The organism is Stutzerimonas frequens (assembly GCF_024448335.1).
In the GTDB taxonomy this organism is placed as follows: domain Bacteria; phylum Pseudomonadota; class Gammaproteobacteria; order Pseudomonadales; family Pseudomonadaceae; genus Stutzerimonas; species Stutzerimonas frequens.
Genome location: NZ_JAMOHM010000003.1, coordinates 286,413 through 400,744, shown reverse-complemented (window position 1 = coordinate 400,744; position 114,332 = coordinate 286,413). Strand labels below are relative to the sequence as shown.

At 63.5% G+C, this 114,332-nt stretch carries 98 protein-coding genes and 1 pseudogene (2 of these 99 cut by a window edge); 41 read left to right on the top strand and 58 right to left on the bottom strand.

The window, feature by feature from the left end:
- The 6 genes from NAO55_RS06755 to NAO55_RS06730 all read right to left on the bottom strand — a co-directional run.
- On the bottom strand, positions 1-551 hold the 5' portion of the coding sequence (locus NAO55_RS06755) for a PQQ-dependent catabolism-associated CXXCW motif protein (protein ID WP_102840980.1). 13 nt of this gene lie to the left of the window's left edge; only the first 551 of its 564 coding nucleotides appear in the window; it begins with the start codon at positions 549-551; its stop codon lies off the left edge, out of view.
- A 103-nt stretch (positions 552-654) separates the two neighbouring features.
- Positions 655-1,446 carry an ABC transporter permease gene (locus NAO55_RS06750; protein ID WP_102840981.1) on the bottom strand — a complete coding sequence of 264 codons (792 nt, stop codon included), beginning with the start codon at positions 1,444-1,446 and terminating at the stop codon, positions 655-657.
- Positions 1,443-2,315: an ABC transporter ATP-binding protein gene (locus tag NAO55_RS06745; protein WP_102840982.1), complete on the bottom strand. Its 873-nt coding sequence runs from the start codon at positions 2,313-2,315 to the stop codon at positions 1,443-1,445. The genes NAO55_RS06750 and NAO55_RS06745 overlap by 4 nt, the downstream gene beginning before the upstream one ends.
- Complete coding sequence (locus NAO55_RS06740; RefSeq protein ID WP_102840983.1) at positions 2,312-3,283, bottom strand: YVTN family beta-propeller repeat protein; 972 nt, start codon at positions 3,281-3,283, stop codon at positions 2,312-2,314. Before NAO55_RS06740 ends, NAO55_RS06745 begins: the two co-directional genes overlap by 4 nt.
- A gap of 18 nt (positions 3,284-3,301) precedes the next feature.
- Positions 3,302-3,790, bottom strand: a complete 489-nt coding sequence (locus tag NAO55_RS06735; RefSeq protein WP_102840984.1) for a tetratricopeptide repeat protein — start codon at positions 3,788-3,790, stop codon at positions 3,302-3,304.
- Complete coding sequence (locus tag NAO55_RS06730) at positions 3,787-4,974, bottom strand: ABC transporter substrate-binding protein (protein ID WP_102840985.1); 1,188 nt, start codon at positions 4,972-4,974, stop codon at positions 3,787-3,789. Before NAO55_RS06730 ends, NAO55_RS06735 begins: the two co-directional genes overlap by 4 nt.
- 155 nt (positions 4,975-5,129) lie before the next feature.
- Here NAO55_RS06730 and NAO55_RS06725 point away from each other — a divergent pair, with 155 nt between their 5' ends.
- From NAO55_RS06725 to NAO55_RS06705, 5 genes are all read left to right on the top strand, one after another.
- On the top strand, positions 5,130-5,567 hold the full coding sequence (locus NAO55_RS06725) for a cupredoxin domain-containing protein (protein ID WP_102840986.1): 438 nt from the start codon (positions 5,130-5,132) through the stop codon (positions 5,565-5,567).
- A gap of 41 nt (positions 5,568-5,608) precedes the next feature.
- A complete protein-coding gene (locus NAO55_RS06720) occupies positions 5,609-6,874 on the top strand; it encodes a HAMP domain-containing sensor histidine kinase (protein WP_102840987.1) in 1,266 nt (421 codons plus the stop codon).
- The gene (locus tag NAO55_RS06715) at positions 6,871-7,530 is read left to right on the top strand and encodes a response regulator transcription factor (protein WP_003298864.1); all 660 of its coding nucleotides are present in this window, start codon (positions 6,871-6,873) and stop codon (positions 7,528-7,530) included. Before NAO55_RS06720 ends, NAO55_RS06715 begins: the two co-directional genes overlap by 4 nt.
- A 355-nt stretch (positions 7,531-7,885) precedes the next feature.
- Positions 7,886-10,186, top strand: a complete 2,301-nt coding sequence (locus NAO55_RS06710) for a TonB-dependent receptor (protein WP_102840988.1) — start codon at positions 7,886-7,888, stop codon at positions 10,184-10,186.
- Between the two features lie 236 nt (positions 10,187-10,422).
- The gene (locus tag NAO55_RS06705) at positions 10,423-11,586 is read left to right on the top strand and encodes an MFS transporter (protein WP_102840989.1); all 1,164 of its coding nucleotides are present in this window, start codon (positions 10,423-10,425) and stop codon (positions 11,584-11,586) included.
- 27 nt (positions 11,587-11,613) lie between these two features.
- Here the strand turns inward: NAO55_RS06705 and NAO55_RS06700 are convergent, their stop codons facing one another.
- From NAO55_RS06700 to exaA, 4 genes are all read right to left on the bottom strand, one after another.
- Positions 11,614-12,249 carry a 3'-5' exonuclease gene (locus NAO55_RS06700; RefSeq protein WP_102840990.1) on the bottom strand — a complete coding sequence of 212 codons (636 nt, stop codon included), beginning with the start codon at positions 12,247-12,249 and terminating at the stop codon, positions 11,614-11,616.
- A gap of 99 nt (positions 12,250-12,348) precedes the next feature.
- Positions 12,349-13,665: a methyl-accepting chemotaxis protein gene (locus tag NAO55_RS06695; RefSeq protein ID WP_102840991.1), complete on the bottom strand. Its 1,317-nt coding sequence runs from the start codon at positions 13,663-13,665 to the stop codon at positions 12,349-12,351.
- Between the two features lie 127 nt (positions 13,666-13,792).
- Entirely contained in the window at positions 13,793-14,446 is a 654-nt protein-coding gene (locus NAO55_RS06690) for a pentapeptide repeat-containing protein (RefSeq protein WP_102840992.1), read from the bottom strand.
- Positions 14,447-14,611: 165 nt separating this feature from the next.
- A complete protein-coding gene (exaA, locus tag NAO55_RS06685; RefSeq protein WP_102840993.1) occupies positions 14,612-16,483 on the bottom strand; it encodes a quinoprotein ethanol dehydrogenase in 1,872 nt (623 codons plus the stop codon).
- Positions 16,484-16,792: 309 nt separating this feature from the next.
- Here exaA and pedF point away from each other — a divergent pair, with 309 nt between their 5' ends.
- Genes pedF through NAO55_RS06665 form a run of 4 tightly spaced genes read left to right on the top strand, consistent with a single transcriptional unit; the run spans position 16,793 to position 19,924 of the window.
- The gene (gene pedF, locus NAO55_RS06680) at positions 16,793-17,230 is read left to right on the top strand and encodes a cytochrome c-550 PedF (RefSeq protein ID WP_046618948.1); all 438 of its coding nucleotides are present in this window, start codon (positions 16,793-16,795) and stop codon (positions 17,228-17,230) included.
- Positions 17,230-18,144 (top strand): substrate-binding periplasmic protein, encoded by a 915-nt coding sequence (locus NAO55_RS06675; RefSeq protein WP_102840994.1) that lies wholly within the window; start codon positions 17,230-17,232, stop codon positions 18,142-18,144. The genes pedF and NAO55_RS06675 overlap by 1 nt, the downstream gene beginning before the upstream one ends.
- 50 nt (positions 18,145-18,194) lie before the next feature.
- Positions 18,195-18,941 (top strand): quinoprotein dehydrogenase-associated SoxYZ-like carrier, encoded by a 747-nt coding sequence (locus NAO55_RS06670; RefSeq protein ID WP_063540636.1) that lies wholly within the window; start codon positions 18,195-18,197, stop codon positions 18,939-18,941.
- A 53-nt stretch (positions 18,942-18,994) separates the two neighbouring features.
- On the top strand, positions 18,995-19,924 hold the full coding sequence (locus NAO55_RS06665) for a quinoprotein relay system zinc metallohydrolase 1 (RefSeq protein ID WP_102840995.1): 930 nt from the start codon (positions 18,995-18,997) through the stop codon (positions 19,922-19,924).
- A 52-nt stretch (positions 19,925-19,976) separates the two neighbouring features.
- Here NAO55_RS06665 and NAO55_RS06660 read toward each other — a convergent pair whose 3' ends face one another.
- Complete coding sequence (locus NAO55_RS06660) at positions 19,977-21,215, bottom strand: substrate-binding protein (protein ID WP_102840996.1); 1,239 nt, start codon at positions 21,213-21,215, stop codon at positions 19,977-19,979.
- Positions 21,216-21,494: 279 nt separating this feature from the next.
- Between NAO55_RS06660 and NAO55_RS06655 the strand changes: the two genes are divergently transcribed.
- Positions 21,495-23,270 (top strand): PQQ-dependent methanol/ethanol family dehydrogenase, encoded by a 1,776-nt coding sequence (locus NAO55_RS06655; RefSeq protein ID WP_102840997.1) that lies wholly within the window; start codon positions 21,495-21,497, stop codon positions 23,268-23,270.
- Between the two features lie 102 nt (positions 23,271-23,372).
- Here the strand turns inward: NAO55_RS06655 and NAO55_RS06650 are convergent, their stop codons facing one another.
- On the bottom strand, positions 23,373-24,302 hold the full coding sequence (locus NAO55_RS06650) for a helix-turn-helix domain-containing protein (RefSeq protein ID WP_500862663.1): 930 nt from the start codon (positions 24,300-24,302) through the stop codon (positions 23,373-23,375).
- A 189-nt stretch (positions 24,303-24,491) separates the two neighbouring features.
- Here NAO55_RS06650 and NAO55_RS06645 point away from each other — a divergent pair.
- A pseudogene (locus NAO55_RS06645) lies at positions 24,492-25,255 on the top strand (SDR family NAD(P)-dependent oxidoreductase).
- A 68-nt stretch (positions 25,256-25,323) separates the two neighbouring features.
- Here NAO55_RS06645 and fabI read toward each other — a convergent pair.
- From fabI to NAO55_RS06615, 6 genes are read right to left on the bottom strand one after another with little or no spacing between them, the layout of a single operon-like run.
- Positions 25,324-26,118, bottom strand: a complete 795-nt coding sequence (fabI, locus tag NAO55_RS06640) for an enoyl-ACP reductase FabI (protein ID WP_102840999.1) — start codon at positions 26,116-26,118, stop codon at positions 25,324-25,326.
- Positions 26,099-27,760, bottom strand: a complete 1,662-nt coding sequence (locus NAO55_RS06635; protein WP_102841000.1) for an ABC transporter ATP-binding protein — start codon at positions 27,758-27,760, stop codon at positions 26,099-26,101. Before NAO55_RS06635 ends, fabI begins: the two co-directional genes overlap by 20 nt.
- Position 27,761: 1 nt before the next feature.
- On the bottom strand, positions 27,762-28,781 hold the full coding sequence (locus NAO55_RS06630; RefSeq protein WP_102841001.1) for an ABC transporter permease: 1,020 nt from the start codon (positions 28,779-28,781) through the stop codon (positions 27,762-27,764).
- A complete protein-coding gene (locus tag NAO55_RS06625; RefSeq protein WP_063540630.1) occupies positions 28,782-29,855 on the bottom strand; it encodes a microcin C ABC transporter permease YejB in 1,074 nt (357 codons plus the stop codon).
- A 2-nt stretch (positions 29,856-29,857) separates the two neighbouring features.
- On the bottom strand, positions 29,858-31,744 hold the full coding sequence (locus tag NAO55_RS06620) for an extracellular solute-binding protein (RefSeq protein ID WP_102841002.1): 1,887 nt from the start codon (positions 31,742-31,744) through the stop codon (positions 29,858-29,860).
- Positions 31,741-33,570: an extracellular solute-binding protein gene (locus tag NAO55_RS06615; protein ID WP_063540628.1), complete on the bottom strand. Its 1,830-nt coding sequence runs from the start codon at positions 33,568-33,570 to the stop codon at positions 31,741-31,743. The genes NAO55_RS06620 and NAO55_RS06615 overlap by 4 nt, the downstream gene beginning before the upstream one ends.
- Positions 33,571-33,708: 138 nt before the next feature.
- On the opposite strand from NAO55_RS06615, the gene NAO55_RS06610 reads away from it, so the two are divergent.
- Positions 33,709-35,160, top strand: coding sequence for an HDOD domain-containing protein (locus NAO55_RS06610; protein ID WP_102841003.1), 1,452 nt, complete (start codon positions 33,709-33,711; stop codon positions 35,158-35,160).
- Between the two features lie 11 nt (positions 35,161-35,171).
- Here the strand turns inward: NAO55_RS06610 and NAO55_RS06605 are convergent, their stop codons facing one another.
- Together NAO55_RS06605 and gloB are read right to left on the bottom strand one after the other, a co-directional pair.
- Positions 35,172-36,734, bottom strand: coding sequence for a lytic transglycosylase domain-containing protein (locus NAO55_RS06605; protein WP_180981657.1), 1,563 nt, complete (start codon positions 36,732-36,734; stop codon positions 35,172-35,174).
- A gap of 100 nt (positions 36,735-36,834) precedes the next feature.
- Positions 36,835-37,614 (bottom strand): hydroxyacylglutathione hydrolase, encoded by a 780-nt coding sequence (gloB, locus tag NAO55_RS06600; RefSeq protein ID WP_102841004.1) that lies wholly within the window; start codon positions 37,612-37,614, stop codon positions 36,835-36,837.
- Between the two features lie 161 nt (positions 37,615-37,775).
- On the opposite strand from gloB, the gene NAO55_RS06595 reads away from it, so the two are divergent.
- From NAO55_RS06595 to nudC, 7 genes are all read left to right on the top strand, one after another.
- Positions 37,776-38,546: a class I SAM-dependent methyltransferase gene (locus tag NAO55_RS06595; RefSeq protein ID WP_063540625.1), complete on the top strand. Its 771-nt coding sequence runs from the start codon at positions 37,776-37,778 to the stop codon at positions 38,544-38,546.
- A 34-nt stretch (positions 38,547-38,580) separates the two neighbouring features.
- Positions 38,581-39,036: a ribonuclease HI gene (gene rnhA / locus NAO55_RS06590; RefSeq protein WP_063540624.1), complete on the top strand. Its 456-nt coding sequence runs from the start codon at positions 38,581-38,583 to the stop codon at positions 39,034-39,036.
- Between the two features lie 14 nt (positions 39,037-39,050).
- Positions 39,051-39,776 (top strand): DNA polymerase III subunit epsilon, encoded by a 726-nt coding sequence (gene dnaQ, locus NAO55_RS06585; RefSeq protein WP_102841005.1) that lies wholly within the window; start codon positions 39,051-39,053, stop codon positions 39,774-39,776.
- An 84-nt stretch (positions 39,777-39,860) separates the two neighbouring features.
- Positions 39,861-42,113: an Orn/Lys/Arg family decarboxylase gene (locus NAO55_RS06580; RefSeq protein ID WP_102841006.1), complete on the top strand. Its 2,253-nt coding sequence runs from the start codon at positions 39,861-39,863 to the stop codon at positions 42,111-42,113.
- A gap of 177 nt (positions 42,114-42,290) precedes the next feature.
- Complete coding sequence (locus NAO55_RS06575; protein ID WP_102841007.1) at positions 42,291-43,103, top strand: crotonase/enoyl-CoA hydratase family protein; 813 nt, start codon at positions 42,291-42,293, stop codon at positions 43,101-43,103.
- A 37-nt stretch (positions 43,104-43,140) separates the two neighbouring features.
- The gene (locus NAO55_RS06570) at positions 43,141-44,823 is read left to right on the top strand and encodes a FimL-related protein (protein WP_102841008.1); all 1,683 of its coding nucleotides are present in this window, start codon (positions 43,141-43,143) and stop codon (positions 44,821-44,823) included.
- The gene (gene nudC / locus NAO55_RS06565) at positions 44,823-45,653 is read left to right on the top strand and encodes an NAD(+) diphosphatase (protein ID WP_102841009.1); all 831 of its coding nucleotides are present in this window, start codon (positions 44,823-44,825) and stop codon (positions 45,651-45,653) included. The genes NAO55_RS06570 and nudC overlap by 1 nt, the downstream gene beginning before the upstream one ends.
- On the opposite strand, the gene NAO55_RS06560 is transcribed toward nudC, so the two are convergent.
- A complete protein-coding gene (locus NAO55_RS06560) occupies positions 45,621-46,406 on the bottom strand; it encodes a TSUP family transporter (RefSeq protein WP_102841010.1) in 786 nt (261 codons plus the stop codon). The two genes, nudC and NAO55_RS06560, sit on opposite strands and share 33 nt — an antisense overlap.
- Before the next feature lie 190 nt (positions 46,407-46,596).
- Here NAO55_RS06560 and NAO55_RS06555 point away from each other — a divergent pair, with 190 nt between their 5' ends.
- Entirely contained in the window at positions 46,597-47,244 is a 648-nt protein-coding gene (locus tag NAO55_RS06555) for a hypothetical protein (protein WP_102841011.1), read from the top strand.
- 57 nt (positions 47,245-47,301) lie between these two features.
- Here NAO55_RS06555 and NAO55_RS06550 read toward each other — a convergent pair whose 3' ends face one another.
- From NAO55_RS06550 to NAO55_RS06535, 4 genes are all read right to left on the bottom strand, one after another.
- Positions 47,302-48,069 (bottom strand): SDR family oxidoreductase, encoded by a 768-nt coding sequence (locus NAO55_RS06550; protein WP_102841012.1) that lies wholly within the window; start codon positions 48,067-48,069, stop codon positions 47,302-47,304.
- Between the two features lie 56 nt (positions 48,070-48,125).
- Positions 48,126-49,193, bottom strand: coding sequence for a phosphotransferase family protein (locus NAO55_RS06545; RefSeq protein WP_102841013.1), 1,068 nt, complete (start codon positions 49,191-49,193; stop codon positions 48,126-48,128).
- 207 nt (positions 49,194-49,400) lie between these two features.
- On the bottom strand, positions 49,401-49,715 hold the full coding sequence (locus NAO55_RS06540) for an SCP2 sterol-binding domain-containing protein (protein WP_003296758.1): 315 nt from the start codon (positions 49,713-49,715) through the stop codon (positions 49,401-49,403).
- A 59-nt stretch (positions 49,716-49,774) separates the two neighbouring features.
- A complete protein-coding gene (locus NAO55_RS06535; protein ID WP_102841014.1) occupies positions 49,775-50,473 on the bottom strand; it encodes a histidine phosphatase family protein in 699 nt (232 codons plus the stop codon).
- A 178-nt stretch (positions 50,474-50,651) separates the two neighbouring features.
- On the opposite strand from NAO55_RS06535, the gene sohB reads away from it, so the two are divergent.
- Positions 50,652-51,674 (top strand): protease SohB, encoded by a 1,023-nt coding sequence (gene sohB, locus NAO55_RS06530; protein WP_102841015.1) that lies wholly within the window; start codon positions 50,652-50,654, stop codon positions 51,672-51,674.
- 14 nt (positions 51,675-51,688) lie between these two features.
- Complete coding sequence (locus NAO55_RS06525) at positions 51,689-52,681, top strand: YhdH/YhfP family quinone oxidoreductase (RefSeq protein ID WP_063540612.1); 993 nt, start codon at positions 51,689-51,691, stop codon at positions 52,679-52,681.
- Positions 52,682-52,947: 266 nt separating this feature from the next.
- On the opposite strand, the gene NAO55_RS06520 is transcribed toward NAO55_RS06525, so the two are convergent.
- The 8 genes from NAO55_RS06520 to NAO55_RS06485 all read right to left on the bottom strand — a co-directional run bounded on the left by NAO55_RS06520 (position 52,948) and on the right by NAO55_RS06485 (position 60,552).
- The gene (locus tag NAO55_RS06520; protein ID WP_063540611.1) at positions 52,948-53,448 is read right to left on the bottom strand and encodes a DUF934 domain-containing protein; all 501 of its coding nucleotides are present in this window, start codon (positions 53,446-53,448) and stop codon (positions 52,948-52,950) included.
- Positions 53,432-55,090: a nitrite/sulfite reductase gene (locus tag NAO55_RS06515; protein WP_102841016.1), complete on the bottom strand. Its 1,659-nt coding sequence runs from the start codon at positions 55,088-55,090 to the stop codon at positions 53,432-53,434. The genes NAO55_RS06520 and NAO55_RS06515 overlap by 17 nt, the downstream gene beginning before the upstream one ends.
- 341 nt (positions 55,091-55,431) lie before the next feature.
- Positions 55,432-55,647, bottom strand: a complete 216-nt coding sequence (locus NAO55_RS06510) for a DUF2970 domain-containing protein (RefSeq protein WP_063540609.1) — start codon at positions 55,645-55,647, stop codon at positions 55,432-55,434.
- Positions 55,648-55,793: 146 nt separating this feature from the next.
- Positions 55,794-56,324: an Hsp20/alpha crystallin family protein gene (locus tag NAO55_RS06505; RefSeq protein WP_102841017.1), complete on the bottom strand. Its 531-nt coding sequence runs from the start codon at positions 56,322-56,324 to the stop codon at positions 55,794-55,796.
- Positions 56,325-56,472: 148 nt separating this feature from the next.
- Positions 56,473-56,922 carry a 3-phosphoshikimate 1-carboxyvinyltransferase gene (locus NAO55_RS06500; RefSeq protein WP_102841018.1) on the bottom strand — a complete coding sequence of 150 codons (450 nt, stop codon included), beginning with the start codon at positions 56,920-56,922 and terminating at the stop codon, positions 56,473-56,475.
- A 28-nt stretch (positions 56,923-56,950) separates the two neighbouring features.
- Positions 56,951-58,261: a leucine-rich repeat-containing protein kinase family protein gene (locus NAO55_RS06495; protein WP_102841019.1), complete on the bottom strand. Its 1,311-nt coding sequence runs from the start codon at positions 58,259-58,261 to the stop codon at positions 56,951-56,953.
- A gap of 91 nt (positions 58,262-58,352) precedes the next feature.
- A complete protein-coding gene (locus NAO55_RS06490) occupies positions 58,353-59,381 on the bottom strand; it encodes an RNA methyltransferase (protein ID WP_102841020.1) in 1,029 nt (342 codons plus the stop codon).
- A 22-nt stretch (positions 59,382-59,403) separates the two neighbouring features.
- Complete coding sequence (locus NAO55_RS06485) at positions 59,404-60,552, bottom strand: MFS transporter (protein WP_102841021.1); 1,149 nt, start codon at positions 60,550-60,552, stop codon at positions 59,404-59,406.
- A gap of 458 nt (positions 60,553-61,010) precedes the next feature.
- Here NAO55_RS06485 and NAO55_RS06480 point away from each other — a divergent pair, with 458 nt between their 5' ends.
- Positions 61,011-61,310 (top strand): DUF1883 domain-containing protein, encoded by a 300-nt coding sequence (locus NAO55_RS06480; protein WP_013982886.1) that lies wholly within the window; start codon positions 61,011-61,013, stop codon positions 61,308-61,310.
- Positions 61,311-61,351: 41 nt separating this feature from the next.
- Positions 61,352-62,341 (top strand): DMT family transporter, encoded by a 990-nt coding sequence (locus NAO55_RS06475; protein ID WP_102841022.1) that lies wholly within the window; start codon positions 61,352-61,354, stop codon positions 62,339-62,341.
- 5 nt (positions 62,342-62,346) lie between these two features.
- Here the strand turns inward: NAO55_RS06475 and NAO55_RS06470 are convergent, their stop codons facing one another.
- From NAO55_RS06470 to metH, 4 genes are all read right to left on the bottom strand, one after another.
- On the bottom strand, positions 62,347-62,871 hold the full coding sequence (locus NAO55_RS06470) for an AAA family ATPase (protein WP_102841023.1): 525 nt from the start codon (positions 62,869-62,871) through the stop codon (positions 62,347-62,349).
- A complete protein-coding gene (gene pnuC / locus NAO55_RS06465; RefSeq protein WP_102841024.1) occupies positions 62,868-63,428 on the bottom strand; it encodes a nicotinamide riboside transporter PnuC in 561 nt (186 codons plus the stop codon). Before pnuC ends, NAO55_RS06470 begins: the two co-directional genes overlap by 4 nt.
- Positions 63,429-63,516: 88 nt before the next feature.
- The gene (locus tag NAO55_RS06460) at positions 63,517-63,843 is read right to left on the bottom strand and encodes a DUF5629 family protein (RefSeq protein WP_102841025.1); all 327 of its coding nucleotides are present in this window, start codon (positions 63,841-63,843) and stop codon (positions 63,517-63,519) included.
- A gap of 51 nt (positions 63,844-63,894) precedes the next feature.
- Entirely contained in the window at positions 63,895-67,587 is a 3,693-nt protein-coding gene (gene metH, locus NAO55_RS06455; RefSeq protein WP_102841026.1) for a methionine synthase, read from the bottom strand.
- Positions 67,588-67,749: 162 nt separating this feature from the next.
- Between metH and NAO55_RS06450 the strand changes: the two genes are divergently transcribed.
- From NAO55_RS06450 to NAO55_RS06435, 4 genes are all read left to right on the top strand, one after another.
- On the top strand, positions 67,750-70,026 hold the full coding sequence (locus NAO55_RS06450) for a fatty acid cis/trans isomerase (protein ID WP_102841027.1): 2,277 nt from the start codon (positions 67,750-67,752) through the stop codon (positions 70,024-70,026).
- Between the two features lie 119 nt (positions 70,027-70,145).
- Positions 70,146-70,730: a Fe-S biogenesis protein NfuA gene (gene nfuA / locus NAO55_RS06445; protein WP_063540598.1), complete on the top strand. Its 585-nt coding sequence runs from the start codon at positions 70,146-70,148 to the stop codon at positions 70,728-70,730.
- Between the two features lie 146 nt (positions 70,731-70,876).
- Positions 70,877-71,860: a response regulator gene (locus NAO55_RS06440; protein ID WP_063540597.1), complete on the top strand. Its 984-nt coding sequence runs from the start codon at positions 70,877-70,879 to the stop codon at positions 71,858-71,860.
- 2 nt (positions 71,861-71,862) lie between these two features.
- On the top strand, positions 71,863-72,825 hold the full coding sequence (locus tag NAO55_RS06435; protein ID WP_102841028.1) for a sensor domain-containing diguanylate cyclase: 963 nt from the start codon (positions 71,863-71,865) through the stop codon (positions 72,823-72,825).
- Positions 72,826-72,840: 15 nt separating this feature from the next.
- On the opposite strand, the gene NAO55_RS06430 is transcribed toward NAO55_RS06435, so the two are convergent.
- The 6 genes from NAO55_RS06430 to NAO55_RS06405 form a co-directional block, all read right to left on the bottom strand.
- A complete protein-coding gene (locus tag NAO55_RS06430) occupies positions 72,841-73,941 on the bottom strand; it encodes a DNA topoisomerase IB (protein ID WP_102841029.1) in 1,101 nt (366 codons plus the stop codon).
- 55 nt (positions 73,942-73,996) lie between these two features.
- Complete coding sequence (locus tag NAO55_RS06425; RefSeq protein WP_197932493.1) at positions 73,997-74,206, bottom strand: hypothetical protein; 210 nt, start codon at positions 74,204-74,206, stop codon at positions 73,997-73,999.
- Positions 74,207-74,265: 59 nt separating this feature from the next.
- Positions 74,266-74,958, bottom strand: coding sequence for a DUF421 domain-containing protein (locus NAO55_RS06420; protein WP_102841030.1), 693 nt, complete (start codon positions 74,956-74,958; stop codon positions 74,266-74,268).
- A 90-nt stretch (positions 74,959-75,048) separates the two neighbouring features.
- Positions 75,049-75,330, bottom strand: coding sequence for a hypothetical protein (locus NAO55_RS06415; RefSeq protein ID WP_063540593.1), 282 nt, complete (start codon positions 75,328-75,330; stop codon positions 75,049-75,051).
- Positions 75,331-75,472: 142 nt separating this feature from the next.
- Entirely contained in the window at positions 75,473-75,742 is a 270-nt protein-coding gene (locus NAO55_RS06410; protein WP_102841031.1) for a hypothetical protein, read from the bottom strand.
- 397 nt (positions 75,743-76,139) lie between these two features.
- Positions 76,140-77,774, bottom strand: a complete 1,635-nt coding sequence (locus NAO55_RS06405) for a methyl-accepting chemotaxis protein (RefSeq protein WP_063540592.1) — start codon at positions 77,772-77,774, stop codon at positions 76,140-76,142.
- 348 nt (positions 77,775-78,122) lie between these two features.
- On the opposite strand from NAO55_RS06405, the gene NAO55_RS06400 reads away from it, so the two are divergent.
- Complete coding sequence (locus tag NAO55_RS06400) at positions 78,123-78,953, top strand: undecaprenyl-diphosphate phosphatase (protein WP_063540591.1); 831 nt, start codon at positions 78,123-78,125, stop codon at positions 78,951-78,953.
- A 61-nt stretch (positions 78,954-79,014) separates the two neighbouring features.
- Here NAO55_RS06400 and NAO55_RS06395 read toward each other — a convergent pair whose 3' ends face one another.
- The gene (locus tag NAO55_RS06395; protein ID WP_102841032.1) at positions 79,015-80,604 is read right to left on the bottom strand and encodes an ABC-F family ATPase; all 1,590 of its coding nucleotides are present in this window, start codon (positions 80,602-80,604) and stop codon (positions 79,015-79,017) included.
- Positions 80,605-80,941: 337 nt separating this feature from the next.
- Here NAO55_RS06395 and NAO55_RS06390 point away from each other — a divergent pair, with 337 nt between their 5' ends.
- Positions 80,942-83,053 carry a TonB-dependent siderophore receptor gene (locus tag NAO55_RS06390; RefSeq protein WP_439794657.1) on the top strand — a complete coding sequence of 704 codons (2,112 nt, stop codon included), beginning with the start codon at positions 80,942-80,944 and terminating at the stop codon, positions 83,051-83,053.
- Between the two features lie 15 nt (positions 83,054-83,068).
- Here NAO55_RS06390 and NAO55_RS06385 read toward each other — a convergent pair whose 3' ends face one another.
- Positions 83,069-84,046 (bottom strand): TAXI family TRAP transporter solute-binding subunit, encoded by a 978-nt coding sequence (locus tag NAO55_RS06385; protein ID WP_102841034.1) that lies wholly within the window; start codon positions 84,044-84,046, stop codon positions 83,069-83,071.
- 46 nt (positions 84,047-84,092) lie between these two features.
- Positions 84,093-85,337, bottom strand: a complete 1,245-nt coding sequence (locus NAO55_RS06380; protein ID WP_102841035.1) for a D-amino acid dehydrogenase — start codon at positions 85,335-85,337, stop codon at positions 84,093-84,095.
- Between the two features lie 120 nt (positions 85,338-85,457).
- On the opposite strand from NAO55_RS06380, the gene NAO55_RS06375 reads away from it, so the two are divergent.
- Complete coding sequence (locus tag NAO55_RS06375; RefSeq protein WP_102841036.1) at positions 85,458-86,366, top strand: LysR family transcriptional regulator; 909 nt, start codon at positions 85,458-85,460, stop codon at positions 86,364-86,366.
- A 41-nt stretch (positions 86,367-86,407) separates the two neighbouring features.
- Positions 86,408-87,517, top strand: a complete 1,110-nt coding sequence (zapE, locus tag NAO55_RS06370) for a cell division protein ZapE (protein ID WP_102841037.1) — start codon at positions 86,408-86,410, stop codon at positions 87,515-87,517.
- A gap of 8 nt (positions 87,518-87,525) precedes the next feature.
- Here zapE and NAO55_RS06365 read toward each other — a convergent pair whose 3' ends face one another.
- A complete protein-coding gene (locus NAO55_RS06365) occupies positions 87,526-87,804 on the bottom strand; it encodes a peptidylprolyl isomerase (RefSeq protein WP_003300382.1) in 279 nt (92 codons plus the stop codon).
- Between the two features lie 176 nt (positions 87,805-87,980).
- On the opposite strand from NAO55_RS06365, the gene NAO55_RS06360 reads away from it, so the two are divergent.
- The 4 genes from NAO55_RS06360 to gntR all read left to right on the top strand — a co-directional run bounded on the left by NAO55_RS06360 (position 87,981) and on the right by gntR (position 92,596).
- On the top strand, positions 87,981-89,111 hold the full coding sequence (locus NAO55_RS06360; protein ID WP_102841038.1) for a gluconokinase, GntK/IdnK-type: 1,131 nt from the start codon (positions 87,981-87,983) through the stop codon (positions 89,109-89,111).
- 51 nt (positions 89,112-89,162) lie between these two features.
- A complete protein-coding gene (locus tag NAO55_RS06355; protein ID WP_102841039.1) occupies positions 89,163-90,440 on the top strand; it encodes a TRAP transporter large permease in 1,278 nt (425 codons plus the stop codon).
- A gap of 61 nt (positions 90,441-90,501) precedes the next feature.
- The gene (locus NAO55_RS06350) at positions 90,502-91,518 is read left to right on the top strand and encodes a TRAP transporter substrate-binding protein (RefSeq protein ID WP_102841040.1); all 1,017 of its coding nucleotides are present in this window, start codon (positions 90,502-90,504) and stop codon (positions 91,516-91,518) included.
- Positions 91,519-91,576: 58 nt separating this feature from the next.
- Positions 91,577-92,596: an HTH-type transcriptional regulator GntR gene (gene gntR / locus NAO55_RS06345; RefSeq protein ID WP_102841041.1), complete on the top strand. Its 1,020-nt coding sequence runs from the start codon at positions 91,577-91,579 to the stop codon at positions 92,594-92,596.
- A 24-nt stretch (positions 92,597-92,620) separates the two neighbouring features.
- Here gntR and NAO55_RS06340 read toward each other — a convergent pair whose 3' ends face one another.
- Positions 92,621-93,532, bottom strand: coding sequence for a LysR family transcriptional regulator (locus NAO55_RS06340; RefSeq protein ID WP_011913327.1), 912 nt, complete (start codon positions 93,530-93,532; stop codon positions 92,621-92,623).
- A 145-nt stretch (positions 93,533-93,677) separates the two neighbouring features.
- On the opposite strand from NAO55_RS06340, the gene NAO55_RS06335 reads away from it, so the two are divergent.
- Complete coding sequence (locus NAO55_RS06335) at positions 93,678-94,904, top strand: acyl-CoA dehydrogenase (protein WP_013982861.1); 1,227 nt, start codon at positions 93,678-93,680, stop codon at positions 94,902-94,904.
- A gap of 90 nt (positions 94,905-94,994) precedes the next feature.
- Here the strand turns inward: NAO55_RS06335 and xylB are convergent, their stop codons facing one another.
- From xylB to xthA, 10 genes are all read right to left on the bottom strand, one after another.
- Entirely contained in the window at positions 94,995-96,518 is a 1,524-nt protein-coding gene (gene xylB / locus NAO55_RS06330) for a xylulokinase (RefSeq protein WP_102841042.1), read from the bottom strand.
- 11 nt (positions 96,519-96,529) lie between these two features.
- Positions 96,530-98,008 (bottom strand): mannitol dehydrogenase family protein, encoded by a 1,479-nt coding sequence (locus NAO55_RS06325; RefSeq protein ID WP_102841043.1) that lies wholly within the window; start codon positions 98,006-98,008, stop codon positions 96,530-96,532.
- Between the two features lie 103 nt (positions 98,009-98,111).
- Complete coding sequence (locus tag NAO55_RS06320) at positions 98,112-99,215, bottom strand: ABC transporter ATP-binding protein (protein WP_102841044.1); 1,104 nt, start codon at positions 99,213-99,215, stop codon at positions 98,112-98,114.
- A 38-nt stretch (positions 99,216-99,253) separates the two neighbouring features.
- Positions 99,254-100,087 (bottom strand): carbohydrate ABC transporter permease, encoded by an 834-nt coding sequence (locus NAO55_RS06315; RefSeq protein WP_102841045.1) that lies wholly within the window; start codon positions 100,085-100,087, stop codon positions 99,254-99,256.
- Between the two features lie 10 nt (positions 100,088-100,097).
- A complete protein-coding gene (locus tag NAO55_RS06310) occupies positions 100,098-101,042 on the bottom strand; it encodes a carbohydrate ABC transporter permease (RefSeq protein ID WP_102841438.1) in 945 nt (314 codons plus the stop codon).
- Positions 101,043-101,116: 74 nt separating this feature from the next.
- Complete coding sequence (locus tag NAO55_RS06305; protein ID WP_102841046.1) at positions 101,117-102,424, bottom strand: ABC transporter substrate-binding protein; 1,308 nt, start codon at positions 102,422-102,424, stop codon at positions 101,117-101,119.
- 298 nt (positions 102,425-102,722) lie between these two features.
- On the bottom strand, positions 102,723-103,628 hold the full coding sequence (locus NAO55_RS06300; RefSeq protein ID WP_102841047.1) for an AraC family transcriptional regulator: 906 nt from the start codon (positions 103,626-103,628) through the stop codon (positions 102,723-102,725).
- Between the two features lie 66 nt (positions 103,629-103,694).
- On the bottom strand, positions 103,695-104,627 hold the full coding sequence (locus NAO55_RS06295) for a carbohydrate kinase family protein (protein ID WP_102841048.1): 933 nt from the start codon (positions 104,625-104,627) through the stop codon (positions 103,695-103,697).
- Positions 104,628-104,726: 99 nt separating this feature from the next.
- Positions 104,727-106,082, bottom strand: a complete 1,356-nt coding sequence (locus NAO55_RS06290) for a substrate-binding domain-containing protein (protein WP_102841049.1) — start codon at positions 106,080-106,082, stop codon at positions 104,727-104,729.
- A 95-nt stretch (positions 106,083-106,177) separates the two neighbouring features.
- Positions 106,178-106,990: an exodeoxyribonuclease III gene (gene xthA / locus NAO55_RS06285; RefSeq protein WP_102841050.1), complete on the bottom strand. Its 813-nt coding sequence runs from the start codon at positions 106,988-106,990 to the stop codon at positions 106,178-106,180.
- Between the two features lie 220 nt (positions 106,991-107,210).
- Between xthA and NAO55_RS06280 the strand changes: the two genes are divergently transcribed.
- From NAO55_RS06280 to NAO55_RS06265, 4 genes are all read left to right on the top strand, one after another.
- On the top strand, positions 107,211-107,846 hold the full coding sequence (locus tag NAO55_RS06280) for a GNAT family N-acetyltransferase (protein ID WP_063540519.1): 636 nt from the start codon (positions 107,211-107,213) through the stop codon (positions 107,844-107,846).
- 201 nt (positions 107,847-108,047) lie between these two features.
- Positions 108,048-109,730 carry an autotransporter assembly complex protein TamA gene (locus NAO55_RS06275; RefSeq protein ID WP_232244597.1) on the top strand — a complete coding sequence of 561 codons (1,683 nt, stop codon included), beginning with the start codon at positions 108,048-108,050 and terminating at the stop codon, positions 109,728-109,730.
- Positions 109,730-113,410, top strand: coding sequence for a translocation/assembly module TamB domain-containing protein (locus NAO55_RS06270; protein ID WP_102841052.1), 3,681 nt, complete (start codon positions 109,730-109,732; stop codon positions 113,408-113,410). The genes NAO55_RS06275 and NAO55_RS06270 overlap by 1 nt, the downstream gene beginning before the upstream one ends.
- Positions 113,411-113,903: 493 nt before the next feature.
- A protein-coding gene (locus tag NAO55_RS06265; RefSeq protein ID WP_063540516.1) for an alanine/glycine:cation symporter family protein crosses the window boundary here: on the top strand, positions 113,904-114,332 show its 5' portion. 915 nt of this gene lie beyond the right edge of the window; 429 of the gene's 1,344 nt are visible here — the first part of the coding sequence; the start codon lies at positions 113,904-113,906; its stop codon lies off the right edge, out of view.

Below are 114,332 nucleotides of genomic sequence, written 5' to 3'. Positions count from 1 at the left end.
GGCAGCGGTTCCGGAGTAGCAGGGCGCAAGGGCAGGCCCGCCTGTTCCCAACCGTCCACCCCATCTCGATACCAGTACAGTCGTTTGTAGCCCAGCCCATGGGCGCGCTTGGTGGCGTTCCAGCCGAGCCAGCAGTCCGAGCGGCAGTAGAAGACCAGTGGCCGCTGCATGTTGCCCTGGCTGACGCGGGCAAGGTTATCGCTGAAGTAGCTTGCCCATTCGGGTTGCAGATTGCCATCGCCGGTGTTCGCCAGCCAGATGCTGCCGGGCAGGTTTGCATGGGGTTCGCTGTCGATGAACCGGCCGGCGAGCCACTGACTCCGATAGACATCCACCAGCACAAGGTCCGGCTCTTGTGCGATCAGCGCCTGCAGAGCCGCGGTGTCCAGGGTCTGCGCACCTTCCGCGGACGGAGGTGTCGGGCTGCGGTACTGCGTCTGGCGATAGCCTTCAGGCGAGAACAGCGCGAGCTGTTCTTCGGCCGCGGCAACCGTGGGTATACAGAACCCAGGCAGCGCGGCAATCAGCAGGGGCAGCAGCAACCTGAACATAGTCTGTATCCCATGGCGTTTCGATAGCTCGATTACAGAGCAATGGGCCTGTCTTTTAAATCCTACGATGGAGGGGAAAACCGGTACCAAAGTAGTAGATCGCTCAGGCTGAGCGGCGCAAGGCTGCGTGCTGTGGGTTGAAACTGAGCACCGCCAGAAGGCTGAACAGCAGGGTCAGCCCGATGCAGACCATCAACGCGGTTGGTGCCAGGCGCAGATAAAGCGCATGACGGACCAGCTCCACGGCGTGGGTGAAGGGGTTGAGGGCGCAGATCCAGTACAACCACTCGCTCGCCTCGCGCATCTTCCACAGCGGGTAGAGCGCCGAGGAGAGGAAGAACATCGGAAAGATCACGAAATTCATCACCCCGGCAAAATTCTCCAGCTGCCGAATGCCGTTGGATAGCAGCAAGCCCAGGGCGCTGAGCAGCAATGCCACCAGCAGCAGGGCGGGCAGGGCGACGATCAGTCCCAGCGCTGGAGGCTGTACGCCGTAGAACCAGGCGATGGCGAGAAAGGCATAGACCTGCAGCAAGGAGATCAACGCCGTAGCGACGAGTTTGCTGGCCAGCAGAAAGCTGCGCGGCAGCGGGCTGGTCAGCAACACGCGCATGCTGCCCATCTCGCGGTCGTAGACCATCGACAGGGAACCCTGCATGCCGTTGAACAGCAGGATCATGCAGGCCAGCCCCGGCACGATGTAGGTTTCGTAGGTGATGTAAGTGTCGTACGGCTCGATGATGGCGATGCCGAGCGCCGCGCGAAAGCCTGCGGCGAACACCACCAGCCAGAGCAGCGGCCGCACCAGGGCGCTGAAGAAGCGCGAACGCTGCTGCACGAAGCGCAGCCATTCACGCAGAACGATACCGCGCAGGCATTCCCAGTAGATGATCATGAGCTCCTCCGCCCGGACTCGAGGGACGCGCGCGCGCTGCCAGCCTCTGGGTTGGAAGCAGGCGCCACCGCCTCGTGTGGGGGCTCGATTGCACGCGGCGTACCGTCTAGCACCGCACGCTCGTGGCCGAAGCTGCTACCGGCCCCGTGGGTATCGTTGCCGGTCAGCCGCGCAAAGCTCGCCGCCAGGTCTTCGCCCTCGGTAGCCAGCTCCGCAGCACGGCCCTGAGCCACCAGGCGACCGCGGTTGAGCACCAGCAGATCGTCGTCGGCGCGAACTTCATCGAGCAGGTGCGTGGTCCACAGCACACTCATGCCCTGTTCCTGGCAAAGCATGCGGACATGCTGGTTGAGCGCCTGGCGGCTGGCGGGATCGAGGCCGGCGCTGGCTTCATCGAGCAACAGCAGCTCGGGCCGGTGCAGCAGAGCACGGGCGATTTCCACTCGGCGCCGGTGACCACCGTTGAGTTCGCGGACCTTGCTGCGGCGCCGCTCGCCGAGCTGCTGGCGCTGGAGTTCCATCTCGATGCGTTCGTTCGCCACGGCACGTGGCATACCATGCAGCGCCGCGTGGTAGCGCAGGTTCTGTTCGACCGTGAGGTCCAGATCCAGCGTGCTCTGCTGGAACACCACGCCCAGGCGCGCAAGGGCCTTGCGCGGCGTGTCGCGCAGATCGAAGCCGGCGATACGGATCTGCCCCTGCTGCAGGTCGTACAGCCGGGTCAGCAACGCGATCAGCGTCGATTTGCCGGCTCCGTTCGGACCGAGCAACGCCGTGAAACGCCCCTGCGCTGCGGTAAAACTCACCCCGTCCAGCGCCCGCCGCTCACCATAGGCGAACGCGACGTCGCTGACCTCCAGCGCGTTCATGGAGTGACCACCACGCCCCATGGATAGCGGCCGACCTTGATTGACTTGGTGACCTTGAGCTTGTCCACGTCGATCACCGAAACGTCGCCGCTGACGCCGTTGGTGGTCAGCAGCAGGCTTTCGTCAGGATTGAACGCCATGTGCCAGACACGGCGACCCACCAGCAGGTAGTCGAGCACCTCGTAGGTCTTCGCGTCCACTACGGCGATGTGATTGGCCGGGCCGAGCGCGACGAAGGCGTACTTGCCGTCGGAGGTGAGCTTGACGCCCACCGGTTGAACCTTGTCCGGGTGCACGCCCTTGATCTTGAAGGTCAGCGTCTTGAGGATCTCGCGTTTATCCACGTCCACCACGCTGACCGTGCCGCCGATCTCGGCCGAGGCCCAGAGCAGCTTGCTGTCCTTGGTGAATTCGACGTGGCGAGGGCGCTGGTCGACCAGGGTGTTGTCGACCAGTTCGTTGGTGCTGGTATCGATCCAGTGCAGCATGTTGGTGGTTTCGCTGGTGTTGACCGCCCACTTGCCGTCCGGGCTCACCCCCATGCCCTCGGGCTCGACGCCGACATCGATCTGCGCCAGCACTTCTTCCTTGTCGACATCGACCACGGTCACCAGCGCGTCGTCCTCGTTGGAGATGTACAGCCACTTGTTGTTCGGGTGCAGGGCGAACTGCTCGGGATCGGCGCCCGACGGTAGCTGCTTGATGATCTGCCGCGTGGCCAGGTCCATGACCTGCACGGTGTCCGAGTCGCTGGCGCAGATGTACAGCAGCTTGTTGTCATGGGAGAGCGTGAGGCCGCGCGGACGCATGCCGACTTCCAGCGTCTCGACGGTTTCCATCGTGTCCAGATTGATCACGCTGATGCTGTCGTCTTTTTCGTTGGAGACGTAGGCGGTGGCGGCGACAGCCGAGCCGGCGGCAAGGCTGAGAGCAATGGCGATGGCGGAGGCAAGGGCAGTTCTGGGCATGGTTGGATTCTCTTGTCGTTATTGTGTGATGGGGGCAGTGGCGTCGCTGCTGTCCAGCTGACGCAGATAGTCTTCGGCTTCTTCCTGGCCGCCGGCGGCTGCGCGCTGGAGCCAGTGGCGTGCAGCGACCTGATCGGCTTCGACGCCACGACCCTCGGCCAGCGCGACACCCCAGTGGTAGCGCGCCAGGCTGACGTAGCTGGCGTCGTCCGGTTGCTCCGCGCCTTTCTTCAGTAGCGCGGCGGATTTGCTCAGATCCGGCTCCATGCCGCTGCCGCTCTCGTACATTTGTGCCAGCGAGATCATCGAGTAGACGTCGTTCCAGCGCGCCACGCAGTCCTCGAAGATCGCCTTGGCTGCATCGAAGTTGCCGGTCTTCGCCGTCACATAGCCGTAGAGGCATTTGATGCGCTTGGGGCTGTCGACATAGGCCTCATAGCCCAGTTCGTCGGCGCTGGCGGGCAGGGTGGCAAGGCCGAGCAGCGCGGCTGCAGCGAGACGACTCATGGGCGGGCCTCGTTCAGGCGGCAGCTGCTTTCCGGTGCGTCGAAGCCGAGGGTGTCCAGTTCGCTGGTGGGATGCAGAAAGCCGTCCTGTGGCGAGTTCGATACCAGTGCACGCGGGTGTACCAGCGGGATCGGCTGGCGCAGCTGGCCATTCCAGGGGCGGAAGCTCAGCTTGCGACCCTTGAAACCATCCAGCGGCAGCTCACCGCTGAGCGACAGCTGACGGATTGCTGCAGCGTCTGTGCTGCGCAGGCGGGTGACCGCCGCCGCGAGGCTGCGCACGCCCATCCAGGCGGCGAAATCGCGGTCGTTCATCCAGCGCTTGGCATGCGCCTCGAAGCGTTTCTGCAATTGGGCGGCGCCGTAGGTTTCCACCGTCTTGTGCCAGCCGGTGGCGGTCAGGCCCTGGGTGCCGGCCACCGGGCGCGGCAACCAGGTGTGGTACGGCACGTACTCACCGAAGTCGCCGCGCTCGTCCGCCACCAGCACCACGTCGTATTCGGCGCCCTGGGTGAACAACGGCATCTCGGCCTGGGCGCTGCGGCGCTGGTCGTTATCGAAGCTCCAGGGCTTCTCCTCGACGATGCGGTGACCGAAGCGCTTGGCCGCGCGGCGCAAAGCCTCGGCATAGGCCTGATCCTCAGCAGTCGGACCGACGATCAGCATCCAGCGATTCCAGCGACGTGCCGCAAGAAACTGGCCGAGCGCATCGGCGAGCATGCTGCGGCTCGGCAGGGTGTGCAGGACATTCGCCAGGCAACGCTGGCTGCGCAGTGCATCGTCGGCACTGCCTGCGTTGATCAGCAGCGCTTCCGGCATGGCGTCCGACAGCTGGCGCAGGGACTCGGCCGGCGCGTTGACCACGAACAGGCGCAGGCCGTCGGCGTACTGCTTGCCGGCCTGTTCCAGGAGTTCTTCCGGCGTTTCGCTGGTGGCCGCTTCGAGCACATAGCTGTGCTTGAGAAAACGTCCCGTGCTGTTGCTGTCGGTGATGGCCAGTTCGGCGCCGCGCAGGCCGGCGTCTTCAGGTTCGGGAATGACGTTGGAGAGCACAGGGCCGGTGTCTGGACGATAACCGAGATAACCGATGCGTATCGCCAGCTCCTGGCTGGACGCCGCTGCAGCGAACTGTGTACAGCAGGTGAGGGCGATCAGGAAACCGACTCGTCGTAATGCGTGGCTCATGGGCAGCTCCTGTGACGTTGCAGGCAGCATAGGAACCATGGCCGAGCGGGGGAATATGCAGAAAGTACCGCTCGGGCGGTACCAAGGTAGTAGGTAAGCGAACGACGGCTACCCCTAGCATGAGTCCGTCCGATAACAATAACGAGGCCATCCCTATGCCCACATATAAAGCTCTGCTGCTCAACCTGCTGTTCGTTGGCAGCCTGGTCGGGTTCGATCACAGCCACGCCGCTGGCGACCTGACCCGTCGTACCCAGGCCTTGCCGGATCTGAAGTTCGGTTCCGAGCAGAGCGATTACGCCGTGTCGCAGAAGGAATATCAGCTGGAGACCGGTGTCGCCTATCAGCTCAAGGTCAGCTCCGATGGCCAGAAGGAGTGTGCGTTCCAAGCGCCCGAATTCGCCAAGTCGATCTTCTTGCGCAAGGTCGAGGCCGGTGGGGTGGAGATCAAGGCGATCACGCTGGTCGAGCTGGAGTTCGAGGATGCCGGCGAGGCGGAAATCTTCTTCCTGCCCGTCAAGCCGGGCAGCTACCCGTTCTACTGCAAGGGGCTGCAGAACAAGGGCATGGAAGGCCGGTTCGTGGTCAAGTGAAGCGGACTGGCGCTCGGCGCTGATCTCCGGGAGTTGCCGATATGTCCGCACTCTGGCGAATCAATCTGCTGGTCACGCTGTTCTTTGCCGTTGTGACCGTGGTCTGTCTGGCCGTGTTGCTGCGCCAGGCCGCCCACGATGTACAGCGCGAGCTCGATGCCGCGGCGGCGGTGGTTGGCTATCTCGGCGAGATGGCCGAGCGTGATCCCGACTCCCTCAGCCCGGGCCTGACCGATAGCCTGCGCCACATTCGCGTGCGCTGGCTGGACGCCACCGAATCGATGCCCGTCGGGGGCGATCCGGCGCTCGACGACTGGCTCGGGACCTGGCTGTACCCCGCCGAGCTGTCGTCGCCCAGCGTCCTTCAGCTAACCAATGGCCAGCGGCTGCATATCAGCGTCGATCCGCATGACGAAGTGGAAGAGGTCAGGGATTCGTTGCTGCAGCTGCTGGTGCTGTTCGGCCTGGCGCTGCTGCTTTGCCTGCTGGCGATCCGCTGGGCCGTGCGCCCAGGCATGCGTGTGCTCGGCGAATTGCTGGGCGCACTTGTGCGTATCGCTGATGGCCGCCTCGATACCCGTCTGCCATCGCATCGCTTCGCCGAGTCGCGCAAGCTCGCCGAGCGCTTCAATCACATGGCCGCTGCACTCGAAGATGCGCGGGCCGACAACGAGCAGCTGACCCAGGCGCTGCTGGCGCTGCAGGAACGTGAGCGCACCCGGCTGGCGCAGGCGCTGCATGACGACCTTGGCCAGTATCTGGCCGGTATCCGCGCGCGGGCCTGCCTGCTGCGCGTCCAGGCAGAGCAACCCGACGCCGTTCGCGAAACCGCGGCGCACCTCGAGCAACACAGCCTCGATCTGCAGAACGGTTTTCGCACGCTAGTGCGAGACCTGTATCCGGTGATGCTCGATCACCTGAACCTGGAAGACGCCATCGAGCAACTCGCCGAGCAGTGGCAGAGCACCCAGGGCATCGAGTGCGAGCTCCGGCTGCGCGGACCGATTCCAGCGCTGTCGATGGACGCCAAGGTGCATCTCTATCGCATGGTGCAGGAGGCGCTGACCAACGTGGCGCGGCATGCGCGCGCGACTCGCGTGTGCCTGCATCTGTGTGGCGGTCACAACGGGCTGCGCCTGCTGCTGCGGGACGATGGCCATGGGTTGCCGCCAGAACGGCCGGGGGTCGGCCTGCGTTCGATGGTCGAGCACGCGCGCTGCCTGGGTGCCCGGCTGCGTATGCGCCACCGCGCCGGCAAGGGCTGGGCGCTCTATCTCAAGTTGCCTTTGCAAGGAGCCACGTCATGAAGATTCTGCTGGTGGATGACCACGCGGTAGTGCGTCAGGGCTATGCGAGCCTGCTCAAGGCATTGCTTCCGGAAGTGACAGTCAGTGAAGCCGCCAGTGGCGAGCAGGCGCTGGAACAGGTGCAGGAATCGATTCCCAGCCTGGTCGTGCTCGACCTCGGCCTGCCGGGCATCAGCGGTCTGGAAACCTGTCGGCGTCTGCGTCAGCGGTTGCCGCTTTTGCCGGTGCTGGTGTTCAGCATGCACGACGAGCTGGCACTGGTCCGGCAGGCACTGGATGCCGGTGCCTCCGGCTATCTGACCAAGCGCTGCGCGCCGGACGTGCTGGTGGAGGCGGTGCGCAAGGTGCTTGCCGGGCAGACCTTCATCGAGCAGCCGCTGGCGACCGAGCTGGCGTGCCAGCGGCCGTCGCAGTCGCCAATCAAGGGGCGACTGGCCGAGATGACGCCGCGCGAGATGGAAATCTTCATCATGCTTGCGCGTGGCATCGGCAATCGGGAGATCGCCGAGCGGCTGTGCATCAGCAGCAAGACCGTTTCGAACCATATGGCCCTGCTGAAAAGCAAGCTGGAGGTCAGCTCCCAGGCTGAACTCGTGCACCTGGCCATCGATCAGGGTTTGCTCCGCGTCGGTGACCGAATGCTGTGCGAGGCCTGATAGGCCTCTTTCCTTCTCTCCTGCTTCGATGCAGCGCGACATGACTGTGTGCTGAGTCCAAAGCACCTGTCCAATTTTTCCAGAACAGCAGCTGCGCGCCTGTACCAGGCGAGCGGGGCGCCTGTGCCTTGCGAAAGTCGCGGGCCGAGTTAGTGCGCTGGTCGTAAGACCAATCTCCACGCGGCTGGGAATTTTTCCCGCCAGAGCCGGGAATTCTTCCCTGTCGGCACCGCGGCATGGCTCTCGATAATCGCGTCTGGCAGGTTGCCAGCATGCGGTTGCCCGCGGTTCTCGCCGCGTCGCGAATGCCGGTGGCCTGGCCAGACCGATTGGCCAACAAGAACAAGGACCACCCATGCCGTATCAGCTCTGTTGCAGCGCGATGCCCCGCCGTACGCTGCTGTCCCTCGCCATCGCCGCGCTGTTGCCGGCGTCCGTTCATGCCGAGCAGACGCTCGATCTCGGCAGCCAGGAGGTGGTCGGTACCACGCCGCTGCCGGGCATCGAGCTGCCAAAGGATCAGGTGCCGTCCAACATCCAGTCGCTGGATGACGAGGACCTGCGGCGGCTCGGCGGCCAGTCGCTGGCCGAAAAACTGCAGCGCGGATTGCCGAGCGTCAACATCAACGAGATCCAGGGCAATCCGTACCAGGCGGACCTCAACTATCGTGGCTTCACCGCCTCGCCGCTGCTCGGTACGCCGCAGGGGCTTTCGGTTTTTCTCGACGGCGTGCGGGTCAATGAAGCGTTCGGCGATGTGGTGCACTGGGATCTGATCCCGAACACCGCCATTGCCAACATGGCCCTGGTGCCGGGCTCGAACCCGCTGTACGGCCTGAACACCCTGGGCGGCGCGCTGGCGCTGCAGACCAAGCGTGGCGATACCCATCCAGGTGGCTCGGCGGAACTCTACGGCGGCTCGTTCGGACGCCAGGGTGGCGCGATTGAACAAGGCGGCAGCCATGAGGAATTCTCCTGGTACCTGGCCGCCGAGGGCATGGACGAGGACGGCTGGCGTGACCATTCGCCATCCGAGGTCCGCCAGTTATTCGGCAAGTTCGCCTGGACCACCGACACCACCGATCTGGCTCTCACGCTGGCGCATGCCGACAACGATCTGATCGGCAACGGCCTGATTCCGGAGAGCATGTACGACCAGCGGCGCGAGTCGATCTTCACCTATCCCGATCAGACCGAGAACCGCAGCCGCCTGATGGCCCTGTCCGCCAGCCACTGGCTCAACGACAACGATCGGCTGTCCGGCACGGTCTATCTGCGCCGCACACGTACCGCGACGCTCAATGGCGACGGCAACGATGAGTACGAGGACGAATACGAGGCGTGGGAAGACGGCGGCTTTATCGGCGTAGGGCCGGAAAGCGGCGTGCTGAACCGTACCCGCACCGCGCAACGTGCCTACGGTCTGGCGCTGCAGTGGGCGCGGCATGTAGGTGCGCATCAGTTCGCCTTCGGACTGTCCCACGACAACACCCGCGCCAGCTTCCACCAGAGCGAGCAGGGCGGCGAGCTGACCGACGAGCGCGGAATCGCCGCCAGCGAAGAGGAGGAACAGGCCAACAGCCTGCTGGGGCGCACCCGTACTTCCAGCCTCTATGCCACCGACACCTGGGCGCTGACCGACGCGCTGCAGCTGACCGGCTCGCTGCGCTACAACCGCACCCGCGTGGTGAACACCGATCGCATGGGCGATGCACTAAATGGCGACTTCACCTATCGCAAACTCAATCCCGCGCTGGGCTTTGCCTGGCAGCTGCGACCGGCGGTCACCGTCTACGGCGGCTTCTCCCAGGGCAATCGCGCGCCGACGCCAATCGAACTGGGCTGCGCCGATCCAGCGAACCCGTGCAGTCTGCCGAACGCCATGGCGGCCGATCCCTTCCTCGAACAGGTGGTCACCCGCACGCTGGAGTTCGGTGTACGTGGCGAACTGGCGGGCGGCACCCGCTGGAACCTCGGGGCCTTTCGCAGCGTGAACCATGATGATCTGCTGTTCGTCGGCACCGGCGGCAGCATGGGCTACTTCACCAACTTCGGCCGCACCCGCCGCCAGGGCATCGAGCTGGGGCTGGCCGGCACGCAAGGGCCGTTCGACTGGCGAGTGGACTACACCTATCTGCATGCGACCTTCCGCTCCGCGGCCTGCATCCTCGCCGAAAACAACAGCACCGAAGGCGAGGGCGGCTGCCCGGACGACGAGATTCGCGTGTCCAGCGGCGACTATCTGCCAGGCCTGCCGAAGCACAACCTCAAGCTGGGGCTGAACTGGAATCTCAACGAGCGGCTGCGAGTCGGCACCAGTGTCCTGGCGTACTCATCGCAGTACGTGCGCGGCAACGAGAACAACCGTCATCAGCCCAACGACGAGGTAGAGGGCAGCGGCAAGCTGCCGGGTTACGCGGTGGTCAACCTAACGGCCGATTACCGCTTAGCTCGTGACTGGACGCTGTTCGGCCGGGTCGACAACCTGTTCGACAAGCGTTACGCCACCGGCGGTGCGCTGGCCGAGAATCCCTTTGTTGGCGCCGGCAACGCCTTCGAATCGGACCCGGACGAATGGCGTCACGAGCAGTTCATCGCCCCTGGCGCGCCGAGGGCGGGCTGGGTGGGCGTGCGTTATCGCTGGGATGCGCTATAACCGATCAGTCGCAGCAGCACCGAGCATGCCGGGCCTTTGTGCCCGGCATGTTCGCGTTCGGCCACACTGCAGTGTTCGGCTTGCCGGGTCCGAGGTATCTGACGCGAAATCGTCACGGCCGATTGCGTATCCTGGCGAGCTTGGCCGATTGGTTGACGGCAACACGGAGCACGGATGAAGCGCGTCCATCACCACATCCTCGTCTCGCAACGTAGCGCTGGCGGGTGCCGCTGAGCATGCCGTCACGCCTGCGCATCGTTCTCGCTCTCGGCAGCGCACAGACCCTAGCCTGGGGCTCGACCTACTACCTGCCGGCCATTCTCGCCGAGCCGATGGCGAGCGAATTGGGCATCTCCACCGGCAATGTATTCGCCGCGTTTTCCCTGGCACTGATCGTCACCGCCGTCCTCGGCCCGCTGTCGGGCAAGCGCATCGACCATCACGGCGGGCGTGATGTGCTGGCGCTTTCCAGCCTCGTTTTTGCCCTCGGCCTGGCCATGCTCGGTTTGGCCAACGGACCGCTGATGCTCTGGCTCGGCTGGTTGGTGATCGGCATCGGCATGGCGCTCGGCCTTTACGAGTCGGCCTTCTCCACGCTTGCCGGCATCTACGGTCGCGATGCGCGCGGCGCGATCACCGGCATCACCTTGCTCGCCGGCTTCGCCAGTACGGTGTGCTGGCCGATCAGCGGCTGGTTGAACGCCGAGTTCGGCTGGCGCGCCACATGCCTCACATGGGCCGGGGCGCATCTGCTGCTCGGGCTGCCATTGAACCGGCTGCTGATTCCGGTTGGCATACAGCCGGCTCCGTCCGCGGCAGAGCAATCGCAGACAGACGGGCGTTCGGGGGCGGGATTGACCATGGCGCTGCTGGCCTTCGTCTTCGCCGCCACCTGGTTCACCAGCACGGCGATGGCGGCGCACCTGCCACGTCTGCTGCAGGAGTCCGGACTGTCACCGGCCGCGGCCATCGCGATCGCGGCGCTGGTCGGACCGGCCCAGGTCGGGGCGCGCTGCCTGGAGTTCGTCCTGCTGCAGCGCTTCCATCCACTGATCTCGGCGCGCCTCGCCGCCATCGCCCATCCCATCGGTGCGGCTGGCGTGATGCTGGCGGGTGCGCCTGCGACCACCGCATTCGTGCTTCTGCATGGCGGCGGCAACGGCATTCTGACCATTGCCAAAGGCACCTTGCCGCTGGCGATATTCGGCCCCCATGGCTATGGCCTGCGCCAGGGGCTGCTGATGGTGCCGGCACGCTTCGCCCAGGCGTTTTCGCCGCTGGTGTTCGCGCTGCTGATCGACGACTTCGGTACGCGCGCGCTGTGGCTGTCGGCGGGGCTGGGGGTGCTGGCGTATGCCGCGCTGACCTTCCTGCAACGTCGGGCGCATGGGCTGGCCTGACTCAGGTCGAGCGCCGCCGAAGCCTTGTCAGCGCGGTAGCGCCGCGAGCAGCATCGCCCGCTGCTCCGCGCTCAGGCCGAGGAACACGCGCAGCGCGGCGTAGGCATCGTTGGCCGCGTAGGCCTGCTGTGCCTCGGTCAGCGCGGGGTTCGCCCAGTTCGAGGTGGCCACGCTGCGGGATTTGTCGATCCGAGCGTCGAGCACCGCGGCCACCGCACCACGCAGGCCGACCTGGCCCTTCTTGCCCTGATAGCGAAGCACCGAGCCCAGGTCCAGCAGGCTGGCCGGCCGGATGCCCAGCTTGCCGTGCAGTCTGGAGCGATCCGACTTCAGCCCGAAACCGATCTTCGTCAGCGCGGGCGCTTGCAGGATTGCGCTGGCCGCTTCGATGCAGCCGGGCACGCCGATCCTGAACAGGTAGGCCTTTGCCGGGGTGGCGAACTGGATCAGGTGCGGACCGCTGGAGACTTCGCCCACCTTGAAGGTGGGTTTGGATTCGGTATCGAAGCCGATGCAGGCAAAACTCATGATTTCGCCCACGGCCGCGCGAAACTCGTCCGCCGTCGCGGGGGTGACGATGTTCGCCGACGTCAGCCCGTTGAAGCGCGGCAGCCCGTCGATGTTCGGATGCTGGCGGATATGAATGATCAGCTTCTGCGTCAAGCTTGCGTCCTCCGCACGCTGGTGATCGAGTCAGCCTGAGGCAGCGGTGCCGGTCCGGCTGTAGCGCTCATGTGCGATCTGCTGTGGACTGGCTCGCCATCAGTTCTTCAACTGGCTGGCGAACTGCCCGACCGCGCTGACGACGCGCTGCGCGCCGTCCTGGATTTCGACGATCACCGCGCCGGCCTGGTTGGCGAATTCCAGTCCGTGCTCGGCCTGGTCGCGGCTCGCGCTCATGCTGTGCACGGCAGATTGCGCCAGGTCCTGGTTTTTCTGCACGACACCGACGATTTCCTCGGCGGCCTTGCTGGTGCGGGCCGCCAGCTGGCGAACCTCGTCAGCCACAACGGCGAAGCCACGACCCTGATCGCCGGCCCGTGCGGCTTCGATGGCGGCGTTGAGGGCCAGCAGGTTGGTCTGATCGGCAATACCGCTGATGGTCTTGAGGATCGCGCCGATCAGCTGCGACTGCTTGTCCAGCGCCTCGATACCGTCGGAGGCTTCCTGCATCTGCTGGGCGATGCGATGCATCACCTCGACCGTCTGCTGGACCACTTGCGCGCCGCGCTGGGCACTGAGGTCGGTGTGCTGGGAGGTGTCGTAGGCAATCGTTGCGGCGTCGGCCACGGCCATCTCCCGGTTGACCTGATCGGTGATGACGGTGGCGAACTTGATCACCTTGTACAGCTTGCCGTAGGCATCGAGCACCGGGTTGTAGGACGCCTCGAGCCAGACGGTCTGACCGTGGGCATCGATACGCTTGAAGCGTTCGGCGATGTACTCGCCACGGTTGAGGCTAGCCCAGAATTCGCGATAGGCCGGCGACTCGCTTTCCTCACGTTCACAGAACATGCGGTGGTGCTTGCCCTTGATCTGCTCGAGGCGGTAGCCCATGCCGTCGAGAAAGCGCTGGTTGGCGGTGATGACATGCCCGCCGAGGTCGAATTCGATCACCGCGGTGGAGCGCAGCAGCGCGTTGACCACGCTCTCGTGCTCGCGCGAGGTTTCGATGGTACGGGTCAGGTTGGTGGCGCACAGGGTGTAGTGGTGCAACGTGCCATCCGAGCCCTTGATCGGCTGCCAGATCGAACGCAGCCAGGCTTCCTTGCCGTCGGCCCGCAGCAGTCGATAGGCACCGCTGAGATGCTCGGCACGCTGCATGGCGGTCTTGAGGCGTGCGTAGTTTGGTTCGGTACGAAACTGCTGGCTGAAGAAGTCGTCGACGGAGCGGCCGATCAGATCGTCGCGGCGATAACCCATTTCGCTGAGGAACAGCTCGTTGGCGTGTTGAATGCGTCCTTGCGGGTCCAATTCCAGGACCATCATCTCCCTGTACAACGAGTTCTTGATCTGCTTATTGATTGCGGCTTCCTCGCGCAATTCAGCCAGTTCTCGTTTCAGGTTCTTGTTGAACATTTATTGGCATCCAGTGAAGGGCAAAGGCCGCCCAGTCACTTGATCGGCGCAGGAGTCCTTTTCCTGAGGTCGAAGGCCAATGGTTTGTTCTATACCGGCGATTGAACTGGCCTATCGCCGGCGTTTTTCATTTCTCCCAATCGACCGGGCAGTCCTTGCAGCCTTCCATGTTGGTGCCCTGGAAGGTCGCGTAATGCCGGCGTGCGCCGGTCAGCACGGCGTTGCCGAGGTTGGCGTCGTTGAGCTTGGCTTCCTGCAGGTTGGCATCGGTGAGATCGGCGCCCAGAAGGTCGGCCTTGCTCAGCCAGGTCATTTCCAGGTCGGCGGCGTGCAGCGTGCTGTCGTGCATCCGGGCGCCGCTCATGCGGGCGAACTCGAGGTAGGCGCCGGTGAGGTCGGCCCTCTCGAACTGGGCGGCCTGGGCGAACAGGCCCCAGCCCTGGATGGCGATCAGCCGGGCATCGGTGAAATTGGCCAGACGCAGGTTGGCCTGTTGCAGGCTGGCGCGGTTAAGCGTGGCACCGCTGAGGTCGGCTTTTTCCAGATTGGCCAGGTCGAGGTTGGCGTGGCGCAGGTTGGCTCCGGACAGGTTGGCACCGGCGAGATTGATACGGCGCAAATCCTGATTGCTCAGGTCGGCGCCGCGCAGGTCGGCGTTGGCACACTGGCTCTCGGGCTGGAGTACGCAGCCGTTGATCGTCAGAGGAGCGTCGTCTGCGGCGATGGCGGACGCGCTGGCCAACAGGAGCAGTGGCAGAAGCAAGCGGTTAGCGGTGTTCATGGGAGGTCACCTGGGGCAGGGCGGGGGAGAAAAAGCGGTCGCGCGGCGTTCCTGGGCCTGTCGACGAGAGCGCCAACCCGCAGCCGACCAGGCCAGGCGCGCCGCGCGAACCGCTGTATCTTCAGAACATGAGGCGTGCCCGCACGGTGGCGGGCACGGCTCGACTCATCGCTTGGCGGTCTTCTTCTCCCATTCCGGCAGTTTGAATACCCAGAACGAACCACCCTGGGCGACCGGCTTGGTCAGTACGGCCATGTCGCCGCCCCACAGCGGCACGGCACCGCCGTAACCGACCGTCACGCCGATGTACTGCTCGCCGTCCTGTTCCCAGGTGATCGGCGGGGAAATCACGCCGCTGCCGGTCTGGAACTTCCACAGCTCGTCGCCGGTTTTCGCGTTGAAGGCCTTGAAGTAGCCGTCGCTGGTGCCGGTGAAGACGAGATTGCCCTTGGTCGCCAGCACGCCGGCCCACAGCGGGAGTTTTTCCTTGTGTTCCCAGGCTACCTTGCCAGTGGTCGGGTCCATGGCGCGCAGGATGCCGACGTGGTCGTCGTACATGCGCTTGATGCGGAAGCCCTGGCCGAGATAGGCGGAGCCTTTCTTGTAGCTGACTTCCTCGGTCCAGTAGTCCTCCTTCCAGTGGTTGGCCGGTACGTAGAACAGGCCGGTATCCTGGCTGTAGGCCATGGGGTTCCAGTTCTTGCCACCGAGGAAGGGCGGGGATACTTCGACCGACTTGCCGTGCTTCTCGCCCGGCTCCGGCTTGGGTGGGCGCTGGCCCTCGTTCTCCACCGGCCGACCGGTTTTCAGGTCGATATGGCTGGCCCAGGTGATGCCGTCGACGAAGGGGAAGGCGTTCTGCAGCTTGCCGTCCTTGCGGTCGACGACATAGAAGAAACCGTTGCGGTCGGCGTGGGCCGTGGCCTTGACGGTCTTGCCGTTCTTGTCCTTGTAGTCGAACAGCACCAGCTCGTTGTTGCCGGAGAAGTCCCAGGCATCGTTCGGGGTGTGCTGGTAGAACCACTTCACCTCGCCGGTGCTCGGATCGACGCCGACCTGCCCGGAGGTGTAGAGGCTGTCGTAGTCCTTCGGGTCGCCGCCATCGCTGGTGCGCTCCCAGCCGTTCCACGGGGCGGGGTTGCCCGCACCGACGATGATGGTGTTGGTTTCCGGATCGAAGCTCGCACTCTGCCATGGCGCGCCGCCGCCCTGACTCCAAGCTTCCTTCTTGCCGGTCGGGTGGTTGGGATCGTCCGGCCAGGACGGCGCCTTGATGTCGCCGGTCGGCGTGCTGTCCTTGCCGTTGAGACGGCCCATGTGGCCCTCGACGAAGGGGCGCATCCAGACTTCTTCGCCGGTATCCGGGTCGCGGGCGAACAGCTTGCCGACGACGCCGAACTCGTCACCGGAGCTGCCATGCACCAGCAGCACCTTGCCGGTCTTGGCATCTTTAACCAGTGTCGGTGCGCCGGTCATGGTGTAGCCAGCGCCGTGATCGCCGAACTTCTTGTTCCAGACGACCTTGCCGGTGTCCTTGTTCAGGGCCACGACACGGGCGTCGAGGGTGCCGAAGTAGATCTTGTCGCCATAGATGGCCGCGCCGCGGTTGACCACGTCGCAGCACGGGCGGATGTCATCGGGCAGGCGATGGGAGTAGCTCCACAGGCGCTTGCCGGTCTTGGCATCGAGGGCGAAGACGCGCGAGTAGGAGCCGGTCACGTAGATCACGCCGTCATGGACGATGGCCTGGGATTCCTGGCCGCGCTGCTTCTCGTCGCCGAAGGAGAACGACCAAGCCGGGGTCAGCTTGAATACGTTGCTCTCGTTGACCTGCGCCAGGGGGCTCCAGCGCTGTGCATTGGTGCCCATGCCGTACTGCAGGACGTTCTCGGTGGACAGATGATCCTTGGCGATGTCTTCCCAGCTGACCGGCTTGGCCTGGGCGGCAGTGGCCAGCGCCAGGCTGCCAGCCAGTGTCAGGCATTGCACAGCGAGGGCGAGCGGACGGGGTGTGCCGGGGTGCGATCTTGTTGTCATGGTTGCGATTCCCTTGGTCGATTCGAACGAGGCCGCCGCATCCGGCTGGCCTGGCGATTCGATTATTGGGAGCGCGCCACGGGTGCGGACACGGAAAACGTCCCGCGAATGCCGGGAATACTTCCCAAGCCCCACTGATTTGGCCTTGCTACCAGTGGAGTGCCGAAGGTGGTAGTAAAACCTAGTACCAAGGGAGGAGATGCAGGCACCCAAAGCAGGATTCTGCCAATCCGTCCTCGCCGCCAACATGACCACCATGCGCTCCGATGGGGCTGCCTTGCACAGGTTCTCGAATAGAGGGTGGTAGTCATGAATAACAAGATCTTTTTGCGCTCACTGCTGGCAGCGGGTGTTCTCGGTATGTCCGGCCTGGTTCTGGCGCATGGTGACGTGACGCCGCAGGCGGTCAACACCAAGGGCCTGCCGGATCTCGGTGAAGAATGGCTGGACGAGAACCCCTATCGTGCGCCCAGCGAGCACCACGACCTGGCCGTGGAAATCGGTTCCTCCGCCTACAACCAGAACTGCGCGCGTTGCCACGGTCTGGAAGCCATTTCCGGCGGTATCGCCCCCGACCTGCGTGAGCTGGAAGCCAGCTACGACGGCGACGAGTGGTACAAGGAGCGCGTGATCAATGGTGCGGTCCGTGACGGTGCCGTGTACATGCCGCGCATGGCCGACACCCTCAGCCAGGAAGCGCTGTGGGCGATTCGCACCTATATTGAAAGCGAAGCGGCCAAGCAGTGATGAACGCCGTCCGGCTGGTTCTGTCGCTGTGGCTGGCACTGTGCTGCGCACTGGCGCAGGCGGACGTGGTCAAGGTGCGCGCCTTCGATGACATCATCGAATCCGGCGTGCTCAAGGTGGCGATGTACGAGAATTTCCCGCCGTACAGCTACCAGCAGGACGGCCAGCCGCGCGGTGTCGATGTGGAATTGGCGCGCAAGCTAGCCGAAGGGCTGGACCTGACACTGGAAGTGCTGTGGGTGACGCCGGACGAAACCCTCGACGACGACCTGCGCAACTTCATCTGGAAGGGGCACTACCTGCGGCCTGGCGTGCTGGCTGACGTGATGCTGCGTGTGCCGTACGACCGCGAGTTCGCCTACAAGCGCAACGAGCTGGGTGAAGTGATCAACGAGCTGGTGGTGATGTTCGCACCCTATCAGCGCGAGCGCTGGCAGTCCGCGTATGACGATCGCCGTCTCGACGAGGTGCCGAGCGTGGCGGTCTTTCAGTACCACCCGATCGGCGTCGAAGTGGACAGCGTGCCCTCGTTCTACCTGTCTTCGGTATTCGAGGGCCGACTGGCGAAGCACACCCATCACTACCCGAGCATTCGCGAGGCATTCGCTGCGCTGCAGCAGGGCGAGGTGGACGCCACCATGGCCATGCGCGCGGAGATCGAGTGGCTGCTCGACCAGGCCGACGACGAGCACCTGAAGCTCGCCGAGAACGCTTACCCGAACATGGGCAAGCAGGTATGGGATCTCGGTATGGCGGTGCATGAATCCAACCGCCAGCTGGCCTACGCGTTGGAAGAAGTACTGGAGCCGCTGATTCTTGAAGGCGAGCTGGAAAAGCTCTACGCCAGCTATGGCTTGAGCTACGAGTTGCCCGGGTTGTATCAGGATGTGGAGAGCGACGTGGCCGGGCGCTGACCGGTTGCGCCATGCCGATCCCGCTGCGGATCGCCGTTCGAGGAGTCGACATGAGCGTCCGAATCTTGCTGCTGATGATGGTCCTTCACGCCTCGGGCGCCCTGGCGGCCGAGGCCGACCCACTGCAGTCGGTGATGTGGGAATACCACCACAAGGGCTTGCTCAACAGCGAGCCCTACGTGTTCGACGAGCGAGTAAAGGTCCAGGTACCGCCATTCGCCGAGGATTCGCGGCAGGTGCCGGTGCACATCGATGCCAGAGCCCTCGGTGACGAGGTGGTGCGCATCGAAGCCTGGGCCGACCTCAATCCCATCCCACGGATTTTTACCTTCACGCCTGGCGAGCAGGTCGTGCCGCTGGTCGCCATCCGCATACGTGTGGAACAGGCGACACCGATCCGCGCGGCGGTGCTGACCCGTGATGGTGTCTGGCACATCGGCTCGGCCAAGGTCGATGCTGCTGGTGGCGGCTGTACGGCGCCTAGCGTGGTGCGTGCCCAGCCAGGCTGGGAAGACCGCCTCGGTGAAGTCATCGGTGGGCGCTTCGCCCGCGGCGATTTCAGTCGTTTGCGCCTGCAGGTCTCCCACCCGATGGATAACGGTCTGGTCGGCGGCATTCCCGAATTCTTTCTCAACCAGGCCGAGTTGCGCGATGCCGACGGTCAGGTCCTGGCGGAGCTGGAACTGTATCCGGCGGTCGCCGAAAACCCGAGTCTGAGCCTGGAAGTGAAGGGCGCGCAGGACACCCGCCTGTGGCTGCGTGACAACAACGGCAACGAGTTCGAAGCCGCGCTCTGAACTGACCAGCCCGCGTTTTCTCCGAGAGCCAGCAACCAAGCCAAGGAGGCGTCATGCGCCTGTTGCTCCTGATGTTCGCGTTCTGTTTGACCCTGCCCGCACATGCCGAGCTGCGTTACACGCTGCAGCCGCGGCAGATCGCCGATGACGTGTGGCTGCTGGAAGGCTCGACGGACAACTTCGACAAGGCCAACGGCGGCAATATCGTCAACACCGGCTTCATCGTCACCGACGCCGGCGTGGTGGTGATCGACAGCGGCCCGTCGCGGCGTTACGGCGAGGCGATGCGCGCGGCCATCGCGAGCGTTACCGATCGCCCGGTCATCAAGCTGTTGCTGACGCATCATCATCCCGACCACGTCCTCGGCAACCAGGCATTTACCGATGTGCCCATCGCCGCGCTCGCCGGCACGACCGAGCTGTTGCGCGAGCAGGGCAACGCCATGGCCGAGAACATGTACCGCCTGGTTGGTGACTGGATGCGCGGTACCGAGGTGGTGTTGCCGACCGAGACTCTGGCGCCTGGCACGCTGGAGATCGGTGGACGTGCCCTGCGTCTGCTCGCTCTGCGCGGTCACACCGGTGCCGATCTGGCCATTCTCGACGAACGCAGCGGCGTGCTCTTCGCCGGTGACATCCTGTTCTACCAGCGCGCGCTGACCACGCCGAACAGTCCAGGCCTGGATGTCTGGCTGGAAGATCTGGATACGCTAGAGGCATTGCCCTGGAAGCGCCTGGTCGCTGGCCACGGCCCGGTGGCCGATGATGCCGCGCCTTTCCTCCAGATGCGCGACTACCTCGGCTGGCTGGACGGTTTGCTGCGAGAAGCCGCCAATGGCGGGGCGGACATGAACGAGGTGATCCAGAGCCCGATCCCCGAGCGCTTCGCCGGCATCAGCCTGACCCGCTATGAACTGATCCGCAGCGTCAGTCATCTGTATCCGCGTTACGAAGCGATGGCGCTGCAGCGCGTCGACGAGTGAAGGCGCGCCCGCGGCGCGCCGGTTGACGTTCCACTCCAGTCGAAGCCTTCAATCACTGCAGCTGTAGCTGATCGCCACGTTCCTGCTGCCAGTCGTCCAGGCTGGGTGCGGCTTCCTCGCCATCCATGCGGTGGATGATGGTGAAATAGTCCTGCTTGAAGCGATCCTGCATGATCTCGCTGCGATTGCGAACCTTTACCGCATAAATGCTCTGGACGTTCTGGTGGTCGAAGTCGCGCCAGTACTGCTCGTCCTTCAACAGGCTATAGCGATGGTTCTCCAGCTCGGCGATGACGGCTTCGCTATCCAGTCGGCCGGCCCGCCCCGCGGCATCGGCCCACTGCCGGACGATGCCGTAGGCTGACGCTGCGGTGCTGCCGGGGTAGGCCTGATGCAACGCGATGTAGCGCTCGACGAACGCCTGGCCGGTTTCGCTTTTCTCTCGCTGCGGTACCCGCCAGGTCCAGGCTTCGGTGCCGATCACGTTTTCCATCACCAGCGGTCCGGCCTGCTCGACGATGCTCTGGGTGAGGTTGGGCACGATGATCTGCATGCGCTTGCCCAGTTCCAGGGTGTGCGCCAGGCGCATGGTCTGTACCAGATCCTGGCCGAGCAGGACGATCACCAGCACATCCGCGTCGCTGGCGGCAGCCTTCTGCAACGCGCTCAGGTAGTCGTCGCGACGGGCACCTCGCGCAGCGATCTTCGAGTAGCCATGGCGTGCGCGGTCGCGGCTCTTGGTCGCTTCACGCAGGGCCTGCTCCATGCTGTGGCCCCAGGCATCGTCGAGGCTGATGTAGTGGTAGCGGCGATTGGGCATGTGCCAGCTCAGGTATTCGCCGAGTACCCGGGCGCTCATCCAGGCACTGTTGGACTCGCGGAACAGGTGGCGATGGCCGTCCCGCCCGGTGATCTCGTTGGCGTAGCCGAGGGTGGGGAAGTACAGCAGTCCAAGTTCGCGGGCGCGCTGGCCGGTGCTCAGCGCCTCTTCGCTGTTAGCGCCGCCGAAGATCATCGCTGCGCCCTGTTTGGCGAAACGGTCGACGTTGGCACGCGCCTTTTCCGCGCGAGCCGCCGAATTCAGGCTGACCAGCTCCAGACGCCGGCCCAGCAAGCCGCCATCCTGGTTGATCTGGTCGACGGCGAGCAGGGCGCCACGGCGCAGCTCCAGACCTTCTGACTTGTAGTTGCCGGTGCTCGGGTAGTTGAGACCCAGGCGGATCGGTTCGGACGCGTGGGCGCTTTGCAAGGTGAAGACGATGAGGGCGATGACCAATGTCGGGCGAAGCATGGCTCTTATCCTTCTGAGCGAGGGGGCGTCCGTTGTAGGGCGTGGGGCGGGCTCAGCGGAATAGTCTTTTCCGGCCATATGGGTGCGACTTTCGGTGCCGCCCGGCATTGGCGGCGGGCCGAATCACGCGTCTTTCGTGGCCTGCGGAGGCGTATTGCTACCAAGGGAGGAGGAAAATCGGTACTGCGGGCAATTGTTGGCGAGGCGGTGCAAACCAAGAATCACCCACAGACCGGGAAAATTTCCCGGCATAACAATGAACCCGCAGAGGTAGCCGCAATGAAGCACACCGGTCTTCGCAAGCCCTTCGCCGTGACGGCGCTATGCGCCGCGGTGGCGATGTCCAGCCTGCACGCCTGGGCCGTAACCGACCAGGAAATCCTCAACGACGCCAAATCCACCGATCAGATCGTCACCAACGGTCTGGGTTTGCAGGGCCAGCGCTATAGCACGCTGGACACGTTGAACACCAATAACATCAATCAGTTGCGACCGGTTTGGGGCTTCTCTCTCGGCGGTGAAAAGCAGCGCGGTCAGGAAGCGCAGCCGCTGATCAAGGACGGCGTGATGTACATCACCGGTTCCTACTCGCGCGTATACGCACTGGATGCCCGGACCGGCAAGGAACTGTGGCAGTACGACGCCCGCCTGCCCGACGGCATCATGCCGTGCTGTGACGTGATCAACCGCGGTGTGGCGCTGTATGGCGACCTGGTGATCTTCGGCACGCTGGACGCCAAGCTGGTCGCCCTGAACAAGGACACCGGCAAGGTGGTCTGGAAGAAGACCGTCGCCGACTACAAGGCTGGCTACTCGCTGACCGCCGCACCGTTGGTGGTGAACGGCAAGCTGATCACCGGCGTTTCCGGTGGTGAATTCGGCGTGGTCGGCAAGATCGAGGCCTACGACGCGAAGAACGGCGAGCTGCTGTGGACCCGTCCGACCGTGGAAGGCCACATGGGTTACGTCTGGAAGGACGGCAAGAAGGTCGAGGCCGGCATCTCCGGTGGCGAAGCGGGCAAGACCTGGCCGGGCGACCTGTGGAAGACCGGCGGTGCCGCTCCGTGGCTGGGCGGCTACTACGATCCGGACACCGACTCTCTGCTGTTCGGTACCGGTAACCCGGCGCCGTGGAACTCGCACCTGCGCCCTGGCGACAACCTGTATTCGTCCTCGCGTCTGGCTCTGGACCCGAACGACGGCTCGATCAAATGGCACTTCCAGTCCACTCCGCATGACGGTTGGGACTTCGACGGCGTCAACGAGCTGATCTCCTTCGACTACAAGGAAGGCGGCAAGACCATCAAGGCTGCCGGCACTGCCGACCGCAACGGCTTCTTCTATGTGCTCGACCGCACCAACGGCAAGTTCATCCGTGGCTTCCCGTTCGTCGACAAGATCACCTGGGCCAAGGGTCTGGACAAGAACGGCCGTCCGCTCTACGACGAAACCCACCGTCCGGGCAATCCTGCCGACGCGGACAAGGGCAAGTCGGTGTTCGTCGCACCGTCCTTCCTGGGTGGCAAGAACTGGATGCCCATGGCCTACAGCCAGGACACCGGCCTGTTCTACGTGCCGTCCAACGAGTGGGGCATGGACATCTGGAACGAGGGCGTAGCCTACAAGAAGGGCGCGGCCTACCTGGGTGCCGGCTTCACCATCAAGCCGTTGAACGAGGACTTCATCGGTGTGCTGCGCGCCATCGATCCGAAGACCGGCAAGGAAGTGTGGCGCTATAACAACTACGCTCCGCTGTGGGGCGGCGTGCTGGCCACCAAGGGTAACCTGGTGTTCACCGGCAACCCCGAGGGCTACCTGATGGCCTTCGACGCCAAGACCGGCAAGAAGGTCTACGAGTTCAACACCGGCTCGGGCGTAATCGGTTCTCCGGTCACGTGGGAAATGGATGGCGAGCAGTACGTCTCCGTTCTCTCCGGTTGGGGTGGTGCAGTACCGCTGTGGGGCGGCGAGGTCGCCAAGCGCGTGAAGGACTTCAACCAAGGCGGTATGGTCTGGACCTTCAAGCTGCCGAAGGATCTGGTCGCCAAGCGCTGATCAGCCTGCGTTACGCAAACCCGGCGGTCGTCGGGTTTGCCAAAACAGAACCCCGGTCCCCATGGCCGGGGTTTTGTCGTTCTGGCGTCAGGCAAAGGCAGTTCATGCCTGGCGATAGGCGCTGGGCGTGACGCCCACCTCACGGCGAAACACCTGGGAGAAGTGGCTCGCGCTCGAATAGCCCACCTCTAACCCGATATCGATGACGCTGCGCTGCGTTTCGATCAGCAGCCGACGCGCCCGCGCCATACGCAGGCCGATGAAATACTGCGACGGCGAAAGCCCGGTCGCGCGCTTGAACATCCGGCTGAAGTGGTACTCGCTCAGCTCGGCGGTCCGGGCCAGCTGCGCAAGGCTGAAATCGTCGGCCAACTGCGCATCCATCGCCTCGATGACCCGGCGCAGCTTGTAAGCCGGCAAGGCGTTGCTGCGGCGGACGACCTCTTGCCGATCGCGATAGTGACGCACCAGATGCACGGCAAGTGCCTGGGCCTGGCCGCGAACGTATAGCAGGCTGGGCTGGCGCTCTTCGATCAGCTCGTGGCTGAGCTTCTCCATCAACCAGCGAACCGTGTCGTCCTGAGCGCCGGAGACATCCCGCAAGGCAACCGCTGTGCTCTGCGGCCCGAGCAGTTCCCGAGCGGCCTGGTCGATGAGCGGCAGGCCGAGATACAGGTGCATCACCTCGAAGCGCTCACCTTCCAGCGTCTGCCAGCGCATCTCGTAGGGCTCGTGGGTATCGGTCAGGAAGAAGTCGCCGGCCCTGACGGTGGCCGCGCTCCATTGCCCGGCCAGTGCACGTTCTTCGACTCGTGCCGCACCGGCCAGTATCAGCACCAGCAGCGGCTCCAACACTGCCGGTACCTGTATCGGCTCGACGATCGTGCGATGGCTGAACAGCTGCACCACCACGTCCTGCATCGGCGGCTGCTGTGTGGTCGCGCGCGCTTCACCAGGCAGGTAATGGCTCATCGACTGCGGGCTGGTTTGCCCCGCATGGGGCCGTGGCGGGGCTTGTGATGGCCGCGGCATGGTGTGCTCCTGGCAGACATTCGAAAGCGCTCAGCGCCGAAGGTTAGCGCAGACCCTGCGCCTCGGCAGATCCCTGCTGCGCGCAAAACCGCGACAGCCAGCGCAAGCGTGCGAAAGCCCGGCCTGCTGCGATAGGCGACAGTTTGCCCATCGCGCCTCCTGGCGCAGCCCAAAAGAGAGGAGAGCACCATGACTGATTCGAATCACATCGTCGTTCAGGAAGTTGCAGGCAAGGTCGCGCTGGTCACCGGCGCTGCCAGTGGTATCGGCAAGGCGATCACCTTGCTGCTGCACGAGCGAGGTGCCAAGGTCATTGCCGAAGACATCGACCCGGCGATCGAGGAGCTCGCTCGGCCGGGGCTGGTGCCGCTGCAGGCGGATATCACCGAAGATGGCGCCGCCGAGCGTGCTGTCGCGCTGGCCATCGAGCATTTCGGCCGGCTCGACATCCTGGTCAACAACGCCGGGATCATCATCAACAAGCGGGTGGTAGACATGACCCGCGAGGACTGGGAGCGCATCCAGGCGGTCAACGCCACGGCGGCCTTCCTGCATTGCCGCGAAGCGGTCAAGGCGATGGTGCCCAACCGCTCGGGGGCGATCGTCAACATCGCGTCTTACGCGTCGTATTTCGCCTTTCCGACCATTGCCGCCTATACGGCATCCAAAGGCGCGCTGGCGCAGCTGACCCGCACCCTGGCGCTGGAGGCGATCGAGCATGGCATCCGGGTCAACGCCATCGGTGTTGGCGATGTGGTGACCAACATCCTCAACGACGTGGTCGAAGACGGCCCGGGCTTTCTTGCCCAGCATGGCGAAGCCGCACCCATCGGGCGCGCGGCGCAACCGGAGGAGATCGCCGAGATCGTCGCCTTTCTCGCCTCGGAGCGGGCCAGCTTCTTGGTGGGTTCGGTGGTCATGGCCGATGGGGCATGACGGTGACGGCCGGCTGAGGCCGTCGCGCAGAAACACGAACCCCGCCAAAAGGCGGGGTTCGGTGCTTACGTAGACGGACGCGGGATCAGTCTTCCAGCGAGCCCATCGCGGTGGTGTTGAAGCCGCCGTCGACGTAGAGGATCTCACCGCTGATGCCGGACGCCAGGTCCGAGCAGAGGAAGGCACCGGCGTTGCCGACTTCGTCGATGGTGACGTTGCGGCGCAGCGGGGTCTGCTTCTCGTTGGCAGCGAGCATCTTGCGGAAGCTGGCGATGCCGGAGGCGGCCAGGGTGCGGATCGGGCCGGCGGAGATGCAGTTGACGCGGGTGCCTTCCGGGCCGAGGCTGCCGGCCAGGTAGCGAACGCCGGCTTCCAGACTGGCCTTGGCCATGCCCATGACGTTGTAGTTCGGCATGGTACGCTCGGCGCCCAGGTAGGAGAGGGTGAGCAGGCTGCCGTTGCGGCCCTTCATCATCTCGCGGCCGGCCTTGGCCAGGGCGACGAAGCTGTAGGCGCTGATGTCGTGAGCGATCTTGAAGCCTTCACGGGTGGTGACTTCGGTGAAGTCGCCGTTCAGCTGGTCACCGGGAGCGAAGCCGACCGAGTGCACGATGCAATCCAGGCCGTCCCACTTCTTGCCCAGTTCCTCGAACACGCGGGCGATGTCTTCGTCATTGGCGACGTCGCAGGGGAAGCACAGCTCCGGGCCCGAGCCCCAGCCGGCGGCGAATTCTTCGACGCGGCCCTTGAGCTTATCGTTCTGGTAGGTGAAAGCCAGTTCTGCACCTTCGCGATGCATGGCGGCAGCGATGCCCGAGGCAATCGACAGTTTGCTGGCAACGCCGACGATCAGTACGCGCTTACCGGTGAGAAAACCCATGTGCTTGTCCCTCTTCTGGTTGTTCGGCAGCGCCGGGCGCCATGAAGGCGGATTCCAGCAGCTGCTGTGTATACGGATGTTGCGGCGCCGCGAATATCTCGGCAGCCGTACCCTGTTCCACCACCTGGCCTTGCTTGACCACCATCATCTGGTGGCTGAGTGCCCTGACCACCGCCAGGTCATGGCTGATGAACAGGTAGGTCAGGTTGTACTTGGCCTGCAACGAGCGCAGAAGCTCCACCACCTGGCGCTGAACCGTGCGATCGAGAGCCGAGGTCGGCTCGTCGAGCAGTATCAGCGCCGGTTTCAACACCAGAGCCCGGGCAATGGCAATGCGTTGCCGTTGCCCGCCGGAAAACTCGTGGGGATAGCGATGCCGGGTTTCCGGATCGAGACCAACCTCCACGAGCGCGTCAATGATTGCCTGTTCCTGCTCCTGCGCATTGCCCATGTGGTGAATGCGCAGCCCTTCGCCGATGATCTGCCCGACCGACATCCGCGGGCTCAGGCTCCCATACGGGTCCTGGAAGACCACCTGCATCTGCCGGCGCAACGGCCGCACGGCGCCCTGTGACATGCCCTGCAGCTGCTGGCCCTGGAAGCGGATCTCGCCGCGACTGGCCAACAGACGAAGGATAGCCAAGCCCAGGGTCGACTTGCCTGAGCCGCTCTCGCCGACGATCCCCAGCGTCTGCCCCTTGGGCAGGCTGAAGTTCACACCGTCGACCGCCTTGACGTGATCGACGGTGCGCCGCAGCAGGCCTTTCTTGATCGGGAACCAGACTCGCAGGTCCTCGACCTCCAGCAGCGGTGCCGCCTGCTCGACCGCCACCGGGCCACCGCTGGGCTCGGCTGCGAGCAGTTCCTGGGTGTACGGATGCTTGGGTGAACGGAACAGTTCTTCACACAACGCCTGTTCGACGACACGACCCCGCTGCATGACACATACACGATGGGCGACCCGCCGAACCAGGTTGAGATCGTGGCTGATCAGCAGCAGCGCCATGCCCAGCCGCGCCTGCAGTTCCTTGAGCAATTCAAGGATTTTCAGCTGCACGGTGACGTCCAGCGCCGTGGTCGGCTCGTCGGCGATCAGCAGTTCCGGCTCGTTGGCCAGCGCCATGGCGATCATCACGCGCTGGCGCTGGCCGCCGGACAGTTCGTGCGGATAGGCGCGGATGCGCTTGCGCGGTTCCGGAATGCCCACCAGCTCGAGCAATTCCAGGGTGCGGGCGGTGGCGGCCTTGCCCCGCAGGCCCTTGTGGATCTCCAGCACCTCGTTGATCTGTTTGCCCACGGTATGCAGCGGGTTGAGCGAAGTCATGGGCTCCTGGAAGACCATGGCGATACGGTTGCCACGGATCTTGCGCATGGCCTTCTCGTCGGCCTTGATCAGGTCCTGTCCGTGGAAATGAATCTGCCCCTGCGGGTGGCGGGCCAGCGGGTAGGGCAGCAGGCGCAGGATGGAATGGGCGGTGACCGACTTGCCCGAGCCGCTTTCGCCCACCAGGGCCAGGGTTTCGCCCTTGCGGATGTCGAAGGACACGCCTTCTACGACGCGCTGGACCTGATCACCGGTGACGAACTCGACGGCCAGATCGCGGACCTCGACCAGGCTCTCGCCAATCGAAACTTCGGACATCTTATTTCCTTGGGTCGAAGGCATCGCGCGCCGCCTCCCCGATAAACACCAGCAGGGTCAGCATGATCGCCAGCACCAGAAAGGCGCTGATACCGAGCCAGGGGGCTTGCAGATTGGCCTTGCCCTGGGCGACCAGCTCGCCCAGCGACGGCGAGCCCGCCGGCAGGCCGAAGCCGAGGAAATCCAGCGCGGTGAGGGTGCCGATGGCGCCGGTGAGAATGAATGGCATGAAGGTCATGGTGGAGACCATGGCGTTGGGCAGGATGTGGCGGAACATGATCGCGCCGTTCTGCATGCCCAGTGCACGGGCCGCGCGTACATACTCGAGGTTGCGCCCACGGAGGAACTCGGCACGTACCACGTCCACCAGGCTCATCCAGGAAAACAGCAGCATGATGCCCAGCAGCCACCAGAAGTTCGGCTGCACGAAGCTGGCGAGAATGATCAGCAGGTAGAGCACCGGCAGGCCCGACCAGATCTCTAGCAGGCGCTGCCCGACCAGATCGACCCAGCCGCCATAGAAGCCCTGCAGGGCGCCGGCGATGACACCGATTACCGAGCTGATCAGGGTCAGGGTGAGGGCGAACAGCACCGAGATGCGGAAACCATAGATCACCCGGGCGAGCACATCGCGGCCCTGATCATCGGTGCCCAGCCAGTTATCCAGCGAAGGCGGCGCAGGGGCGGGCACTTGCAGTTCGTAATTGATGCTCGAATAGTTGAAGGGAATGACCGGCCAGACCATCCAGCCGTCCTTCTCGGCAATCAGTTCCTGGATATAGGGACTCTTGTAGTTCGCCTGCAGCGGAAACTCGCCGCCGAAGGCCGTTTCCGGATAACGCTTGAACACCGGGAAGAACCATTCGCCGTCGTAGCGCACCACGATCGGCTTGTCGTTGGCGATGATCTCCGCGCCCAGGCTGAGCACGAACAGCGCAAGGAAGATCCACAGTGACCACCAGCCACGCTTGTGCGCCTTGAACAGGGCCAGCCGGCGCTGATTGAGGGGGGACAACTGCATTCAGGCCTCCCTGCTTTCGAAATCGATGCGCGGGTCGACCAGGGTGTAAGTCAGGTCGCCAATCAGCTTCACCACCAGGCCGAGCAGGGTGAAGAGGAAGAGGGTACCGAACACCACCGGATAGTCGCGGTTGATCGCCGCCTCGAAGCTGAGCAGGCCGAGTCCGTCGAGGGAGAAGATCACCTCGATCAGCAGCGAGCCGGTGAAGAACATACCAATGAAGGCGGCCGGAAAACCGGCGATGATGATCAGCATGGCATTGCGGAACACGTGGCCGTAGAGCACGCGATTCTTGCTCAGACCCTTCGCTCGTGCCGTGATCACGTACTGCTTGTTGATCTCGTCGAGGAAGCTGTTCTTGGTCAGCAGCGTCAGGGTGGCGAAGTTGCCGATCACCAGAGCGGTGACGGGCAGGGCCAGGTGCCAGAAGTAGTCGATGATCTTGCCGCCCAGGGTCAGGTCGTCGAAGTTGCCCGAGGTCAGGCCGCGCAGGGGGAACCAGTTCCAGTAGCTGCCGCCAGCGAACAGCACGATAAGCAGGATGGCGAAGAGAAACGCCGGGATGGCGTAGCCGACGATGATCGCCGAGCTGGTCCAGACGTCGAACTTGCTGCCGTGACGGGTGGCCTTGGCGATCCCCAGCGGGATCGAGGCCAGGTACATGATCAGCGTGCTCCACAGGCCCAGCGAGATGGATACCGGCATCTTCTCGATGATCAGGTCGGTGACCTTGGCGTCGCGGAAGAAGCTCTCGCCGAAGTCCAGCCGCAGGTAGTTGCTGAGCATGATCCAGAAGCGCTCGGCCGGCGGCTTGTCGAAGCCGTAGAGTCGCTCGATCTCGGCGATCAGCTCGGGGTCCAGGCCCTGCGCGCCGCGATAGCTGGTGCCACCCACCGCAACCTCCGAACCGCCACCGGCGATACGGCTGGTGGCGCCCTCGAAGCCCTCCAGCTTGGCGATTGCCTGTTCCACTGGGCCACCGGGCGCCGCCTGGATGATGATGAAGTTGATCAGCAGGATGCCGAACAACGTGGGGATGATCAGCAGCAATCGGCGAACAATGTAAGCCAGCATGCTTAGCGCTCCGCCTCGCCGTTATCGACTGGCGTGCTCGCACCAGCTTCCGCGGCTTTCTTCGCTTCCACCGGATCGGCGACCGGAGCCTTCGCATCCGGTATGCGCCACCAGGTCATCAGGCCGATGTCCTGTTTTGGCGTTACCTGCGGATGCGCCAGGTGGTTCCAGTAGGCGACGCGCCAGGTCTTGATGTGCCAGTTCGGCACCACGTAGTGACCCCAGAGCAGCACGCGATCCAGCGCACGAGTATGGGCGACCAGTTCCTTGCGCGAGTCGGCGCCGATCAGCCCCTCGACCAGCATGTCGATGGCCGGTTCCTTCAAGCCGATGAAGTTGCGGCTGCCGGGATTGTCCGCACTCGCCGAATGCCAGAATTCACGCTGTTCGTTGCCGGGCGAGTTGGACTGACCGAAGCCACTGACGATCATGTCGTAGTCGCGCGAGCGCAGCCGGTTGATGTACTGCGAGACGTCGACTCGGCGGATCTCCAGCTCGATGCCCAGGTCGGCCAGGTTGCGCTTGTAGGGCAGTAACACGCGCTCGAACTCGGCCTGCACCAGCAGGAACTCCAGCTTCACCGGCTTGCCCTGGGCGTCCAGCATCTTGTCGTTCTCGACTTTCCAGCCCGCTTCCGTCAGCAGCCGATAGGCCTGGCGTTGCTGTTCGCGAATCACGCCGTTGCCCTGGGTTTGCGGCAGTTCGAAGGCCTTGTCGAATACCTCGTCCGGAACCTTGCCGCGAAGGGGCTCGAGAATCTTCAGTTCGTCTTCGCTCGGCAATCCGGAGGAGGCCAGCTCGGAATTGTCGAAATAGCTGCGGGTGCGGGTGTAGGCGCCGTTGAACAGCTGCCGATTGGTCCACTCGTAGTCGAACAGCAACCCAAGCGCCTCGCGCACGCGACGGTCCTGCAGCAGCGGGCGGCGGATATTGAAGATGAAACCCTGCATGCCGGTTGGGTTGTAGTTGCGGATCTCCTCCTTGAGGATGCGTCCATCCCGGACTGCATCGATGTCGTAGGCGGTGGCCCAGTTCTTCGCACTGGTTTCGAACCAGTAGTCGAAATGCCCGGCCTTGAAGGCCTGCAGTGCTACGGTGTTATCCCGGTAGTAATCGAAGTTGATGTGATCGAAGTTATAGAAACCGCGATTCACGGGTAGATCCTTGCCCCAATAGTCCTCGACGCGTTCATAGCGGATCGAGCGGCCGGCCTGGACTTTCTCGACGCGGTACGGACCGCTACCCAGAGGCGGCTCGAGGTTGCCCGAGGTGAAGTCTTTGCCTTCCCACCAGTGCTTCGGAAGGACTGGCAGCTGCCCGAGAATCATCGGCAGCTCGCGATTGCCGGCATGCTTGAAATCGAAGCGCACACGTCTCTCACTTTCCGCCGTCACTTTTTCCACATCGGCGTAATAGGCACGGTATTGCGGAGCACCCTGGCTCATCAGCGTCTCGAAGGTGAAGACGACGTCTTCTGCCTTGACTGGCTCGCCATCATGAAAGCGGGCCTGCGGGCGAAGGTGGAAGCGCACCCAGTCGTTGTTCGGGCCTTTCTCGATCTTTTCCGCCAGCAGACCGTATACGGTGAACGGCTCGTCCAGGCTGTTGGTGGTCAGGGTGTCGTAGATCAGGCCGATGTCGTCGGCCGCGACGCCCTTGTTGATGAAGGGGTTGAGTGAGTCGAAGCTGCCGAAACCGGCCTGACGCAGCGTGCCGCCCTTGGGCGCCTCGGGATTGACGTACTCGAAATGCTGAAAGTCGGCCGGGTACTTGGGCTTCTCGCCATACAGCGTCAGGGCATGGCGGGGAGCGGCCTCGGACAGGGCGGCCATGCAGAGCAGACTCAGCAGGCCGGCGCGAAACAGCGAATGGCTCACGCGATTGTTCATTTGCTCTTCTCCAGGCTCTTCAGCCACCAGGCGCGCAAACCCAGCGTATAGGGCGGCGTGGTGACATGGGCGAACCGATTGCGGTACGCCAGGCGGTGGTTACTGATGAACCAGTTCGGAATGGTGTAGTGGTTCCACAGCAGTACGCGGTCGATTGCGCGGGCGGCCGACACCTGTTCGTCGCGGGTCTGTGCGGCGAGCAGCTTGCCGATCAGGTCATCGATGATCGGGTTGGCGATTCCCGCATAGTTGCGGCCGCCTTTGACGCCGACCTGGCTGGAATGGAAATAAAGGTACTGCTCGATGCCCGGACTGAGGCTCTGGGCCAGCGTCATCAGGATCATGTCGTAGTCGTAATGGTCGAGTCGTTGCTTGTACTGCGCACTGTCCACGGTGCGCAGGTTGGCCTGAACGCCAATGCGCGCCAGGTTCTCGACGTAGGGCTGGAGGATCCGTTCCAGCCGTGGGTTGACCAGCAGTATCTCGAAGCTCAGCGGTTGCCCGGCGCTGTTCAGCAGTCCGGCATCGGACAGCTTCCAGCCGGCTTCGGCAAGCAGCCCCAGGGCGCGACGCAGTGTTTCCCTCGGGATGCCACGACCATCGGTTTCTGGTAACTCGAATGGTTCGGTGAACAGCTCACCAGGGAGCTGCTTGCGGTAGGGCGAAAGTAGCAGCCATTCTCCGCCTTCGGGCTTGCCGGTGGCACTGAAGTCGCTGTTGGGGTAGTAGCTTTCGCTGCGGCGGTATGCGCCGTAGAACAGCGCACGGTTGGTCCATTCGAAATCGAACATCAGACCGAGCGCCTCGCGAACGCGGCTATCGGCAAAAGTCGAACGCCGGCCGTTCATGAAAAGTGCCTGGGTCTGAGTCGGGATCTGATGTGGGATCTCTGCGCGAATGATGTCGCCACGCATCACGGCCGGGAACTGGTAACCGTTGGCCCAGTTCTTCGCCTGATGCTCGATGAAGAAGTCGAACTCGCCGACCTTGAACGCTTCGAACGCCACCACGTTGTCGCGGTAGAACTCGACATCGATGCGATTGAAGTTGTACTTGCCCCGATTGACTGGGAGCTTGGCGCCCCACCAGTTGCGCACGCGCTCGAACACCACCTGCCGCCCGGGTTGCACCTGGGTGATGCGGTAGGGGCCGCTGCCCAGCGGGGGATCGAAGGTGGTGGCCTTGAAGTCGCGATTCTTCCAATAATGCTGCGGCAGGACCGGCAGTTCACCGAGACGCATGATCAGCAATGGATTGTCTGGCTGCTCGAAGACGAAGCGGATGCGGTGCCGGTTGAGAATGTCGACGCGCTTAACCCCTTGCAGGTTGGTGCGGTAGCGCGGATGCCCGTCCTTGAGCAGCAGCCGGTAGGAGAATGCCACGTCATAGGCGGTGATCGGCTTGCCATCATGGAAGCGAGCTTCCTTGCGCAAGTTGAAAACGACCCAGCTATTGTTGTCGCTGTACTCCACCGATTCGGCGATCAGCCCGTAGCTGGACGCCGGTTCGTCGCCCGAAGGGTCGTAGACGCCGGTACCGACCATCAGCGGTTCGTTCAGCTCGCTGAAGCCGTACTGCAGGAATCCGGGGGTCGCACTTGGGCTGGTGCCCTTGAATGTATAGGGGTTCAGCGTATCGAACGTACCCGACGCCATCAGCTTGATCCTGCCGCCCTTGGGCGCGCGCGGATTCACCCAGTCGAAGTGGGTGAAATTGGCTGGGTACTTAAGAGTGCCGAACTGCGCATAACCATGGCTTTCGCTGATGGTGGCGAGGGCGGGAAAGCTCAAGGCCAGGCAGGTCAATAACAGTAGCAGGGGTCGCATCAGACGGGGGATCCGATCCTTGGCGCTTAAGGGCTTCTCGGGCCGGTACAGTAACAGCTTGTATGCGCTGGAAAAAGGCCGGCCACCTCGGGCAAACTGCCACTCATTTCCTGTACTGGCATTGTGGAGTGTGACCTCTTGGATGTACGTGCCCAGGGTCTGCAGGCGTGGATCGATCGCCTGAACCAATCCGAACTGCCGGCGCTGGCATCGGTGGTCAAGGATATCCAGCGGCTGGCCGAGCACCAGCACGCTTCGGTCCAGCAGCTTGCCGACGTTCTGCTGCGCGATGCGTCGCTGACTTCCAAGGTGCTCCGGGTCGGCAATAGCAGCTACTACAACCCCTCTCAGGAAACCATCAAGACCATCTCGCGGGCGATCGTGATGATCGGCTTCGACAATGTCCGACTGATCAGCCTGTCGGTGACGCTGATCGACAGCCTGCTGGAGAAGGCTCCGCGGGAGCAACTGCTCGAGCTGCTGGCCCGCTCCTTTCATGCGGCCGTGCAGGCGCGCAATATCGCCGGCTATGTCCTTTCGCGGCATGAGGAAGAGGTGTTCATCGCGGCGTTGCTCTATCACGTCGGTGAGCTGGCGTTCTGGGGCTGCGGCGGCGAGCAGGCCGACGAGCTCGCCGTGCAACTGAAACAGCCGGGCATCAAGCCTGAGGAAGTGGTACAGGCCATTCTCGGCACCAGCTTCCGTCAGCTCACGCTGGGGCTGGTGAAAAGCTGGAATCTGGGCGAGCTGACCAGCCTGGCTCACAGTCAGGCCGTAAGCAATGACCCGGCTGCGCGTGCGGTGGCGTTGGGGGTGAGGATCAGCGAAGCCGCACTGGACGGCTGGGAATGCGAAAAGATGCAGGCCCTGACCAGCGCGGTGGCGGAGTTCACAGGCGTGACTGAGGCCGATGCATTGCAGCAGATCCTCGCCAGTGCCGACGAAGCGGTCACGGTTGCGACCACCTTTGGCGCCAGTCGGTTGGGCCGGCTGATTCCCAGCACCGATCCGGAGCAGATCAGGCTGCAGCAGGCAGAGCGCCAGGCGGCCTTGCTGCAGCCCGACCTGCTGTTGATGCAACAGTCGCTGCAGGATCTTGGGCTGATGGCGTCGGGCGGCGGCGATGCCAGCCTGATTCTGGAGACGCTGCTCAAGGGGCTGCATCGAGGCGTTGGATTGGAGCGGGTAATGGTGGCGGTCCTGGCCGACCAGCAGACGCGTTTCAAGGTGCGTTGTGCCGTTGGAGAGGGGGCCGAAGCCTGGCTTCAGAATTTTGCGCTGCCGGTCGACCAACCCGAGCAGCCGCATATATTCAGCTATGCGTTGCGACATCGGCAGTCGCTGTGGATGGGGGTGCCGGCAAGCTACAACCTGGCGGACCTGGTGACGCAGCCGCTGCGGCAATGGCTCGGCAACGGCATGTTCTTCATTGCGCCGCTGATGGCGGGAGCGCGGGAGATCGGTGTGCTGTACGGCGATTGTCGCTTGTCCGGGCGTGCGCTCAAGCATGAGCAGTTCATCGCCTTTCAGCGTTTCACCCAGCTGACCGGCCGTTGTATGGAAGCCCTGAGCAAGCGTTCAGCGGGTTGACGGTCGGGCGCTCACCTTGGGAGGTAGAGGGTGAGCAGCTGGCCCGGACGGAGCACTTCGGTGCTTTTCGGGTTCCAGGTCTTGAGATTGGTCAGCTGCACATTGAAACGCTTGGCAATCTGATACAGCGAATCCCCCTTACGAACCTTGTAGTAAGTCGGGGCGTCAGCATTGTCCTTGCTCTTGGCGGCAGGCGCAGGCCCCTGCAGGAAGAGCGCCTGGCCTACTTTCAGCTGGCTGCCGGACAGATTGTTCCAGCGCTGCAGGTCGCGTACCGATACGCGCTGCGCCTTGGCGATATCCCAGAGGTTGTCACCGGATCTGACCCGGTAGCTGCGGGGTGCGGTGTCTGGCTGACGCGCTACCGCGTGCAGTAATTCTCTGGATGCACCGGCGTCGCTGCTGGCTGGAATGCTCAGGACCTGGCCGATACGCAGGGAGTCGCTGTTCAGGCGGTTGATGTCGCGGATGACATTGACGGTCAGGTGATGGCGGTTGGCGATCGCCCCCAGGGTATCGCCTGGGCGGACGGTGTACTGCTTCCAGTCCACCAGTTCCTGCGGTTTCATCAACGCCAGGTTGGCTGCCAGCATCTCGGCCTTCTCCAGCGGCACCAGCAGTTGCTGCGGGCCGTCCAGCGTGATGCGGCGGGTGAAGGCGGGGTTCAGTTGGTACAGCTCGTCTTCGTCAAGGTCGGCCAGCTTGGCTACCCGCGCCAGGTCCATGCGCTGCTTGAGGGCGATGACCTCGAAGTAAGGTTCATTGGCGATCGGGTTGAGGTTGATGCCATAGGCCTCAGGCGCTTCGATCAGTTGCGACAACGCCAGCAGCTTCGGTACATAGTCGCGAGTTTCGCGTGGCAGGGGCAGGTTCCAATAGTCGGTTGGCAAGCCCAGTTTCTGATTGCGTTCGATGGCGCGGCTGACCGTACCCTCGCCAGCGTTGTATGCGGCCAGGGCGAGCAGCCAGTCACCGTTGAACAGACCATGCAAATAGCTCAGGTAGCGCAACGCGGCATTCGTCGAGGCGGTAATGTCCCTGCGGCCGTCGTACCAGCTGGTCTGGCGCAAATTGAAATGACGACCGGTGGAAGGGATGAACTGCCAGAGCCCGACCGCATGGGCTGGAGAGTAGGCGAACGGATCGTACGAGCTTTCGATGATTGGCAGCAGTGCCAGCTCCAGAGGCATGTCGCGCTCTTCCAGGCGCTCGACGATGTAGTGGATATAGGGACTGCCGCGTTCGCTGGCGATTTCGATGGAGCGGGGGCGGCTGGCGAAGAGCAGGCGCTGCTGCTCGATGCGGGGGTTGCTGTCCAGATGCTCCTGCAGTTTGTAGCCTTCGCGGATGCGCGCCCAGAGGTCCTCGTGTTCGACGATGGTGCTGGTATCGCTCAGCCAGATGGGCTCCTGCACCGCCGGTCCGCTCGCACGCCTCGACTGATCGAACGCATCATCATCGCGTGCGGAGTTGCTTTGACAGCCGGCTAGGGCTACGCAGACGGCGAGGGCCAACGCACGACCAGAGGCTGCCAAGGCGTCCGTTTCGTGGCGTTTCTTGGGAGCTGGCGGCATTGGCTGGAATCTTCCCCGGAAACAAAATTCGGGGGATTCTAGGAATGCGTCCTGATGGGGTCAAGTTGACACGCCCCGTTTCGGGAACTTGTCGACCTTGTCAGAAACGATCCTTCCACGCGCGCAAAGCGGCGAAAACCGCGACTTCGCCGTCTAGCTGGCTGCCGCTGTGCTGGATCGCCGCCTGCCGTACCGTCTCGATATCGCCGCGCAGAAACGGATTGGTCCGGCGCTCGATGTCCAGTCGGCTGGGCAGGCTGAAGCAACCGGCCTCGCGCAGCTGTGTCACCTCGCTGATGCGCTTGGCGACGTCCGCATTGTTCGGCTCTACCGCCTGGGCGAAACGCAGATTGCTCAGCGTGTACTCATGCGTGCAATAGATCAGCGTGTGATCGGGGACGCTAGCCAGTCGCTTCAGCGACTCGAACATCTGCTCGGGCGTGCCTTCGAACAGCCGGCCGCAACCTGCTGCGAACAGTGTATCGCCACTGAGCAGCCAGGGCTGTTCTGGATCGGCATGAAAGTAGGCAATGTGTCCAAGCGTATGTCCGGGGACGGCAATGACCTCCAGGCGCTTGCCGAGCAGCTCGATGTGCTGGCCGTCACTTAGTGACTCGTCACGTGCCGGGATCTTCTCGGCGGCCGGTCCGTGAACACGTGCGCCGGTGTGTGCCTTGAGCCGTTCGACGCCGCCGACATGGTCGTGGTGGTGGTGGGTCACCAGAATGTCGCTCAGCTGCCAGCCGGGATGGGCCGATAGCCAGTCCAGCACGGGCGCGGCGTCACCAGGGTCGACCGCTACGCAGCGCTGGCTGGCGTCGTCCTGGAGCAACCAGATGTAGTTGTCGGTGAAGGCGGGCAGGGCTTCGATCTTGAACATGGATGGGTCGCCAAGCGGATCACAAAGGCGCATCCTAGGACCTGTTCCCGCCGAGTCGCAAGCCGCGCCGGAAACGGGGGCGGGCTCTGGCAGTCCCAAGGAAATCTTGACCCTGATCGAACCCAGCGCCCTGCGAGCCCGCGGGCAAACGGAGCCGAGCGATGAACGAGCGACCGTCCACTCAAGCCAGCGACCATTGGCTGTCGATGATCAACCAGGCGTCCGACTGGTTTGCCGGCCCCTTGGGCCAGCAGCTGCTAGTACAGGAAAAGCAGGTCCTGACCGACGAGCTGGCCCGTTGCTTCGGCAGCTATCTGGTGCACAACGGCCCATTTGCCGGCGAACCGGTGCAGCCGCAAAACATCAAACGTAGCGTTCGCCTCGGTGCACCGCTGCCGGGTGTGGAAATCCACTGCGAGGAACAGGCCTGGCCGCTCGGCGAGCATGCCGCCGACGTGGTGGTCTTGCAGCACGCGCTGGATTTCAGCCTTTCGCCACACGGCCTGTTGCGTGAAGCAGCGCGTGGCGTGCGTCCCGGTGGACACCTGTTGATCGTCGGCATCAATCCCTGGAGCGCCTGGGGGCTGCGTCATCTGGTGTCGCGCGAGGGCTTTCGCCAGGCCCGCTGCATTCGCCCGTCGCGGGTTGGTGACTGGTTGAACCTGCTGGGGTTCGCGCTGGAGAAACGCCGCTTTGGATGCTATTGTCCGCCGCTTTCCTCGAGCGACTGGCAGGCGCGATTGTCGCGTCTGGAAACCGTTGGGCAACAGCTGCAGGCGCCAACCGGCGGCTTCTATCTGCTGGTAGCGCGTAAGTTGATGATAGGCCTGCGGCCATTGCGCCAGGAACGTCGCGAGCGGATGGGCAAGTTGCTGCCGATGCCGGTAGCCAAGATCAGTCGCCGCGATGCCGAGCACCATCGGCTGCCGTAATGTCTGTCGCCGCCAAAACGAGTAAGCAATCTACATGAGCGACGATTGGGTCGAGATTTATACCGACGGTGCCTGCAAGGGTAATCCTGGGCCCGGTGGCTGGGGCGCGCTGCTTGTGTACAAGGGCGTCAAACGGGAACTCTGGGGCGGTGAGCCGGACACCACCAACAATCGCATGGAACTCATGGCCGCCATTCGCGCGCTCGCCGAGCTGAAACGTCCGTGCAAGGTGCGGCTGGTGACGGATTCGCAATACGTCATGCAGGGCATCAACGACTGGATGCCCAACTGGAAGAAGCGCGGCTGGAAGACGGCAAGCAAGCAGCCGGTGAAGAATGCCGACCTCTGGCAGCAGCTCGACGAGCAGGTCAGTCGTCATGAAGTGAGCTGGCAGTGGGTTCGCGGGCATACCGGGCACCCAGGTAACGAGCAGGCCGACTTGCTGGCCAACCGCGGTGTGGTTCAGGCCAAACGACAACCTATTGTGTAAGTGAGCGAAATGACATGCGCAGCGTAGTACTCGACACCGAAACCACCGGTATGCCGGTTGCCGATGGGCACCGGATCATCGAGATCGGTTGTGTCGAGGTCATCGGCCGCCGTCTGACCGGGCGTCATTACCATGTCTATCTGCAGCCCGATCGCGAGGTGGACGAGGGGGCGATAGCGGTTCACGGCATTACCAACGAGTTCCTCACCGACAAGCCGCGTTTTCGTGACATCGCTGACGAGTTCTTCGAGTTCATCAAGGACGCGCAGCTGGTCATCCATAACGCGGCGTTCGACCTTGGCTTCATCAATAACGAGTTCGCCCTGCTTGGTCAGCAGGATCGCGCCGAGATCACCGACCACTGCACGGTGCTCGATACGCTGCTGATGGCGCGCGAGCGGCATCCTGGTCAGCGCAACAGCCTTGACGCCCTGTGCAAGCGCTACGGCGTGGACAACTCGGGGCGCGATCTGCACGGCGCACTGCTTGATGCCGAGATCCTCGCCGACGTCTGGCTGACCATGACCGGTGGGCAGACCAATCTGTCCCTGGCTGGCGATGGCGAAAGTGCCGATGGTGGCCGGCCGCAGCCCACTCCGATCCGTCGCCTGCCGGCTGATCGGCCGCGCACGCCCGTGCTGCGGGCCAGCGATGACGAGATCGCTGCACACCTGGCGCGCATGGCGGCGATCGAAAAGGCCGCGGGCGCCACGCCGCTTTGGACGCAACTGGACGGCTGATCGCCTTCCCGCTCGGTTTCAATGCGCTGTTCCTTTGCGGCGGACACTTCTACCCTGTAGGAAGACTGTCCGCAGAGAGTGCGCATGTATAAAGATCTGAAATTCCCCATCCTCATCGTCCATCGCGACATCAAGGCCGACACCGTTGCCGGCGAACGCGTCAGGGGCATCGCCTCGGAGCTGGAGCGCGACGGCTTCAACATCCTGCCCACCGCCAGCTCCAGCGAGGGGCGCATCGTGGCATCGACCCATCACGGGTTGGCCTGCATCCTGGTGGCGGCCGAGGGGGCGGGAGACAATCAGCGCCTGCTGCATGACGTCGTTGAGCTGATTCGTGTCGCCCGGCGCCGCGCGCCGCGCCTGCCGATCTTCGCGTTGGGCGAGCAAGTGACGATCGAAAATGCGCCCGCCGAGGCCATGGCCGATCTCAACGAGCTGCGCGGACTGCTCTACCTCTATGAAGACACCGTGCCGTTTCTGGCTCGGCAGGTCGCCCGGGCGGCGCGCAACTATCTCGAGGATCTGTTGCCGCCATTTTTCCGCGCGTTGGTGCAGCACACCGGCGAGTCCAACTACTCCTGGCACACACCTGGCCATGGCGGCGGGGTGGCCTATCGCAAGAGCCCGGTCGGGCAGGCGTTCCATCAGTTCTTCGGCGAGAACACGCTGCGCTCGGATCTCTCCGTGTCGGTGCCGGAGCTCGGTTCGCTGCTCGATCACACCGGGCCGCTGGCCGCCGCGGAGGCGCGTGCCGCGCGTAATTTCGGCGCTGACCATACATTTTTCGTGATCAACGGCACCTCGACGGCGAACAAGATCGTCTGGCATTCGATGGTGGCGCGTGACGACCTGGTACTGGTCGATCGCAACTGTCACAAGTCGATCCTCCACGCGATCATCATGACCGGGGCGATACCGTTATACATGAGCCCCACGCGTAACGAGCTGGGCATCATCGGGCCGATTCCGCTGGAAGAGTTCACCCGCGAGTCGATCCAGGCGAAGATCGCCGCAAACCCATTGGCTCGCGGCCGGCCGCCGAAGGTCAAGCTGGCGGTGGTGACCAACTCCACCTACGACGGCCTGTGCTACAACGCCAACCTGATCAAGCGCACCCTGGCCGACAATGTCGAGGTGCTGCATTTCGACGAGGCGTGGTACGCCTACGCGGCATTCCATGAGTTCTACGATGGCCGTTACGGCATGGATACCCGCGAGCAGGGGCCGCTGGTCTTCACCACCCATTCGACGCACAAGCTGCTGGCCGCCTTCAGCCAGGCCTCGATGATTCACGTGCTCGACAGCCAGACCCGGCAGCTGGACCGTGATCGCTTCAACGAAGCCTTCATGATGCACATCTCCACCTCGCCGCAGTACGGCATCCTGGCCTCGCTCGACGTGGCTTCGGCAATGATGGAAGGGCCGGCGGGTCGCTCGCTGATTCAGGAAACCTTCGACGAAGCCCTGAGCTTCCGTCGCGCGTTGGCCAATCTACGCCAGCACATCGATCCGGACGACTGGTGGTTCAGTATCTGGCAGCCGCCGCGGGCCGACGGCGCCGATGGGCTGGTAACGCGGGACTGGCTGCTGGAGCCGACCGCCGACTGGCATGGTTTCGGCGATGTCGCCGATGATTACGTGCTGCTCGACCCGATCAAGGTCACCCTGGTAACGCCGGGTCTCACGGCATCCGGCTCGCTGGGCGAGAGCGGAATACCGGCTGCGGTGGTCAGCAAATTCCTCTGGGAGCGTGGTCTGGTCGTCGAAAAGACCGGCCTGTACTCGATGCTCGTGCTGTTCTCCATGGGCATCACCAAGGGTAAATGGAGCACGTTGCTGACTGAGCTGCTCGAATTCAAGCGGCATTACGACGCCAATGTCCCCCTGGTTGATGCATTACCTTCGATCGCTCGTAGTGGAGGGGCAACTTACGCCGGGATGGGGTTGCGGGATCTCTGCAATGCGTTGCATGGCTGCTATCGCGAGAACGCGACTGCGCGGGCCATGCGGCGGATGTACACGGCACTGCCGGAGCCGGCGATGACGCCGGCGCAGGCCTACGATGCACTGGTTCGTGGCGAAGTCGAGGCGGTACCGGTCGATGAGTTGGAAGGGCGCGTCGCGGCGGTGATGCTGGTGCCGTATCCGCCGGGGATCCCGCTGATCATGCCGGGCGAGCGCTTCACCGGCGAGACTCGCTCGATTCTTGATTACCTTGTCTTCGCCCGCGATTTCGCCGAGCGCTTTCCTGGGTTCGATGCGGATGTCCATGGTTTGCAGCACGAAGTGGGGGCCAGCGGCAGCGAGTACACTGTCGACTGCATTCGCCGGGAATGAGCGGTCGTCGAGCGGGCCGTCTAGTACGGTACGAACAGGTCGCTCAACGGCGTGGTCTGTATCACATCGTCTGCAACCACATTCACTCGTCGTGACGCCAGTTGTTATAGTTGCCCACCGTCGTGCGGCTTGCCTCCGACACGATGCCCCTGCGCCCTTGCTGTCGAGGATGATAGCGTGACCGAATACAAAGCCTTCCGTGTAGAGTTGGCGGACAAGATCGCCCGGGTCGAGATCAACCGGCCCGAGAAGATCAATGCGATGGATGCCGCCTTCTGGACGGAGATCATCGATATCTTCAACTGGGTCGATGCCACCGACGAGGTGCGCGTCGTGGTCCTCAGCGGGGCCGGCGACCATTTCTCGTCGGGCATCGACCTGCAGCTGCTGGCCTCGGTCGGCAGCCAGCTGGGCCGTGATGTCGGACGCAACGCCGAGCAGCTGCGCCGCAAGATCCTGTCCCTGCAGGCCTCGTTCAACGCCGTCGACCACTGTCGAAAGCCTGTCATCGCGGCGATCCAGGGCTACTGCCTGGGTGGCGCCATCGACCTCATCTCCGCCTGCGACATGCGCTACAGCACGGTAGGGGCGAAATTCTCGATCAAGGAGATCGACATGGGTATGGCCGCCGATGTCGGAACCTTGCAGCGCCTGCCTCGCATCATCGGCGATGGCATGATGCGCGAGCTGGCTTTTACCGGTCGCACGATCGACGGTGAAGAGGCGCGCAGCATTGGCCTGGTCAATCGCACCTATGCCGACCAGCAGGCTCTGATGGATGGCGTGCTTGAGCTGGCCCGCGACATCGCCAGCAAATCGCCGGTCGCCATCCGCGGTACCAAGGAAATGATCCGCTACATGCGCGATCATCGCGTCGACGATGGTCTCGAATACATCGCCACCTGGAATGCGGCGATGCTGCAGTCGGCCGACATCAAGGTGGCCATTGCCGCTCACATGAGCAAACAGAAGCCGGACTTTGCCGACTGATGCGCCATCATACGTTTGCGCGGGAGGCGCACTAGGCATGGTTACTGGAGCAACTTCTCTCGGTCTGGTCCGTGACGAGCTTTTCGCCACCATGGAGGAGGCCGAGCAGAGCCTCGAGCATTTCATCATCGATCGCAACAACGGCGGCTTGTTGCAACAGGCGGTCGAGAATCTCAAGCAGGTACGCGGCACGCTCAATTTGATCGAGCTGACCGGCGCCGAACTCCTCGCACAGGAAATCCTGCAACTGGCCACCGACATTCCCGTCGGCGCGGGCGAAGACCGTGACGTTCAGCTCGCTGCGCTGAGCAACGCACTCTATGTACTGCGCCGCTACCTGGAGAGCGTCGATGCCAGTCGTCAGGAGATTCCTGAACTGTTGCTTCCGGCGATCAATGCGTTGCGTCAGGCCTGCACCCAGCCTCCGTTGCCGGAGAGCTTCTTCTTCAGCGTTCGGCTCGACCATGCGCGGCCCGCGACAGAGGTGCCGCCGCGGCCGGGCGGCGCACCGGCGGCCGAAGCGCGGCGACTACGTCAGATGTATCAGGTCGGCCTGCTCGGCTTCATTCGCGAAGAGAACCTGCCTGCCAGCCTGAAACTCATGGGACGCGCGTTGTCGCGCCTCGATCACCTTTTCATCGAAACGCCAGCCAGTCGGCTGTGCTGGATCGGCAGCGCGGCCCTGGAGTCTCAGCTGGATGGCCAGCTCTTGCCACGCAAGTCGCGCAAGCAGCTGTTCTCCAGGCTCGATCGTGAGCTCAAGCAGGTACTCGGCAATCCTGCATACGAGGCGCCACGTAGCCTGCTGAAGGAGCTGTTGTACGTCGTAGCGTTGGCCGACAGCAAAGGACCGCTCGCAAGCCAGGTGCGCCAGGTCTTCTCGCTGAGCCCGCTGCCCTTTACCGACCATCTGCTCGAGGATGAGTCACAGCGCCTCGCAGGTCCCGGCCAGGCTGTCATGCGCTCGTTGTCCTCGGCGATCCGCGAAGAATTGGCGAGCCTTAAAGATCTGCTGGATCTGATCGAGCGGGGTACCGCCCAGGCAGAGGCCTATTCAAACCTGCACAACCTGCTGGGCAAGCTGGCCAAGACCCTGGGCATGGTTGGTCTGTCCTCGGCAGCGAGCACGCTGCAGGTGCAACTTGGCGACGTGTCCGGCTGGAGCCTGGAACGCACGCCTGACCCTGAAGTGATCCAGCGTCTGGCCGATGCGGTGCTTTACGTCGAGAGCATGGTCGCCAGCCTGGAGCGCGGGGACCGACGGGAGAACAAGCCTCAGGTCGCCCGACCGGGCATGGAGGCGGAAGCCTTCGCCAACCACCAGCTGACCGAAGCCTGCATCGTGGTGATCGACGAGGCGACCGCAGGACTGGCGCTGGCCAAGCGTGCCATCACCGCCTACCTCGAGTCGAACGGGGAAAAGCTGCATTTGGCCAACGTGCCGTTCAGTCTGCAGGCCGTCCGAGGCGGCTTGCGCTTCCTCGAACAGGAACGGGCCGCCGAGCTGATCGGTGCCTGTGCCGATTTCATTCAGAAACATATGCTCGAGTCGAACCAGATGCCACCCGAACAGCTGCTCGAGACCCTCGCCGACGCCTTGACCAGCCTCGAGTACTACCTTGAGGGTGGTGCCGTCCTGCGGCGCGATGATTCGCGCCTCAGTGTGCTCGATCTGGCCAGCGAGAGCGTACGCGCGCTGGGTATGCCGGTCGCCGCCTGATGAGTCTGCGCTGGCAGGCGGCGCTGCTCGACCCCTCGCTGGCGGGGGGCTGGGCGGTGGTGCATTGCCGGCAACAGTTTCTGGTCGACGACAGTGGCGTGCTGTTTCCACGGGACTGGCTCAAGCGTCTGGAGCTGCCGCTGCTGAGCGAGCAGGGACTCGGGCATTTCGATGGCGAGCCGGTCTTTCTCTTCGAACTGGACTTTCCCGCTGAAGTGCCTGGTGCGCGTTGGCAGGGGCTGCGTCAGTTCATGCAGCAGGCCGACCAGGACCTGTTTCGCCTGCTCGGCTACGCCACGCAGATCGGCACCTGGGTCAGCCAGCATCGCTTCTGCGGCAGTTGCGGCTCGCGCATGCAGGCGCGAGCTGGTGAGCGCGCCATGTACTGTCCAGCCTGTGGCGTTCAGCACTACCCACGGCTTTCGCCCAGCATGATCGTTCTGGTTACCCGTGGTGACGAGCTGCTGCTGGCGCGTTCACCGCGCTTCGCAGTCGGCGTCTACAGTACGCTGGCCGGCTACGTGGAGCCGGGTGAGTCGGTCGAGCAGTGTGTGGCACGTGAAGTGCGGGAAGAGGTTGGGGTGGAAATTCACTCGCCGCAGTACATTGCCAGCCAGGGCTGGCCGTTTCCCCATTCCCTCATGCTTGGGTTCCACGCCGAATATGCCGGCGGCGAGATCGTCCCGCAGCCCGAAGAAATCGAGGATGCACGCTGGTTTCATATCGACAACCTGCCGGCGTTGCCCGCGCGCCAGTCAATCGCGCGCTATCTGATCGAGCTGTACCTGGCTCGTCGGCTAGGCCGCCCCGAACCAGTGCTGCCAGGCTAGGCGCAGGCTCATCGCAAGTACCACGAGGATGAACACCGGGCGGATGAAGCGAGAGCCGCCGCCGATGGCCGTGCGTGCGCCGAAGTAGGCGCCTGCCATCAGCGCCAGCCCCATACCGATCCCCAGTACCCAGGCGACATGCCCACCCACGATGAACACCGCCAGCGCCACGGCGTTGCTGACGAAGTTCATCGTTCGCGCCAGCCCACTGGCCCGCAACAGGTCGAGGGGATAGAGCAGCATGCTGCTGACGGTCCAGAAAGCGCCCGTGCCGGGCCCAGCGACGCCGTCGTAGAAACCGAGCGAGAGACTCTGCGGCCACTGCCGTCGACGACCGATTTCAGCTGCATCACCGGCAGCCTTCGCCGGCACTTTGCTGAACAGCAGGTAGATGCCGCAGGCGGACACCACTAGCGGCAGCAGCTGATTGAGCCAGCTTGCCGGCATGTATTGCGCGAGCAATGCACCGAGCGCTGCGCCAACGGCGGTGCCGAGCAGCGCTCGTCGCCACAGACCCGGCTCGAAAAGCCGGCGTCGGTAGAAGGTGTAGCTCGCGGTCGCCGAACCAAAGGTGGCGCACAGTTTGTTGGTCCCCAGCACCAGGTGCGGTGGCAGACCTGCCGTCAGCAATGCAGGAATCGTCAGCAGTCCACCGCCGCCGGCAATGGCGTCGATGAACCCAGCGGTGAAGGCGACTGCGAAAAGTAACAACAATATTGATGGATCGAGCGCGAGCTCAAGTGCGAAGGGCATACAGGTCTCGCTGAGCAAAGGGACAGCGGAGAATAATGCCGCGGTCGCGACCGCGGAAGTGGCGACAACATGAACTATCAGAAGATCGAGCAAGAACAGTACCGCCGCGTGACCGCCATCCCATGCCGGCTCTGGCTGCCTGGGCGGGGGCCGCGGATAATATCGCACCCAATGAAAAGGACGCTTGGTTATGCAATATCTTGGGCTTGCGATCGTGGTTGCCGTGCTGGCAGTGATCGTGTTGCTGGTGGCGCTGCGCTTGTTGCTGGGGGGGCAGTGGCTGATGGGTTGGCTGAGGGGCACCTGCGGCTTTCTGGCTCTCGCCCTTGCCGGTCTGATTGGCCTGATCGGCTACGACATCAGTACCTATGCGGCGCTTCCGGATGCGCGGGCGCTGGCGACCCTGCGCTTTCAGGCCGTAGGACCGCAGCGTTATGAGGTCATCCTGGAACAGGAAAAAACAACCCGAACGTACGTGCTTGAGGGCGATCTTTGGCAACTCGACCTGCATGTGCTTCGCTGGAAAAGTCTCGCTGAGCTTATCGGGCTGGAGTCGGGCTACCGCCTGGAAAGACTCTCCGGACGTTACTTGGCGGTGGAACAGCAGAACCTGGCGCGTCATGCGCAGGTTGAGCTGAGTGAGAAGCTGCTGGGGGTGGATATCTGGCAGTCGCTGCAGCTGGAACGGCGCAACTTGCATTTCCTCGAGCCGCAAGTGTTACGCGTCGATTACATGCCGATCGCCGATGGCGCCAGCTATGCGGTGGAGCTTGCACCGACCGGCCTGCTGGCCAGGCCGTTGAACGCAGCGGCGACCGAAGCGTTGAAGAACTGGTAAGCGTGCAGATAACAAAAGGGAGCCATTCCGGCTCCCTTTTTCATTTGGCTGGTCGGATCAGGCCAGATAGCCGCCATCGACATTGAGCGACACGCCGGTGGTGTAGCTCGATGCCTCGCTGGCCAGGTAGAGCACAGCGCCGGCCATCTCGCTCGGCTGGGCAACGCGGCTCAGCGGAATGTGCTGCAGGGCCATCTGCAGGATCGAGTCGTTCTTGACCAGTGCCGAAGCGAACTTGGTGTCGGTCAGCCCGGGCAGCAAGGCGTTGCAGCGAATGCCGAACTGGGCACACTCCTTCGCGAACGCCTTGGTCATGTTGATCACGGCGCCCTTGGTGATCGAATAGATCCCCTGGAAGTTGCCTGGCGAAACACCATTGATGGACGCGACGTTGATGATGCTGCCGCCGCCGTGCTCGCGCATCAGCTTGCCGGCCTCGACGGACATGTAGAAATAGCCGCGAATGTTCACGTCGACGGTCTTCTGGAAGGCCGATACGTCAGTGTCCAGCACATGGCAGAACTGCGGGTTGGTGGCGGCATTGTTGACCAGGATGTCGAGGCGGCCGAACTGCTCGCGGATCTGCGCGAACACGGCCTGAATCTGCTCCAGCTCGCCAATGTGGCAGGCCACCGGGGTGGCCTTTCCGCCAGCCGCGACGATGGCATCGGCGACCGCCTGGCAGCCTTCGATCTTGCGGCTGGAGACGATTACGTGGGCGCCTTGCTGGGCGAGCAGTTTGGCGATCGCCTCGCCGATACCGCGGCTGGCGCCGGAAACGAAGGCGATCTTGCCGTCTAGGTCGAACAGGGTGGTCTTGGACATGGTCGTTCCTCTTTCTTGTTCGTTTCTGTGGCAGGCCACAGACGGATTGGGTGGGGTCAGAGCTTCGATTGCCCGATAACTTGCAGTGCCTTTTGCTCGAGAAGCTTGTTCATGTGGATGAACTGGGCAAAACGCTTGTCCTGGGTCTGGCCGTGATGGAAGCGGTAATAGATCTGTTGGACGATTCCGGCCAGGCGGAACAGGCCGTAGGTGTAGTAGAAGTCGATGCAGGGGATCTCGATGCCGGCGCGCTGGGCGTAGTAATCGACGAAGCCCTGGCGGGTGAGCATGCCGGGCAGGTGACTCGGCTGGCGGCGCATCGCCTGCATCGGCTGGGGATCGTCGGCTTCGATCCAGTAGGCCAGGGTGTTGCCCAGATCCATCAGCGGATCACCGATGGTGGTCATTTCCCAGTCCAGCACGCCGATGATCTCCATCGGGTTGTCCGGATTGAGAATGACGTTGTCGAAGCGGTAGTCGTTGTGAATGATCCCGGGTTTTGGGTGGTCGGCCGGCATCTTGTCCTTCAGCCAGGCCTTGACCGCTTCCCAGGCCGGCGCGTCAGGGGTCATGGCGCGCTCGTAGCGTTCGCTCCAGCCTTCGATCTGGCGCCTCACGTAGCCTTCCGGCTTGCCCAGATCGCCGAGCCCGCAGGCCTGGTAGTCGACGTTATGCAGCTCGACGAACTTGTCGATAAAGCTCTCGCACAGGGCGCGGGTCTGGGATTCGTCGAAGTTCAGCTCAGGTGGCAGTTCCGAACGCAGGATGATGCCGTTGACGCGCTCCATCACGTAGAACTCGGCGCCGATCACCGATTCATCGGTGCAGTAGACATATGCCTTGGGGCAGTAGGGGAACCCAGCGTTGAGCTGATTGAGAATGCGGTACTCGCGGCCCATATCGTGAGCGGACTTGGCCTTGTGGCCGAACGGCGGGCGGCGCAGCACCAAGTCCAGGCCGGGGTATTGCAGCAGGTAGGTCAGGTTCGACGCGCCGCCGGGGAACTGGGAAATCTGCGGTGTTCCGTCCAGTCCCGGGATATGTGCCTTCAGGTACTTGTCGATGACATCGGCGGGCAATTCCTCACCCGTGCGGACAGGGGTGCTTTGATCTGTAAGCGCCATTGTTATCCCTTCTGCTTATGTTTGGTGCCCAAGATGATTCAACAATCTAATGCTCGCGGTGCCTGATACCAAGTGCGGCTGGCCGTTATTGGCCGGCGTGTTGCCTGTCAATCAAGCTGCCTGATCCGCCATTCACGGATACGTTGGACATAAAAAAACCGAAGTCGGGACTTCGGTTTTTCGTGTCTCTCGACCGCCGCCTGAGATTCAGGCCGGGAAGAGCTCGCTGAGCTTCAGGGCCAGCATCATGTCGCCTTCGGCGCGCAGCTTGCCGCCCATGAAGGCCTGCATGCCGTCGGTCTCGCCGCTGACGATGCCCTGCATGGTTTCGCTGTCCATGATCAGGGTGACGTTGGCATCGCTGGACTCGCCCTGCTGCAGATCACAGGTGCCATCCTTGACGACCAGGTAGTAGTTCTCGGCATCGGTGATATTGAACTGGAACACCAGATCCAGGCCGGCGGCGGCGCTGGGGTTGAACTTCGACTGCATGCCTTTGAAGGTTTCGGCGACGTTGCTCATGAGGGTTTCCTTTTTGCTCGTTATGGTTACACGCAGCTTTGGGCCGCTTGGGGCTGGGCTCATCTATGGGTGATGAGCTCCGGATTCTTTAGAAGTTGCAGATGCGCATGACTGTTGAATGACGCGAGCGCGACGTCACGCTCACGAAACTTCAGCAGGCTGAGCGACGTATTGACGATCTGCCAGTTCATTTCGAACGCCTTGATCGGCGGTACGCCTATGATCAGCTGCAGCAGCGCGGTAATGGTTCCACCGGAGGTGAAGATGGCGATGCGGTCGCGCTTGTCGGCCCGCTCGAGCACGCGCTCCAGGCCACCGCTTACGCGATCGAGGAAATGCTGCCAGCTCTCCAGTTCGTCTTTCTCGTGTTCGCCGGAAATCCAGCGGTGCACCACATAGGTGAAAAGTCTCTGGAAGTCGGCACGGTGATCGGCGGCATTGCGCAGGATATGCATGGCGTTGGGCTCGACCTTCAGCAGGTCGGGCAGGTGGGCGCGGATCACCGCGTCGGCATGGAATTCGTTGAAGGCCGCATCGATTTCGACATCGGGTTGCGGACCGAGCCGCGCCAGGGTCGCTCTGGCCGTGTCCTGCTGGCGATCGAGTTCGCCACTGAGGCAGCGATCGAAGCTCACGCCGAGTTGCGCCAGGTAATCGCCCAGCGCTTCGGACTGGCGATAACCCAGGGGAGACAGCACGTCATAGTTTTCTGCGCCGAAAGACGCCTGACCATGTCTGATCAGGTAGATACTGCCCATGCTGCTGCTCCGGCCGGCACTGTTTTTTCGCGAGGGTAGGGACATCGTTCCGGAGTGTCAACGATAATTCGAACGTTTGTTTGAATCCCGCCGGCTGGCTCAGTCAAGGGGCCATCGGTATGCTGGCGGCTCGGCGTCAAGAGCTGCGGCGGCGCCTGAAACTCATCGAGGGGGATACGTGGAATTTCTTGTCGACTACGCCAGCTTCCTGGCCAAGACCGTCACGCTGGTGGTGGCTATCGTGATCGTGCTCATCGCGCTCGCTTCCATGCGGCGCGGACGCAGCAAACAGGGTTGTGGGCATCTGGAGGTGCACAAGCTCAACGAATTCTACAAATCCATGCGCGAGCGCCTGGAGCAGGCGGTGCTGGAAAAGGACGAGTTCAAGGCGTTGCGCAAGCGTGAGGCGAAGGCGGCCAAGCAGACGAAGAAATCGGAGACGTCCGCACGTGTGTTCGTGCTCGATTTCGACGGCGACATCCGTGCATCGGCGGTGGAAAACCTGCGCCATGAGATCACCGCGTTGCTGACCATGGCGACGCCTCAGGATGAGGTGGTACTGCGTCTGGAAAGTGGCGGCGGCATGGTCCACGGCTACGGTCTGGCTGCCTCGCAGCTGGTGCGCATCCGCGATGCCGGTGTGCCGCTGACCGTTTGCGTCGACAAGGTCGCGGCGAGCGGTGGCTACATGATGGCTTGCATCGGCAACCGTATCCTCACGGCGCCGTTCGCAATCCTTGGCTCCATCGGCGTGGTAGCGCAGCTGCCCAATGTGCACCGCTTGCTGAAGAAACACGACGTGGACTTCGAGGTGCTCACCGCTGGCGAATACAAGCGCACCCTCACCGTATTCGGCGAGAACACCGACAAGGGGCGGGAGAAATTCCAGGAAGACCTGGAAACCACGCACGAGCTGTTCAAGAACTTCGTTGCCCGCTATCGCCAGAACCTGTCGATCGACGATGTCGCGACGGGTGAGGTCTGGCTGGGCATTGCAGCGCTGGGCAAGCATCTGGCGGACGAGCTCAAGACCAGCGATCAGTATCTTGCCGAGCGCGCGCAGGAGGCTGAACTCTTCCAGCTGCATTACGTACAGAAGAAGAGCCTGCCGGAGCGTTTCGGCATGGCGGCCAGCACGATCATGGAGCACGGCTTGCTGAAAGGCTGGAGCCGGCTGAACGAACAACGTTTTTGGCAATGACAAGGGGAACCGCGATGAGCAGCTTCAAGGCACTACAAGTCAGCGAGAGCGAAGGTGGGCGCTTCGAATCGAAGATTGTCGAGCGAGCCACCGACGACCTACCAGCCGGTGAGGTGCTCATCCGGGTGCGTTACTCCTCGCTGAACTTCAAGGACGCGCTTTCCGCCAGCGGCAATCGTGGCGTGACCCGCTCTTACCCACACACCCCGGGGATCGATGCCGCCGGTGTCGTGGCCTCGTCCAGCGTGGCCGAGTTCGCCGAAGGCGATGAAGTGATCGTCACCGGCTATGACCTGGGCATGAATACCGCCGGCGGCTTCGGTCAATACATCCGGGTTCCGGCCGCCTGGGTCATCAAGCGTCCGCAGGGACTGTCACTACGTGACGCGATGATACTCGGCACAGCCGGCCTGACTGCCGCACTCTGTGTCGACAAGCTGGAACAGGCTGGTCTCGAGCCGGGAGACGCGCCGGTGCTGGTGACCGGTGCGACCGGCGGTGTCGGCAGCATTGCGGTGGCGTTGCTGGCCAGCCTCGGCTACAAGGTGGCTGCCGTGACCGGCAAGGCCGACCAGGCCGATTTCCTGACCCGCCTCGGGGCCACGCAGATCGTCGAGCGTGCTGCGCTGCAGGCCGGCGTCGAGAAAGCCTTGCTGAAGGAGCAGTGGAATGGTGCGGTGGATACCGTGGGCGGCGACATCCTGTTCAATGTGGTCAAGTCACTGCAGCGTGGCGCCAGCGTAGCCTGCTGTGGCCTTACTGCCGGCACGCATTTCCAGGCCAGCGTACTGCCGTTCATCCTTCGCGGCGTGAACCTGCTGGGCGTGGATTCGGTGGAGATTCCGCTGGTGGTCAAGGCCTCCATGTGGGACAAGCTGTCGTTGCAATGGAAGCTGGCCAATCTCGATGAGCTGGCCCATGAGATCAATCTGGAGCAACTGCCGGAGGCCATCGAGCGCATCCTGGCGGGCGGTCAGGTCGGGCGCGTGCTGGTGCGTCTGGATTGAGGGGTAACGAAGCCTCGCCTGGTCAATCGGTACGATAGCGGCAATGAATTTCCTCGGGCGCTGTGTTTGGGCGAATCTATCGCCACTCCTGACCGCAACCGAGGAAATCGCTCATGAAAAAGCTGGCCGAAAAGATCAAACAGATCGCTTCCGGAAAAAAGACCGCTGTAGTGCCGGTACCGGTCGAGCATCCGAATTTCTGGATGTACCAGTGACCCCAACGAAAAGCCCGCCAATAGGCGGGCTTTCTTTTGCTGGCGTTGTCGTCAGATCTGACGGCGACGGAACAGCGGGCGCTCGTCGTCGGCTGCGGCCTGATAGGTCACGGAGAAGTCCTTGAGACCTTCCAGGGCATCGACGGGATCGCGATCGGCGCGGATGGCGAAAGCGTCGAAGCCACAGCGGCGCATGTAGAACAGCTGGTCGCGCAGCACATCGCCGATGGCGCGGATCTCACCCTTGTAACCGTAGCGCTCACGCAGCAGGCGCGCGCTGGAGTAGTGACGACCATCGGTGAAGCTCGGGAAGTTCAGCGCGATGACCTGGAAGTACTGCAGGTCGTCAGCGATATCTTCCACCTGCTCATGGGCATCGAGCCACACACCCAGGCCACCGTCACGGGCTTTGAGCGCATGGGCATGATCGAGCCACAGGTGCAGCGGCACGATCAGATCGTCGCTGTTGCACAGGTCGTCCAGGGTCTGCTCCTTGGGGAGCAGGTGCCAGGTTTCGTCGACCAGCTGGTCGTTCTTAATGATTCGCTGCATAGACGCGCTCCTTGAAGGGATCAATGCCGATGCGGCGGAAAGTATCGATGAACTGCTCATCTTCGGTACGCTGCTCCACGTAGACGGTGATGATCTTCTCGATGACGTCAGGCATCGCATCCTGGGCGAAGGACGGGCCGAGTATCTGGCCGAGGCTGGCGTCGCGGCCGGAGCTGCCGCCCAGCGAGACCTGGTAGAACTCGGCGCCTTTCTTGTCCACGCCGAGGATGCCGATGTGGCCGACATGGTGATGGCCACAGGCGTTCATGCAACCGGAGATGTTCAGGTCGATGTTGCCCAGATCGAACAGGTAATCGAGGTTGTCGAAGCGCCGCTGGATGGCTTCGGCGATCGGAATCGATTTGGCGTTGGCCAGGGAGCAGAAATCGCCGCCCGGGCAGCAGATGATGTCGGTCAGCAGACCGATGTTTGGCGTGGCCAGGCCCAGTTCGCGCAATTCGTGCCACAGCTCGAACAGCCTGGCCTGTTCGACGTCGGCCAGGATCATGTTCTGCTCGTGGGAGTTGCGCACCTCGCCGAAGCTGTAGCGATCGGCCAGATCGGCGATGGCGTCGAGCTGCTTGTCGGTGACATCGCCCGGCGCAACGCCGGTTGTCTTCAGCGACATGGTGACTGCTGCATAGCCGGGCTTCTTATGCGCGACCACGTTGCGCTGGCGCCAGCGAGCGAAACCGGGATGCTCGGCGTCCAGCTCGGCGAGGGCGGCGTCCTGATCTTGCAGAGCCTTGTACTGCGGATCGACGAAGAACTTGCTGACACGCTGAACTTCAGCTTCGGTCAGGGTGGTCGGGCCATCCTTCACATGCGCCCACTCCGCGTTGACGCGCTCTGCGAATACTTCAGGCGTCAGCGCCTTGACCAAGATCTTGATGCGCGCCTTGAACTTGTTGTCGCGGCGGCCGTATCGGTTGTAGACCCGCAGGATCGCATCGAGGTAGCTCAGCAGGTGCTGCCACGGCAGGAATTCGTTGATGAAGCTGCCGACGATCGGAGTGCGACCGAGGCCGCCACCGACCGAAACGCGGAAGCCCAGCTCGCCTGCGTCGTTCTTTACTGCTTCCAGTCCAATGTCGTGCACTTCGATCGCGGCGCGATCGCTCACGGCGCCGTTGACCGCAATCTTGAACTTGCGCGGCAGGAAGGCGAATTCGGGATGGAAGGTGGACCACTGACGGATGATCTCGCACCACGGCCGTGGATCGATCAGCTCGTCCTTGGCCACACCGGCGAACTGGTCGGTGGTGGTGTTGCGGATGCAGTTGCCGCTGGTCTGAATGGCGTGCATCTGCACGGTGGCCAGCTCGGCGAGGATCTCGGGTACGTCTTCCAGTTCAGGCCAATTGAACTGCACGTTGGTCCGGGTGCTGATATGGGCATAACCCTTGTCGTAGCGACGGGCGATCTCGGCCAGCTTGCGCACCTGCGTCGAGGAAAGCAGACCGTACGGCACGGCGATGCGCAGCATCGGCGCATAGCGCTGGATGTACAGGCCGTTCTGCAGACGCAGTGGGCGGAACTCCTCATCAGCGAGTTCGCCAGCCAGGAAGCGGCGGGTCTGGTCGCGGAACTGCCGGACCCGATCCTCGATGATGTGTTGGTCGTACTGGTCGTAAACGTACATAAATGTCCTGTTCTCAGGCTGCTACAGCTTTCGCGCGCACGGCCGCGCACCCATTTAGGGAGGGCGGCACGATACCAGCTAGTTGTTATGCGCAAAAGTGATGTTTGGGAATATGTTTAGAACTAAACCAAGCGAAATGAACTTACGGCCGACGCACCTTGAGCGACCCCGATCCCTGGTCTTAACTGCGTGAAGAGAGGCTGCCGATCGAAGCTGTTAGAGGAGAAGTCACGTGAGAAATGACCAGCGCGACAGTGTAGTGGACGCCGCGGCTATATTTGCCTTGATCATGCTCGCCGTGGGTACCGCGATATTCTGGGTCAGTCACCAGTAGCCGTGGCCTACAGGCCCGCGAGGTAAAGCACGAGCTTCACCACGCCCAGGACGATCAGTACGAACAGTACGGTGAACCCGACGCCTAGGATGATGAAATGACTCGGCTTGCCGTGGCGGAAGTCTCTTGCCCGATTCTTGCCACTCTGCACGCCTAATGCCGCAGCCAGCACGCTGCCGAGCATTTGCCGCAGTGTCAGGTTCTTTTCCTGCTCATCGTTCATGGCTGCCTCGGTTCAGGGTTTTCCGAAGTCTAGTCGAGCGATTCGAGGTTGGCGGAGCGTAAGCAAATACCGATGAGGATCGCTGACCGCGCGGGGTCAGCGAATAGAGCAGGGCCGACAGAACTGGCAGCCGGCCGTTTTGCTGGTTATTCGGCCTTGACTGAGATGGTTTTCGCAGCGTCGCTGGTGCCGGGTTGCTTGGGCAGTGAAACGCGCAATACACCTTTGCCGAACTTGGCATCGATCTTCTCGCGGTCAACCCCGTCCGGTAGGGCGAAACTGCGCTGGAAACTGCCGTAGGAGCGCTCGGACAGGTGATAGCCGTCCTTGTCCTCCTTGTGTTCCTGGCGCTTCTCTCCCTTGATCACCAGGCTGTTGCCGACCAGCTTCACCTCGACGTCCTTTTCGTCCAGGCCGGGCAGCTCGGCGGTGATCTCGAACGAGTTTTCCTTCTCGACCACGTCCACCGCCGGCATACGGCTGGGACCGCCCTGCCAGAGAGGTGTGGTTTCAAGGCCATGGCGGCTGAACGGCAGATGCCAAGGCCGATCGAATTCGTCGAAGAGGCGGTCGACCTGTCGACGCAGGGTGTCGAAGGGGCGCCACGGGTCTTGTGGTGCCGTCGGCACCTTCTTTTCATCCGTACTGACTGCAGGTTTGTTCGAAGCGTCGTTCATTTCACAAACTCCTGTAGAAGCTCGGGAAGGTCAGAGCGCATCTAGTTTTCTGCCAAAGCACGGATCGCGGTTTGATTCCGATCAACCCCGATCCACTCTGCGGACGCCATTCAGCGTTGCGCCCTGGCAATCGCCAAGGCGCCGGAGGTCAGAGGCTCTCCTTGAACCAGTCCCAGAGTCCGAGGGAAAAATCGGGGAACAGATTGATGCCCAGCGCGGATTTGAGCAGGTAGAGGATTACCAGCCCGACCAAGGCGGAAAACAGCAGGAAGAGAGTCGCCAGCGCTGCCTTGGCCATCAGCGAAAGGTTCTGCTGTGGCCGCGTTAGGTTGCGCTTGTTGCGCCCGGCGACAATCGCGAAATAGTAGTGGTTGCGCCATAGCCGCACCGTGCCGCGCAGGTCGACTCGGTGCTTGACCCAGGAGCGCGCGCCGAACACCCCGCGCAATGCCGCCAGCTGCTCTTCATTGAACGAATCACGCAGGTGCGCAGGGAGGCGCTGCTTGAGCCCGCGAACGAATGGGTCCTGATCCAGCGGAGTGTCGGCGTAGGGCTTGGGGTAGGGCGAGCGCGGCTCGTCCGCTTCGGGTGAGGTCATGGCTGTGTAGTCGCTCCGGTAATGCGCGTCAGAGCGCGGCGAGAAGGCTATGCAGACGGTCGAAGTCCGGTCGCTGCTCGATGCTGTCGTTCAGGCAGTGTCGTTGCAGATCCAGCAGGACATGCTGACGTGGATCGGTGTCCGGGCAGCGTTGCAGCAATTCTTCCAGCAGGCAACCGAAAGCGCGGGCTTCGATGCGCTTGAGGCGCTGTCCGGCTGCGCTGTCCGGCTCGAAGAAGGAGGCCGCGCCGAAATCGCTGAGCAGGCAGGCGCCACTCGGGTCGACCAGCAGGTTGTGAGCATAGAGGTCGCCATGCAGGATGCCGCGGCGGTGCAGGTGAGCGACGACGGACGCGACGCCGCTGGCGATGCGCAGGACCTGTTCGAGGGTGAAGCGCTGCTCGGCGCCATAGCAGTCCCGCGTGCAGCTGGCCAGCGAGGGCGGGTTGGCCAGCGGCTGGAAGTCAGGAGCGACGAGATCCATCAGCAGGCCGGGTGTCCGTTCGGCGTGGTCGGCAAGCGGGCCGGCGACGTCGATCAGATTGGCATGGCTGCCGGCCGCCACGCAAGCAGCCATCTCGCTATGGGGCAGGCCATCGCTGGTGACGTGGCCTTTGAACAGCTTCGCCGCCATCGGGCGCGACGCTTGGCCGGGCACCTGCCATTGCGCGCGATGGATGACGCCGGAGGCACCCTGGCCCAGCTGTTCATGCAGTACGACTTGCGCCCGAGCAATCGCTGGCAGCGAGTGACGTGCGAGGCTCGCGGCCTCGTTGGCATCGCTGAAGGGGTTTCCGGCGAAGGCCAGCCAGCTCAGGCGCGGCAATGTCAGCAGCCAGTCGGGCAGCACCTGCAGCCGGTTGGCGGCGATGCGCAACAGCTCCAGGTTGGTGCACTCGGAAAGGGTCGGCGGCAACTTGGTCAATTGGTTGCCGGCGAGCATCAGCTTTTGCAAACGCTGACAGTTGCCGATCTCTTCGGGCAGGGCCTGCAGCTGGTTGTCGGTGAGGATCAGCCAGCGCAGGGCCGGCGGCAAGGAATCGGCAGGCAGATGACGAATACGGTTGGCCTTGAAGCCGACCATTTCCAGCTGTGCGCAATCGCCGAGACACTCCGGCACCTCGGTGAACGGGTTGTCCGAGCAGAACAGGATACGCAGCTTGCGCAGACGGGATAGGTCGGCCGGCAGGCTGTCGAGCTGGTTGCCCGAGAGGTTCAGCACTTCCAGCGTATCGGCGAGGCCGAAGATCGCGTCGGGAAAGGCGTCAAGGCCGGCGGAAAGATCAAGGCGGCTGATGCCGGCCAGTTCGCCACGTTCGAGTTGTTCCAGGGTATGCATGCGGTGTTGCGCTTTCCTTGCTGAGATGAACACCGAAACGGCGTCTGCTACAGCGCTCCGACAGCCGTTGGCGAGGTGGGTTCAGGCCCGATCAGCGCGGCCGCCTGCGGCTGAGCACCTGCTCGGCGCGGGCGCGCAGCTGGCCGCAGCCGCCATCGATATCCTGGCCGGCCGAATTGCGCACCTTGGTCAGCACGCCGCGGCTGTGCAGATAGCGCACGATCTGCACGATGCGCTCACCCTCAGGCCGCTGGTACGCGTCGTCTTCCAGGCTGTTGTAGGGGATCAGGTTCATCACCGCGTACTTGCCCTTGAGCAGGCGCAGGATGCCGTCCATTTCCTCCTGGTTGTCGTTGATGCCCTTGAGCAGCGTCCACTGATACTGGATCGGGAAGCCTGTCGCGCGGGCGTAGCTCTCGCCAAGCTCGACCAGTTCGTCCGGGGCGATCTGCGGTGCGCGCGGCAGCAGCGCCTGGCGCAAGGCACCGTCGGTACTGTGCAGCGACAGCGCCAGGGCCGGCTTGACCCGTTGCTGCGGCAGGCGCTCGAACACGCGCAGGTCGCCGACGGTGGAAAACACCAGGTTCTTGTGACCGATGCCGCCCTCGGTACCGAGCAGGTCGATCGCCTCGAGCACGTTGTCGAGGTTGTGCGCCGGTTCGCCCATGCCCATGAACACTACCTTCTTCACCGGGCGGAAGCGGCGGGCGAGGGCGACCTGAGCAACGATTTCGGCACTGCCCAGCTGGCGCAGCAGGCCGCTCTTGCCGGTCATACAGAACACGCAGCCCACCGCGCAGCCGACCTGGCTGGACACGCACAGCCCGTCGCGCGGTAGCAGCACGCTTTCCACCATCTGCCCATCGCCAAGCTCCACCAGCAGTCTTGCCGAACCATCGGCGGCCGGGTGCTCGGAGCGCAGGCGGGCCAGTGCATCGATCTCGGCGCTTAGCGCTGGCAGACCTTCGCGCACGCTCAGCGGCAGGAAGTCCTCGGCCTGCTGCTGGCGCCGCCCGACATCGAGCGGCAGGCCCTTGAGCCAGGCGCGGGTCATCCGCCCGATATGACGGGGCTTGGCGCCGATATCGGCGAGGCGTTGCTGGAAGTCTGGGATGCGCATAGGGCGCGCATTCTAGCCGGGCTCACGTTGCGAAGCGACGGCAGAACGGCACGATACCCAGCAGCAGGACGGCGAGCAGCGCGAAGGCCATGCCCAGCGAGCTGAAATGGGCGACCACACCCATCATCGCCGGGCCGGCGAGCACGCCGGCAAAGCCGATGGTGGTGGCGACGGTGACGGCCAGCTGCACCGGCATGCCGTCCTGCCGGCTCAACGAGGAGATCAGCACGGGCGAAACGTTGGCGCACCCCAGGCCGCACAGCCCATAGCCGACCAATGCCAGCGCCCAGTGCTCGGCGGTCAGGCTCAGACCGATGCCGAATGCCGCCAGCATGCCGCCGAAGGCGATGACCCGCGCCGTGCCGAGGCTGTTCACCAGCGGAGCGCCAGCGAAACGGGCGATGGTGACCATCAGCGCGAACGCCGCATAGCCGAGGCCGCCTCTGGCGACTTCCAGGCCTTTCTCACCGGTCAGATAGAGCGCGCTCCAGTCCAGCACGGCGCCTTCGGCGAGGTAGACGACGAAACACATCAGGCCGACCAGCATCACCAGTCCGGTCGGGCGGACGAAGGCGAGGCCGCCACCGGGCGCCCGATTCGGCAGGTAGCCGCGAGCAATGGCCAGGTTCGCCGCCACGATCACGCCGATCATCATGAAACTACCGGCCTCCGGTGCGAGACCCAGGCTCAGTAGGCCGGTCAGCACCAGCGCGCCAGTGATGGCGCCAAGGCTGTACATGCCGTGGAAGTTGGACATCAGCCGGCGCCCGACAGCGGTTTCCACCAGCACCGCCTGAATGTTCATGATGACGTCGATGACGCCCAGGCTGCCGCCGAAGCAGAACAGCGCCAGGCCCAACCACCAGATCGACTCGGTCAGCGCCATGCCGGCCAGCGCCAGGGCCAGCAGCGCGACACTGCACAGCTGCACCGGGCGAATGCCCCAGCGGGCCACCAGGACGCCGGAAATGGGCATCCAGGTCAGCGAGCCGATCCCGATGCACAGCAGCAACAGACCGAACACCGCATCGGTCATCTCGATGCGTTCACGGACATAGGGCACCAGCGGCGCCCAGACGGAAAGGCCGAACCCGGCCATGAAGAAACCGCAACGGGTCGCGTTGCGCACGATGGGGGCATCAATCTGAACGGTGTTACGAACCGCGAACATGGGCGGCGGACCTCGATAAGCAGGAAATGGATGTGCAGGAAAAGGCGCGACTGAGCGCCATCACCACACGGCCAGCAATCCGGTATCGAAGAGAAACAGCAGCCGACTTCCTGCGGGCAGGCTGACAGAGCAGGGGCGTGACGTGCTGTACATGGCAGGAAGCAGACTTTCGGACAGGTCGGCAGAGCATACACAACCCGGTCCGTAGGACAACCCGCTCGCAGCGAGCGCGGCCAATCCCGGCGCATCAGGCCCAGGGCGATTCCCAGGGCGATGCCTATGCCGATACCTGCGCCTATGTCGCCCATCCAGATGCCGATGGTCACGCCGAGCAGGATGCCCAGGATCAGCCACTTCGGCTTCATGGCCTTGCGCGGTCCGGGGCTGTCGGCAGGCCGGTTCCAGCGATATGCATGCTATCGTTCTCCGCTTTGCCCCAAACCGTGTCGGAGCAGTCGATGAAGTTCATACATCAGCGCGAGCACCTTGAAGAGGGTGACATCGTCGTCATCCAGTGTTCGCAGACCTGCAATATTCGTCTGATGAACGACGCGAACTTTCGCAGCTTCAAGAATGGCGGCCGGCACACTTACCACGGCGGTGCGTTCGACCGTTTTCCAGCGAAGATCGTCGCGCCAAGCTCGGGTTTCTGGAACATCACCCTGGACACCGTCACTCGGCGCCCGATCAGCGTGACGCGCAAACCGAACCTCACCTATTCCATCAAGGTCATTCGACGGTCGGCGTCACGTTCATAGACGCCGCGCCAGCCCGAAAACCATCCCGCCGGAGCGAAGATTTGAGTCGTCGCTATCAAGAGCCCAGCCATGCGCCCACCATCAGCCGAGACGATCCGCGCGCAGGCGCGACGACGCGCGGCTATGAGCGCAAGCGTGTCACCCAGGCCCATCTCGGCATGCTGCTCTGGACGCTGTTCGTCGGGCTTTCCTTTCCCGCGGTCGGGCTGCTCAGTGACGGGCTGCCCCCGCTGCTGCTGACGGCGATGCGCTTCGGCATCGCCGCGCTGGTGCTCGCGCCGCTGGCGTGGCGCCAGAGCGATGGGCGCCCGGGCTGGCGAACCCTCTTGCTCTACGCGGCCATGGGGCTCTGCCTGGCGGGCTTCTTCGGCACCATGTTCTGGGCGGCGCATAGGGTCAGTGCACTGTCCATGGCGACCCTGTTCGTCAGCGTGCCGCTGCTGGCGTACTGCCTCGGCCGGGGGCTGGGCGTCGAACAGCGCGCGGGCAGGCTGCTCGCCATCCTCGCGCTCGGGGCGAGCGGGGCGCTGGGGCTGGCCTGGGCCGAGAATGGCGGCGACTTCTCCGGGATGCAGCTGGGCTTCGGCGAACTGGGTTTCTTCTTCGGCTGCGTCGCCTCGGCACTCTATCCGGTGCTCAGCAAATGGGGGCTGGCCAACGGGTCGTTACCGGTCCAGGCGGGCCTGCGCACCTTCTGGAGCCTGGTGGCGGGCGCTGTGCTGATCGGCCTGATGGGGGCGATATGGGAGCGACCGGCGGCGCTGCTGCACATGAATCTGCTGGACGTGCTGCTGGTGACCTACCTCGGCGTGTTCTCCAGCGCGATGACCTTCTTCCTGCAGCAGCGCGCCACCAGCGCACTAACCCCCGGGGCGGTAACGGCCTACAGCTACCTGGTGCCCTTCGTCTCGATGCTGTTGCTGTTCTTCGATCAGCCCGCGCGCATGGGTTGGCACTGGCTGCCGGGCAGCCTGCTGGTCATCCTCGCCATCGGCCTGCTGCTGCGCCGGGACGGGCAGGCAAGCCGCTGAGGCGGTCAGCCATCCAGCAGCGCTCGTGTCCAGGCAATTGCCTGACGTTCGCGCTCGGCCCAGTCGCCAGCGATTTCAACGAACGGCTTCCGATGCTGCCGAAGCCAGTCACGGCATTGCTCGTAGAAGCGCTGCCTGTCGTCTAGATCCGGCTGGCAGCGCTGGCCGTCCGCATGCCACTCGGCGCCTGTGGGCGAGAGCAACAGGTGCTGGTGGTATTCGCGCGCCTGCAGTTCGGCTTCCAGCCAATCGGGGCAGTCGCCGAACAGCGTGCGGCTCCAGAGCATGTTGCTCAGCAGATGGGTGTCGAGGATCAGCAGATGCGGTGCGGCGGCCCGTGCGGCGTCTTCCCGGGCCAGTTGGCCGCGGGCAATGGCCGGGATGTCGGCCAGCGTCGTGTCGCGTTGCGTCCGCTCGATGTAGTGACGCACGTACTCGTCGACCAATAGACCGCCAAAGCGGCGTCGCAAGCGATCGGCCAGCCAGCTCTTCCCGGTGGATTCCGGTCCGGTGAGCACGACGACCTTCATCGGGCGGCCACCAGGGTCGCACGCCATTCACGCAGCCCCATCACCGCCAGTGCGGTGAACAGCGCGTAGAGCCCGGCCGTCAACCAGTACCCCTGGTAGCTGAAGAAGCCGACAAACAAGGCATCGACCACGATCCACAGCGGCCAGCACTGCAGGCGCTTGAGTGCCATCCACAGCTGCGCGAGCAGGCTGAAGGCGGTCAGGCTGGCATCGATCCAGGGAAACGCCGCCTCGGTGAAGCGAGCCATTGCGCTGCCGAGCAGCAGGCTGCCTAACACCGCCATGCCGATGCCGACCAGCACTTCCGGCCCGCTGGCCAGGCTCACGCGCCGGCCATCGGCATCCGCGCCACGAGTCCAGGCCCACCAGCCATACAGCTGCATCGCCGCGAAGACGCTGTGCAACAGCACCTGGGAGTACAGCCTGGCATCGAAGAAAAGCCACGCATACAGCGACACCATGCCCAGTCCGATCGGCCAGCACCAGGGATTCTGCCGCACGGTCAGCCATACGGCGATCACGCCGAGCAGCGAGGCGACCAGTTCGAGAAGTGACATGGCGAGGTGACCGGTTATGAAACGAATGGGTGGCGGTAGGGCTGGCAGCAGCGCGGCCGTTTGCGGCCGCGGACGGGAGGAGGCGCGCTTACTCGGCCTCGTCCTCAGCGCCGATGGCGGCGAGGCATTGCAGGCGGTGCGGGCCTTCCAGCAGCCAGCTTTCGCCGTCGGCGTCGCGCTGCGCCTCCATGATCTGGTTGTAGCTGAACTGCCACTGGCGGCGGGTGCGGCCATCGACCAGGTCGATGGTCAGCAAGGTGGCCTCGCTGGCGAACGGCTGGTCGGCTTCGGCGGCTGCGTCGGCCTGATCCAGCACGGCTTCGTCAAGCGTGAACTGCCACGCGTGCAGGTCGTCGATGATCAGCATGTCGGCGTTTTCGAGTTCGTCGATCAGCCAGGGTGTTTCGGATGACATGGCGCACTTGCTCCGTGGAACGGGCGGGCGTCGGAGACGCCCGCGTCGAGATCAGTTGTCGTAGCCCAGGTTCGGCATCAGCCAGCGCTCGCTGATGGCCAGCTCCTGGCCCTTGCGCTGGCTATAGCTCTCGACCTGATCCTTGTCGATCTTGCCGACCGCAAAGTACTGCGCCTCGGGATGGGCGAAGTACCAGCCGCTGACCGCCGCGGTGGGCAGCATGGCGTAGTGCTCGGTGAGGGTGACCTGGCTGATGCCGTCGGCATCGAGCAGCTGGAACAGCGTGCCCTTCTCGGTGTGGTCCGGGCAGGCCGGGTAACCGGGGGCAGGGCGGATGCCCTTGTACTGCTCGCGGATCAGTTCCTCGTTGCTCAGCTGCTCATCCGGCGCATAGCCCCAGTAGTGCTTGCGCACCTGCTCGTGCAGCCATTCGGCACAGGCCTCGGCGAGGCGGTCGGCCAATGCCTTGACCATGATCGAGTTGTAGTCGTCGCCCTTGTCCTGATAGGCCTTGGCCAGTTCCTCGGCACCGATGCCAGCGGTGCAGATGAAGCCGCCCACGTAGTCGGTGATACCGGTGCTCTTCGGAGCGACGAAGTCAGCCAGCGACAGGTTCGGCTTGGCGTCCGGCTTGATGGTCTGCTGGCGCAGGTGGTGCAGAGTGGCCAGCTTCTCGCCGTTGTCGCCGTACACTTCCAGGTCATCGTCCTGGACCTGGTTGGCCGGCCAGAAGCCGAACACCGCACGAGCGCGGATCAGCTTCTCGTCGATCAGCTTGTTCAGCATGGCCTGGGCATCGTTGAACAGCGAGGTGGCCGCTTCGCCAACCACTTCGTCCTCGAGGATGCGCGGGTACTTGCCGGCCAGGTCCCAGGCGATGAAGAAAGGCGTCCAGTCGATGTAGTCGACCAGGGTGCGCAGATCGATGTCTTCCAGCACCTGGCGGCCGGTGAAGCTCGGCTTGACCGGGGCGTAGCCGCTCCAGTCGAACGGCGGTTTGTTGGCGACAGCGTCGAGGTAGCTCAGGCGTTCGGTGCGCGCACTGCGGTTGGCGGTGCGCTCGCGGATCAGCGCGTACTCTTCGCGGGTCTTGTCGACGAAGGCCGGCTTGAGTTCCTTGGACAGCAGGGTGGTGGCCACGCCGACTGCACGCGAGGCATCGGTGACATAGACCACCGCATCGTTGCTGTACTGCGGGTCGATCTTCACCGCGGTGTGTGCCTTGGAGGTGGTGGCGCCGCCGATCATCAGCGGCAGGCTGAAGCCTTGGCGCTGCATTTCCTTGGCCACATGAACCATTTCGTCCAGCGAGGGGGTGATCAGCCCGGACAGGCCGATGATGTCGCACTTCTCAGCGATGGCGGTCTGCAGGATCTTTTCCGCCGGCACCATCACGCCCATGTCCACCACGTCGTAGCCGTTGCAGCCGAGTACCACGCCGACGATGTTCTTGCCGATGTCGTGCACGTCGCCCTTGACGGTGGCCATGAGGATCTTGCCCTTGGCTTCCGGCTTGTCGCCCTTTTCCGCCTCGATGAAGGGGATCAGGTGGGCCACGGCCTGCTTCATCACGCGGGCAGACTTGACCACCTGGGGCAGGAACATCTTGCCGGCGCCGAACAGATCGCCCACCACGTTCATACCGGCCATCAGCGGGCCTTCGATCACCTCGATGGGGCGTGCGCACTGCTGGCGGCACTCCTCGGTGTCCTCCACGATGAAGGCGGTGATGCCCTTGACCAGCGCGTGCTCGAGGCGCTTGTCCACCGGCAGATTGCGCCATTCCTCGGTCTCGGCTTCCTTGACCGAGCCATCGCCCTTGTACTTGTCGGCGATCTCCAGCAGCGCCTCGGTGCCGCCGGCGCTGCGGTTGAGCACCACGTCCTCGACCGCGTCGCGCAGCTCCTTCGGGATCTCATCGTAGATCTCCAATTGGCCGGCGTTGACGATGCCCATGGTCAGGCCCGCCTTGATCGCATGGAACAGGAACACCGAGTGGATCGCTTCGCGCACCGGGTTGTTGCCGCGGAAGGAGAACGACACGTTGGACACGCCGCCCGAGGTCAGGGCATAGGGCAGGTTGTCGCGAATGAAGGCACAAGCCTCGATGAAGTCGACGGCGTAGTTGTTGTGCTCTTCGATGCCGGTGGCGATGGCGAAGATGTTCGGGTCGAAGATGATGTCTTCCGGCGGGAAGCCCACCTCGTTGACCAGGATGTCGTAGCTGCGCTGGCAGATTTCGCGCTTGCGTGCGGCGGTATCGGCCTGGCCGGCTTCGTCGAAGGCCATCACCACCACCGCGGCGCCGTAGCGCTTGCACAGGTGGGCGTGGTGCTTGAACTGCTCGACACCTTCCTTCATGGAGATGGAGTTGACGATGCCCTTGCCCTGGATGCACTTGAGGCCCGCCTCGATCACTTCCCACTTGGACGAGTCGATCATGATCGGCACGCGGGAGATGTCCGGCTCGCCGGCGATCAGGTTGAGGAAGGTGACCATGGCCGCCTTCGAATCCAGCATGCCCTCGTCCATGTTGATGTCGATCACCTGGGCGCCGGCTTCCACCTGCTGCAGGGCCACTTCCAGCGCCTCGGTGTAGTTCTCCTCGCGGATCAGACGGGCGAACTTGGCCGAACCGGTGATGTTGGTGCGCTCGCCGACGTTGACGAACAGCGAGCTGCGGTCGATGGTGAAGGGCTCCAGGCCCGACAGGCGGCAGGCCTTGGGAATGTCCGGAATAACGCGCGGCGGGTACTTGCTAACGGCCTCGGCGATCGCCTGGATGTGCGCCGGTGTGGTACCGCAGCAGCCACCGATGATGTTGAGGAAACCGCTGGCGGCGAACTCCTCGACCACCGCGGCCATTTCCGCCGGGCTTTCATCGTACTCGCCGAAGGCGTTGGGCAGGCCGGCGTTGGGGTGGGCGGACACATGGGTGTCGGCCTTGGTCGCCAGCTCCTCCAGATAGGGGCGCAGGTCCTTGGCGCCCAGGGCGCAGTTCAGGCCTACGGAGATCGGCTTGGCATGACGCACCGAGTTCCAGAACGCCTCGGTGGTCTGACCTGACAGGGTGCGGCCGGAGGCGTCGGTGATGGTGCCGGAGATCATGATCGGCAGCTCGACGCCATCTTCCTCGAACACTTGCTGCACGGCGAAGATCGCCGCCTTGGCGTTCAGCGTGTCGAAGATCGTTTCGATCAGGATCAGGTCAGCGCCGCCCTCGATCAGGCCACGGGTGGCTTCGGTGTAGTTCTCCACCAGCAGGTCGAAGGTGACGTTGCGGTAGCCGGGGTTGTTCACGTCCGGCGAGATGGAGCAGGTGCGGCTGGTCGGGCCGAGCACGCCGGCGACGAAACGCGGGCGATCCGGCGTCTCGGCGGTCTTGGCATCGGCCACTTCCCGGGCCAGGCGCGCGCCTTCCACGTTCAGCTCGTAGACCAGTTCTTCCATGCCGTAGTCGGCCTGGGAGACCCGAGTGGCATTGAAGGTGTTGGTTTCCAGAATGTCGGCGCCGGCATCGAGATAGGCCTTCTCGATGGCCTGGATGACGTCGGGGCGGGAGAGCAGCAACAGGTCGTTATTGCCCTTCACGTCGCTCGGCCAATCGGCGAATCGCTCGCCCCGGTAGTCGGACTCCTCCAGCTTGTAGCTCTGGATCATGGTGCCCATGCCGCCGTCGAGGATCAGGATGCGCTCCTTGAGTGCTTGCTGGAGGGCCTGAAGTCGAGCGATGCGAGTGGACATGGGAACTACCTGAAAAACGGAAACGAAAAGAGCGCGAATGATAGCAAAGCTGCATGCTTTTTTAGCTTCTGCACTTTTTCATGAAGATTATTCAAGATGATCGGGCAAGCGGCGCTCATTCCACATGCCTAGAATGCAGGCTCACTTCCAGGCGCTCGTTTCATGTCCTTTCGTTTCTGGCTCGGTTGTCTGTTCCTGCTCACCGGTAGCGTTGCACAGGCCGAAGCCCTCTCGTATTTGCGTGATATCCAGCCGATCTTCACAGCAAAGTGCGTGGCCTGCCATGCCTGCTACGACTCGCCATGCCAGCTCAATCTGGGCAGCGGCGAGGGCGTCGAGCGTGGTGCGAACAAACTGCCTGTCTATAACGGTGTGCGTTCCAAGGCGCAGGCGCCGACCCGGCTGTTTCTCGACGCCGAGGGAACAGACGCCTGGCGGCGCAAGGGGTTTCATGGGGTGCTCGACGCCCAGGGCGGTCAGGCGGCGCTGATGGCGCGCATGCTGGATCTGGGTCGCAGCCAACCGCTGACGCCCAATGCCAAGCTGCCTGCGGAGCTGAACATCGGCATTGGCCGGGAGAACACCTGCCCGCTGCCCGAAGAGTTCGATGGCTATGCGCGCAAGAACCTGCACGGTGGCATGCCTTTCGCTGTGACCGGCCTCAGCGATCAGGAATACGCGACGCTGCAGCGGTGGCTGGAGCAGGGCGCTCCGGTCGAGCATCGGCAGCTGCAACCGTCGCCGGCGGAAGCACTGCAGATCGAAGAATGGGAGCGCCTGCTGAACACGCCCGGCCCGCGCGGCACGCTGGTCGGACGCTGGCTGTATGAGCACCTCTTCATTGCCCACCTGTATTTCGAAGATGGCGAGCGCGGGCATTTCTATCAGCTGGTGCGCTCGCGTACACCCAGCGGTGAGCCAATCGATCCCATTGCCACGCGGCGGCCGAACGACGATCCGGGTACCCGCTTCAGCTACCGCTTGCGGCCCATCAGCGATGTGATCGTGCACAAGACGCATATCACCTATCCGCTGAGTTCGACGAAGCTGGCAAGGGTCAGATCACTGTTCTTCGAGGGCGACTGGGTCGTCGAATCGGTGCCGGGCTACGGCGCCAACCACCGGGCCAATCCGTTCAAGACCTTCCAGGCGATTCCGGCCGAGGCGCGTTACCAGTTCATGCTGGATAACGCCGAGTATTTCGTGCGCACCTTCATTCGCGGGCCGGTCTGCCGTGGGCAGATCGCCACGGACGTGATTCGCGACAACTTCTGGGTCTTTTTTCAGGACCCGCAGCATGACCTCTATATCACCGACCGTCGCTTTCGTGAGCAGGCCACACCGCTGCTAGCCATGCCGGGGCAGTTCGACGAGATGGGCGATCTGCTGGCGTTCTGGAAGACCTACCGCGTCAAGCGCAACCAATATGAGCAGCTGCGCACTAAGGCCTATGCCGACGCGCCGGCGGACTGGCCGCAAATCTGGTCCGGCAACGACAATGCCTTGCTCAGCGTGTTTCGTCAGCACGATAGCGCCTCGGTACGCAAGGGGCTGATCGGCGAGATTCCACAAACGCTGTGGTGGATGGACTATCCGTTGCTCGAGCGCACCTACTACCAGCTGGTGGTCAACTTCGACGTGTTTGGCAACGTATCCCACCAGGGCCAGACGCGGCTTTACTTCGATCTGATTCGCAACGGCGCCGAGCTCAATTTCCTGCGTCTGCTGCCGGCCAACAGCCGCCAGGCGATTCTCGATGACTGGTATGAAAAGGGCGGCCAGCTGAAGCTGCTGCTGGCCTACACCGCCATCGACAGCTCGACCCCCTCGCTGGTGGCGTTGAGCAAGGCGGACCCCAAGCGTGACTTCGCGCAGAGGCTGCTCGTGCGCCATGCCGCTATCAATGCCGCGCCTGATCCGATCAACCGCTGCCACGGCACGCATTGCTATCGTGAGGACCAGCCGGTCGAATTGCAGCGCGTCGAACAGGCGCTCGCTCGACTGACGAACCGGATGGCAGCAGGCTTGCCCGCCATCTTGCAGTTGCCGGAGGCGACACTGCTGCGGGTCGAATACGCTGATGACCGCCGCGAGATCTACAGCCTCCTGCGCAACCGTGCCCACAGCAACGTCGCGTTCATGTTCGGTGAATCACTGCGCTGGCAACCGAGACTGGACACCCTGACCGTCTACCCCGGCATCCTCAGCAGCTATCCGAACTTTCTTTTCAGTCTGCCGGCAAGCGAGGTGCCCGCATTCGCGGCTGCAATGGAGCAGGTCCGGAACAGGGGCGATTTTGAGCAGGTGGTAGAACGCTGGGGCATTCGCCGCAGCCACCCGCTGTTCTGGAGCTATTTCAATGATCTGACTCGCTATCTCGAGCAGGTCGAGCCACTCGAGGCGGGCGTACTCGACATGAATCGCTACGAGAATCTCTGATCTTCGAACCGGATGCGGGCGTGCTGGAACTGTAAGCAAGCTATCCCGACTAAAATACTAGGACTTAACCGCGGCAGTGGTTTGGCGTACACTGCCGCGCATGTCTGCGAGGAGTTCTCATGAGCGCGATCACCATTACCGAAGCTGCACACGATTATCTGGCCGACCTGCTCGAAAAGCAGAACACCACCGGCATTGGCATTCGCATCTTCATCACCCAGCCCGGCACACCGTACGCCGAGACCTGCATCGCGTACTGCAAGCCGGGTGAGGAGAAGCCCGATGACATCGCCATGGCTTTGAAGAGCTTTACCGCCTGGATCGATGGCACCAGCGAGCCCTTCCTCGAAGACGCACTGGTCGACTATGCCACTGACCGGATGGGTGGCCAGCTGACTATCAAGGCGCCTAATGCCAAGGTTCCCATGGTCAATGACGACAGCCCGCTGAACGAGCGCATCAATTACTACCTGCAGACCGAGATCAACCCTGGCCTGGCCAGTCACGGAGGGCAGGTGACCCTCATCGATGTAGTCGATGAAGGCATCGCCGTATTGCAGTTCGGTGGCGGCTGTCAGGGCTGTGGTCAGGCCGACGTGACATTGAAGGAAGGAATCGAGAAGACGTTGCTGGCTCGGATTCCAGAGCTCAAGGGGGTCCGCGACGTCACCGACCATACCAATCGCGAGAACGCGTACTACTGATCTTCGGGCCCGGTGGAGCAGGTCCGCCGGGCCGTTCAGCGGATTAAAGGCAAAATGCCGTTATTTTGCCGCCATGACGCACACAGCGCGTCTTTCCTGCGATAAGCTCTGGCGCTTCGGTCGATCGGGCAACGAGAGCTCGTACCATGTCTGCCATTTCACTGCTGATCTGCGATGACTCCAGCCTGGCCCGCAAGCAGCTGCTGCAAGCGCTGCCTGCAGGCTGGCCGGTGGTCGTCAGCCAAGCGGCAACCGGTATCGAAGCCCTGGAAAGGGTCCGGCAGGGCGACATCGACGTGCTGCTGCTCGATCTCACAATGCCCGAGCTGGACGGTTATCAGGTCCTTGCGCAGCTGCGCGAAGAAAAACTGCCGTGCAAAACCATCGTGATTTCGGCCGATATCCAGGATGAAGCCGTACGTCGGGTGCTGGCGCTCGGCGCGCTGGCCTTCATCAAGAAGCCTGCGGACCCCGTGCACCTGCAGCAGACGCTCGCCAGCCTTGGCCTGCTGGACGATCTTTCGACGCTGATCGGTCGAGAGGAGGGTGAGCGGATCGGTTTCCGCGACACCTTCCGCGAGGTCGTCAACATCGCCATGGGTCGTGCCGCGGCCCTGCTTGCGCGTGTTCTGGGCGTCTTCATTCAGCTCCCGATTCCCAACGTCAACATTCTCGAGGTCGGCGAACTGCACATGGCGCTGGCCGATGCTGCGCGCGGTGACCAGTTGACCGCGGTTTGTCAGGGTTACATCGGTGGGGGGATCGCCGGAGAGGCGTTGCTACTGTTCCACGATTCGGAGGTCGCGGACATGGCGCGCCTGATGCGCCGGCAGGATTACCTGGAGATGGAGATGCTCCTGGATCTGTCGAGCCTGCTGATCAGCGCGTGCCTGAGCGGCATCGCCGAGCAGATCGAGGTCGTGTTTTCCCAGGGGCATCCGCAGGTGCTCGGGCAGCATGCGTCGATCGAGGAGCTGATACGCCTCAACAGCGCGAGATGGAAAAAGACCTTGGCGGTCGAGATCAGCTATAGCCTGGAAGGGCATGACATCCACTTTGACCTGCTGCTGTTGTTCACGGAAGATTCGGTCGAGCTGCTGACCCGCAAGCTCGCCCACCTGATGGATTGAGCATGAGCGATACCACCGAGTTGACTGAGCTTCACTGGTTGCTGGCCATCGTCCAGAGCATCGACGTGGGTGTGGTGGTTCTGGACCGCGACTTCCGTGTCGAGGTCTGGAACACGTTCATGGAGAATCGCTCTGGCCTGCCGCCGGCAAAGGCGCGCAATCGCTCTTTTTTCTCTCTCTTTCCCGAAGTCGAAGAGGATTGGTTCCGCCGCAAGGTGGAGGGCGTCATGACCCTGGGTACGCCCTCGTTCACCATCTGGGAGCAGCGGCCGTATCTCCTGCGTTTCAAGAACTACCAGCCGATTACCGGGCTGGAAGATTTCATGTACCAGAACACCACGCTGCTGCCGCTCAAGGGCATTGACGGCAGCATCGCCCAGGTCTGCCTGATCATCTACGACGTGACCGACGTTGCGGTGAACCGGCGCCAACTGCAGGCGGCCAACGCTGAGCTGCAGCGCCTGTCGAGCACCGATCGGCTGACCGGTTTGTACAACCGCGGCCATTGGGAGGAGATGCTGCAGCTGGACTATGCACGTCATCGCCGTTACGAGAGTCAGGCCGCGCTGGTGATGTTCGATATCGATCACTTCAAGGCGATCAACGATACCTACGGTCACCAGGTCGGCGACGCGGTCATCCAGCAGGTTGCCGATCTGATCCGCGAGAATCTGCGGGATTCGGACGTAGCGGGGCGGTACGGCGGCGAGGAGTTCGTCGTGCTATTGCCGGACACCGACAAGCAGGGCGCCATGACCTTCGCCGAGCGCCTCCGGCATGCCGTTGAGAGCCATGAGGTGCAGCACGAGCAGCACCGTATTCGTTTCACCATCAGCCTTGGAGTAGCTGATCTCAGCGAGCCTACCAGCAGCCACGCCCAGCTGATCGAATGGGCAGACTCGGCGCTTTATGCATCCAAGGCGGCCGGACGCAATCGAGTCACCCTGCATCAGCACGACGCCTGAGCCGGGGGCGCGCCTTCAATCCGCTGCGCTCCTGAGAAAGGCAAGCAATCCAACCTCTTCCGCGCTCAGCCATCTGCGCTTCCTGGCACCTCGCAATCCGGCCAGTGCACCTTCATTGAATGCCTGCAGGATTGCAGGATGGATGTAGCACTGACGACATACGGCGGGCGTGTTCCCCAGCTGGCTGGCGACCTGCCTTACCGTCTCAACCAGATTGTGCCGGGCCATGCTCTCGGGGGAGCATTCGAGCTGGCGCAGACGCGCCAGTGCCAAGGCACTTCCGGCCCACGTGCGGTAGTCCTTCGCGGTGAAGTCGCGGCCCGTCATGTCCTGCAGGTAGGCATTCACATCGCTGGAGCTGACCGCCCGGCGTTGCCCCTCGTCATCCAGATACTGAAACAGCTGCTGGCCCGGTAGCTCCATGCAGCGGCGCATAAGCCTGGCCAGGCGCTTGTCGCGCAGGGTGACCTCGTGCTTGACCCCGCTTTTGCCGCGAAAGTGGAAACGGATTGCGGTGCCGCGGATATCAACATGGCGGGTACGCAGGGTAGTCAGCCCGTAGGAGCGGTTGTCCTTGGCGTAACGTGGATTACCGATTCGGATTAGTGTGGATTCTAGCAATAGCACCACCAGCGCCATGACCTTCTCGCGCGGCATGCCCCGGAGCGCCAGGTGTTTTTCCAGGTCTCGGCGCAGCCGTGGCAGGGCTTCGCCGAACTCCAGCATCCGGTCGTACTTGTTGCTGTCTCGGATCTCTCGCCACCGGGGGTGGTAACGGTATTGCTTGCGTCCACGGGCGTCGCGACCGGTAGCTTGAAGATGACCTTGCGGATCGGAGCAGATCCAGACATCACGGTACGCAGGCGGTATCGCCAACTTGTTGATCCTGCGTATCTCGTCTTCGTCGCGGATGCGCTCGCCGTCAGTATCGAAGTAGGCGAACTTCCCACGTAACGTCCGGCGGCGGATGCCGGGTTGCGAATCATCTACGTAGTGCAGGTCCGGTGGTAACGCAGAGCATAAGAGGGTGCCGGTGTCGCCCGCTTCGTCCCTGGGAACGGGGCGATCTCCCTCCGCCAGGGGAGGGGGCTCTTGCATGGTGCTGTCGTCGCGCATCTATTGCGAGATCCTCTGGGCCTCGCCAGCCCGGCTGGCGAGGCGATGGAGCGGCTCAGTTGTCCTTTTCGTTGCCGTTGCGCATCAACAGGCGGATTGCTGCGACGAGTTCGTCAACCGCTTCGCGGTAGAGCTCTGGCTTGGCCTCGGTTTCAGCCTGGTCTGCGTGCTTGCGCGCGGTTTCGAGGTGGTCGTTGATCGATGAATAGTCGCCAAGCATGGTCTGCTCCTGCTTTTGATCTGGATTGAAGTCGGGCAGCCGCAACGGAGATGGCTGGCCTCTATCAACTGACCGGTTAGAGCGATGGCGGTTCGTACCGTGTATCAGCGTGATCGCAGCGTCGTCAGCGCCTTTGACCAGGTCGGGTTGGAGCAGCGCGGGCATCGCTGCGTCTGTTGGCTTTCCAGTGCCTGGGGGAAACCGCAGCGGCCGCATGCATACATGCCGGCCGCGGGAACCTGGCGGAATTCCGGCCGGTATTCCGGCGGTAGAACGGAGAGTCCGGGACGTACCGCTTCGGGCTCATGGAAGAACAGACTGACGTTGCCGTCGTTCTCCAGAATGCCGAGCCGTACCTGACCAAGGTGCTCGACCCCCTGCTGGCGCAGTTCCATGAAAAATTCGTCAGCCGAGATGTTCAAGCTGTCCAGGCTGCGCAGTTCGTAGATGCCGTCGCGAATGATGGTGACCGGTCGACCTTCCAGCCACACACCGAAGCGTGGACTGCGATTCATCAGATACACGGTGAAGCGATACAAGAACAGCAGGGTGACGAACACCGCCGCGACCGGCAGCAATGGTACGTCTTCATAAAACGAGACGTCGCCGGCGGCGGAACCGAGGGTCAGGATGATGACCAGTTCGAACACCGAGAGCTGGCGAATGCCCCGACGGCCGCTGACCTTGAGAAAGATGAAAACCGCTGCGAACGCGAGCAATGCCCGTAGCGCCACTTCCGCTACGAACATCAGCGGAAACTCATGCAAAAGCATGCGCTGCAGATCAAAGGGAGTCATCTTCGGTGTTCCTTCGGAAAAGCCGGCGTTCGTCGGCGGGCATCACATTCGGCTTATCCTAGAGTGCCAGCGTCGATGAGTGCAGCCCCGTTATTCGGCTGCTGCTATCTCGAATTCCAGGTCGATGGCATCACCACTACCGTCGCCGACCACCGAGCCGACTACTGGCTTGCGGGTGACCTTGCGCCCGCCATAGGCCTCGCTCAAGTGCCGCTGTGCGACGTCACCGATGTGGTCGATGAGTCCGGGCGTCTGTGTGTCGCGCGGAATGACGAAGTGCAGTTTCACCAAGTGGCCGCCGGAGTCTCGAGGTAGATCGGCAAGCCCGCAGCTTTGCCATTGATCGTTGACGTAGGCTTCTGCACCTTTCATGGGTCTCTCCTGTTATGTCCGTTGCTGTTGAGACCGTTAAACAGCCGAATGGATCAGTCGAGGTCACCAGGACAACCCAACCGCCGGACATGAAAAAAGGCCTGGAGCGCGTGCCGCAGGCCTTCGTTCGGGCGAGCCATGCTTATTCAGGCATGTGCCAAGGGGAGAAGTGGGCGCCATCGCGGCTGAGTTGCTCGCGAGTCTGCTCCAGGGTTTCACCGAGTTTCACAGGATCGGTGAAAACGCTGCTGGACATCTTGCAACGACCCAAGAGGCGGGCTTCGTCGCGATCGACAACGGTGATGCTGACTTCGCCGTTTCCTTCGAGCAGCGTCCAGGCAACGCACTGGAATGGTTTGAACGCGCGGTCGGTGATCAGAAGGGCTTCATTGATACGCAGCGGGGTGTGCATGGGGCATGTCTCTCTGTGTGATACCCAAAATACCTGCAGCCAAGCTCGTTGGCATTGGCCTTACATTGCAGTTGATGTACCCAGAGGACTGATGAGTCACATGCGAGTTCGAAAAAATTTGAAGGCCTTTGCAATTAGCCAAAGGTATAACGTTGACGCATGGTCGGCCGGGGGCTCCAGGTTCGATCTAAACCCTTGTCACTGCTGGAAAATTTCACTGGCGAGGTGAGGGAGGCGGGCTTGCTAGGCCGCACAGGGAAAAGGCCCGTGCGACAACCTGTCGCGAGGGGAGATGTTGAGGTTAGGCTGGCGCCTGCTTGCTGATGGTGCGAGCGGAAGGGGCACTGCTTCAGTAGGGTGCCGGCGGTCCCGCTCACGAGGACCGCCGGGTAGGGGATCAGACCCTGAACTGACTGAGCAGGCGATTGAGCTGGCTGGCGAGTTCGCCCAGACGCTTGCCCGCCTCACTGGACTGCTCGGCTGCCAGCGTACTCTCTTGCGCCAGGCCGGCGGCCTGGGTCACGTTCTGGTTGATCTCCTCGACCACATGGGACTGCTGCAGGGTAGCGCTGGCAATCGAAGCGTTGACGCCCGACAGGTTGCGCAAAGCCTGAGCGATCTCGCCAAGACTTTCGCCAGCCTGACTGGCCTGCTCGACAGTGAGTTGCGAGGCCCGGTTGCTTTCCATGATGACGTTCACGGCTGCACCTGAATTCTTCTGCAGGCGCTCGATCATGCCTTGGATCTCCGCTGTCGACTGTTGTGTCCGCTGCGCCAGCAGACGCACCTCGTCGGCTACCACGGCGAAGCCACGGCCCTGCTCGCCAGCTCGTGCAGCTTCGATTGCCGCATTCAGTGCCAGCAGGTTGGTCTGCTCGGCGATGGAGCCGATGACCTCGAGAACGGAGCCGATCTTGGTGGTTTCATCGGCCAGTGACTGGATCACGTCCACCGCCTGGCTGATGGTTGCCGACAGCTCGTCGATCTGTTGCAGGCTCGTCTCGATGTTGCGCTGGCCGAGCCCGGCCTGGTTCTCTGCTGCGCCCACTTCGCTCGACGCGTGTTCGGCGTTCTTGGCGACTTCCTGCACTGCGTAGGTAACCTCGTTGACTGCCGTGGCCACCTGTTCCATTTGCAGCATCTGCTGCTGGCTCTGTTCGTGGGTCTGGCTAGAAAGCTCGCTGAGCGAGCGCGAGGATTGATCCAGGGCTCCGGCCGTTTCGAAAAGCTGACCGACAACGGTACGCAGTTTTTGGGTGAATCGGTTGAAATCTCGGCCGAGCGTGGTCAGCTCATCATTGCCCGACACATCCAGTGTGTGGGTCAGGTCGGCTTCGCCGCTGGCGATATTGGCCATCGCCGCCATCGTGTGGCGCAGCGGCGCAACGATACTGCGGATCAGGATGGCGACCACCACGGCCATGATCGCGGCGATGAACAGACCGATGATGGAAAAGCGCGTCACGTAGTTCCAGAACTCCTGCTCCACGTCATCGACGTAGATGCCTGAGCCGATGATCCAGCCCCAGGGCTTGAACAGTTGCACATAGGAGATTTTCGGCACCGGATTCTCTTCGCCGGGCTTGGCCCACATGTAGTCGACCAGGCCTGCACCGTCACGACGAGCGATGGCGACCATCTCGTTGAACAGCTCCTTGCCTTCCGGATCCTTGATCTTCGAAAGATCCTGGCCGTCGAGCTTGGGCTGCATCGGGTGCATGATCATGGTCGGGCCAAGATCGTTGATCCAGAAGTAGTCCTGGCCGTCATAGCGAAGCAGCCGGATCTGCTCCATGGCGGCACGTTGCGCCTCCGCGGTACTCATCGCACCGCTGGTTTCCAGCTTGCGGTAGTGCTCGAAAACACCGGCGGCCGCTTCAACCACGTTACGCGTCGCCTCCTGCTTGCCTCGGTACAGGTCGGAGCGAACCTGCTGGATCATCAGCAGACCGAGGATGAAGAGCATGGCGATGGCGACCACGGGGATCAGCCAGAGGCGCTTGCTGATAGGAACATTGCGCAGCAGATTCATGAATACGGCTCCTGGAGGTGTCTTTCTTATCGTTCTTGTCTTGTGGTGGCTCGGACGATGCTTGGTTTGTTGCAAGTGGTAGCGCCATGCTGGTGACGACAACCACCTGAGCCTGCGCCCGCTCAAGCAACCAACGGCTCGCCTGTCAGCTGTGTGCGGCCTGCTGGTTGGAGCCGGGCAATGGCTTCTAAGTAGCTTTTCGGCCGCTTGTGACTAAAAATGAGCCCCCGTTTCGTCTGCCGTGGAATTTAGTTCCCCGCGGCGAGTCAGAACAGCGTTTCGATGGCTTTGTGACATATACCTTGGTTGCATTCATGTGCGATGAGTGGCATCGCTTTTGGGGAGTAGATGGATCTTTGGATTGCGGTTCAGGCACTGATTCTGGGCGTAGTAGAGGGAATAACCGAGTTTCTTCCGGTCTCCAGTACCGGCCACCAAATCATCGTCGCGGATCTGATCGGCTTCGGCGGTGAACGCGCACTGGCTTTCAATATCATCATCCAGCTCGGCGCGATCCTCGCGGTGATCTGGGAATATCGGCGCAAGATCATCGATGTGGTGGTCGGCCTGCCTAGGGAGCGCCAGGCACAGAAGTTCACCGCCAACCTGCTGGTCGCCTTCATGCCGGCTGTAGTGCTTGGCGTGGCCTTTGCCGATCTGATCCACGAATACCTGTTCAACCCGATCACAGTGGCCACCGCGCTGGTCATCGGCGGCATCGTCATGCTCTGGGCCGAGCGTCGCGAACATGCAATTCGCGCCGAGACAGTCGACGACATGACCTGGACGCTGGCCTTGAAGGTCGGTTTCGCTCAGTGTCTGGCGCTGGTGCCGGGCACTTCGCGGTCGGGCTCGACGATCATTGGTGGACTGCTGTTCGGCCTGTCGCGCAAAGCCGCCACCGAGTTCTCGTTCTTCCTGGCGATGCCGACCATGGTCGGCGCTGCTGTCTATTCCGGCTACAAATACCGCGAGCTGTTCCAGCCGGGCGACTTCGCCGTGTTCGCCATCGGCTTCGTTACCTCGTTCATTTTCGCCATGCTGGCCGTGCGGGCGCTGCTGAAGTTCATCGGTAACCACAGCTACGCTGCGTTCGCCTGGTACCGGATCGGTTTCGGTCTGTTGATCCTGGGCACCTGGCAGCTGGGGATGATCGACTGGAGCACGGCAGTCGGTTAGAGCCACCCTTGAAATGAAAAAGCCCCGCGGATGCGGGGCTTTTTTCATGCGCGAGGCGGTTTCAAACAAGCACGCCCTGGCTGCGCAGATAGTCGTCGTAGCTGCCGCTGAAGTCAGTCACGCCGTTCTCCGACAATTCGATGATGCGCGTGGCCAGGGAGCTGACGAACTCGCGGTCGTGGCTGACGAAGATCAGCGTGCCCGGGTAGTTCTCCAGCGCCAGGTTGAGTGCCTCAATGGATTCCATGTCCAGGTGGTTGGTTGGTTCGTCCATCACCAGCACGTTGGGCTTCTTCAGGATCAGCTTGCCGAACAGCATGCGGCCCTGTTCGCCACCGGAGATCACCTTGACCGATTTCTTGATCTCGTCGTTGGAGAACAGCATGCGGCCCAACGTGCCGCGCACCAGTTGCTCGCCACCCTGGGTCCACTGGCCCATCCAGTCGAAGAGGGTGACGTCGTCCTCGAAGTCCTCGGCGTGGTCCTGGGCGAAATAGCCCACATCGGCACTTTCGGTCCACTTCACTTCACCGGACATGGGTGGCAACTCACCGACCAGTGTGCGCAGCAGGGTGGTCTTGCCGATGCCGTTCGGGCCGATGATGGCCACACGCTCGCCGGCCTCGACCTGCAGATTCAGGTTCTGGAACAGTGGCGTGCCGTCATAACCCTGACTGATGCGCTCCAGGGTGACCGCCTGGCGATGCAGCTTCTTGTACTGCTCGAAACGGATGAACGGGCTGACGCGACTGGACGGCTTCACTTCGTCGAGCTGGATCTTGTCGATCAGCTTCGCGCGGCTGGTGGCCTGCTTGGCCTTGGAGGCGTTGGCCGAGAAGCGGCTGACGAAGGTCTGCAGTTCGGCGATCTGCGCCTTCTTCTTGGCGTTGTCCGAGAGCAGGCGTTCACGGGCCTGGGTTGCGGCCGTCATGTATTCGTCGTAGTTGCCCGGGAACAGGCGCAGCTCGCCGTAATCCAGGTCGGCCATGTGGGTGCAGACGCTGTTGAGGAAGTGGCGGTCGTGGGAAATGATGATCATGGTGCTGTTGCGCGCCGTGAGAATCGATTCCAGCCAGCGGATGGTGTTGATGTCCAAGTGGTTGGTCGGTTCGTCCAGCAGCAGCACTTCCGGGTCGGAGAACAGCGCCTGGGCCAGCAGTACGCGCAGCTTCCAGCCGGGCGCCACGGCACTCATCGGGCCGAAATGCTGATCGAGCGGGATGCCCAGGCCGAGCAGCAGCTCGCCGGCGCGCGATTCGGCGGTGTAGCCGTCGAACTCGGCGAACTGAACCTCCAGCTCGGCGACCGCCATGCCGTCTTCCTCGCTCATTTCCGGCAGCGAGTAGATGCGGTCGCGCTCGGCCTTCACCTTCCACAGCTCGGTGTGACCCATGATCACCGTGTCGATCACGCTGAAGTCTTCATAGGCGAACTGATCCTGACGCAGCTTGCCCAGGCGCACGTTGGGCTCGAGCATCACCTGGCCGGCCGATGGTTCCAGCTCGCCACCGAGGATTTTCATGAAGGTCGATTTGCCGCAGCCATTGGCGCCGATGAGACCGTAGCGGTTGCCACCGCCGAACTTGACGGAAACGTTTTCGAACAGCGGCTTGGCACCGAACTGCATGGTGATATTGGCGGTGGAGATCAAGGGCTTACCTATCAATGAATGCGACGTGTAACGGGCCGGGACCGATCCGGCAGCAATACTCGGCGTTCCAGCTCGCTCCGGAAGGGGAGCTGGTGATCCTGCAATGCTGAGGAGTACGACAGCGACGGATGCTGGCTGTCGAGAACGAATGCGGGGATTGCGGCCGAGCGAAAGGCGCGCATTGTCGCATAGCTGCGCCATCGGAGTAAGGAGGGTGAACGCAGCAATCGAGGAACCGGCCATTCGTGGCGAAGCAGATGCGAATCGTTCCATTGACAGCGCCAAGCCAAACGGACAGCATTGTTACGATATAACGTCTTGATCTTGAGTGTTAGGCATGAGTGAGAAAGTCGCGGTATTGAAGTGGGCGGGTGCCGGAGCGGCATTGATGCTGGCAGGTGCGCCGCTGGCGGGCGCGCAGGAGGCGGCGGTGCTGGATTCGGTCGTCATCACTGCCGATCAGGAACGTGCCGACGGACCGGTGCAGGGCTATCGCGCCAAGCGCACGCGCAGCGCCACCAGGACCGATACGCCCATCGAGGAAATACCCCAGTCGATCAGCGTCGTCCCGGCCTCGGTGCTGGACGACCTGGACAGCCCACGAGTGGAAAGGGCGTTGGACTTCGCCGGCGGCGTTGCACGGCAGAACGACTTCGGCGGCCTGACGATGTACGAGTACAGCGTCCGCGGGTTGACCACCAGCGAGTTCTACAAGGATGGCTTCAGCGTCAACCGGGGCTACATGAACCCGCCGGACGCGGCGAGCATCGAACGTGTCGAGGTTCTCAAGGGACCGTCCGCCAGCCTGTACGGCCGTGGCGATCCGGGCGGCACCATCAACATCGTCAGCAAGCGGCCGCAGCTGGATAGCTTCGCCCGTCTTGACCTGAGCGCCGGGCGTTGGGATCGCTACCGCAGCGCGTTGGACGTGAACACGCCGCTGGATGAAGACGGCAACATGCTGTACCGCATGAACATCGCCGTCGAAGACAACAAGAGTTTCCGCGACCATCGCGAATCCGAACGGCAGTTCGTGGCGCCGTCCTTCAGCTGGGAGCTGAGCCCCGATACGCGGTTGCTGGTGCAGGCTGAGGTGGTGCGCAACCGGCAGACCTTCGACCGCGGGGTGGTCGCACCGGGCGGCAACCTGGGCCGGGTGTCCCGCTCGGCATTCTATGGCGAACCCTCCGATGGTCCGATCAGCAACGACAACGAAACGCTGCAGGCCGAACTCGAACACGACCTCAACGAGGTCTGGACACTGCGCCTGGCCAGTCACTACAAGCAGGGGCGCATGGACGGCTATGCCACCGAAGCAGCGGCGGTCGCAGCAGACGGCCGAACGCTGTCGCGCAACCTGCGCTATCGCGACTATGACTGGCAGGACGCGATCACCCAACTGGAACTGCACGGCCGGGTGGACACCGGTTCGATCGAACATCAGCTGCTGATCGGCACCGAGTACGAACGCTATGCCTTGAGCGAATTCATGCTGCGCTCCGACAACCTGCGCAGTATCGACCTCTACAACCCCGTCTATGGCTCACTGCGACCGGCGTTCAATCCGGCCCGCACGGTCGACCGCAACGAGTTGGTGCACAACCGCGCACTGAATCTGCAGGACCAGATGCGTCTGACCGACAAGCTGTTCGGCGTGGTCGGGGCCCGTTACGACCATTACGAACAGCGCCTGGACAACGAGGTGAGCGGCCGGCGAGCCGAGCAGACGCACGAAAAGATCACGCCTCGGGTCGGCGTGCTCTACCAGCTGTTGCCGGAGGTCGGCTTGTTCGCCAACGCTTCGCAGTCGTTCAAACCGAATAACGGAGCCGCTGCCAGTGGCGCGACCTTCGATCCGGAAGAGGGCATGGGCTACGAGGCGGGCGTCAAACTCGACCTGTTCGATGGCCGTCTGGGCCTGACCGCCGCGGCATTCCACCTGACCAAGGAGAATGTGCTGACCAGCGATCCGGCCAACGATGGCTTCCAGATCGCTGCGGGCGAAGTTCGCAGCCGGGGTGTGGATCTGCAGCTCGCCGGCCAGCTCACCGACGCCATTCGAGTGATCGGCGCCTACGCCTACGTGGATGCGGAAGTGACCCGCGACAACACCCTGGCGCGCGGCAGTCGCCTGCTCAACGTGCCGCGCCACAGCGGCAGCCTGCTGACCACCTACGAGTTCCAGGATGGCGATCTGCGCGGTCTTTCCCTGGGTGGTGCGCTGAACTATGTGGGCGATCGGGCAGGGCAGGCCCACAGCGACTTCGAACTGCCGTCCTACACCACGGTCGATCTGCTCGCGCGCTACCAGGCCACGCAGAACCTGACGCTGGGAGTGAACCTGAACAACGCCTTCGACCGTACCTACTACGAGCGCTCGTACAGCAACGTCTGGGTGATGCCGGGTGACCCGCGCAACCTCAGCCTGAGCCTGTCCCTGGCGCTCTGACGGCGGTCGGCTGCGTCACAGCCAGCCTTTTTCCCGGTAGTAACGTTCCGCGCCCTCGTGCAGGGGCGCGGTCAGGCCGACGCGGATCATGTCCTCGGCTTGAAGCTCGGCGAAGGCCGGATGCAGGTGCTTGAATCGTTCGAGGTTGTCGAACACCGACTTGACCAGCTGGTAGACGACTTCGGGGTCGGTCTTGCTGGTGGTGGCCAGAACCGCCTTGCCGCCGATCGAGGGGACCGAGACATCGACACCCGGATAGAGCCCGCCGGGTATCGGCGCCGAGCTGTAGTAGTCGGCCTTGGCGAGCAGGGCGTCGATCGCCTCGCCCTGGACCGGGATGATCCGCGCCTTCACGTTCGTCAGTGCCTCCTGGATCGCACCACTGGGATGGCCCACCACATAGGTGATGGCATCCAGGTTGTTGTCGCCCAGTGCCGAGGCCATCTCCGCGGGTTTGAGTTCGGCGGCCAGGGCGAAGCTGGCATTGCTCCAGCCTTTGGCCTTCATGACTTCCTCGAAGGTATCGCGGCTGCCGGAGCCGGGCACGCCGATGTTCACGCGTTTGCCTTCCAGGCCATCCAGATCACGGATGCCGCTGTCCTCGCGCACCACCACGGTGAGAATTTCCGATTGCAGCGAGAACACCGCGCGTAGCTCGTCGACGGCACCGTCGCGGTCGAACGGAGCCAGGCCTTGCAAGGCCTTGTGCTGATGGTCGGACTGGATGAAACCGAAATCGTACTCACCTTTCTGCAACGCCACGATGTTGGTCACGCTGCCGGCGGTGGAGGGTGCGTTGCACTTGATGGCCGGCTTCACCTCGGCGCGATTGAGGAAGCGGCACACCGACTGGCCGGCGGTGTAGTACACGCCGGTCTGGCCGCCGGTGCCGATGGTGACGAAACGCTCCTGGGCGAGCGCGCCTGGGCTCGCCATTGCCAGCGCGCCTGCCAGGGTGATGCCGAACAGGCCGATACGGATCTGGTGGTTCATCGTGGTTCCCTCTTGTTGGTTTAGTCGGAACGGTACGGCTGTGAGATCAGCAGGTTAGGCTCAGCCCCTGCAGCGAAACCGCTGGCGGCGATCCGCCGATTTCGCTGGCCAGCAGGTCGGCGCTGCCGCAGGCGAGCGTGAAGCCCAGGCTGCCGTGGCCGACGTTGAGCCAGAGATTATCGATGCCGCTGCGGCCGATGAGCGGCGTGCCCTCCGGTGTGGCTGGGCGCAGACCGGCCCATTGGCGGGCGTGCCGGTAGTCCCCCGCGTCGGGGAAAGTCGCGCCAGCCAGGCGCTGCAGCGTCGCGATGCGTTTGTGGTCGAGTGCGCTGCCCCAGCCGCCGATATCCACCATTGCCGCGACGCGCAGCTGATCGTCCAGGCGGGCGTAGACGACCTTGTTGTCGTAGTCGGTGACGTTGGTTTGCGGCACGCGGTTCTGGTCGGCCAGCGCAACGGTCAGGCTGTAGCCCTTGAGCGGGTAGATCGGCAGGTCGATACCCAGTGGCCGAAGCAGCCCGACGCTGCCGGTGCCGGCCGCCACTACCAGATGGTCGATGGCGACGTCATCGTGCCCGAGCACGACCGCGCGGACCCGCTTGCCTTCGGTGCGCAATGCGCTCACCGATTGGCCGGTATGCAGATGAAACGCAGGCGATGCCCGCAGTCGCCGCAGCAGTTCGGTGCAGAACAGATGGCAGTCGGCAACCTCGTCGCCGGGCGAATAGATGCCGCCGTGCAGCGATGACGCCAACGGCGCCAACGCCGGCTCGACGTCGATGCATTGCGCGGCGTCCAGCAGCCGCTGCCCTGATTCGTCGTCGATGGCCGCTGCGCCCTTGTGCAGGCTGTGTTGATCGCGATAGATCACCAGTTTGCCGTTGGCGCGCCAGGCGAAGCCGTCCAGCTGGTCCTGCTCGCGCCAGCTGCGCAGGATCTGCTGGCTGTGCAGGGCGAGCCGCAGCAAGTGAGCCGCGTTGCGCCGATTGACCGAGCGCCGGCACGCCAGCAGGAACTGCAGGCACCAGCGCCACTGGTGCAGACTCGCCCGCGGTCGGAAGCGCAGCGGGGCATCGGCTCCGCGCAGCATCCAGCCAATCGCCTGCAGCGGAACGCCGGCATCGGCCAGGGGCGAAACGTAGCGATAGCTGAGCTGCCCGCCATTGGCGAAGCTGGTTTCCAGGGCGACACCGTCGCGCCGTTCGATCAGCTCGACATTGTGCCCCTGGCGCACCAGTGAATAGGCGGTGGCAAGCCCGATAACGCCTGCGCCGATGACTGCTATCCGCATGCAACTGCTCCTCCGACTCGTTCAGCGCAGCCTAGGCCGAGTGTTAGCGAGGCGGCCAATGACAGGATGGAGCGTTCCCATAACCTGCGGTTATGCTCGATTGACTGAAGGAGGACATGCATGCGGTTGCGTCATATCGAACTGTTCCAGGCGATCCTGCAAACTGGCAGCCTGACGGCCGCGGCCGAGCTGCTGCATATCTCCCAGCCGGCGGCGAGCAAGATTCTCAAGCATGCCGAGCAACAACTGGGCTTTGCGCTGTTCGACCGGGCGCGCGGCAAGCTGCAGCCCACCGCCGAGGCGCGCGTGTTGCAGCAGCAGACCGAACGCCTGGCCATCGACCTGCAGAATCTGCGGCGGCTTGCAGATAGCCTCGGCCGGGGCGAGGAGTGCGCATTGCGCCTGATCTGCACGCCGGCCTTGGCTCAAGCACTGCTGCCACAGGCGTTGTGCGCCTGGCGCGAGCGATTTCCACGTACGGTCTGTCAGCTCGCGACGCAGCACACGGCGGAAATCGTCGAGGCGCTGTTGCTGCGTGAAGCCGATCTGGGGCTGACGTCACAGGCGGTGGAGCATCCGGGACTGAGCAGCCAGCTATTGGCCGAGGGACGCATGCGCGTGATCGCGCCGCTTGGCTGGTGGCCGCTGGATGAACTGCACAGCCCGCTGCGGCTGCAGGCCTTGGCGGGTAAAGCGCTGATCGGCATCGACGCCCGCGATGCGCTGGGCAGCCTGTTGCGCGGCCACATCGAGGAGCTGGATCCGCCGCCGCGCGTCGTTACCTGGGTGCAGACCTATCAGCTGGCGCGTCAGCTGGTGTCTGCGGGGCAGGGCGTGGCGCTGGTCGATCCGTTCACCGCGCTGGCGGCTACTGGCGGCGAGGTGCAGACTCGTCTGCTCGAGCCCGCCGTCAGCGTGCCGGTCTATGCGTTGACCCGTGTTCACGAGCAGCTGCTACCGGCGCAGGCGATGCTGCTCGAGCAGCTCGGCGCCCAGGCCGAGCGACTGCTGCAGGATGGGCATAACTGAGCGGTCGCGCGCTACCATGGCGGCTTTTGCGCCGGACGATCATGCACGTCGACTCGCCCCGTGAACGCTACCAGCAGGCAATCGCACAAGACGGTTTCGTTGCCGATGCGGCTCAACAGCGCGCCGTTGCACGGCTTCAGGCCTGTCATGAGGCGCTGCTTTCCGGTGCGGACCTGCCGCTTGGCGTCTACCTATGGGGACCGGTCGGGCGTGGCAAGACCTGGCTGATGGACTTGTTTCACGCAAGCCTGACGGTTCCGTCGCGGCGGCAGCATTTCCACCATTTCATGCGCTGGGTGCATATCCGACTGTTCCAGCTCAACGGCACAGCCGATCCGTTGCAGGCCCTGGCCAGAGAACTTTCACAAGAGATTCGCGTACTCTGCTTCGACGAGCTGTTCGTCGGCGACATCGGCGACGCGATCCTCCTGGGGCGCCTGTTCCAGGTGCTCTTCGAGCACGGCGTGGTGATCGTCGCCACCTCCAATCAACCGCCGGAGCAGCTGTATGCCGACGGCTTCAATCGCGAGCGTTTTCTGCCGGCCATCGATGCCATCGTGCAGCACATGCAGGTGGTGGATGTGGATGGTGGCGCCGACCACCGCCTGCGGCCCGGCGCTGCGCTGCAGCGCTACTGGATCGCCCCGCCCGACAGTGGCAGCGCACTGATCGCGACGTTCGAGGCGCTGGCCGATGGAGCGTTCAGCATCGAGCCATTGGCTCTCAGCCGTCGTCCACTCGACGTCGTGCGGCGTAGCGAATCGGTGCTCTGGTGCCGCTTCGCCGACCTCTGCGGGCAGCCGTTTTCGGCGCTGGACTTCATCGAACTGTGCGACCGTTTCACGGCGATCCTGATTGGTGACGTGCCCAGGCTGGGCGGCACGCAGCGCGATGGGCGCATAGCCCGTGGCACCGAGGATGGAGCCGCGCGGGTCGAGGCGGGCGACCGCCAATTGCCCAGGCTCGCCGCGCGGGATGATGCCGTGCGCCGCTTCATCGCGCTGGTGGACGAGTGCTACGACCGGCGGATTCCGCTCTATATCGAAGCCGACGTGGCACTGGATGAGCTGTATACAGAGGGCTATCTGGCATTCCCGTTCCGCCGCACGCTCAGTCGTCTGCGAGAAATGCAGCTGCAACGCTTTGGCTAAGCGCCAGCTCAGTCGCGGTAGAACACCTGCACCAGGTGGTAGCCGAACTGGCTCTTTACCGGACCGTGCACTTCGCGCAGAGGCTTCTTGAAGATCACTTGATCGATGCTGCGCACCATCTGCCCTGGGCGCACTTCGCCGAGATCGCCACCTTTCTTGCCGGACGGGCAAGTCGAGTACTTGCGCGCCAGCACGTCGAACGCCTCGCCATTGGCGATGCGCTTTTTCAGCTGCGTGGCTTCGGCCTCGGTCTTGACCAGAATGTGGCGGCACATGGCTTTGGGCATGCTCGGTGTCCTCGATTGCACAGGGGCGCGATTGTAGTCATGCCGCCGCGAAAGTCGACCGACATACCATTTCGATGGAGGCGATACGTGACTGATCGGTCGACGAGCGGTAGTTCTATCACGCCGTTTGATAGCGCTAACATCCGACCAAACAAGCAAAACAATGGATTCCTCGCATGCCTTCAGTGCATAACTCAAAGGCTTCCGCGCTTCCGGTGCTGGTCGTCATGGGCGTCAGCGGTTCCGGCAAGACGGACACCAGCCACGCCGTAGCCGACGCGCTCGGCCTGCCGCACATCGAAGCGGACAACTTTCACCCGGCAGAGAACGTGGCGCGCATGCGTGCCGGCACGCCGCTGTCCGACGCCGATCGCGTGGAGTGGCTGCACGCGCTGATCGCTGAAATGCAGCGCACTTTAGCGGCAGGCAGCGGCTTCGTGTTGGCTTGCTCGGCGCTCAAGCGCAGCTACCGGGAGTTGCTGCGCAGTGCGGTTCCGGAGCTGCGTTTCGCCCATCTGGCCATCGATTACGAAACCGCCGTGCAGCGCGTCGGCGGCCGGCCGGGCCATTTCATGCCGATTTCCCTGGTCGATAGCCAGTTCGCCACGCTGGAATCACCGGAGGGCGAACCCGGCGTATTGACCGTGGATGCCAGCCAGCCCCGCGAAGTCGTTCTACGCCAGATCGTCGATTGGATGCAGGGCGCCGGTCTGGATGAGCTGATCGAAACCCGGGTCGATCTTTCTTCGCGCCCGCTTGATAGCGCTACCACAGCTCCGCCACTGACCAACGAGCCGATCTACAGCGGCACGGTCGCCCAGCACTTCGACCGCCTGACCGATTGGCTGATGGCCGCGCTGATGGCCTTCATGGTCATTGTGGTGTTCTCCAGCGTGGTGCTGCGTTATGCCTTCGGCACTGGCTGGACCGGCGCCGAGGAGCTGTCGCGGCTGGCATTCGTCTGGCTGGTATTCGTCGGCGTCGCTTCGAGCATGCGCCGCGGCGAGCTGATGAGCTTTTCCATGCTGCGCGACCGCTTCCCGCGGCTGTTCCGCCGCGTCGTCGACTCCGTCAGCTGGCTGCTGGTGGCTGCTGCGAGCGGCCTGGCGGCCTGGGGCGGCTGGAACCAGATGCAGTTCGGCTGGACCATCAACAGCCCGGTAGTCGGCTATCCGCTGGGCCTGGCGATGCTGCCGGTGGCTGCAAGCATGGTCGCGCTGGCGGTACTGGCGCTGCTGCAGCTGGCCAACGTCTGGCGGCGCGATCAGCCATCGGCCACCGCCGCTGCGAATGTCACCGCGGACTGAAGCGACGCCGCAATCAGAACAATACGGGCACTGCCCAACCGAGGACCTTGTATGACCGTCGTCGTCTTCCTTTCATCGCTGCTGGGCTTCATGACGCTTGGCATGCCCATCGCTTTCGCGCTGCTGCTCACCGGCTCGGTGCTGATGTGGTACCTGGATTTCTGGGACGTGCAGCTCTTGGCGCAAAACCTTCAGGCCGGCGCTGACAGCTTCCCGCTGCTGGCTGTGCCGTTCTTCATCCTGGCCGGCGAGCTGATGAATGCAGGTGGCATCTCCCGGCGCATCATCGCCATGGCGCAGGCCTATTTCGGCCACAAGCGTGGCGGCCTGGGTTACGTGGCGATTGCCGCTTCGGTGCTGCTGGCCAGCATGTCCGGCTCGGCATTGGCCGATACCGCCGCGCTGGCGACGCTGTTGCTGCCGATGATGCGCGAGCGCGGCTACCCGCTGAGTTCGTCGTCGGGCCTGGTGGCGGCGGGCGGGATCATCGCCCCGATCATTCCGCCGTCGATGCCGTTCGTGATCTACGGCGTGGTGACCGGCACGTCGATCAGCCAGCTGTTTCTCGCCGGCATGGTGCCGGGGCTGATCATGGGCATGGGCCTGATCGTCGCCTGGACGCTGATCGCCCGGCGGATCGACGAACCGAAACAGGAAAAGGCCAGCGGTGCCGTGCGCCGCCGCGTGCTAGTCGACGGGGCGGCGGCGCTGATGCTGCCGGTGATCATCGTCGGCGGCCTGCGCGGCGGGCTGTTCACCCCGACCGAAGCCGCCGTGGTCGCCGCGGTCTACGCGCTGGCGGTGTCGACCCTGCTGTATCGCGAACTGACCTGGGCCGGGCTGGTCGAGGTGCTCACGCGTGCCAGCCGCACTACGGCGTCGGTGATGTTTCTCTGCGCCGCGGCGACGGTATCGGCGTACATGATCACCCTGGCCCAGCTGCCCGACGAGATCGCGGCGATGCTCGGTCCGCTGGCGCAGGATCCCAAGCTGCTGATGGTCGCCATCATGCTGCTAATGATCGCTGTCGGCATGGTGCTGGACCTGACCCCGACCATTCTGATCCTCGGTCCGGTGCTGGCGCCCATCGCGATCAAGGCCGGCATCGATCCGGTGTATTTCGGCGTGATGTTCGTGCTGATCGGTTCCATCGGGCTGATCACCCCGCCGGTAGGCACCGTGCTCAACGTGGTCGGCGGCATCGGCCGGCTGCGCATGGAAACCCTGGTGCGCGGCGTGATGCCGTTCTTCCTCGTCTACCTGGTGATCGTCGGGCTGCTCATAGCCGCGCCCTCGATCATCACCGTACCCCTGGCCTGGCTGCGGTAACGCCGGTCGTGGAACTCCAGCGACACACCCAACAGCCCAACAACAAGAAAGGTACCGCTCCATGAAACGACTCATCATCAGCACCCTGACTGCCGCATTGCTCGGCAGCACACTCGGCCTCGGCCAGGTCCACGCCGCCGACGACATCCGCCCGCGCATGATCCGCTTCGGCTACGGCCTCAACGAAGACAGCAACCAGGGCAGGGCAGTGAAACTGCTCGCCGAAGAGGTGGCCAAGGCTTCGGACGGCAAGCTGAAAGTGCGTACGTTTGGTTCGGCCAGCCTCGGCTCGGACGACCAGATGCAGAACGCGCTGATCGGCGGCGCACAGGAAATGATGGTCGGCTCGACCGCGACGCTGGTCGGCATCACCAAGGAAATGGCGGTGTGGGACACGCCGTTTCTCTTCACCGATCCTGGCCAGGCCGATCAGGTACTGGACGGGCCGGTGGGTCGGCAGATCATGGACAAGCTCGAGGAAAAGGGGCTGGTCGGGTTGGCCTACTGGGAGAATGGCTTTCGCAACGTGACCAACAGCGCGCGGCCAATCGAGAAGTTCGAGGACTTCAATGGCATCAAACTGCGCGTGATGCCCAATCCGGTGTTTATCGACACCTTCAAGCGCATGGGCGCCAATGCGGTGCCGCTGCCGTTCTCCGAGCTTTTCACTGCGCTGGAAACCAAGGCGGTCGACGGCCAGGAAAACCCCTACAACACCATCCTGTCTTCCAAGTTCTATGAAGTGCAGAAGTTCCTCAGCGTGACCAATCACGTCTACAGCCCCTGGATCGTCACGGCGTCCAAGCGCTGGTGGGACGGGCTCTCGGAAACCGAGCAGGGCATCATCATGGCGGCGGCCCAGAAGGCGCGTGATGCCGAGCGCGAGGACACCCGTCGCGAGGCGAGCCAGGCCCTGGCGGCGCTGAAAGAGCACGGCATGCAGATCAACGAGGTCAGCCCGGAGGAGATCCAGCGCATGCGTGAGCAGGCGCAGCCGGCGATCCAGACAGTGATCGATGCGGTCGGCCAGGACCTGTTCGATCAGGTGCAGGCCGAAGTGGAAAAGGCCGCACCTTAGGAGGCGCCCCCAGAATGCCCGCTGCTAGAATCCGCCGCTTTCGACCAATGGAACGCGCATGACCACACGCCGTCGCCGCTCTGCCGAGCGGGTAACCCTCTCGGATGTCGCACGTAGTGCCGGCTGCTCGCTGATGTCGGCATCCCGCGCGCTGTCGCAACCGGATCTGGTATCCGATGCATTGCGTGAGCGTGTCGAGCAGGCGGTCAAGGCGCTCGGCTATGTGCCGCACCCCGCGGCGCGCAGCCTGGCCAGTTCGCGCTCCAACTTGGTGGCGGTGATCATCCCCTCGCTGTCCAACGCGGTGTTCGTCGACACCGTCGAGGCCATCCAGCGGGTGCTGATGCCGGCGGGTTACGAAATGATGATCGGCGTCAGCCACTATCGCCCCGAAGAGGACGAACGGCTGCTGCGCGCCTATCTGGCCCATCAGCCGGCCGGACTGCTGCTCACCGGTTTCGAGCGCAGCGAGGCGGCGCGGGCAGTGCTGGCCGGCTACACGGCGCCACGGGTCACGCTGATGGAGCTGAGCGATCAGGCGGACAACTATTGCGTCGGCTTCTCGCAATTGCAGGCCGGCGCGGCGATGACCCGCACGCTGCTCGAGCGCGGCTATCGTCACGTTGCGTTCGCCGCGGCGCAGCTCGACCCTCGGACCCTGCAACGCGCCGAAGGCTACCGTCAGGCCATGCGTCAGGCCGGTCGCTATGAGCCGACTCTGGAGCTGTTGACGCCACAGCTGTCGTCCATTGGGCTTGGCGCGGAGCTGCTGGATCGGCTGCTGGCTCAGCACTCGCAGATCGACGCGGTGTTCTTCAACAACGACGACCTGGCCCTTGGGGCGCTGTTTCGCGCCCATCAGCTGGGGCTCGACGTGCCGGGGCGGTTGGCAATTGCCGGTTTCAATGACCTGCCGGCGGCGGCCTGGATGCATCCGGCGCTGAGCACGGTGCGCACCCGGCGTGGCGAAATCGGCGAGCTGGCGGCGCAGATGCTGCTGAGCCTGATGCGAGGTCGGCAGCCTGCCGAGCGCTGTATCGACGTGGGCTTCGAAGTGGTAATGCGCGACAGCGCCTGAGGCGGGCTTTCACCCGCCAGGGAATCAGAGATCCTGCTGCGCGGTGACCTGCTGGGCGATCTCGATCATCTGCTCGCGCATCCAGCGGTTGGCCGGGTCCTGATCGGTGCTTTCATGCCAGTAGATGTGGGTTTCCAGCGGCATGATGTCCACCGGCAGGTCGACCTGGTGCAGGTTGTGCCGCCGGGCGAAACGCTCGGGAACGGTCACCGCCATGTCGGTCTGGTCGATCACCTGGGTCGCCATCAGGTAGTGCTGTGAGCGCAGGGCGATCTTGCGCTGCAGGCCCATCTTGCCCAATGCCAGGTCCACCAGACCAAGCCCGCTGCGGCGGCTGGAAATGTGGATGTGCGACAGCGACAGGTATTGCTCCAGGGTGAGCTTGTCTTTGGCCAGCGGGTGGCCGCGGCGCATGGCGCAGATGTAGCGATCTTCCAGCAGCTTGACGTGACGCACCTGCGGGTCGGTGTTGAGTGGCGCGTCCATGGCGAAGTCCAGGCGGCCGGCGGCCAGTTCCTTGGTCGTCTCGCGGCGCTTGGCCAGCATGCTCTCGATCTTCACGTTCGGTGCCAGGCGGCGCAGGCGCTGGAACAGCGGCGGCAGCATCACCGCCTCGGTGAGGTCGGTCATGCTGATGCGGAACGTCTTGTTTGCCTGCGCCGGGCTGAAGGTGCGGCTTTCCTGCACCGATACCCGCAGCAGCTGCAGCGCATTGCGTACCGGGCCAATGATGTTCTGCGCCATCGGCGTCGGCACCATGCCCTGGGCGGTACGCACGAAGAGCGGATCGTTGAACGTCTCGCGCAAGCGGGCGAGGGCGTTGGAAACGGCGGGCTGGGTGATGCCGACGATCTGCCCGGCACGTGTGAGGTTCGCTTCGGTGTAGATGGCGTCGAAGACGATGAATAGATTCAGATCGACCTTGTTCAGGTTCATTGTTGTGCTCTCCGGCGTGTATCGGATTCGCCGATCATATATCGGTGATGAATGTTTATACACGAGGAAAATAGCTTAGATAAATCACCAGGCCTCCTCTAGCATTCAAAACTACAAAACATTACCTGCCAGAAGGTTGTCGCCCATGAATTTCGCCTACTCCCCGAAGGTTCAAGAGCTGAGAGAGCGCGTGCAAGCGTTCATGGATGCTCATGTTTATCCCGCCGAAAAGGTGTTCTACCAGCAGGTCGCCGAGGGTGATCGCTGGCAGCCGACGGCCATCGTCGAGGAACTCAAGGCCAAGGCCAAGGCTGAGGGGCTGTGGAATCTGTTCCTGCCGGAATCGGAACTGGGCGCCGGCCTGACCAACACCGAATACGCACCGCTGGCAGAAATCATGGGCAGCTCGGGCCTCGGCCCGGAAGCGTTCAACTGCTCGGCGCCGGACACCGGCAACATGGAAGTGCTGGTGCGCTACGGCAGCGAGGCGCAGAAGCGCGAGTGGCTGGAACCGTTGCTGCGCGGCGAAATCCGTTCGGCCTTCGGCATGACCGAGCCGGGTGTGGCCTCGTCCGATGCCACCAACATGGAAGCCCGCGCGGTGCGCGAGGGCGACGAGTGGGTCATCAACGGACGCAAGTGGTGGACCTCCGGCGCCTGCGACCCGCGCTGCAAGATCATGATCTTTATGGGGCTGACCAACCCGGATGCACCGCGCCACGCCCAGCACTCGATGATTCTGGTGCCGATGGATACTCCCGGCGTGAAGGTGCTGCGTCCGCTGCCGGTGTTCGGCTACGACGACGCCCCGCACGGCCACGCGGAAGTGCTGCTGGAAAACGTGCGGGTACCGTACGAGAACGTCATCCTCGGTGAAGGCCGCGGCTTCGAGATCGCCCAGGGGCGTCTCGGCCCAGGCCGCATTCACCATTGCATGCGTTCGATCGGCGTGGCCGAACGTGCGCTGAAATTGATGTGCGAACGCGCCGTCAGCCGTACGGCCTTCGGCAAACCGCTGGCCCGGCTGGGCGCGAACTTCGACCACATCGCCGAGTGCCGCATCGAGATCAACATGGCGCGCCTGCTGACACTGAACGCGGCGTACATGATGGATACCGTCGGCAACAAGATCGCCGCCAGCGAGATCGCGCAAATCAAGGTGGTCGCACCCAACGTCGCGCTGAAGGTAATCGACCGCGCCATCCAGATCCACGGTGGCGCCGGGGTTTCCGAGGACTTCCCGCTGGCGCACTGGTGGGCGATGCAGCGCACGCTGCGCCTGGCCGATGGCCCGGACGAGGTGCATCGGGTGGCCATTGCCCGACACGAGCTGGGCAAGTACGTGCCGCGCGAGGCGCTGCGCAGCCGCTAAGGCGTCATCCCTGGGAAAGGACCAAAGGCAAAGCCACACACGTGGCTTTGCCTTTTTTATGACCGTTTGCCTGTGACCGAGCGCTGCGCCTCAGGAGGTGACCGGCGTCAGCTCCGGTGGTGTCTGCCCGCCATAGGTGCTCGCCACCAGCTGTCGATAGCGCCGATAGGCTTGTTCATAGGCTCGAACCGATTCGGTGACCGGCGCGACCGCGGTGTCTTCGTCCAGGCTGACGCAGCGCGAGCAGATGGCTTGGAGGCTGGCTTCGGGATCCTGCTGTCGCGCATGGCACCATGCCGCCTGGATCGCGCCGCCCAGCGCCGCGGCCTCGCTGTGGCGGGTGCAGACCACCGGCGTGGCCATCAGGTCGGCGACGATCTGCCGCCACTGCGGATTCTTCGCGCCACCACCGATCAGCTGGATCCGCTCGCTGCGAATGCCGCTTTCGCGCAGCAGATCCAGCCCATAGCGCAGGCCGAAGGTCACGCCTTCGAGCACCGCGCGGCAGAGGTTGGCGCGGCTCAGGTTGTCGGCGGTCAGGCCGTGCAGGCTGGCGCTGGCCTGGGGCAGGGCGGGGACGCGCTCGCCGTTGAGAAACGGCAGCATCGTGACGCCTTCGCAGCCGATCGGCGCCTGCGCCACCAGCGCGTTGAACGCATCTAGGTCCAGCTCCAGCAGTTCGCGTATCGCCGCGTTGGCGTTGGTCAGGTTCATGGTGCAGATCAGCGGCAGCCAGCCCCCGCTGGACGAGCAGAACGTCGCAACTGATGGCTGTGGACTGATCCGAGGTTCCCCGGAGAACGCGTAGAGTGTGCCGGAGGTTCCCAGGCTCATGGTGATCGCGCCGGGGCGGATGTTGTCGGTGCCGATGGCGCCCATCATGTTGTCACCACCGCCGCTCGCCACGATGGCCTGGGAGTTCAGGCCCAGCCGGACGGCAAGTTCGGGGCGTAGCCGGCCGACCGGCTGATGGGGTTCGATCAGCTCGGGCAGCGCCGCCTCCAGACGGCCGCTGGGATCGACATACCGCAGGATGTCGAACGCCCACTGCCGGGTGCGCACATCGAGATAGCCGGTGCCGGAGGCGTCGCCGTATTCGCTTACGCAACGCCCGGTCAGCCAGTAATTGAGGTAGTCGTGGGGCAGCAGGATATGGGCGATCCGTGCGAACAGCGCGGGATGCTGCTCCTTCATCCACAGCAGCTTGGACACCGTGTAGCCCGGTGCGATGACGATACCGAGGCGCTGCAGCGAACCCTGTTCACCGCCCAGCCAGTCGAGCAGGCGCTGATTCTCCGTAGTCGACTCCGTGTCGCACCAGAGCTTGGCCGGGCGCAACACGCGGCCCGCGGCATCGAGCGTAACCAAGCCATGCTGCTGCCCGGACACACCAATGCCCAGCACGGCATCGCCGTCGACTCCGGCCTCGGCCAGTGCCGCGGCGGTAGCACTAGCGAAGGCGGCGGTCCACTGCTCGGTGTCCTGCTCGCGTCGGCCATTGGGCCCGCTGATCAAATCGTGGCCGGCCGAGCCCTGGCCGAGCACGCGCCCGTTATTGGCGTCGAGCAACAGCGCTTTGGTGCCCTGAGTGCCGCAATCGATCCCGAGAAACATGCCGGACCCCGTCACTGCGTCAGTAACAGATCAAGGGTGCCGCTGACCCCGAGCGTGCGCAGCCGCAGCAGGTTGCGCTCGAAGGCTTCGCGGAAGGCGAGCGAACGCGGAATCTGCGTGCCGAAGATCTCCTCGCGCCCGAGCAGGCGTTCGGCGAGGCCGTCGTCTTCCTCGACGAGAGACTGGCAGAAATCTGCGCGCGGATCGGGGATGCGGTACTGCTCGCCGTTTTCATCGACGCCCCGCAGATACAGCGCCCAGGCGGCGACCACCAGGGCGGCCCGGTCCAGGGCAGCGGTATCGGCGATCAGGCGGTCGATGGTCGGCACGCTGAACTTGGGAAACTTCGACGAGCCATCGGAGCACACCCGTTCCAGCTGATCGGCGATGGCACGGTTGGAGAAGCGCTCGATCAGCGTCTGCTTGTAGCGAGCGAGATCGATGCCGGGCACGGGAGCCAGTTGTGGGGTGACGTCCTCGTCCATGTAGCGTCGGATGTACTCGACGAACAGCGGATCGGCCATGGTTTCGTGGACGAAGCGATAACCGCGCAGGAAGCCGAGGTAGGTCAGCGCGAGGTGGCTGCCGTTGAGCAGCTTGATCTTCATCTCCTCGTAGGGCGAAACGTCGTTGGTGAACTGCACGCCGACCTTTTCCCAGGCCGGACGGCCGGCGACGAAGCGGTCTTCCAGTACCCATTGCACGAAGGGTTCGCAGACCACCGGCCAGGCGTCGTCTATGCCGTGCTGCTGCCTGAGGTCCTTGCGGTGCGCGGCGCTGGTCATCGGCGTGATCCGGTCGACCATGGCGTTGGGGAAGCTGACGTTGCGCTCGATCCAGCCGGCCAGGTCGGCATCGACCAGGCTGGCGAAGGCCAGCGTGGCCTTGCGGGTCACGTCGCCGTTGTGGGGGAGGTTGTCGCAGGACATCACCGTGAAGGGCCCGACGCCGTCGCCGCGGCGCTTGGCCAGGGCCGCGCAGAGCAAGCCAAACACGCTGACCGGGCTGAGCGGGTGCTGCAGGTCATGTTGAATCTGCGGCAGTTGTGCATTGAACTGGCCGGTGCTGTCGTCCAGGCAATAGCCGCCCTCGGTGATGGTTAGCGAGACGATGCGAATCGCCGGATCGGCCAGGCGGGCAACCACCGCCTCGGCACCATCCTCGCCCACCAACAGCATGTCGCGAATGCTGCCGATCACCTGGACCTCGGTGTCAGGCCGGTCGTCGAGCTCGACCAGGGTGTAGAGGTAGTCCTGCGAGGCCAGTGCGTTGCGCATCGAGCGTTCCTCGGCGCGCGTGCCGATGCCGCAGATGCCCCACTCCAGCCCCTCGCCGGTGTTCATCAGCGCATCGGTGTAGGCCGCCTGGTGGGCGCGGTGAAAACCGCCCACGCCGATGTGGGCGATGCCGGTGGTGACCTCGGCCAGGCGGTAGTCGGGGCGCGCGATAGGGGCCGGCAGCTGTGGCAGATTCGCTTCTTTCAACTTCATCTCGGGCCTCGCTGGGCTTGAATGTGGAAAAGCCGGGGGCGGGATCGCTGCCTTTACGGGCGCAGCGACCTGCCGTTGGAAGAGCTGGGCGCGACGTCGGGCGTCAGGCCACCTGCTGGAGTGGCTGGCCGACCGCCTGACCGCTGCTGTCGAAGAGGTGGCAATGGGCGGCCTCCAGCGTCAGCGACAGCGACTCGCCGTAGCGCGGGGTGAAGTCGCCACGAATGCGCATGGTCAGCTGCTCGCCGTTGCCGGTGACGACGTGGCAGTAGGTGTCGCTGCCCAGCCGTTCACTGACGTCGGCCTTCACGCTCAACTGGCAGTCGCCTTCGCTGCCACGGTTGAGGTGCTCCGGGCGGATGCCGAGGGTGACCGGATCGCCCGCCTTCAGCGTGGCGCCGCTCACCGGCAGGAACAGGCGACAACCGGCGTCGAGCTCGACTTCGCAGCCGCTGGCTTCGACACGGCTTGCGCGGCCCTTGAGAAAGCCCATCTTCGGCGTGCCGAGAAAGCCCGCGACGAAGAGGTTGGCCGGATGGTGATAGAGCTCCATGGGCGAGCCGACCTGCTCGATGCGCCCGCCGTTGAGCACCACCACCTTGTCGGCGAGGGTCATGGCTTCGACCTGATCGTGAGTCACGTAGATCATGGTCGCCTGCAGCTCCTGGTGCAGGCGCGACAACTCCAGGCGCATCTGCACGCGCAAGGCGGCATCGAGGTTGGACAGCGGCTCGTCGAACAGGAAGACCTTGGGGTTACGCACGATAGCGCGGCCAATGGCGACACGCTGGCGCTGGCCGCCGGACAGTTGTCGCGGCTTGCGTTCGAGCAGCGGTTCCAGCTCCAGGGTGCGGGCGGCTGCCTCGATCTTGCGCGCTACTTCCTGCTTGTCGGCGCCGGCCAGGTCCAGAGCGAAGGACATGTTCTTGCGCACCGTCATGTGCGGATACAGCGCATAGGTTTGGAACACCATGGCCAGGTCGCGTTTGGCCGGGCTGAGGTCGGTGATGTCGCGCCCGTCCAGTTCGATCCGCCCGCTGCTGACCTCCTCGAGCCCGGCGATCAGGCGCAGCAGGGTGGACTTGCCACAGCCGGAGGGGCCGACGAAGACGACGAATTCGCGGTCGCGGATGTCCAGGTCGATGCCCTTGATGATCTCGTTGCCGTCGAAGCCTTTCTTCAGATTGTGGATATTCAGGTCTGCCATGTTCGAATCCTCAGTTGTTCTTGGTTGTCAGACGGCGCTCATTTCACGGCGCCGAACGACAGGCCGCGCACCAGCTGCTTCTGGCTGATCCAGCCGAAGATCAGGATGGGGGCGCAGGCGAGGGTGGAGACAGCCGAGAGCTTGGCCCAGAACAGGCCTTCGGGGCTGGAGTAGGAGGCGATCAGCGCGGTCAGCGGCGCGGCGTTGGACGAGGTCAGGTTCAGCGACCAGAAGGCTTCGTTCCAGCACAGGATCAGCGACAGCAACATGGTCGAGGCGAGCCCGCCCTTGCTGATCGGCAGGAGCACGCGAAGCATCTCCTGCAGCAGCGTGGCACCGTCCATGCGCGCCGCTTCGAGGATGTCGCGGGGGATGTCCTTGAAGTAGGTGTAGATCATCCACACCAGGATCGGCAGATTGATAAGCGTGTAGATGATGATCAGCACCGCGCGGCTGTCGAGCAGGCCGAACTGCTTGGCCAAGAGGTAGATCGGCACCAGCACGCCCACCGGCGGCAGCATCTTGGTCGAGAGCATCCAGAGTAGCGTGCCCTTGGTGCGCTTGGTCTCGTAGAAGGCCATCGAATACGCGGCGGGAATGGCGATCAGCATGCCCAGCGCGGTCGCGCCGAAGGAAATGGTCACCGAGTTCCAGGCGTACTTGAAATAGCCGCTGCGGTCCTGGATGTGCAGGTAGTTTTCCAGCGTCGGCGTGAAGATGAACTGCGGCGGTGTGGCGAAGGCGTCGATCTCGGTCTTCAGGCTGGTCAGCAGCATCCAGAAGATCGGGAAGAACAGCAGCAGCGCCACGGCCCAGGCGAACACCCCGACTACCAGGGTATTGAGGCGGCGACTTTGTTTGAGCGTCAGCATCGGTCTGTCCTCAGTATTTTTCGGTGAGATTCTTGCCGAGCATCCGCACCAGAATGATCGCCGCGATATTGGCGATGACCACCGCGATCAATCCGCCGGCCGATGCCATGCCGACGTCGAATTGCAGCAGTGCCTGGGTGTAGATCAGATAGGCAAGGTTGGTTGAGGCATAGCCGGGACCACCGCTGGTAGTGGTGAAGATCTCGGCGAAGACCGATAGCAGGAAGATGGTTTCGATCATCACCACCACGGCGATGGGGCGCGCCAGATGCGGCAAGGTCAGGTGCCAGAAGATGGCGATGGGGCCGGCACCGTCGAGGCGGGCGGCTTCTTTCTGTTCCTGATCGAGGGACTGCATGGCCGTCATCAGGATCAGAATCGCGAAGGGCAGCCACTGCCAGGACACGATGATCACGATGGACGCCAGCGGGTGCTGTGCAAGCCAGTCCACCGGCTGCGCGCCGAAGAACTTCCACACCGCCGCGAGAATGCCCGAGACCGGGTGATAGATGAGGTTCTTCCAGACCAGCGCGCTCACGGTCGGCATGATGAAGAACGGCGAGATCAGCAGCACCCGGACGATCCCGCGGCCGGCGAAATCCGCCGCCTCCAGCAGGGCAGAGATGAGCACGCCGAGCACGACGCTGATCAGCAACACGCTGCCCACCAGGATCAGTGTGTTGGTCATGCCCGGCATGAAGCCGGCATCGGTCAGGAAGTAATGGAAGTTCTCCAGCCCGACGAAATCGTTCTCACCGGGATAGAGCAGGTTGTAGCGGATCACCGAGAAGTAGACGGTCATCGACAGCGGAACCAGCATCCACAGCAGCAACATCGCAACGGACGGGCTGACGAGAAACCAACTGGGGCCGAAGCGGCGTGGCTTGCGCTCGCTCGGCTCGCTTGCCGTATCGGTGACAGGTGCCTTGGGCAAGGCTGCAGATGGGGTGGCCATGGTGTGCTCCGGCTGAAAGAAGGCCATGAGGGCTCGGGTGAGCCCTGTCCGATTTCATCTTCGGAAGAAAATGCCTACTTGGGATAACCGGCGCGCTTCATTTCCCGCGTCGTGGATTGCTGCACCGCGGTGAGCATCTGCTCGACCGGCATCTGCCCGGTCAGCGCGGCGGAGAACATCTTGCCAACCTGGGTGCCGATGGCCTGGAACTCAGGGATGGTGACCAGCTGGATGCCGACGTAGGGCACCGGCTTGGCCGATGGCGAGGCGGGGTCGGCCTGCTTGAGCGATTCCAGGGTGATCTCGGCGAATGGCGCAGCGGCCATGTATTGCTCGTTGTAGGTGGACTCGCGTGTGCCCGGCGGCACGTTGGCGACGCCATCGGTTTCGGCGACGAGCTTGGCGTAGTCCTTGGACGTTGCCCAGGCGGTGAAGGTCTTGGCGGCGTCCTTCTGCTGCGAACTGGTCGGGATCGCCAGTGCCCAGGAGTACAGCCAGGCCGAGCCCTTGTCGGTGGTCTCCTGCGGTGCGAAGGTGAAACCGACCTTGTCGGCGACCTTGCTCTGCGATTCATCGGTCACGAAGGAGCCGGCAACGGTCGCATCGACCCACATGGCGCATTTGCCGCTGTTGAACAGCGCCAGGTTTTCGTTGAAGCCATTGCTGGAGGCGCCGGGCGGGCCGTATTGGCTGAGCAGGTCGACATAGAACTTGGCGGCCTTGGTCCATTCGGGGCCATCGAATTCGGGCTGCCACTTCTCGTCGAACCAGCGCGCGCCGAAGGCGTTGGCGACGGTGGTGACCAGCGCCATGTTCTCGCCCCAGCCGGCCTTGCCGCGCAGGCAGATGCCGTACTGGTCCTCGCCAGGCTTGTGCAGCTTTTCGGCGAACTCGGCCATCTGGGTCCAAGTCGGGTGTTCGGGCATGTCCAGACCGGCCTGTTCGAACAGGTCGGTGCGGTAGTACGTCATCGAGCTTTCGGCATAGAAGGGCAGTGCGTAAAGGGTGCCGTCGACCGAAAGGCCTTCGCGAACCGAGGGGAAGACGTCGTCCAGGTCGTAGTCGTCAGGGAGGTCGGTCATCGGAGCGAGCCAACCCTTGTCGCCCCACAGCGAGGCCTCGTACATGCCGATGGTGAGCACGTCGAACTGGCCACCATCGGTGGCGATGTCAGTCGTCAGGCGCTGACGCAGGACGTTCTCCTCCAGCACCACCCAGTTGAGCTTGATGTCGGGATTCTGCTGTTCGAAGGTCTTGGAGAGGCGCTGCATGCGGATCATGTCCGCGTTGTTGACGGTGGCGACGGTGAGGGTTTCGGCGGCCTGGGCCAGGCCGATCGAGGCCATGCAGGCGGTGCCGAGCAGCAAGTGGAATGCTTTCATTCGTGGACTCCTCTTCCAGAGCAGGGCCTGGAAGCACTTATTGTTTTTGTTGTTGCCCGCGTACTGCGCTACGAGCGTCTCGCGAGCATTACAACGCCGGGGGGAGCAGCGCGACAAAGCCGTGACTGCACTCGCTTCGATACTTTTTTGCACTCGGTTGAGCGAGGCGGGCCGCTCGCAGCGGCACCGACCAGACCCGTCGCCGGGGCTCAAGAATGAGGCTTTGCCACAACCGTAATGGCGCGAACGTAGAGACAGTCCAGGAAGAGGGCGCCGAACCCGCCCGGCCGGAAGCGTATCAGCTGGCCAGGTTCTGCTCGGTCAGGCGTTGTTCGACCAGACGCCGATAGCGCGATGGGGTCATGCCCTTGAGTTGCTGGAAGCGGCGATTGAAATTGGACAGGTTGTTGAAACCCGATTCGAAGCAGACATCCGTGACCGGCTTGTCCTGATCGAGCAGCAGTTCGCAGGATTTGCTGATGCGCAGGCTGTTGACGAACTCGACGTAGCAGCGCCCGGTGGCGCGCTTGAAGAAGCGCGAGAAGTAGGTGGGTTTCATGCCGAGATGGCTGGCGACTTCCTCCAGCGGCAGCTCGCGCATGTAGTGTTCGAAGATGTAGTTGACCGCCATGTTGGTCCGGTCGGCCTGCTGCTCGTCGCTCAACTGTGCCGAGGTGGCGCCGGAGAGCAACTGGTAGTCGTCGCATCTGGCAAGCAGCTCGAGCATGATCAGGAAATAGCCGAGGCGGGTAGCGCCGCGGCTGTCGGCGATCTGCTGCATCAGCTGGCGTGCTTGGGCGATAGTCTGCGGACAGCGAAACTCGATGCCGTAGCGCGAGCGCTCGAGCATCGGCGTGAAGGTCCGCAGCTCGGAGAACACTGCGTGGCCGGCCTCGAGCATCTCGTCCGTGAAGTTGACCAGCATGTCGCGCTTGGCCACGACCTCGCCGTCCTCGACCTGACTGATCCAGTTGTGCGGCAGGTGCGGGCCGGTGAGAAACAGGCTGTCCGGTCCGAAATTGCCCACGTAGTCGCCGACGAAGACCTTGCCGGAGCTGGCGACGATCAGATGCAGTTCGTATTCCTTGTGGTTGTGCCACCGCACCAGCGGGCAGGGGAAACCGTGTTCGCGATAGATCAGCGAGTTGCCGTGGTGGTCGTCCATCAGCTCGTAGGACGGGTCGGTAATCTTCAACGCTCTCATGCAGGGTCCGTTGTCGTGAAAGGCCACGAAGGGTTATAGCCGCTGAGGGCGCAACGGCCAAACCGGTCAGGCAATTTCGTATCGGTAGGGTAGGTCCGGACCACGCCGGGAACAGGTGATGGCGGCGGCGCTGCTGGCGAAGGCGAGCATGGCCTGCAGTTGCGCAGGCGCCATCTGTGCGAGTCCGTGCGGCGAGTCCAGCTGCTGTTCGGCCAGGTAGGCGAGCAACGCGGCCTGGAAGGTGTCGCCGGCGCCCACGGTGTCACGCACCGTCACCGCCTGCGCTGCCACGTGCAGCTGGCCGTGCTTGCGGCTGAAGAGCTGTGCGCCGTCGGCACCGCGGGTAAGCACCACCAGCTCGGCGTGATGGTCCAGCCAGCGCTGGGCGATGCACGCTGGCGCCATGTTTGGATAGAGCAAGGTCAGATCCTCGTCGCTGACCTTGATCAGATGTGCACGCTCGGCGAACGCCTCGACCCGCTCGCGCCAGCGTTCGAGGCTGGGTTCAACGTTAAGGCGAATGTTCGGATCGAGCGAAATCAGGCGCTGGGCATGCTCACGATGCAGCAAGGCCAGCAGCGTATCGGCAATCGGCGGCGTCACCAGCGAATAGGAACCGAAATGGATGCCACGAATGTCTGCCGGCAGCGGCTGCAGCTGCTCGGGCCGCAATAGGCGATCGGCACAGCCTTCGCCGCGAAAGCTGTAGACCGGACTGCCATCGGCACCGATGGCGACCATCGCCAGGGTGGTCGGCGCATCGAAGATGGCGAGATGCTCGGTGGCGACGCCTTCTTCCTGCAGCAGCTCTAGCAGGCGCTGACCGAAATGATCGCGCGAGAGCCCACCGAGCAGTGCGGTCTGCGCGCCCAACCGGGCCAGCCCGACGGCGACGTTGAACGGCGAGCCACCTGCGACGGCTTCCAGATTCAGGCGACTGCGGCTGTCAGTCGAGGCCGCGAACACATCGAAAAGTGCTTCACCACAGACGAGGTACATGGGCGATCCCTGCTGGCGGAAATCGCCCGAGCTTAAACCCGACGCCTGTAGCGGGACAGTACGCCCGCAGCTGGCGGCCGATACGATCTTGCACTTGTTTCAGTACACCCAGACTTCGACGCGGCGATTTTTGATGCGGCCAGCTTCGCTGTTAGATGCCACCGGAAGTTGATCGCCCAAACCATTGATTTCCTTTACAAGGATGCCGCCACGGGCCAGTTCGCGACGCACCGCCATGGCGCGCAGCTTGGACAGCAAGGCAGTTCGCGCGGGATCGTTGCGGGCGTCGCCGAAGCCGACCAGCACCGCCGCGTTCATCTGCTTGTCGTGGCTGTTGAGATAGTCGATCAAACGCTGCACATCGCGCTGGGCCTTGTTGTCCAGCTGCGCGCTGCCTTCGGCGAAGCGGAAGTTGACCGTCAGCCGTTGCGCTTCGCGTGCCAATTGCTGGTAGGCAGCGGGCATCGCCGCCTGCGCCGGCAGCCTGATCGGCGCGATGGCCTGGGCCACGTAGCCGGATTTCTCGACGATGGCTTGCCCCGCAGGACTATGCACGAACGTCAGGAATTCGCGGGTCCATTTAGATTGCTTCTGTGGATCGGCGTAGAGGAACAGGCGCCGCGACAGGGGATAGTCTTCGGTGGCGACCAGGGCCGTGGTCGGTGGCATGGGCTGGGAATCGCCGTCGGTGATTGCCAGCGCCTTCGACTTGCCGACAGAGGCGAGACCGACAAAGCCGATGGCCCCGTTACGGCGGCTGACGGCCAGGGACAAGGCGTCGTTGGACTCGTAACGCGTTGCATTGGTAGCCAGCGTTTTGCCCTGGCTGCCCAGGACCAGTTCCTTGAAGGTGTCGTAGGTACCGGACTGGTCATCGCGAGCGTGCAACTCGACCGCTGCATTGGCACCGCCGAGCTCACGCCAGTTGGCGATCTCGCCTGAGAAGAGGCGTGCGACCTGTTCTACGCTGAGCGACTGCACCGGGTTATCGGGATGGACGATCACCGCCAGGCCATCGATGGCGATGACCTGTTCGCTCTCGGCGCTGCGCATGTCGCCCAGGGCGGCGAGGCTCTGCGCTTCGCTCTGCTTGATCGGTCGCGAAGCAGCGGCGAGGTCGGCAGTGCCGTCTTTCAGCCCGGCGAATCCGGTACCGGTGCCATGGGCTGCGACCAGCGCTTGAATGGTCTTGCCGCGCTCGTCGAGGGCGGTGACGCGCTGCTCGTTCTCCTTGCCGGCCGGGGCGATGCGGACCGACTGCAGGCCCTTGGCCTCGAACAGGCCGGCCACCAGCATCGGTGCCAGCTTGGCACCCACGGTGTTGGAGCCGTGGATGCGCAGTATGGTCGTTCCGTCCGGCGGGGCGGCGAGGCTGTTGCCGGAGGCGCTTCCAAGCGTGAGCAACAGCAGGGGCAATGCCCAATTCCAGAACCGTCCAAACACTCGTGGCGTCATCTCGCGACCTCCTTGTAGAAGGCCGCGAGATTAAGACGATTCGGTTACCAATAAATGACAGCGCGGGCGGCGCTGCCGGAATTGCGCAGCGGTCGTCAGCGCAGCTCGATCCACACCGGACAGTGGTCCGAAGGCTTCTCCATCGCGCGGATGTCGTAGTCGACGCCGCAATCGGTCACGCGCTGGTGCAGCGCTGCGGTGGTGAGGATGTAGTCGATGCGCAGGCCGCGGCGCGGGTCGTCCTCGAAACCGCGGCTGCGATAGTCGAACCAGCTGAAGCGATCGACGACTTCCGGGTTGAGGGCGCGAAAGCTGTCCTGCAGCCCCCAGCCCTTCAGGCGTTCGAGCCACTCGCGCTCCTCGGGGAGAAAGCTGCACTTGCCGGTGCGCAGCCAGCGCTTGGCGTTCACTTCGCCGATGCCGATGTCGCAGTCCTGCGGGGAAATATTGAAGTCGCCCATCAGCGCGAGGGATTCCTCGGGGCGGAACTGCTGTTCGAGCAGTGTCTGTAGGTCGGCGTAGAACTTGGTCTTGGCGGGAAACTTCACCGGATGGGCGCGGCTTTCGCCCTGGGGGAAGTAGCCGTTCATGACGGTGACCGGCTGGCCGTTGGCATCGGCGAAGCGGCCCCAGATGAAACGCTTCTGCGACTCCTCGCCGTCGCTGGGAAAGCCCTTGTGTATCTCCAGCGGTGCCTGGCGCGAGAGCAGGGCGACGCCGTAGTGGCCCTTCTGCCCGTGATAGTGGACGTGGTAGCCGAGCGCTTCGATCTCCGCCTGGGGAAACTGCTCGTCGGCCACCTTGGTTTCCTGAAGACCGATGACGTCCGGCTGATGCTTGTCGATGATTGCAGAAAGCTGATGAGGTCTGGCGCGTAAGCCGTTGATGTTGAATGAAACGATTTTCATGAGGATTCCATGGGAGGGACGCTGTCGCGACGCGTATCAACGGCGCGCGCCGGTAACTGATGGACTTGAAGCGCTGATTCTAGAGACACCGTGCCGCAGGTACAAAGGCGCTGTCACGGCGATTGCCGCGGCGCGCTCTGCTGGTCATCTGCCGACGTGGCGGGCGGCGCGAAGCGCTGCTAAGTTGCAATCACCCATCATGAAAAAGCCGAGAGCCGTCATGCCGATGTCCGCCGAGGTTCGCACGCTCGACAGTGGTTACGACCGCGAAACCCGTTCATTGCTGTATCACGCCTACCGCCACGAACCGACCTTTGCCTACCTCTTCGAAGCCGATCGCCCGGGCTATCAACAGCGCGTGCGCGCGACCGTGCGGGAGCTGGTTAACCAGCATTTTCTGCAGCAGCAACCGGCGCTGGGGCTATTGCTGAACGACCGGCTGATCGCCGTTGCGCTGATCGCGCCGCCGCAGCGTCGGTTGGATATCACCGAGAGCTGGGCCTGGCGCGCGCGGATGCTGCTGACTGCCGGTTTCCGCTGTACGCGGCGCTATCTGGATTACCACGCCGCCGTGCTTGCCTGCCTGCCCAGCGATGCCGTGCACCTGCTGCCGCTGCTCGGGGTGCACCCGCAGTTCCAGGGCCAGCACTACGGCGAGCAGCTGCTGGAAGCGGTGCATGAGTGGTGTGCCGAAGACGAAACCTCCCAGGGCCTGGTCATCGACACCGGCAACCCGCGCTACCTGAACTTCTATCAACGGCAGGGCTACGAAGAAATCGGCCAGGTCGCGGTAGGACCGGTCGTCGAACATGTCTTCTTCCATCCGGCGCCACGGCGGATGGAAGCGGCGCGCTAGGTGTGGGCGAATTTTATCCGGGCGGGTCAGTCTGACTGGTCTGAAGCCACGCGATGTCAGCCGATGCCTGTCCCACCGCAAGACCGCCTTACAAACCCCCTGGCCCGCGTGCTCGGGCATGCCAGACAGCCCGTGCTAGCATTGCGCGCCATGCGCAAATCGAACCGAATCGGCCTGCTGGTAGCCGCAATTGCGATCCTGATGTTGAGCGGCGTTCAGGCCGTCGCCGCCGAGCTGGACGTTCGGATCGAACCGGAAGACCGGGCGCTGCGGGAGAATGTCGAGAACTACATCGGCGACCTGGGCGACCGGGATGCGCGCGAGTTGCTGCGCTACAGCCGGGTGGCGCAGCGTCAGGCAGAGAAAGCCCTGCAAGCGCTGGGCTACTACCGCAGCCGCATCCGCACCGACGTGCGTGAGGGCGAGGAACCGACCCTGGTGCTGCGGGTGCGGACCGGCGAACCGGTGCGCTTACGCAACATCAATGTGCGGCTGGAAGGGCCGGCGGCGGAATTTTCGGGCTTTCGCGTCACTCAGCGCAGCCTGCGTCAGGGCGATGTGCTCAATCACGGCCGCTACGAGGACGTGAAACAGCAGTTCCTCAATCAGGCTTCGCGCTTCGGTTATTTTGACGGGCGCTTCACTCAGCAGCGGCTGGCGGTCGATCCGCGGGAGAACATCGCGGACATCGATCTGGTGTTCGACAGCGGCCCGCGTTACCGGCTGGGGGATGTGCGTTTCGAAGGCGATGCGCCATTCGACGACGACCTGCTGTCGCGCATGGTGCCTTTCGAGGCCAATACACCTTATGACTCGGAGCTGATCGCCGAACTGACCCAGGCGCTGCAGTCCAGCGGTTATTTCGAGGGTGTGCGGGTCGATGCCAACCCCACCAGTGCTCGCGAACAGCGGATCCCCGTCGCGGTCAGTCTGACAACTCGCAAGCCGCGAACCTTCGGGCTCGGGCTCGGCTATTCCACCGACGTTGGGCCGCGTATCCGCCTGGACTGGACACGCCACTGGGTCAATCCGCAAGGTCACAGCTACGGCGCCGAGGCCGAGTTGTCCGCGCCAAGGCAGAACGTCGGCCTCTGGTACGACATTCCCCTCGACCCACCGTTGACCGACAAGCTGCGCTTCGTCGGCGGCTATCAGTATGAGGAAATCGCCGGCACCGACAGCCTCAGCCGCTTGCTCAGGGTCGGCCCCGAGTGGCACAGCCAGCTGCCCAGTGGCTGGTTGCGGGTGCTCTCATTGAAATGGCAGCACGAGGAATACCGCCTCGGCGACGATTCAGGGTTGAGCACGCTGCTGATGCCCGGTGTCGCCTACAGTTACCTGCGCAGCGACAACCGTATCGACCCCAGCCATGGCTATCGCCTGCAGTTCGAGCTGGCCGCGGCCAAGGCGGGGCTGTTGTCGGACGCCGATCTGATCCACGCCAATGCCCAGCTACGCGGGTTGACCACCTTGGGTAAGCGGCATCGCTTTCTCGGTCGCGTGCAACTAGGCGGCAACTGGACGGATGAATACGTCAATGTGCCCCCTTCATTGCGTTACTTCGCCGGTGGTGATCAGAGCGTGCGCGGCTACGACTACCAGAGCCTGTCACCGACCAACTCCGATGGCGACAAGATAGGCGGCCGCTATCAGTTCGCGGTCAGCGCCGAGTATCAGTATTCGATCAGCGAGAAATGGCGTGTCGCCACCTTCTTTGATCAAGGCAATGCATTCAACTCGCTGGAAATTCCCACGCTCAAGAGTGCTGTCGGCGTCGGTGTGCGCTGGGTGTCACCGGTCGGCCCGATTCGCGTCGACGTCGCCCACCCGCTGGATGGTGACGGTGGCGTCCGCCTGCATTTCTCCATGGGGCCGGAGCTGTGATGCGGGTACTGCGTGGGCTTGGCTGGACGCTGCTTGGGCTGATACTGCTCGTGCTCATCGTCACCGCCGTGCTGCTCGGCACCGCCAGCGGCAGCCGCTGGTTGCTGGGGCAGGTGCCGGGGCTGACGGTCGAAGCGTTCGAAGGCCGACTCGGCCAGCGCTGGCAGGCCGAGCGGCTGATCTGGGAGCAGGACGGCAGTCGCGTCGAAGTGCAACAGCCCCGTCTTGCCTGGTCGCCGGCATGCCTGCTCAAGCGCACGCTGTGCATCGACGAGCTGGTCACCGGCGACATCGACCTCAGCTTCCCGCCCAGCGAGCCTGACCCGGCGGCGGAGCCCTTCAGCTTGCCTGAGCTCGATCTACCGCTGGCGCTGCAAGTCGAACACATTGAGATTGGCCGGGTGACGCTCAATGAAAGCGAGCAGGTGCGAAACCTGTATCTGCAGGCAGATTGGCGTGCGGATGGCCTGGACATCCAGCGCCTCGACGTGCGCAGGGCGGATGTGGACCTGTCAGTGACTGGCCGACTGCAGCCCAGCGGCGCCTGGCCGCTGCAGCTGCAGGGGCAGGCAGCGCTGCAGCCGCCTGCTGACGAGCAGCCGTGGGCTCTGCAGCTCGCGGTCGAGGGCGAGCTGCGCGAGCAGCTGCAACTCGAGGTCGAGAGTCAGGGCTATCTCGACGGCACGCTCAGCGGCCAGGTTCGTGCGCTGGACGAGCGATTGCCGGCGACCATCAGGCTCACCGCAGACGGCTTCAAGGCAGTGCCCGATCTGCCGGAAACCCTGCGCCTGCAGGAACTGGAACTCACCGCGACCGGCGATATGGAAGATGGTTACCGCCTGCTCGGCACCGGTCGGCTGCCGGGCGAGGGCGGTGCCGTGCGCCTGGCGCTCGAAGGCATAGTCAACCCAAGCGGCGCACAGATCGACGTGCTCGAGCTGGATGCCGGGCAGCAGCGCCGGGTGAGCCTTTCTGGCGACATCGCCTGGCAAGACGGCCTGGTCGCCAATGCCGAGCTGGCGTGGCGCGATTTTCCCTGGCGACGGCTCTACCCGGCGATCGAGGAGCCGCCGGTGACACTGCGCGAACTCAACGCGCAGATCCAATACGACAATGGCAACTACCTCGGCAACTTCGATTCGGCGATGACCGGCCCGGCCGGAGATTTCACTTTGAACAGCCCGGTCAGCGGCAATCTCGAAGCCGTGCATCTACCGCAACTGCAACTGCAGGCCGGGCAGGGCAGTGCGACGGGGTCGTTGAGTGTCGGCTTCGCCGAGGGCGTGGACTGGAAAGCGGACCTGACGCTGAGCGAGCTCGATCCGGCGTACTGGCTGGCCGAGCTGCCGGGCAATCTCGGCGGTTCGCTGAAAAGCCAGGGCGCCTTGCGTGACGAGCAGTTGCAGGCCGAGGCGAGCCTCGACGTCGCCGGGCGCCTGCGCGGCCAGAACACCAGCCTGCAATTGCAGGCCAACGGCGAAGGCGAACGCTGGAACCTGCCGGTCATCGACCTGCGCATGGGCGATAACCGCGTGCACGGCAGCGGCACCTGGGCACAGACGCTGGATGGTCGATTGCAACTGGAACTGAGCCGCCTGGCACAGCTGTGGCCCGATCTCAGAGGGCGGGTGAACGGCGAGGTCACGCTGGCGGGAACCGCAGCGGCGCCGAGCGGGCAGCTCGAGCTCAGCGGCCGCAACCTCGCTTATCAGGACAATCGGCTGCGTCGCCTCAGCTTGCAGGGTCAGCTATCCGATGGGGAGCGCGGTCGGCTGGCGCTAGATGCTGAGCGAATCCGCGCAGGCGAGACCGATCTTGGAGCACTGCGGATCAATGCCCAAGGCACTGCCGAGCGGCATCAGGCCGAGCTGCAGCTACAGGGTCCGTTGCTAGACCTGGCGCTGGCCTTCGATGGCGGGTGGCGCGGTGAGGACTGGCTTGGCCGGCTGACGCGTGGCGAACTCAGCGCGCAGCAGCAGGACTGGGCCCTGCAACAGCCGGCCACGCTGCAGCGTTTTGCCGATGGCCGACTGGAATTCGGTGCGCATTGTTGGCGCTCCGGGCCCGCCAGCCTCTGTGCGGAGAATCAGCGCCTGCTGCCGGAGCCGCAGATTCGCTATCGCCTGCGCGATTTCTCACTTCAGACCCTGGCCGAGTATCTGCCCGAAGATTTCCGCTGGCAGGGCGAGTTGAATGCCGATATCGAGCTGGACCTTCCCGCTGGCGGACCCAATGGCCGGGTTCAGGTCGACGCCGGCCCCGGCGTGCTGCGCATTCGCGATGCGGACGAGTGGCACGACTTCCCCTATCAGACCCTGGCGCTGAACAGTCGCTTGCTGCCGGAGCGAATCGACAGCCAGCTGCGTTTTCAGGGCGGTGAGCTGGGCGAACTGGACGTGCAGCTGCAGATCGATCCGCGGCCTGCGGCCAAGCCAATCGATGGCGAGTTTCGCCTGAGTGGTCTCGATCTTTCGGTGGCGCGCCCGTTTGTGCCGATGGTCGAGCGTTTGCGCGGCGAACTGAACGGAAGTGGCCAGCTGGCCGGCACCCTGCAGCAGCCGACGCTCAATGGCCAGCTGCTGTTGAGCGACGGGGAGGTCGCCGGCAATGAGCTGCCGACGACCTTCGAAGACCTGCGGGCGCGCATGCTGATCGAGGGCGAGCGACTGGACATCGACGGCAACTGGCGGGCCGGCGAACAGGGGCGCGGCAGCCTGAGCGGCGCACTGGACTGGCGGAACGAAACGGATCTGGACCTGGCGATCAAGGGCAGTCGCCTGCCGGTGGTGGTTGAGCCTTACGCCGACCTTGAAGTCGAGCCTGACCTGCGCATCGTTCTGAGCGGCCAGCAACTGGCCGTCAGTGGTCGGGTCGAGGTGCCACGGGGCGCGATCACGGTGCGTGAATTGCCGCCGTCGACGGTGAAGGTGTCCGAAGACACCGTGATCGTCGGTCGTGAAGCCGAGGAGGAGGCTACGCCGCTGGCGGTGAAGATGGATATCGATGTCGAGGTTGGACAGGATCGCCTGCGCTTCTCCGGCTTCGGCCTGACCGCGGATCTCGCCGGCTACCTGCATATCGGTGACAACCTGGATGCGCGCGGCGAGCTGCAGCTGAAGAACGGCCGCTATCGCGCCTACGGTCAGCGCCTGACTATCCGGCGTGCCGAGCTGCTCTTCACCGGCCTGATCAGCCAGCCGTTCCTCAATATCGAGGCGATCCGCCGGATCGAGGCGGAAAACGTGGTGGCCGGCCTGCGCATCACAGGTAGCGCCGAACAGCCGCGGATCGACGTCTTTTCCGAACCTGCCATGAGTCAGGAGCAGGCACTGGCCTATCTGGTGCTGGGGCGACCGCTGGGCGCCGATACCGGGGACAGCAACCTGCTGGCCCAGGCGGCGCTGGGCCTTGGCCTGGCTGGCAGCTCATCGATTACAGGCGGGTTGGCGCAACGCCTGGGCATTCAGGATTTCCAGCTGGACACAGAAGGCACGGGTGCTAGCACCAGCGTGGTCGCCACCGGCCGACTGACCGAACGCCTGGCCCTGCGCTACGGCGTCGGCGTGTTCGAGCCGTCCAATACCATCGCGCTGCGTTATCAACTGACGCGGCGGATTTTTCTCGAGGCGGCCAGCGGTCTGGCCAGTTCGCTGGACATCTTCTACCGCCGCAATTTCTGAACGCAGGCACGGCGTGGCTGCAGGGCGGCCGTCGCCTTGCTGCGCTGTTCTACCCGGCTGATCGATCTGATATGGCAACAGCCGCACCAAAGCGCGCCAGCGACCACTGGCGCGCGCACCAGACTGGGCTACGCTGAGTTCGCTTTGCTTGCCATTCGCTATTCGGCGGGCGCGGGCTGTCCGGGTTTGACCGTTCGGTCTGGTTCCTGCGTCGATTCGATCATCGAATCTGGCGCGATTGCCCCGCGCCCAACGAGCGAATGCAGTGGTAGCATCCACGCTTCCGACCGTCGCGGTCATCGCCGCGCAACGCTCTAGCACGAGTCTTGCAAAGCGCTGCGGACCTCAGCGCTTACCAGCTCCAGAGGCGGATCGGAGTCGTCGGTACCTGGTCGCTGAAAAACCACCGCCACAAGCGTCATGTTTTTCAACGGCTCCACGGTAGCGCGCCCCCAACGCGAGGGAACTCGCTTATAAGAAATAAGGTGCTCGAATGGAATTTCTGAACAACCTCGTCAATACCGTAAACGGCCTCGTCTGGGGCCCACCCATGCTGGTACTGATCCTCGGTACCGGTCTGTTCCTGATGATCTTCCTCAAGTTCATGCCGCTTACGCGCATCGGCACAGGCTTTGCGCTGATGTGGCGCGGCCGTGCCAAGGGGGATGATTCGACCGGTGAAATCAGCCCGTTCCAGGCACTGATGACCTCCCTGGCCGCGACAGTGGGGACAGGGAATATCGCCGGTGTGGCGACCGCGATCTTTCTCGGCGGGCCGGGGGCGCTGTTCTGGATGTGGTGCACCGCGCTGGTCGGTATGGCGACCAAGTACTGCGAGGTCGTGCTGGCGGTTCATTACCGCGAGAAGGACGACCGGGGCGAGCACGTTGGCGGCCCGATGTACGCGATCAAGAACGGCCTG

What these genes read in the sequence shown, in the direction of transcription:
- NAO55_RS06405 (WP_063540592.1), bottom strand. Translation starts at nt 77,774, where the DNA reads ATGAATCTGCTGCGCAATGTTCCTATCAGCAAGCGCCTCTGGCTGATC.
- NAO55_RS06305 (WP_102841046.1), bottom strand. Translation starts at nt 102,424, where the DNA reads ATGAAAGCATTCCACTTGCTGCTCGGCACCGCCTGCATGGCCTCGATC.
- NAO55_RS06270 (WP_102841052.1), top strand. Translation starts at nt 109,730, where the DNA reads ATGCGGGTACTGCGTGGGCTTGGCTGGACGCTGCTTGGGCTGATACTG.
- NAO55_RS06740 (WP_102840983.1), bottom strand. Translation starts at nt 3,283, where the DNA reads ATGCCCAGAACTGCCCTTGCCTCCGCCATCGCCATTGCTCTCAGCCTT.
- NAO55_RS06275 (WP_232244597.1), top strand. Translation starts at nt 108,048, where the DNA reads ATGTTGAGCGGCGTTCAGGCCGTCGCCGCCGAGCTGGACGTTCGGATC.
- NAO55_RS06450 (WP_102841027.1), top strand. Translation starts at nt 67,750, where the DNA reads ATGTCCTTTCGTTTCTGGCTCGGTTGTCTGTTCCTGCTCACCGGTAGC.
- NAO55_RS06470 (WP_102841023.1), bottom strand. Translation starts at nt 62,871, where the DNA reads ATGAAGGTCGTCGTGCTCACCGGACCGGAATCCACCGGGAAGAGCTGG.
- NAO55_RS06435 (WP_102841028.1), top strand. Translation starts at nt 71,863, where the DNA reads ATGAGCGATACCACCGAGTTGACTGAGCTTCACTGGTTGCTGGCCATC.
- NAO55_RS06550 (WP_102841012.1), bottom strand. Translation starts at nt 48,069, where the DNA reads ATGTCCAAGACCACCCTGTTCGACCTAGACGGCAAGATCGCCTTCGTT.
- NAO55_RS06535 (WP_102841014.1), bottom strand. Translation starts at nt 50,473, where the DNA reads ATGGGCAGTATCTACCTGATCAGACATGGTCAGGCGTCTTTCGGCGCA.
- NAO55_RS06460 (WP_102841025.1), bottom strand. Translation starts at nt 63,843, where the DNA reads ATGTCATCCGAAACACCCTGGCTGATCGACGAACTCGAAAACGCCGAC.
- NAO55_RS06335 (WP_013982861.1), top strand. Translation starts at nt 93,678, where the DNA reads ATGAATTTCGCCTACTCCCCGAAGGTTCAAGAGCTGAGAGAGCGCGTG.
- NAO55_RS06415 (WP_063540593.1), bottom strand. Translation starts at nt 75,330, where the DNA reads ATGAAAGGTGCAGAAGCCTACGTCAACGATCAATGGCAAAGCTGCGGG.
- NAO55_RS06655 (WP_102840997.1), top strand. Translation starts at nt 21,495, where the DNA reads ATGAAGCACACCGGTCTTCGCAAGCCCTTCGCCGTGACGGCGCTATGC.
- NAO55_RS06580 (WP_102841006.1), top strand. Translation starts at nt 39,861, where the DNA reads ATGTATAAAGATCTGAAATTCCCCATCCTCATCGTCCATCGCGACATC.
- NAO55_RS06620 (WP_102841002.1), bottom strand. Translation starts at nt 31,744, where the DNA reads ATGAACAATCGCGTGAGCCATTCGCTGTTTCGCGCCGGCCTGCTGAGT.
- NAO55_RS06490 (WP_102841020.1), bottom strand. Translation starts at nt 59,381, where the DNA reads ATGCGCATCCCAGACTTCCAGCAACGCCTCGCCGATATCGGCGCCAAG.
- NAO55_RS06280 (WP_063540519.1), top strand. Translation starts at nt 107,211, where the DNA reads ATGCCGATGTCCGCCGAGGTTCGCACGCTCGACAGTGGTTACGACCGC.
- metH (WP_102841026.1), bottom strand. Translation starts at nt 67,587, where the DNA reads ATGTCCACTCGCATCGCTCGACTTCAGGCCCTCCAGCAAGCACTCAAG.
- NAO55_RS06605 (WP_180981657.1), bottom strand. Translation starts at nt 36,734, where the DNA reads ATGCCGCCAGCTCCCAAGAAACGCCACGAAACGGACGCCTTGGCAGCC.
- exaA (WP_102840993.1), bottom strand. Translation starts at nt 16,483, where the DNA reads ATGACAACAAGATCGCACCCCGGCACACCCCGTCCGCTCGCCCTCGCT.
- NAO55_RS06410 (WP_102841031.1), bottom strand. Translation starts at nt 75,742, where the DNA reads ATGCACACCCCGCTGCGTATCAATGAAGCCCTTCTGATCACCGACCGC.
- NAO55_RS06720 (WP_102840987.1), top strand. Translation starts at nt 5,609, where the DNA reads ATGTCCGCACTCTGGCGAATCAATCTGCTGGTCACGCTGTTCTTTGCC.
- NAO55_RS06380 (WP_102841035.1), bottom strand. Translation starts at nt 85,337, where the DNA reads ATGCGGATAGCAGTCATCGGCGCAGGCGTTATCGGGCTTGCCACCGCC.
- NAO55_RS06520 (WP_063540611.1), bottom strand. Translation starts at nt 53,448, where the DNA reads ATGCAGCGAATCATTAAGAACGACCAGCTGGTCGACGAAACCTGGCAC.
- rnhA (WP_063540624.1), top strand. Translation starts at nt 38,581, where the DNA reads ATGAGCGACGATTGGGTCGAGATTTATACCGACGGTGCCTGCAAGGGT.
- NAO55_RS06695 (WP_102840991.1), bottom strand. Translation starts at nt 13,665, where the DNA reads ATGTTCAACAAGAACCTGAAACGAGAACTGGCTGAATTGCGCGAGGAA.
- NAO55_RS06560 (WP_102841010.1), bottom strand. Translation starts at nt 46,406, where the DNA reads ATGCCCTTCGCACTTGAGCTCGCGCTCGATCCATCAATATTGTTGTTA.
- NAO55_RS06325 (WP_102841043.1), bottom strand. Translation starts at nt 98,008, where the DNA reads ATGAAGTTGAAAGAAGCGAATCTGCCACAGCTGCCGGCCCCTATCGCG.
- NAO55_RS06555 (WP_102841011.1), top strand. Translation starts at nt 46,597, where the DNA reads ATGCAATATCTTGGGCTTGCGATCGTGGTTGCCGTGCTGGCAGTGATC.
- NAO55_RS06615 (WP_063540628.1), bottom strand. Translation starts at nt 33,570, where the DNA reads ATGCGACCCCTGCTACTGTTATTGACCTGCCTGGCCTTGAGCTTTCCC.
- NAO55_RS06690 (WP_102840992.1), bottom strand. Translation starts at nt 14,446, where the DNA reads ATGAACACCGCTAACCGCTTGCTTCTGCCACTGCTCCTGTTGGCCAGC.
- NAO55_RS06440 (WP_063540597.1), top strand. Translation starts at nt 70,877, where the DNA reads ATGTCTGCCATTTCACTGCTGATCTGCGATGACTCCAGCCTGGCCCGC.
- NAO55_RS06295 (WP_102841048.1), bottom strand. Translation starts at nt 104,627, where the DNA reads ATGTACCTCGTCTGTGGTGAAGCACTTTTCGATGTGTTCGCGGCCTCG.
- NAO55_RS06525 (WP_063540612.1), top strand. Translation starts at nt 51,689, where the DNA reads ATGAGCAGCTTCAAGGCACTACAAGTCAGCGAGAGCGAAGGTGGGCGC.
- NAO55_RS06420 (WP_102841030.1), bottom strand. Translation starts at nt 74,958, where the DNA reads ATGACTCCCTTTGATCTGCAGCGCATGCTTTTGCATGAGTTTCCGCTG.
- NAO55_RS06360 (WP_102841038.1), top strand. Translation starts at nt 87,981, where the DNA reads ATGCCTTCAGTGCATAACTCAAAGGCTTCCGCGCTTCCGGTGCTGGTC.
- NAO55_RS06350 (WP_102841040.1), top strand. Translation starts at nt 90,502, where the DNA reads ATGAAACGACTCATCATCAGCACCCTGACTGCCGCATTGCTCGGCAGC.
- dnaQ (WP_102841005.1), top strand. Translation starts at nt 39,051, where the DNA reads ATGCGCAGCGTAGTACTCGACACCGAAACCACCGGTATGCCGGTTGCC.
- NAO55_RS06545 (WP_102841013.1), bottom strand. Translation starts at nt 49,193, where the DNA reads ATGGCGCTTACAGATCAAAGCACCCCTGTCCGCACGGGTGAGGAATTG.
- NAO55_RS06670 (WP_063540636.1), top strand. Translation starts at nt 18,195, where the DNA reads ATGAGCGTCCGAATCTTGCTGCTGATGATGGTCCTTCACGCCTCGGGC.
- zapE (WP_102841037.1), top strand. Translation starts at nt 86,408, where the DNA reads ATGCACGTCGACTCGCCCCGTGAACGCTACCAGCAGGCAATCGCACAA.
- gntR (WP_102841041.1), top strand. Translation starts at nt 91,577, where the DNA reads ATGACCACACGCCGTCGCCGCTCTGCCGAGCGGGTAACCCTCTCGGAT.
- NAO55_RS06725 (WP_102840986.1), top strand. Translation starts at nt 5,130, where the DNA reads ATGCCCACATATAAAGCTCTGCTGCTCAACCTGCTGTTCGTTGGCAGC.
- pedF (WP_046618948.1), top strand. Translation starts at nt 16,793, where the DNA reads ATGAATAACAAGATCTTTTTGCGCTCACTGCTGGCAGCGGGTGTTCTC.
- NAO55_RS06320 (WP_102841044.1), bottom strand. Translation starts at nt 99,215, where the DNA reads ATGGCAGACCTGAATATCCACAATCTGAAGAAAGGCTTCGACGGCAAC.
- NAO55_RS06730 (WP_102840985.1), bottom strand. Translation starts at nt 4,974, where the DNA reads ATGAGCCACGCATTACGACGAGTCGGTTTCCTGATCGCCCTCACCTGC.
- NAO55_RS06315 (WP_102841045.1), bottom strand. Translation starts at nt 100,087, where the DNA reads ATGCTGACGCTCAAACAAAGTCGCCGCCTCAATACCCTGGTAGTCGGG.
- NAO55_RS06510 (WP_063540609.1), bottom strand. Translation starts at nt 55,647, where the DNA reads ATGAACGATGAGCAGGAAAAGAACCTGACACTGCGGCAAATGCTCGGC.
- NAO55_RS06340 (WP_011913327.1), bottom strand. Translation starts at nt 93,532, where the DNA reads ATGAACCTGAACAAGGTCGATCTGAATCTATTCATCGTCTTCGACGCC.
- NAO55_RS06705 (WP_102840989.1), top strand. Translation starts at nt 10,423, where the DNA reads ATGCCGTCACGCCTGCGCATCGTTCTCGCTCTCGGCAGCGCACAGACC.
- NAO55_RS06500 (WP_102841018.1), bottom strand. Translation starts at nt 56,922, where the DNA reads ATGACCTCACCCGAAGCGGACGAGCCGCGCTCGCCCTACCCCAAGCCC.
- NAO55_RS06630 (WP_102841001.1), bottom strand. Translation starts at nt 28,781, where the DNA reads ATGCAGTTGTCCCCCCTCAATCAGCGCCGGCTGGCCCTGTTCAAGGCG.
- NAO55_RS06375 (WP_102841036.1), top strand. Translation starts at nt 85,458, where the DNA reads ATGCGGTTGCGTCATATCGAACTGTTCCAGGCGATCCTGCAAACTGGC.
- NAO55_RS06390 (WP_439794657.1), top strand. Translation starts at nt 80,942, where the DNA reads ATGAGTGAGAAAGTCGCGGTATTGAAGTGGGCGGGTGCCGGAGCGGCA.
- NAO55_RS06515 (WP_102841016.1), bottom strand. Translation starts at nt 55,090, where the DNA reads ATGTACGTTTACGACCAGTACGACCAACACATCATCGAGGATCGGGTC.
- NAO55_RS06310 (WP_102841438.1), bottom strand. Translation starts at nt 101,042, where the DNA reads ATGGCCACCCCATCTGCAGCCTTGCCCAAGGCACCTGTCACCGATACG.
- NAO55_RS06485 (WP_102841021.1), bottom strand. Translation starts at nt 60,552, where the DNA reads ATGTTCGCGGTTCGTAACACCGTTCAGATTGATGCCCCCATCGTGCGC.
- fabI (WP_102840999.1), bottom strand. Translation starts at nt 26,118, where the DNA reads ATGGGTTTTCTCACCGGTAAGCGCGTACTGATCGTCGGCGTTGCCAGC.
- NAO55_RS06540 (WP_003296758.1), bottom strand. Translation starts at nt 49,715, where the DNA reads ATGAGCAACGTCGCCGAAACCTTCAAAGGCATGCAGTCGAAGTTCAAC.
- NAO55_RS06660 (WP_102840996.1), bottom strand. Translation starts at nt 21,215, where the DNA reads ATGCTTCGCCCGACATTGGTCATCGCCCTCATCGTCTTCACCTTGCAA.
- NAO55_RS06505 (WP_102841017.1), bottom strand. Translation starts at nt 56,324, where the DNA reads ATGAACGACGCTTCGAACAAACCTGCAGTCAGTACGGATGAAAAGAAG.
- NAO55_RS06595 (WP_063540625.1), top strand. Translation starts at nt 37,776, where the DNA reads ATGAACGAGCGACCGTCCACTCAAGCCAGCGACCATTGGCTGTCGATG.
- NAO55_RS06300 (WP_102841047.1), bottom strand. Translation starts at nt 103,628, where the DNA reads ATGAGAGCGTTGAAGATTACCGACCCGTCCTACGAGCTGATGGACGAC.
- pnuC (WP_102841024.1), bottom strand. Translation starts at nt 63,428, where the DNA reads ATGTCACTTCTCGAACTGGTCGCCTCGCTGCTCGGCGTGATCGCCGTA.
- NAO55_RS06385 (WP_102841034.1), bottom strand. Translation starts at nt 84,046, where the DNA reads ATGAACCACCAGATCCGTATCGGCCTGTTCGGCATCACCCTGGCAGGC.
- NAO55_RS06290 (WP_102841049.1), bottom strand. Translation starts at nt 106,082, where the DNA reads ATGACGCCACGAGTGTTTGGACGGTTCTGGAATTGGGCATTGCCCCTG.
- NAO55_RS06430 (WP_102841029.1), bottom strand. Translation starts at nt 73,941, where the DNA reads ATGCGCGACGACAGCACCATGCAAGAGCCCCCTCCCCTGGCGGAGGGA.
- NAO55_RS06355 (WP_102841039.1), top strand. Translation starts at nt 89,163, where the DNA reads ATGACCGTCGTCGTCTTCCTTTCATCGCTGCTGGGCTTCATGACGCTT.
- NAO55_RS06745 (WP_102840982.1), bottom strand. Translation starts at nt 2,315, where the DNA reads ATGAACGCGCTGGAGGTCAGCGACGTCGCGTTCGCCTATGGTGAGCGG.
- NAO55_RS06495 (WP_102841019.1), bottom strand. Translation starts at nt 58,261, where the DNA reads ATGCATACCCTGGAACAACTCGAACGTGGCGAACTGGCCGGCATCAGC.
- NAO55_RS06715 (WP_003298864.1), top strand. Translation starts at nt 6,871, where the DNA reads ATGAAGATTCTGCTGGTGGATGACCACGCGGTAGTGCGTCAGGGCTAT.
- NAO55_RS06480 (WP_013982886.1), top strand. Translation starts at nt 61,011, where the DNA reads ATGAAGTTCATACATCAGCGCGAGCACCTTGAAGAGGGTGACATCGTC.
- xylB (WP_102841042.1), bottom strand. Translation starts at nt 96,518, where the DNA reads ATGTTTCTCGGGATCGATTGCGGCACTCAGGGCACCAAAGCGCTGTTG.
- NAO55_RS06665 (WP_102840995.1), top strand. Translation starts at nt 18,995, where the DNA reads ATGCGCCTGTTGCTCCTGATGTTCGCGTTCTGTTTGACCCTGCCCGCA.
- NAO55_RS06735 (WP_102840984.1), bottom strand. Translation starts at nt 3,790, where the DNA reads ATGAGTCGTCTCGCTGCAGCCGCGCTGCTCGGCCTTGCCACCCTGCCC.
- NAO55_RS06400 (WP_063540591.1), top strand. Translation starts at nt 78,123, where the DNA reads ATGGATCTTTGGATTGCGGTTCAGGCACTGATTCTGGGCGTAGTAGAG.
- NAO55_RS06570 (WP_102841008.1), top strand. Translation starts at nt 43,141, where the DNA reads ATGGTTACTGGAGCAACTTCTCTCGGTCTGGTCCGTGACGAGCTTTTC.
- NAO55_RS06365 (WP_003300382.1), bottom strand. Translation starts at nt 87,804, where the DNA reads ATGCCCAAAGCCATGTGCCGCCACATTCTGGTCAAGACCGAGGCCGAA.
- NAO55_RS06675 (WP_102840994.1), top strand. Translation starts at nt 17,230, where the DNA reads ATGAACGCCGTCCGGCTGGTTCTGTCGCTGTGGCTGGCACTGTGCTGC.
- nfuA (WP_063540598.1), top strand. Translation starts at nt 70,146, where the DNA reads ATGAGCGCGATCACCATTACCGAAGCTGCACACGATTATCTGGCCGAC.
- gloB (WP_102841004.1), bottom strand. Translation starts at nt 37,614, where the DNA reads ATGTTCAAGATCGAAGCCCTGCCCGCCTTCACCGACAACTACATCTGG.
- NAO55_RS06710 (WP_102840988.1), top strand. Translation starts at nt 7,886, where the DNA reads ATGCCGTATCAGCTCTGTTGCAGCGCGATGCCCCGCCGTACGCTGCTG.
- NAO55_RS06635 (WP_102841000.1), bottom strand. Translation starts at nt 27,760, where the DNA reads ATGTCCGAAGTTTCGATTGGCGAGAGCCTGGTCGAGGTCCGCGATCTG.
- nudC (WP_102841009.1), top strand. Translation starts at nt 44,823, where the DNA reads ATGAGTCTGCGCTGGCAGGCGGCGCTGCTCGACCCCTCGCTGGCGGGG.
- NAO55_RS06625 (WP_063540630.1), bottom strand. Translation starts at nt 29,855, where the DNA reads ATGCTGGCTTACATTGTTCGCCGATTGCTGCTGATCATCCCCACGTTG.
- NAO55_RS06750 (WP_102840981.1), bottom strand. Translation starts at nt 1,446, where the DNA reads ATGATCATCTACTGGGAATGCCTGCGCGGTATCGTTCTGCGTGAATGG.
- xthA (WP_102841050.1), bottom strand. Translation starts at nt 106,990, where the DNA reads ATGAAAATCGTTTCATTCAACATCAACGGCTTACGCGCCAGACCTCAT.
- NAO55_RS06650 (WP_500862663.1), bottom strand. Translation starts at nt 24,302, where the DNA reads ATGCCGCGGCCATCACAAGCCCCGCCACGGCCCCATGCGGGGCAAACC.